Here is a 115,343-nt window from a genome sequence, read left to right on the forward strand (position 1 = left end):
TCGTATGAACACTCTTCATCGAGTTAAATCGTTTTGTCGATTTCTCAATGCCTGTGAGTGTCCACACAGATTGCTTGATAGATTGTTAAAGAGCAAAAGAAGCCAGCCAAGCATTTTAACTTAAAGCATTCGATGCTTGAATCTTTGACTTCCAGACCCTGTCGCGGGTCAGTGGTTGCGCATTATAGGGAGCCTGAATTTTTGCGCAACCCCTAAAAGGCGATTTTTCTTATCAAAGTCTTCGAGTGATTACTATTACACCAAGAAGTCCAATAATCCGCCAAATTAGGCCAGTGATGCCAGATATTTAGGGACATCGGCAATGCTATCCAGTACTACGCTCGCCTCATCCATGGCTTCCTGAGTCACCTCTTTGCCACTTCTGACCAGGATCCGCACCGGGATCCCCGCCGCTTTGGCGGCGCGCATATCATCGGCCTTGTCACCGACCATTACACTGGCAGCAAGATCCAGCTTAAGAAAACTGGCAGCACTGTTGATCATTCCCGCCTTGGGTTTACGGCAATCACAATCCTGCTTGTATTCACCTATGCCCTTCTCCGGATGGTGTGGGCAGTAATAGATACCATCGAGATCCACGCCCTTATCGGCAAAGTTCCAATCCATCCATTCGGTCAGGCTGGCAAACTGCTCTTCAGTGTAGAGCCCACGGGCAATCCCTGACTGATTGGTCACCACCACCAGCTTATAGCCTTGTTGCTTCAACGCCAGGCAAGCATCGAAGACGCCTTCGATATATTCAAAATCATCTATTTGGTGCACATAGCCGTGATCGACATTGATTACACCATCTCTATCCAAAAAAACCGCTCGGTTCACTGTTTGCCTCCCAGAAAGCGAATGGCGATATTATTCCACTCATTGGGGCAAAATGCACTGTGAGAACAGACTTATGTTGTGAGCTTCAGGACATAGAATAAGAAAAACCCGGGCATTCAGGCCCGGGGTGGGAGATGGGCGCTGACCCCGGGTGCCTGATGTTCGGGAGCACGCCCGCAGGGAGACATCAGACTTCCGGGCTCAGCATGACCATTCAAACGGGTCGTAGTCTGCAAGCACTCTGGCATATTCAGGACTCAGGCCATCGGTAGAAAAGTAATACCCCTTGCCATCGCTGCCGGTGTCATAACGTATGTCGTCATATTCCGGCATCGCCAGCAATTGTTGTCGCAGCGCCTGCTGCGCTTCGGCATCTAGGTTGTAGGGGGGAAACCCCAAAACTGAAGCCTCAAGCACCGCGGTATGGCGACAACTGGCTTCGCGTATCTGCTGCGCCAGGGTCGCGGCAACCTCCCCGCGTTGCAGTGCCAACCAACGGTTGGCATAGCTGTCTACCATGTAACGATCTGAATAGAAGAAGTGCTCATCCTCAGATATGCGCATCTTCAGATCCCTGTGTTCAGGCGCCAGGATCAAACGGATATATTCTTGCACCGCATCCACAGTATTCTCTGAGTCATCCCCCGCCACAGCCAACAGCTGCGGCAGGGAAACCAGGCGTCCGTGTTGGCTGAACAACCGGATAAAGTCCACCAGTTCCAGCATGGCTTATCCCGGCAACAAGCCACGGGACTCCAGCGCATCGGCGGCGTAACCCAGGCCGAATTTTTCCAGGGTTGACCTCAGCGGTGCCCCGGTTTGCCTGTCCCAACCAAAATCGTCATAGAACATATCCAACGCCTTTTGAATATCGTCCCTGTCCATCTTGATGGTGCCTTCATCGCCAAAGGCTTTGTCGGGATCCAGGTCGTAAACCCAGTCGCAAAGCACATCGTGCTCATTGCGCATATTCATCTCATTCATTTGAATGATGGTCAGCGCTCGGTGCAGATGCAGTACCCGCTCGGCCATAAAGTCGAGCTCAGTCTCAGTCACTTCCTTGCCTGTGACCAGAGAGAACATCTGCGATTCTATGGTGCTGTCTCCGCGGTAGTTGCGATTCTTATCCGGCGAAGCCAGCAAGGGGAACATCCAGTTACAGAGAGTCAATGAGTCGTGCAGCACGTTTTTCACCAAAGACCACTTGGCGAACTTAACCTTGGCCGGGTTGATTGGGGTATACCATTTCACCTTATCGAAAGCCCCTTCGCCCCAGAATTCGGCGGCTATGGTTTCTATCATGTCCTGAGGCAAGCCACAGTTAACAATATTGATATGGGAGTGACACTGGGCATCACGGTTGAACACCATGTTGATCAGGGTGCCCACCTGCCCTGCGGTCTCGCTGGCATGGTGCACGGCGGCGTTGGTCTTCTTATTGAAAATTTTCACCGAGGATTCTTTGTGAATATCCCAATAACCGAGATCCGGGTTACGCCCATCCAGTTTCCAGCGTTCAATCAGATCTGACATGCCATCGGCCATATGGGCAATTTCCCCTTCGCGATAGGCTATACGGCGGTAAAAATCGATAAGAAACGCCGGATCTTTCTTGTCCCACAGATCCCATGGGATGCTGTCAAACTCCTCCTTGGGCAACAGATATTGGAACATATCGTGTTTTTTGAGGTACTTGAACAGGTGCGAAATCAGGCCGTAGTTACACCAGATGCCGTAATCGTCGATCAGGTTGCCACCCAGAGCACCTGTCATCGCGTGCTCTTCCGAACCTTTCTTGGTATCCATCAGATACTGAGGCGCCAGGAATCCCATACAGACGTTGGAGATATGCTCGCTCTTGCGACCATATTTCTGTTTCAGCTCAGGCACCTTGAGCTCACAGAAGCAGCGAATGGGGCAGGCATGACAACCACCGGTGCGCTTCATCCACTTGTTGGCGTACTCTTCACCGAAGTACATCTCGGCCATTGAGGTACGAAAGCCTACCTTGTTACGTTCATTCCAGGGTACCTCGCCCAGCTCAATCTGCTGATCCGACTGCCCCCATTTAAGTCCGGGACGCGCCTTCCAGCGACTACCACTATTGGAATATTCGGCCCAGGACTGGGGAGTAGATGGCACAACCCCTTGGTTATTGGCGCCTATTATCCCCAGAATATGGTCATCGAGCCGACGCATGTTGGCATTATCGGCGGCAATGGCCACGGCCCCTGTACCTATGATGCCTATCCCTTTGAAGTTCTTTGACCCGAGCACGGCGCCATGACCTCCGGCTGAGTGTCCACCTTGAGTCATAATCACAGACAGGGGCACCTGATTCTCCCCTGCCTGACCTATGGCAGCCACCTGGGCATTGGGGCCCATCATTTCAGCTATCATGGCGTGGGTATCAAAAATCCCCTTGCCCCAGAGCGCGGCAGCCGATTCCAGCGTGACTTTGCCGTCTTCAACCCTGAGCCATACCGGTGCGACGGCGCGGCCTTCAATGGCGATGGCATCAAATCCGGCATATTTCATTGCCGGCGAAAAGTGACCACCGAAATGCCCATCGGAGATCAGATGATCTTTAATCACCGGGCTGCGGGAAGTTATAGTAGTACGACCGGTACAGATCACCCCAGAACCGGTTAGCGGGCCGGCTGAGAATACAATAATATTTTCAGGATCTGTGGCCTTGATATTATCTTTATGGCCATCCCAAAGGATCTTGTAGCCTATCCCCATACCACCTATATAGTCATGATATTTATTTGTTGATTCTGTAGTAATATTGCCGGTTGTTAAATTAACCCTTAATACTTTACCAGCCCATCCGCCAAGTTTATCTGTCATTTTCAATTACCTCATTAACCGATCAGGCCAGTATATTTTTCATATTGTTCGAGCGCGGCTTCCGCCTGTTCCCAGGTATAGAATTTAATCGCACCTGTCGGACAAACCTGAGCACAGGCCGGCTCGCCCTGACACAGGTCGCATTTCACGGCTTTCATTTTGCTGCGTACGACTTTAATCACTTGTTGTGGACATTTATCGGCGCAATAACCACAGCCAACGCAGCGCTTTTCATCTATCACTTTAGCGCCGATTTCCGGATGAGTTGAAATGGCCTGCTGCGGACATACCTGTGTACAAACTTCACAATGACGACAGGTGGCAGGCACCACAGTGCGATCGCCGCACTCCCCCCGCTGCTCTGTGTAATTAAACTGCACACCATGAGGTCCATAGTTCATGTTGTGTTCGACTTTGACCCTTGCCAGGGTTGGGCTGCAATCGCCTTCATGGTTCCAGCCACAGGCGATTTCACAGCGACGGCAACTGACGCAGATAACCGGATTAACCACCATCAAACCACCGGGTAACACCTCAACCTTTTCATCGCTGTCATTGTCACTGCCACAACCGGTAAGAAAGCTGATGAGCGTTCCACCATAGACAGTGCCTACGGCTGCCCCCATACTCCCTTTCAGCATTCCTCGTCTGGTAATCATATTGCGTTCCTTAATTAGTTTAAGAAATATTATTTAAATATGCATACACCAAATACCCGACAATTCATGCTAATTAAATCCAGACATTTTTTCCCAATCTGAGTCACATTTACTCACAGGATAACCGACCAAATTCATTAACTAAGACTCAAATCAAATATTAATTTTTCACTCTTTCAAAAATCAGAAAAAACAACTTAGACCAAACCTACGCTTATCAATTATAGCTGGAACAAATTGACGATGGTCACAGATAAATTATTCAAATTAAATAGATTAAGGCCTGCATACATTCCTAATTAGACATCCCGACAGAATCTAAAACATAAAGGAATGGGAAATGATGAAATTCAAGCCTAAAAACGCCTGGTGGAAACTATCCCCACTGGTGGTTTGCTTATTGGCTGCATGTTCCGATGGCGATGACGGCCAGGTGGGTCCTCCGGGAGAAGTGGGGATCAATATTGCCAAAGCCAAATCACTGCAGGCCAATATCGAAGCCGTAACCATAGATGAGCAAACCCGGGTTTCGGTCGACTTTTTCTTAAGCGACGCCAACGGCGTTGCCGTGACCGGACTGGAACAACTGGAGCAGGTATCAGCCTTGGCCATGGGCATAGCCAAGCTGGGCAGTGCTCAACCCATGTACGGCGATACAAGGCCAGCAGAGGGACGCTATGAGATAAGCCGCGCTCCCCAATGGATAAGCTATATCAATAAACTGGTTGAGCCGGGTACAGGTGCCACAGCCCAGGCCGCAGCGCAGTGGCAAGCCGGGATTGAGAGTGACTGCAAACTCGACTGCCTGCAGAGCCTGGGGCAGGGGCGTTACCGCTATCAATTCAGCAAGACGCTCAATCAATACCCAAGCTTTGAAGGGCTCGATACCCATTACGAGAGTGACAAGACTCACAGGGTCTATCTGGAACTCAAGCCCGCTGCAGACAGCTCACTGAGCAGCATGCTGATCAACAGTGTCTATGACTTTATTCCGGCAACCGGCCAAGCCGCCGCTGCCGAAGACAGCCGGGTATTGATAGATCAGCAGCAGGCCTGCTATCGCTGCCACGGCAGTGACAGGGATAACAGTGAGGCGCGTTTGTTGATGCACGGCAGCAAGCGTTTTGCCTTTGAAGGCTGCGTCATGTGTCACACCAGTTACTCGGGCGACCCAGAAACCGGCTCGGCGCTTGATATGGCGACCCTGACTCACAAAATTCACCAAGGCGAGTACAAGGTCGTTGGCTATCAGGGCCATGAATATGACTACAGCCAATTGCACTATCCCGGTGATATCAAGGATTGTAACAGCTGTCATATTCCCGATGCGGCGCCTCAGGCCAACCAATACTTTATTCCCGGCAATAACAGCTGCCTGAGCTGCCACAGTAAGGATGCCCCCGAGGGCTGGAATGGCAGCGCCAGTGCTTTATTCCACGATAGAGAACTCTTCCCCAGAGGCTGGCAACAAAGCTGCTCAGGCTGCCATCCGGATGCCAGCAACCCAGAGGGCGCGGGTAAAATCCACCTGAGCCTTGGCAGGACAAGCAAACTCATCAAACAGGAGTATGCCTTTGCGCTTTCCTCCGCCGCTATTGATGGCGACAAGCTGAGTATCAGCCTGGATTTTCGCAGCCAAGGCCGTCTGCCTGCAGACGATCCGGCCATAGAGTCATTGTGGTTAACGGTCAGTGGCGATCCCGAGCCGGTTAATCGTCCGCTCAACAACGGTCAGCGCAAAATTTGGAATTTGGCCAACCCTGGGGCCGATGTCAGCCTGGCCATGCAGGGACACAGCCTCAGCGCCGCCATAGGCCCGCTTCAGGCAGCGGACTTTGGCGAGCCGGACAAGACTCGGGTGCAAGCCAAACTGCTTGTCTGCGCCGATCCCGCGACAGGCTTTGCTGTGGCTTGTGATACAAGCGCTACCCGCATCGAGGTGATTGCCGATAACCCCTTGTCACTCACAGGCTCTGCGGCGAGTAATAAAGCCCTTGCCGATGAGGCTGCCTGCCGGCGCTGTCATGACAGCGACATGCAGCAGCGGGTTGTCAGCGCTCATACTCTGGCGAGCCGCTTCCAGCCGGGCAATGACAGCTGCGGCAGTTGTCATGCGCCTCAAGGAGCTACGGCCCTGACCGACAAGAGCTGCAACGACTGCCACAACAATGGCACTAACATGTACCTGAATGCCGGACTGAAACACACTCCTGGCATGGATCAAATAAAAGCGATCCGTACCCTGAACAACAGTCTGAACTACAGGGAAATGGTGCATTCGCTGCACAGTGGTACCCGCACTGTGGCCGGAATGGGCGCCGACAGAGAGGCGGCCACCTATCCGAAACCGGCCAGTGATTGCCGCGCCTGTCATATCAAGGGCCAGCTTACGCTGGATGGCCTGAGTCAGAGCGCCTCCGTGTTGGTTGCCACTCCCGGCGCAACCGAGAAAGGCCAAATCGCCGAGTATTCTCCCACGGTTGCAGCCTGTGGTGGCTGTCATATCCAAGTGGAAAAATGGGCCAGCCATGCCGAAGCCTTCGGCGGTGTTTTCCGCAAAGATGCCAGCGGCGGCCCTGTCTATCAGAGTGGCAGCGAGAGCTGCGCCGTTTGTCACGCCGAGGGACGTAATACCGGCGTCGACATGATGCACGGCCTCAAAGACTGACCCACTCGCTCCCATCGGCAAAAACGGCGCCTCGGCGCCGTTTTTCTATTTTGCATTTGAATGTGAACAGGCTCCCGGGCTCAAAACCTGTCAATCCGGTAAGGATGCAGTGATAACGCCGGCTCGTCACCATCAAACTCGCTGGCCAGCAACTCTGCCGTTATCGCCGCCCAGGTCAGCCCAAGATGTTGATGACCAAAGGCAAACCAAACGCCCTTCTGCTTCAAGCTCGCTCCCAGTATCGGCAAACTATCCGGCAAAGAGGGTCTGAACCCCATCCAGCGCTCACCTTGTTCGGCACTGGCAGAGGAAAATACCTTTGGCAGCAGCGCCTGGGCATGGGGCAGCAAACAATCGGCCCTGAAGGGATCCATGGGCGCCTTGAGCCCGCCGAACTCCACAGTGCCGGCCAAACGGGTACCGCCGCGCATTGGGGTAATGATAAACTTACGCTCGAACGACGCCACAGGGCGAGACAAACCGCTGACTTGCGGCATCATCAGGTGGTAGCCGCGTTCGGTATCCAGCGGCACCTCATGGCCCAATTGCTGCGCCAGGGGTTTGGACCAGGCGCCGCAGCAGAGCAATAGTCTGTCGCAGTGCCAGGATTGCCCCTGACTGTCACCGAGGCGGACACCTTGCTTGTCCGGCTGCAATTTATCGATCTCGGCGCGCAGCACCTGCCCACCGAGTGCCTTGAAGTGCAACTCCAAACGCTTGCAGAGTTCAAAAGGTGATGGCGTATGCGCCACCTCAGTGAAAAACAGTGCAGCCTTGATATTGCCGGACAGCGAAGGCTCAAGCCGCCTGACTTCATCACCACTCAATAGCTTCACCGCCACACCGGCCTTGGTATAGGCCTCAAACTCCTGCCGGGCAGCTTTTTCATCCCGCTCGAACAACAGCAGGCTGCCGTTTTCACACATCAACTCGCTGGCCTCGGCTTGTGCCAGCAACCGACGCATGGCGCCTATGGCTTCACGGTTCAAAGCCGCGATCGCCGCACCATTTTTACGTCGCTTGGCGGGCAACATATTGGCCATAAAGCGGCAAAACCAAGGCAAGGCTTTGAAAAAATACCCGGGACGGATCCGAAACGGGCCTTGCGGGTCCAGCAACATTCCAGGGAGCCGAGGCACAAGAGAGAAAGACGCCAGCGGAAACATCTGCTCGGTGGCAAAATGTCCGGCATTACCGAAAGAGGCCCCTCGCCCCGGCTCATCTTTATCCAACAGGCTCACCTTGAATCCCTGCTTTTGCGCGGCTATGGCGCAGCAAAGCCCGACTATGCCGCCCCCTAAAACCGTCAGTTCTCCCTTTGAGGACACTGTGCCATCTTGTTTGCTGTTCATCTGTTTTCTCCCTGCGCCGGGCAGCCAAAAGCCTTAAATAACGAAACGCTTTTCCCAATCACCACTATCACTGATTGTGTTTGGTCAAATATTTTTGTATACAATATACTTTATCTCTGACAATATCCACAGCTGTTAGCCCGCAAGGGATAAAGAACAACAACTAAATCAACAAGAGGTCTGTACCATGAAACCAAACTGGCAAGGGGTGTATCCTGCAATTTCAACCCAATTCAATGCCGATGGCTCAATCAACTTTGACTCCAATCGCCGTATGCTGGAAGCCCTGATCCACGACGGTATTGACGGCATCATAGCGCTGGGCACTGTGGGCGAGAACGCCTCTCTGAGCGCGGCCGAGAAGCGCGCCTTTATCAAACATACAGTCGAAACCGTCGCCGGGCGAATTCCGGTGATCTCCGGCTGCACCGAGCACAGTGCCGAGCAAGCTGCCGAATACGCCAAAGATGTGGCCGCTCTTGGTGTCGATGGCCTGATGTTATTGCCCGCCGTGGTTTATCGCGGCACAGACAGAGAAGTGCTGGCGCATTACCGCCACGTCGCCCGCGCAACCACCCTGCCCATCATGATCTACAACAACCCAGTGAGCTATGGAGTGGACATCAATTTGGAAATGACCGCCGAACTCGCCAAAGAGCCCAACATAGTCGCCATTAAGGAATCGACTACAGACACCCGCCGCCTGACCGAACTGCAGAGCCGCTTCGGCGACCGTTTCATCGTCTTTTGCGGTGTCGATGATATTGCCCTCGAGTCACTGCTTCTGGGAGCCGATGGCTGGATATCCGGCCTGACAAATGTCTTCCCGAGAGAGTCTGTTACCTTATACCGCCTGGCCCGCGCCGGCCGACTGCAGGAAGCCAGAGAGCTGTATCGCTGGTTTATGCCGCTGCTGAGACTGGACACCATCCCGACTCTGGTACAGTGCATCAAGCTGGCTGAAGAACTGGTGGGACGCGGCAGTGAACATGTACGCATGCCAAGATTGCCTCTGGAAGGCGAAGAGCGCGCCTATGTACAGCAACTGCTTGAGCAGGCACTGGCAACGCGCATAGACCTCGACAAGTACAATCTGGACTGAGCCAAGAGCGGCACCAAGGAGAACTTATGCTCAAAGGGACTTTTTTCTGTATCGATGCCCACACTTGTGGCAACCCGGTACGCCTGGTAACCAGTGGCCATCCTGAACTTAAGGGCCAGACCATGAGCGAAAAACGCCAGCATTTTCTCTCGCAGTTTGACTGGATCCGTCAGGCGTTGATGTTCGAACCCAGAGGCCATGACATGATGTCCGGTGCTTTTCTCTACCCGCCCTGCTCGGCCGATGCCGACGGCTCTATTCTGTTTATCGAAACCAGTGGCTGCCTGCCCATGTGCGGCCATGGCACCATAGGCACAGTCACCGCCGCACTGGAAGCCGGCTTGTTGACACCGCGCCGGGAAGGTGAACTGCTGCTCGATGTGCCCGCAGGCCAAATACGCATCGAGTATCAACGCAGTGGCGCCAAAGTCGACTGGGTAAAGCTCTACAACGTTGCCGCTTATCTCGCCCATGCGGATAAAGTCATCGACGTACCCGGCCTTGGCTGCCTCAAGGTCGATGTGGCCTACGGCGGCAACTTTTACGTAATAGTGGATCCGCAAGAAAACTTTCCCGGACTCAGGCAATGGAGCGCCGCCGATATTCTGCGCTGGAGCCCACTGGTACGGGAAGCGGCCAGGGCGCAGCTTGAATGTGTTCACCCGGATGACGCCACAGTTCAGGGCATCAGTCATGTACTGTGGACAGGCGATTGTCTGAGCCCGGAATCCAATGGCGCCAATGCGGTGTTTTACGGTGACAAGGCGATAGACAGATCGCCCTGCGGCACAGGTACCAGCGCCAGAATGGCGCAGCTGCACGCCAAAGGCATGCTCAATGCGGGAGACAGTTACACCCATGAATCCATCATTGGCAGCCAGTTTATCGGCCGTATCGAAGGCACCACCCGCGTCGGCCAGTTCGAGGCTATTTTGCCCAGTATTCAAGGTTGGGCCAGAGTCACCGGGCACAACAGTATCCTGGTTGATGATGAGGACCCTTACGCCTATGGATTCCAGGTGCTGTGAGCTGTCATCACAGTCAACACTGGATAGCCCAGACTCAAGTGCCCACACATTAAAGGAGACCCCATGACAACAGAGATCCCCAACCGCCATGAGGCGCTCGTCAAGGAGTTAGCGTCACAACTGACCGGCCAACATCTAATCGCCGGGCAATGGCAGAGTGAGACAGATGTCGAACGGTTTCAAAGCCTGGATCCGGTCACCAATCAAACGCTGGCGCTCAGTTTCGCTGAAGCCGGCGAGCGCCAGATAGATGCGGCAGTCACAGCGGCCGGTGCCGCCTTTGTTCAGTACCGGCAAACACGGCCGCAAGCCAGGGCCGCCTTCCTGGAGGCCATCGCCACCGAGCTTGAAAACGACAGCGTGCTTATCACGGCGGCGGCCATGCTGGAATCCGGCCTGCCACAAGCGCGGATAAACGGCGAACTTGGCCGCACCGCCAATCAGCTCAGGTTGTTCGCATCAGAGCTCAGAGAGACGCCAAGTCCTCTGTTGATAGACAAAGCCAACCCCGAGCGCACGCCGCTGCCCAAACCCGAACTCAGATTGACCCAGCTGCCTCTCGGGCCGGTTGCCGTATTCGGTGCCTCCAACTTCCCGCTGGCATTTTCCACCGCCGGCGGTGACAGTGCCTCGGCACTGGCAGCCGGTTGCCCCGTGATTGTCAAGGGCCATCCTGCACACCCGGCCACCAGTGAACTGGTGGCCCGCGCCATTGCCCGCGCTACCTCTCGCTGCGATATGCCAAGCGCCGTATTTTCCCTATTGCAGGGACGCAGGCCAGAGCTATCGACTGGCTTGGTATCTCACAGCGGTATTCAGGCAGTAGGCTTTACCGGCTCATTCAAGGTAGGGAGGCTCCTGGCCGATTGCTGCGCCGCCAGAGCCAAACCCATTCCCTTTTATGGCGAACTGGGCTCAATCAACCCACAGCTGCTGCTGCCGGGTAAATTGCAAGCCGAGGCAGAAACCCTCGCCGGCCATCAACATCAGTCGATGTTGATGGCTCAGGGGCAATTCTGTACCAGCCCAGGGCTTATTCTGGCATTGGCCGACAGCGAATCCAGCCAAAAAGCCCTTGCACGTTACCGTAGCGTCCTGAGTCAGGCTATCACTGAAACCGAGGCGGCTCCCATGTTAACCCCGGGAATTGCCGAGTCATTTCAAACCCGGAGCAAGCAGCTGCTCGCCAATCCGGCCCTTGAATTGCTGGCTCAGGGTAAAGCCGCCGCGGCGCTGCATCATACCCGGCCACTATTGCTGGAAACCGGTGCCGAGAGCTTGCTTGCCAGCCCTGATCTAATGGAAGAAGTGTTCGGCCCCTTCGCCCTGTTGGTGACGGTCAAAAGTGAAGCCGAACTGCAGGCTGTGATCCAGGCGCTCGATGGCCAGTTAACCGCCAGTGTCCATGCCACCAGCAGCGACTTACAAGGTTATCCGGACGTTTTGGAGGCGCTGCAATACAAGGTAGGCAGACTGATTTTTAATCAGATGCCAACTGGCGTCGAGGTTTGCCATGCCATGAACCATGGTGGCCCCTTCCCCGCCAGCACAGATCTGCGCAGTACCTCGGTAGGCACTCAGGCTATGGCTCGCTTTCTCAGGCCTTTGAGTCTGCAAAACCTGCCTTCTGAGCTGACAAACAGCTTCAACCAGGGGCAAGTTTCGGATAAACACCTAGGCGCACGCTACTTCTAAAGCACATCTTGCGCGGCATTGCAGAGGGAAACCCAAGTGGTTTCCCTTTATTTATCTGAGCATTCGCTGTAGTCTTATTCGGATCAAAACCGAATAACGTATACAAAGACGGGATCTATGAGCCGAACTACGCCCATCGTTCATAAAACGCGCACCCAGGTTGTGGTCGAAGTGCTGCGGGAGAAAATTCTTTCAGGTGAAATCGCAGCAGGCGAACCGCTGCGTCAGAGCGCTCTGGCAGAAGAGATGAATGTCAGCCGGATTCCGGTCAGGGAAGCCCTTTTGCAACTGGAAGCCGAAGGCTTGGTCAAGTTTGAAGCCCATAAGGGCGCCACGGCTACCGAATTGTCGGTGGAGCAAGTCAGCGAGTTATTTGAACTCAGAGCACTGATTGAAACTGATCTCCTTGCCAAAGCCATTCCAAACCTGCAGGATGAAGATCTGCGTCAGGCCGAAGCCGTACTGGACAAACTGGAATCCGCCTTTAAACAGGATAATGCCGTGGGCAGCTGGAGCGAGCTCAACACAGAGTTCCACACAAGTTTGTACCGCGCCGCCAACCGTCCCCACACCATGGAAGTCGTACATGGTCTGAACACCAACTGTGATCGCTATATTCGCTTACAGTTGTTGCTGACAGGTGGGATCCCCAGAGCCGAGCAGGATCACAGGGATCTGCTGCAATTATGTCGGCAAAAGAAAATAGATGAGGCCGTGGTCCTGCTGAGGGCCCACATACTGCACGCTGCCAACGCCATTCGTGAATTGGTAGCCCAACAGGTGAGCTGAAAAATCACGACCCTTTCCAAGCAATAGCGCTTTAGTTGTCCAAAAGACAGATCTGGCTTCTGTCTTTTTATTTTGAGAGTAAATTCAATGCAGTACGCCACTATTACCGGCTGGGGAAAGTGCGTTCCCCCCGCCGTACTGACCAACCATGATCTGGCCACCTTTATCGACACTTCCGATGAATGGATTAAACCCAGAACAGGGATCAGCCAGCGCCATATCAGCCACGTCAACACCTCGGAATTGGCCACTGTAGCCGCTCAGCATGCGCTGGCCGCCGCCGGCATCGAAGGCAGCGAACTGGACATGATTATCCTGGCGACCGCCAGCCCGGACACCCTGATCCCCAACATAGCCTCAACAGTACAGGCCAATGTCGGCGCCAACTGCGCCGCCTTTGACATCAACGCCGCCTGCAGTGGCTTTCTCTACGGGGTTGGCTTGGCAACCGCTCAAATCAAGAGTGGTCAATGCAAGAAAGTCCTGGTGGTCGGCGCCGAACGTCTGAGTTTCTACCTCGACTGGTCAAGAAGAGAAACCGCGGTACTGTTCGGTGATGGTGCAGGTGCCGTGGTACTGGAAGCGACAGACAGCCCATGTGGCGTACTGGGCTATGAACTCAACAATGATCCAGGTGGCCGCGACATTCTCAAAGCCAGCTTTGGTACAGGCATGGACAGATTTGTTGCCGAGTCACTGGACTTCTACATCCAATTCGATGGCCAGGAGATCTTCAAACGCGCCATCAACGGCATGGGCAAACTCAGCGCCCAGGTGTTGGAGAAGTGTGGTCTGGACAAAGAGGAAGTCGATTGGGTTATCCCCCATCAGGCCAACGAGAGGATCATCGACACTCTGGTACACAGAATGAAGATCCCCAAAGAGAAGGCCTTCGTCAACATAGCCAACTATGGCAACACTTCGGCAGCCACCATTCCTATTGCCATCTGTGATGCGTTGGAAAAAGGCATGATCAAGCCAGGACAACATATTCTTTCCTGTGCCTTTGGTGCCGGCCTCACCAGCGCCGCCTTGCTGCTGAAATGGGGTGATAGAGTCACGCCACTGAAGCAGAGCGATGCCAGCCTGCCGCCATGTGAACAGACAGGAATTGAGCTGGTAAAACGCGCGGTAGACTATTTCTGCCATCGCGATAAGGCCTGAGATAAAGCCTGAGCCGAATGACCTGTTTAAAAAAACGGTGCCGTGGGCACCGTTTTTTATTGCCATTGTCTATACGGCTTTAGCCTCTGCCGTTTTCAATCTTGGGTATCAGGCCGAAACCGGCCATACGGGCACCATCTTGCTGCCGTGCTCGGCGACAATCGCCATTATCCCCAGCTGCAACTCCTCGGCGACTTCCTGATAAACCGGTAAACTGGTGGTGCCGACATAGGCCAGTACATTCAACTCGAGCCCGGCGTTGCCAAAACCCTTGAAAGTGACCCGCATCGGTGATTCGTCCACCTTCTCATGTTGCTTTAGCAAGGCTTTGATATCATTGATTATCGCCTGCAGCTGTTTGGCATCTGTGCTGTAATCGAGACGTATCTCTGTCTTGAAACGGATTTTCTCCCGCTCTGAAATATTCTCTATCTCCATTTCGGCCAACTTGGCGTTGGGCATATGAATGACAGAACGATCCAGAGTTCTGATGCGGGTACAGCGTAGCCCTATCTCCTCCACTGTGCCGCGAACGCCGCCGAAATTACCGATATTGCCAACCTTGATAGGCGCGGCTGAATAGAGGGTGATGGTGCCAATCAGGTTTTCTATCGACTGTTTCGAGGCCAAAGCGATTGCCAGCCCCCCGATACCCATCCCGGCCAGTATAGTGCCGGCATTAAAACCCAGGTGCTCAAGCCACAATAAGGTCGCCAAGCTGAGCAGGGCCACCCGCAAAAAATTCCCAAGGGGTCGCAACAAGGAGGCCGCCTGTTTGTTGCCCTTGGCTATCCAGCGCTCCCTAAGGCTGCTCTGTGCCAGCCCCACCAGCGCCCATATCAACCAAACTGTGGCCAGAATAAAGAAAAAGCCTGTGTTGACTATCTCCTGCATAGCGCCACTCAAGGTACTGTTGGCAAGCATGGCCCTATCGAGTGCCACAGCGGCAAAGAATCTCAGAGGGCCGCGAATAAAGGCGCCCAATTCAGCCTTGAGCGGGTGTGATGAACGCGAAAGCGGCCATTGCAGCAACCAGGTCACAGGTACCACGAATAAGAACGCCAGCGCCAGATAGGCCAGCATCATGGCCCATTCCCACAGATTCAGGGTAAACAGGTGTCCTTCAGGAATGTGCTCAATAAACCACTCCACCACAGGGCCATAACCCAAGGCCTGGTAAAGTTTTGGGAGCTTGGCAACAGTGGCATTGGAAACCTTCCACAGACTGCCGTATTCAGAGCTCGGCACCCGCTGCAACAGGAGCTGATAGGCCTTTTTTTCGGCTTCCAAACGGGCAAATCCCTCCCGATAGGCGGGCAGCTTGTCGTCGGTTTTGCCCTCCGGGGTATCATCCAGCTCTTGCGGGTTGAGCCAGAGATTACGCTCGATAATCGCCAGCAACTGCCTGGCATAGAGCGGCCCCTGCTCCGCTGTCATGCCGGTGGGAAGAAAACGCAGATCCAGATACTCGGCCGCGGTTTGGTAATCCCCGTCTCTGGCGTATTGCATAAAGCCCTGCAGGGCGCCTCTGGGGGTATCCCTGAACAAGGGGTCGCGATACTCATAAGCCGCTGCAGCACTTTGCTCGCTTGGCGTTTCCGGTGCAGGTTCGGCCGCCGGACATAACCCAGGCCAGAGCAACAGAATAAATAATCCTATGCCAATCAACACTCTATTCATTAACGCGCTCCTTGCCACTATAAGATAAAGTACCAATCCATCCGCTGTAAGCACTTCAAGCTGTGTTCAAGCCAGAATGCGCCAGGGAGTTATTGGCACCTTCAACAAAAAAGACTAGCAGAAACATGTAGTTCCGGATATATCGGCTCAGTATTTATACTGCTTGACTTATAGCCAACTGTCGATATAATTGCCGGCGATATTAAGGTACCCTCAGCTCGCCCCATCTCGCTCCAGGCCGCTTAAGTAAATCCGTTCAGTTAACAATTCCTGAGTTTAATTGAAATGTCACACAGCTGTGGTGAACTCTGTGCTGCGGCGATGGTCTGATGTTCTACTGACACCCGGAGTGTCTTTTTGCACTTCAGTCTGTCGGGGGCTTGATAAAGGCTGACAAACTGGGTACATTCAATAGTCAACCAACGCATCTTTCGCAATAAATGCTAAGGATTTTCTATAGTTAAGATTGTATACGCCAATATCGGCGCTAACAGAAAATAAGGAGTGTGGCCTATGTCATACAAAGTAAACGGACATGAAATCGCAGTAAGTTTTCCTGTAGATTCAATTTCCATCAACAAAAACTCAATCGCCTTTACCGACAGCAAAGGCAAGAAGAAGCAAACCTTCTCAAAGCGTACAGAAACCCTCAAGTTTATGAAGTGGTTGCTGAGCGCCAATAAGTAAGACTGTCGAAATACCCACTCGATACCCCTATCCTCTCACTGTATCGAGCGCTCAGGCAGATTGGACTGTTATCCAGCAGCAATCGGGTAGAACATCACATTTGGTCAAGGCCTTTTCCCGTGATCCCGGGAAGCAGCCTGACCAAATGGCGATAAACAGGTAAATCAAGCGCCAGATCATTATCCAAGCCTTCCACTTGAATTAAGCTTATGCTTAACAAACTTATCTGTCGGTGTTGTCTTGAATCAATCCATCACAGCCACTAAAAGCAGAGCGACTAAACCCGGCTCCATTAAACCAAATACCACGGAAGCGATGCGCTCATTGCTGAACGAGATCCGGCGCTGTATTCCGCTAAATTTGCCGGAAGCCAGCCTATGCGGCGGGAAATGCCTGGGTTGCTCCAAGAAAATGCTGGAGATGTTGGACACCGAGGTATGCTTTTGGGAATCCCGTCTCGATGACGAGGTGCCTGGGCTTGCCGATCTCAAATCCTTGCAACGCTTGGCTGAGCGCACTCATAAGATCCTCAAGCGTAACCAGCTGGTCTGAATCAGCCGTATTTACGCCTGTATCTGGGAAGCATGGACTCATTGCCAAGGAGCCCCCCCTGATGCAGATACAATACCTGGCTGCGGCCCTCACGTCGCAAGAAGTCGAGCAACACTTGCCAGCCGAGCGGATCATACAAGAGCTCAAAGCGGATACCGCTTTGCTCCAGCTCTTGCCAAAGTTGGTAAAACTCGGGGTAACACTTGCCAAAATGATACTTGCGTTCGGGTGTAACAATAGTTGGATGCAATGCCTCATCGGGCGATAACTCAAGCAACTGGGTCTTGAGGTAACTGTCTCCGCCGACCACGGCGCAAGTCAGCACTTCAATATCAGCCTGTTGCTCACAAAAATACTTCTGTAGAAACAGTGCTGTTGTACCTGTCCCCGATGGCAAAAACAGCTTGAGGTTATGGGCAGCCTGTTGCTGCTGCCACTGTAAAATCTCGGCGCCCAACTGAGCCACGCCGTATTCGGCATAACTACAGCGGCCCCCTTCAGGAACAAACAGGCTGTGCTCACACTCAGGCACAATATGCTGCCTGACAAAGTCCTCCAGGGTCATGCCGGTCATCAACTCGGCCTTGGGCGTATTCTTTACAGCAATCACCCGTGCGCCCAATTCCAACGCGGCGCGATAGTTACCCAGGGGTTGCCGCTGCAACCATTCCGGCAGGTGATCCACATAAAAGTCCAGCTGCCAACCTTTGAGTTTGGCCAGCGCCGCCATAGAGTAGAGTGAGTTGGCCTGGGCCGAGCCATAACCTATCAGGCGCTTGATACCGGGAAAGTCGTGGTCGAGGAAATAACGGAACTTGCGCGCCTTATTACCACTGAAACTGGGATGAAGCAGATCATCGCGCTTGATAAACAGCTGATGACCTCGAAACTCAAAGGCTTGAACTGGGGTTTTATCCAGTTTGAAATCGGCTAAAGACATGGCACTGGCGATATATTTCAAGGCTAAGGTGTGCAAGGGATGGCTATTGTATGTGTTTGCCGCCAAGGAGGACAGGATTCAGGCCACAAATCCTCACAGGCACCCGTTGGCTTTATGCCGACTAAGTGATGGCTTGGAGGCTAATCCTTTGCGGCTCCACTCTGTGATGATTATCGCTACTTATTGGTATAAATCACCAATCGCCGCCATCTGCCTAGGCTCAGAAATGGCAATATCCAATATTATTCAACATGTTATAATTATGGCACGCTTCTAGCTATTAATCGAAATATCCCAAGCTTTACAGCAAAACTGTGTGGCTGATCCGCCATTTAAAGGAGCACTCAATGGCTATTTTGCGTCTTATTTTTAATATTGCCTGGTTTATTCTTGGCGGCTTTGTCATGGGGCTGGCCTGGTGGTTTGTCGGCTTGCTCTGTTTTATCAGTATCATAGGTATCCCATTCGGCCGCGCCTGCTTTGTCATAGGTGAACTGGCATTCTGGCCCTTCGGTCAGGAACATATCAGCCGCGACAGGCTCTCTGGCCGCGAAGACTTGGGCACCGGCGCCCTGGGTATGATCGGCAACATTATCTGGTTCCTGCTGTTCGGGATTTGGCTGGCGATAGGCCACCTAACCCACGCCCTGGCCTGCTTTGTCACCATCATAGGCATACCTTTTGGCATTCAGCACCTAAAACTGGCCTTGCTTTCTTTAACGCCCATAGGCAAGACAGTGGTTGCCTCTCATTAATCACAAAGCCCAGGTCGGATATCTGACTCGTTTTCGACCTGGGCTCCGGCTTTACCCAAACAAGTCTAGGGCATTTGTCGACTCAAACGCTGCACCAACTCCAGCAATAACTCAGGCCTATCCAGCGCCACATCATGCCCGCAGCGGCAAAAAGGAATCGGCTTTTGCCGATATTTGGCCGCCAGGCGAACGCTGCACTTGGGCGAAACCAGGTGATCATCACAGCCATAAACAATGGTTGCCGGCACCCACAGCTTAGCCGGGGAGCGAAAGCGGGCCGAGGCAACAATTTGTCGCAGGCCATTGGCGAGTGTGGTTTTGGCCTCAAGCGCCAGTTGGCTCCAGAAACGGCACAGAGACTTGTCTTTGGCATGAGCAAGGCTGGTAAGCGCTAGAATCGTCGCCTCGCGCCATTGAATGCCCTCGCCTTTGACTCTGGAGCACAAGGCTCGTAGCAGGGCTTGCAGCCGAAATCTCTGATACCAAGGCGAAAGATCGGCGGCGCTGCTGTTGAGCAATAACAGCCCCTCAAGCTGAAATCCCTTTTGGCGGCCGGCTTCAGTGTCATTTTTCCCGGCAAGTGTCATGGCCACCATGGCGCCCATGGAGATAGCCAATATTCGGCATTTACCCACCTTGCGCCGTAACATTTCATCTGCAACAAAGTCGGCATAATCCTGAATATCCCAGGGACTGGTATCCGCCACCCTATCGCCATTTCCCGGCAGATCGATGAGCTCCACCCGAAACCCCGCCGCCAGCAGATTATCGGCAAAGGCCTGCCAATGACGTTTATCACGCATCAAGCCGCGGATCATCACCCAGGTTTGCTGCTCAGTCATGACTTGGTTTCTCCGCCGCTTGTGGATACCAAAAGTTTCGTGCCTGATAATCCAGGTGATGCCGATGAAGTTCAGGCAGTTGCTCCAGTACCTGAGCATACCCCACATCGAGCAAGAACTGCATCAGGGTAAAGTGGCGCCGTAAAATACGCTGCAGCCTGTGCTGCTTTTGAGGGTTGAAATAACCGGAGAAACGCAGCAATTGCCTGGGGTTCTTTTTGACCCAGGCCCAGGAGCCCATTTCCAGCGTTAAGGGCAGGAAAGGCACTTGGGGGTTACAACTGACCAAATAATCCCAAATATCACCGTGGGTGCGATAGAAGCGGCTTTGGGGCGCAATATGATAGTGACAATGATGGGGGTAGCTCATTTCGAACAACTGCTTTAGATGATACACCTCCCCCAGGCGGGCAAAAGGCGTATCCTTACAGGCAAAGGGAAACCAGATATGGTCCACCAGGCCAAAACCTGAGTGAGCATCGAGCACAATCAAGCTGCTGCCGCGGGCTATAAGTTCATTACTGTAGTCAATAATCGCCCGGGTCTCGGCTTCCAATTGATTGCTGCGGCCCCGATACCAGGGAAGATGGCGGGAAAGCCGTTGACCGCCGACCATAAAAGTCACTGAGCCGCGGGCATCTATGGGAGCATTGCGCATCAAATCGACCCCATTGCCATTGGCACGGGTTCCCCTGATAAGGCCGATGGGATTCAACACAGGTACAAACGCCAGCCGTATCTGAGTTAACATCAGCTGCAGATGTTTATCCCAACTGCAGCGGGTCAACAAGCTGCCAAGAAGCGCCAGTATCACCTGGCTGCCGATACGCTCTACCCCGTGAACACCGCCGACGAACAGCACTGTGGGCACCCTGGCATTTGGGTTCCCCAGCTCCAGCGCCCGCACATCGAGCGACTTACCGGCAAAGCCGACTTGGGCCAAAGACCTGGCGTTCAAATGTTGCTGGTATTTATGCTCCAGTTCGGCAAGCAGTTCAAGCTCATAGGCACTTTCTGTCACAGACCCGTCCATCTGGGGTAAAGTGCTCAATTTAGCCGCTTTGGATGACAACTCAATGATACTTTAAGTGTTGCTCCAATATGCTCTTGGCATCAATTCGGGCCAATCCCTGGTCGAAAATATCCCGCCAACGTTGCCCCTCTTCGGAATTTCGAAAAGCCACCAGCAAGCCCTTGCTGGCCAGCAATTGCCGATTCAGTTTAAGCTTGCCTTCCAACTCCTCCATCCCCTTTTGCCGCAGCAGGTAACGATAAACATTGGCGTCGATCACCACGGCATCAATTCTGGCGGCCGCCAATTTGCGAAGGTTTTGTTCATCGGAATTGGCCAGCTCGAAGGGTTGCCGGCCTGAGTCCATGGCCCGGTCCAAGCTCTCGGTATTAACATAGCCCTTTACCACTCCGAGATTGTAACGCTGCAAGTCCTGCAACTGTTGCCAGCTCACAGGCCGCTGGGATTGCTCCACCAGTGCCAATTGACTGAAGCCAAAGGGCTTTGAAAAGATAAACTTATCGCTTTGGTGATAATACTCGGGAAAGTAACCAAGATAGGGTGAACCAGGCATGTCTGCCAATTTAACCGCCCGGCTCCAGGGGTAGAAATTGACTTTGAGGTCATGGCCCATGGCAGCGAGTGCTGCCTTGACCACGGCAACACAAGCCCCCTGTTGTTCCAGCATCTGACCAGTGTAGGGTGGCCAATTAAGCGAGCTCAGTTGCAGAGTGTCGGCTCGAGCCACAGGGCTGCCACTATAAAGTAACAACAGGAGAACGAACAGCGCGGGCCGGCCGAAAAAGGTGATTGAGGTTCTTGCCATAGTATCACTCCGTTTGCCAAGGCCAGTCCCATAAGCATTCAGGAAGTTAACAGAGTATAGCTTGTCGATGTCAGTCAGCCACAGGCTCTAATAAGCGCTGCCAGGAAGATAAAAGTATCGCCCTCAGCACACTTTTACCCAAAGCGTGATGCAGGATGAAAATGTGAGAAAAGTCGATTCAGACAAGATAGCTAAAGCAAGAGGTAAAAACCGCGGCAATCATCACAAAAAATCCATCTAAATCAACGATGGAGCCAATCGATATTAACAGCTGTCAAAGCCCCTCTCCCATCACTATGATAGACAAATAACCACACACAAAGTAAGCCTATTAGAGGTGATAGCAATGAGATATCAAGCACTGGTCATGGCTGTAACGGCAGCCCTCGGGATGACTGCGGCTCAGGCGGCTGAGCCTATCGAAATTATCAAGCCGGTGAAAATCACCGAGCCGGAAAAGGTCGAACTCGGAAAAATGCTTTACTTCGAACCCAGATTATCAAAATCCGGGTTTATCTCCTGTAACTCATGTCACAACCTTTCCATGGGAGGGGTCGACGCCCTGCCAACCTCAATCGGTCATGCCTGGCAAGAAGGTCCTATCAACTCGCCTACCGTATTGAACGCTGATTATATGTTGGCACAGTTCTGGGATGGCCGCGCCAAAGATCTCAAGGAACAGGCCGCAGGTCCTATAGCCAATCCTAAAGAGATGGGCTTTACTCATGAGCTGGCGTCCGAAACCGTTGCTTCCATGCCGGCTTACCGTGCCCGCTTCAAGCAGGTTTACGGCTCTGAAGAGGTCAATATCGACAGGATCACAGATGCAATTGCCGCCTTTGAAAAGACGCTGGTGACCCCCAACAGCGCCTTTGACAAATATTTGGAAGGCGACAAAAAGGCCATCAGCGCCGAAGCCAAAGCGGGTTATCAGCTGTTCAAGGACAAAGGCTGTGTCGCTTGCCACAATGGCCCGGCGGTCGGTGGCACCATGTATATGAAGATGGGACTCATCAAGCCTTTCCACACGGATAACCCTGCCGAAGGCCGTAAGGGAGTAACAGGCAAGGAAGCTGACAAGATGGTGTTCAAGGTGCCGACTCTGCGTAACATTGAACTCACCTACCCCTACTTCCATGACGGCAGCGTCTGGAACCTGGAAGAGGCGGTCAACACCATGTCGGATATCCAGCTGGGTCAGAAGTTGACCGAAAAAGAAACTCAGGAGATGGTAGCCTTCCTCAAGTCGCTGACCGGGGAACAGCCCAAGGTTGAACTGCCGATTCTGCCGCCATCCAATAAAGATACCCCAAGGCCGGTTCCTTTCGGCAAGTAATTCATAACCATAGAGAAGCGCCGCATTGCGGCGCTTCTCTTTTACTGTTGCGGTTTAAATGACTCAGCCATTGATATCCCGGTGCAGCTCTTCATACATCAGCTCACGCATGCGGAACTTTTGAATTTTACCGGTAACTGTCATCGGATACTGCTCAACAAACTTGATGTAACGCGGCACTTTGAAATAAGCCACCTTTTCGGTCAGGAAGTGACGGATTTCATCTTCAGTGACAGTACTGCCGGGGCGCATCTTGATCCAGGCACACACCTCTTCACCGTATTTTTCACTCTGTACCCCGAATACCGCGGCATCCTGAATATCCTGATGAGTGTAGAGTTTCTCTTCAATCTCCCGCGGATAGATGTTCTCACCGCCCCGGATAATCATGTCTTTGATGCGGCCGACTATCTGCACATAACCTTCGCAGTCCATCACCCCGAGATCGCCAGAGTGCAGCCAACCATCTTTGTCTATGGTGGCTCGGGTTTTGGCCGGATCATTCCAGTACCCCAGCATCACACAGTAACCTCGGCTGCACACCTCACCCGGCTGACCTACAGGCACTATTTCACCGAACTCATCGATAATCTTCACCTCGGTATGGGGCAGAGCCCGGCCCACGGTAGTAACCTGCTTCTCCAGCGAGGACTCGACCTCTGTCATGTTATTGATCGGGCTGCATTCGGTTTGGCCATAACCGATTACGACTTCCGTCATATGCATCAACTTATGCACCCGTTTCATCACTTCCTCGGGACAGGTGGCTCCGGCCATCACTCCGGTTCGCAAGCTGCTGAGGTCATAATCCCGGAAGTTGGCCAACTCCAATTCGGCGATAAACATGGTCGGCACCCCGTGAAGTCCGGTGCAGCGCTCCTGCTCAACCACCTTGAGGGTAATAGCAGGATCAAAGGCATCGGATGGGAACACGGCCGTGGCACCTTTAGCCAGACAGACCAGGTTCCCCAGCACCATGCCGAAGCAGTGGTACAGAGGCACGGGAATACAAAGCTTGTCGTCCGGGCCAAAGCCCATGGCGTCGGCCACCAGCATGCCGTTGTTGAGAATATTGTGGTGGGTCAGCGTGGCGCCTTTGGGGTTCCCCGTGGTGCCTGAGGTGAATTGAATATTGATGGCATCATGAGGCGATAGACGCTCACCTATGCCTTTGAGATCGGCATATTCCGCCTCAGAGCCCATGGCACATACCTCGGGGAAATTCAGCATGCCCGGCGTCTTGTCACTGCCGGTGCGGATAACGCAGCGCAGCTCAGGCAGACGGCGGGACATCAGTTTGCCGGGCTCGGCATCACTGAGTTCCGGCGCCAGCTCATTCAGCATCGCCAGGTAATCGCTGGACTTGAACTTGTCGTGGGTGATAAGTGCCTTACAGCCCACATTGGTGAGTGCATATTCCAGCTCTTCCGGGCGATAAGCCGGATTGATGCACACCATGATGGCGCCAATTCTGGCGGTGGCAAATTGAGTCAGACACCACTCGATATTATTGGGCGACCAGATCCCGACCCGATCCCCGGGGCCGATACCCAGTGCCAGCAGGCCTGTGGCCAGTTTATCTATCTCTTCAAGATAGTGCGCATAACTCCAGCACAGTTGCTGATGATGCATCACCACGGCAGTGTTGTCCGGATAGCGGTTGCAGATATCCTGCAGATACTGGCCTATGGTCTTGTCTATCAAGGGAGTATTACTGTGCCCCAGATAACGGCTCTGGGACAGAGGTAAATCATTGAGTTGCTTGCTTGTCTTGTTGGCAGACATCTAAGCCTCCGTGCGTTGTTTTATCGTTATAGGAAGAGTCTGTCACCCTGAGCCGGCGGCCCTCCCTTCACAGTGTGAAGCCATATTGGCGGCATCTGAAAAGTATCAAAAACAGCGGCAATGATTGGCTTTCACTGCGGCCTGGGCGCAGGGTTCATAACGACTCTAACGAATGGCGCATTGGAATAACAAGCAAGGAAACCGGCTTTTAGACTAAAGAATAATGGCTCAAAAACCATCAGGGCCCTCAAAGGAGCCCTGAATAAAAAGTCTGCCGATGACGGGATCATGGCAGCAAAATGGACAATATAAGATCAGCCCCCGGATATTCTCAGGCCGCCTTTTGCAGTTGCTGCATTCTTTCCAGTAAGGCCAACATGACCCCCTGGCGGCGCATGTTCTGCAGGACACCCGGGCTGAAACGCTCAAGTCGCACCATGGCACTGAGCAGCAAGCGGCATTCATACAAGGAAGCATCGGCGATATATTCAGGCCTGTCGACCATATGGCTGTTTTGGTACCAATCATCCCAACTGAACTCGTTGAGCAGCATGCCTTGGCGCTTCATTTCAGCAACAAATTTATGGACTGTCGCGGGATTGTAATCCTGTTCCCCGCGGGCAAAATCATGGCGATAGGTTTGATAATCAGCAGTTGAAGCTGTCAGGCTAAGTGTGGCCATAGGCGACTCCTAATCTTTTACATCGATTATCACAATAATGCATAATCTACCAATCTAATGAGGTCAGTCTGCCCTTGCCTTGCTGAATAAGTGCTTAACAGGCTGGTAAGCTTTTCTGGTAAAAACACTCAAGGAGTGCCAGCATGAAGTACTGGTTGATGAAATCCGAACCCGATGAATTCAGTATCGGCGATCTACAGCGGGTCAAGGTGGAACCCTGGTGCGGGATCCGCAATTATCAGGCTCGAAACTTTATTCGCGATGAACTGCAAATCGGCGACGCCATTTTGTTCTATCATTCCAGTTGCAAAACGCCGGGCGTGGTGGGCACTGCCAGAGTCGTCGGAGAGGCCAAAGCCGATACCACGGCCTGGGATCCAGAGTCACCCTACTTTGATCCCAAGTCGAGCCCAGAGTCACCGCGTTGGTTTCAGTTGGATATCGGCTTTGAACGTCAGTTTGCCAGAACAGTTAGCCTGAAAGAGATCAAGGCAGACTCGCAGCTCGAACATATGTATCTGGTACAAAAAGGGGCCAGGCTGAGCGTGCAACCGGTCACAGAGCAGGAATGGCAACGTATTCTTCTACTCGCAGGAGAGAAACTATGACAAACAAACTATCCAAAGCCTTGGTAGCAATCAGCCTGGGTGCCCTGCTGGCCAGTCCGGCCGTTTTGGCCAAGCAGGATAAAGACCACAAAAATTTGCCCCCTGGACTGCAAAAGAAAGCCGCCCGGGGTGAACCTTTGCCTCCGGGTTGGCAGAAGCGCTATCACAGGGGCGATATTCTTGATAATGATATCTATGCCCGCGGCCGAGTGGTTGTGCCGCTGGGCAATGATGGCCTGATAACGGTCGACATTGAAGGCACACTGTTCAAGCTGCACGACAAGACCCGCAGGATCATTGAGATCCTGGAACATTGATACCGTTATCAAAAGCCCTAAGTTCAAAAGCAAAAAGCCATGGTAGAAACCATGGCTTTTTTGTTTGTCGGCAAAATAGGTTAAGCGCTTGACTGCCTTTCTTCGCTGCTATCTTTACTGCTATCTCTGCTGATAGTTTCGCAAATAGCGCTTTAGCGCCCATCCAGCATACGGCCAATTCCACCAAGCACTGAGCCCTCTCCCCTGTCACTGCCACCGGCGGAAGGCGCATGGGCAATGATCCTGTCGGCCATACGGGAAAACGGCAGGCTCTGCAGCCACACTATGCCATGCCCTGAAAGTGTCGCCAAAAACAAACCTTCACCACCAAACACCATGGACTTGAGAGAGCCGGCCCTCTCTATGTCGTAATCGATGCCGTTGGTAAAGCCCACCAGACAGCCGGTATCCACTCTCAGGGTTTCGCCCTTAAGCTCTTTACGGATCAAGGTGCCACCTGCGTGAATAAAGGCCATGCCATCACCCTTGAGGCTCTGCAAAATAAAGCCTTCACCGCCGAAGAAACCGGTTCCCAGGCGCTTATTGAACCTCATGGTCACCTGGGTACCCATAGCCGCGGCCAGAAAACTGTCTTTCTGCAAAATGAGTTCACCGCCGACCTCATCGAGATCGATTGCCAGGATGGTGCCGGGATAAGGTGCGGCGAACGACACCCGACGTTTGCCCTGGCCCTGATTGCTGAAATGGGTCATAAACAGGCTTTCACCTGTCAGCATACGTTTACCGGCCCCCATCAACTTGCCAAAGAATCCTGAATCCGGCTCTGAGCCATCGCCCATGCGCGCTTCAAAACTGATCCCTTCCTCCATGTAAGTCATGGCGCCCGCCTCGGCGATCACGGTTTCACCGGGATCCAGCTCCACCTCAACCAGCTGCATGCTCTCGCCCTTGATCTCATAATCCACTTCATGGCTGTTCTTGCTCATTGAAACTCCCCCTCAATGGTTTAGGGTCTGAATGACCTGGCACTCAGTCTATGACATAAAATGTCAAAACGGCAAGTGAGGAGACGGATGTGATTTGAGTAAAAAGTAACAGAATGCTTCAACCCAGACCGCTGGCATTATCCCCCTGAAAGCGCTCAAACTCCTCCAGAATAAGCTCGGTAAACAGCCTTCCTGCGCGGCCAAGAGGCCGCTCCAGCGTCGACACCAACTGAGGAATAAAACGAAAACGGCTGCCGCCGACAAAGTCCAGCTCACTTAAATCACCACAAGCCAGCTCTTCGGTTATCAGGAAGTCCGGCATCCAGCCAAAACCCAGGCCCTTGAGCAAGGCGTTCTTTTTCATGATGAAACCGGAGAGATAAAAGACCTTGTCGCCGCCGAACTGCAGCTCATCGCGCTGGCTCTTGACCGGTGATGAGTCTTCGATGGTGAGCTCCACATGTTGCTGCAATTCTGACAGGGTAATGCCGCGGCGCGAAGTCAAGGGGTGGTCTTTACCTGCCACCAACACACTGGTGATAGCAGGCAGGGGCTTGGGGTGGTAACTGGGGCCACTGCGATAGTCTTTCACCAACATAAGATCAGCGCTGTCGCGCTCAAACCTGTGTTGTACCCCACCGAGAAACTCCATATTGAGCTGGATTTTGGTCGGGATCTTATGCTCTGTCATGCGCTTGAGGGCGGTCATGATAGGCTCCATCGGCAAGGCGCCGTCTATCACCAGCTCCAATCTGGGCTCCCAGCCCTCACTGAAACGGCTGGCCAGATGCTCTATATTGCCAAGATGCGCCAGCAAGCGTTGTCCCTCGGCCAAAATAACCCGCCCTTCGTGAGTCAGCTCGGCCCGGTATTGATTACGGTCAAGCAGATTAACGCCAAGATATTGTTCCAGTTTCTTTATCTGATAACTCACCGCCGACTGCGCCTTGTGCAGACGCTCTGCCGCCTTGGCAAAACTGCCCTCTTCCACCACCACCTTAAGCACATTGAAGGCGTCGATATCGATACGCAAGGTTTACACTCCCGTAAATCCAACAAGACAATCAAATTTTTAGATTGAGTATGCCGAATAATTATTCTTTTTTTTGTACAAGCGCGCAACTAAATTGAAAGATAGATCACAAAAACGGCTCATTTGCGCTGCTAGCGACCGGCAATTCCGACAGACAAGAGCGCAAAGAGAACAAGAATAACAACAGTGGCCGCCGAAGGTTCCCAAAGAAGGTTAACAGCAAGCGCCACCAAGGAAGAGTCAGATGCCATTTTATGTAAAACAGGGGCAGGTTCCCAACAAGCGCCATATCGCATTTGAGAAGCCATCCGGTGAACTCTACCGTGAAGAGCTGTTTTCAACCCATGGCTTTTCCAATATCTATTCCAACAAGTATCACCACAATATGCCTACCAAGGCGTTAACCGTTGAGCCTTTTGAGCTCAGCCATGGTGAAGTGTGGCAGGACTCCCTGGTACAGAACTATAAACTGGACAGTAAACAGGCCGACAGACAGGGGCACTTCTTCTGTGCCCGCAACAAGATTTTCTTCAATCAGGATCTGGCGATTTATACTGCCAGAGTCACCGAGGATACCGAGCTGTTCTACCGCAATGCCTACGCCGACGAGGTGGTATTTGTCCACGAGGGTGAAGGCGAGCTCTTAAGTGAATACGGCAAGCTCAAGGTGCAAAAGTGGGACTATCTGGTGATCCCCCGCGGCACCACCTATCAGTTGAAATTCAAGGACTACAGTAATGTGCGCTTGTTGGTGATCGAATCCTTCTCCATGGTGGAGATCCCCAAACACTTTCGCAATGACTATGGCCAGTTGCTGGAGTCGGCGCCCTATTGCGAGCGGGATATCCGGGTACCCGAACTGACAGAGGCCAGGGTCGAGCAAGGGGAGTTCCCTCTGGTCAGCAAGTTTGGCGACAAGTATCAGCTGACTCAGCTGGAATGGCATCCTTTTGATCTGGTGGGTTGGGACGGTTTTGTCTACCCCTGGGCCTTCAACATCACAGAGTACGCGCCCAAGGTAGGCAAGATTCACCTGCCCCCATCGGATCATCTGGTGTTTACCGCCCACAACTTTGTTATCTGCAACTTTGTTCCCAGACCTTACGACTTCCATCCCAAGGCGATCCCCGCACCTTACTACCACAACAATATCGACAGTGACGAGGTGCTCTACTATGTGGACGGCGACTTTATGAGCCGCACCGGCATAGAAGCCGGTTACCTGACACTGCACCAAAAAGGCGTGCCTCATGGGCCGCAGCCCGGGCGCACCGAAGCCTCCATCGGCAAGAAAGACACCTATGAATACGCCGTTATGGTGGATACCTTTGCCCCGCTGCAGTTAACCACCCATGTGCAGAGCTGCATGAGTACTGATTACAACCGCTCCTGGCTCGAACGCTGAGCCCGGAAACGAATATCCGCCAAGGCCATCAGAGAATGGCCGCAAGCAACATCATTGAAGAGGACATAGAAATGGCAAGCGAAAAGAATCCACTGGGACTGCTCGGTATCGAATTTACCGAGTTTGCAACCCCGGACAGTGATTTCATGCACCAGGTCTTTATCGACTTTGGTTTCTCCATGCTGAAAAAAGCCAAGGACAGGGAGATTTTCTATTACAAGCAGAACGACATTAACTTTCTGCTCAACAAGGAGCGTCAAGGCTTCAGCGCCGAATTTGCCAAGCGCCATGGCCCGGCCATCTGCTCCATGGGGTGGCGGGTAGAAGATGCCAATTATGCCCTGCAACTGGCGGTATCCCGCGGCGCCCGTCCGGCAGATCAGGCCCACACTGATCTGCCCTACCCGGCAATCTATGGTATAGGCGACAGCCTGATTTACTTCATCGACCGTTTCGGCGAGCAGGACAATATCTACAAGACAGACTTTGTCGACCTGCCTGCCCCTGTGATAGTCCCTGAAAAAGGCTTTATGGAAGTGGATCACCTGACCAACAATGTCCACAAGGGTACTATGGAACAATGGTCTGATTTCTATAAGGATATCTTCGGATTCACCGAAGTGCGTTACTTCGATATCAGCGGCGTACAAACCGCCTTGGTCTCCTATGCCCTGCGCTCTCCCGATGGCAGCTTCTGTATCCCCATCAATGAGGGCAAGGGTGACGACAAAAACCAGATTGATGAGTACCTGCGCGAATATAACGGCCCGGGCGTGCAGCATCTGGCGTTCCGCACCCGGGATATCGTCGCCTCGCTCGATGCCATGGAAGGAACCTCAATCGAGACCCTGGACATCATCCCTGAATACTACGACACCATCTTCGACAAGGTGCCGCAAGTGACGGAAAACCGCGACAAGATAAAGCATCATCAAATTCTGGTGGACGGGGATGACAGTGGCTATCTGCTGCAGATCTTCACCAAAAACCTGTTCGGCCCCATCTTTATCGAAATTATTCAGCGCAAGAACAACCTCGGCTTTGGCGAGGGTAACTTCAAGGCGTTGTTCGAATCCATCGAGCGCGATCAAATGAAGCGTGGCGTGCTGTAACCGATAGCGAAATCACCTGTTTGAGACCGATCTGATGATCGGTCTCTTGTTTTCCGCCTTAGTATATTGAGCGCTGCAATTTTTTACTTTGTCACCCGGTAGGATTTCATTAGACTGATCTCCCTTTTTGAGAGACAGCTGTACCCAAAATGCAAGACTACGCCCTGCTCGCCGCTTTTATTCCAACCTTTTTCTTTGTTTCCGTTACCCCGGGAATGTGCATGACCCTGGCCATGACACTGGGGATGAGCATTGGGGTGCGCCGCACTCTGTGGATGATGCTGGGTGAACTCGTGGGGGTCGCCCTGGTGGCTTTGGCGGCCGTGCTGGGCGTGGCCACGGTTATGTTGAAACATCCGATGATCTTCCAGGGGCTCAAATATCTTGGCGGTGCCTATCTTATCTGGCTAGGCGTCAATATGTGGCGGGCCAAGGGCAAGATGGCCAATCTGGACCAACCCAGAAGTATCAAGCGCACAGCGTTGATCTCCCAAGGCTTTGTCACCGCTATTGCCAATCCCAAGGGCTGGGCCTTTATGATTTCCTTGCTGCCTCCCTTTATTAATCTGCAGCAACCTATGGCACCGCAACTGACGGCACTCATCGGCATTATCATGTGTACCGAACTCATCTGCATGCTGGCCTATGCCAATGGCGGCAAGAGCCTGAGGCTGTTTTTGAGCCGTGGCAACAATGTCCGCCTGCTCAACCGGATAGCCGGCAGTCTGATGCTGGGGGTCGGTGTCTGGCTGGCGCTGGGTTAATCGCCCTTTTTGTAGGGTAAGGCCTGCTGCAACTGCGCTTGATACAAGCGGTTGTTGCCGGCCTCTGTTTGACAGAAATCGGCTATCGCCTCCCGAAAGCCCGGATGCGCTATGCCATGCAGCGAATAGGTGGTGACACACTCAAAGCCGCGGATAAGCTTGTGCTCCCCCTGGGCACCGGCGTTGAAGCAACTGAGGCCGTTCTCGATACAGTAGTCTATCCCCTGCCAGTAACAGGCTTCGAAATGCAGCGCCGGGATCTCCTCAAGTGCGCCCCAATAGCGGCCATAAAGAGTATCTTTCCCCTGCAGATAAAGCGCGCATGCCAGCGCCTGCTGCGGCGTTTCACCCAAGCGGTGCACCAGGAGCAAACGCACCTCGGCCGCCATCAACTTACCGAGTAGCTTGAAAAAGTCGGGCTGAAGATATCCCCGGTGGCCGGAGCGTTTCAGGTAAGTTTGCCGATAGCAGCGATAGAAAAGCTTCCAGTGCCAATCTTGCAGTTCATCACCCCTGAGCCAGACAAACTGCAAGCCAGCCAAGGCGCGGCGCTCTTTGAGAATATTCTTGCGCCGTTTGGAGTTGAGCCGCGCCAAAAAATCATCAAACTGGCTGTAACCCCGGTTAAACCAATGAAACTGCGTTCCTTCCCGCACCAAGGTCTGGGGCAAATGCCGCAATGACTCGAGTTGCACCTCATTGACAAACAGCCAATGCCAGGAGGAGTAGCTTTCAAGCAGTTGCCAAAACAGTTTCCCCAGCGCCTGCTGGATATCAGTGGCTGCCGCCCTGGCCTCAGGCGCTATCCCGAGTCTTGGGCCGGTGACAGGCGTAAAGGGAATGGCGCAGACCAGCTTGGGATAATAGGCTTCACCGTGGCGCTGATAGGCATCGGCCCAGGCCCAGTCGAACACATATTCGCCCCAGGAGTGATCCTTGAGATAGAGAGGCATCACAGCCAAACGCCTGTCGTTGCAAAACAGCTGTAAATGCATGGGTTGCCAGCCGGCTGCGGCGCAAACACTGCCACTTTGCTCCAGCGCCTTCAAAAAAGCATGTCGGCAAAAAGGGTTGTCCGGCTCTGTTTGGCCATCTTCAGCCAGACACAGATCCCATTCGGCGGCGGGGATCTCATCAATGCCGGCGGAAAAACGCCACTGCCAGTGCTTATTGTCCAAATTTATTCCATATGCCGAGGCAAACTTGCAATCAAGGATAATTGGCGGCACATTGCATAGCAACTTAAGCAAAAGCAGTATAAGGAAATATAGTGCGTCTGATAAAACCGCTGATCTTCGCCGTCGCTCTGGCTCTGCCTGCAGCCTCCACCCTGAGTTACAGCCCACAAGCTACCGCCAACGAATCCTCGATTTACAGTGAAATGGCCACAGCCCAGCCCGTTTGGGCCAAGCATGGCATGGTTTCCAGCCAAGAGGCACTGGCTTCCCGTATCGGGGTGGATATTCTCAAGCAAGGCGGCAATGCAGTAGATGCAGCAGTGGCCGTGGGTTATGCCCTGGCAGTGACTTTGCCCCGGGCCGGCAATATAGGTGGCGGTGGTTTCATGCTGGTACACCTGGCGAAGGAAAACAAGACCATAGCCATAGACTATCGGGAGATGGCGCCTTCCAAGGCCCACAGGGATATCTTCCTCGATGACAAGGGCAATGCGGTCAATAAACTCAGCCGCGAGCACGGCCTGGCGGTGGGTGTTCCCGGCACTGTGATGGGCATGGAGCTGGCCCTGTCCAAGTATGGCACCATGAAACGGGAACAAGTGATAGCCCCGGCGATCAAACTGGCGCGGGAAGGGATCAGCGTTACTTCAGATCTGGCCAACTCCCTCGATGGGGTTAAGCGCCGCATCTCCCAATGGCCAAGCTCTGCCGCCATCTTCTACAAGGCAGATGGCAGCAGCTTTGTACCGGGCGACATCATCAAGCAGCCTGAGTTGGCTCACTCGCTGGAGCTGATTGCCAAACAGGGCAGCAAAGGATTTTACCAAGGGGAAACCGCCGAGAAACTGGTGAGTGCCATTCAGGCTGCCGGCGGCATCATGACCCTTGAGGATCTCAACAACTATCAGGCCATAGAGCGCCAGCCGGTGCGCGGACACTATCGAGGCTATGAGGTAGTTTCCATGCCGCCGCCATCATCGGGTGGCATCCATATCATAGAGATCCTCAACATTCTCGAGCAGTACCCCATCCATGATCTGGGCCACAACACCGCCGCCACTTTGCATCTTATGGCCGAGGCCATGAGACGGGCCTATGCCGATCGCAGCGAGTATCTCGGCGATCCGGATTTCTATCCTGTGCCGGTTAAAGCCCTGTTGAGCCCGGATTATGCCAAGACATTGGCCAAGAGCATCGACAGCAAGCACGCCACCCCTTCAAGCCAGGTCAAACCCGGCAAGCTGGCACCCTATGAAAGTGACCAGACAACTCACTACTCGGTCGTGGATAAATGGGGCAATGCGGTATCCAACACCTATACCCTCAACTTCAGTTATGGCTCTGGGCTGGTGGCCGATGGTACAGGGATTTTGCTGAACAATGAGATGGATGATTTCTCAGCCAAACCCGGCACCCCCAACGGTTATGGCCTGGTGGGCGGTGAAGCCAACTCGGTACAAGGCAACAAGCGGCCACTGAGCTCCATGAGCCCGACCATGATAATGAAAGACGGTCAGCCGTTTCTGGTTACCGGCAGCCCGGGTGGCGCCAGGATCATTACCACAGTGCTGCAGATCATCATGAATGTGATTGACCACGACCTGAATATCGCCGAAGCCAGCTTTGCGCCGCGGATGCATCACCAGTGGCTGCCGGATGAAATTCGGGTTGAGCGCAGCCTCAATGGTGACACCATAGCGCTGCTGGAAGCCATGGGCCACCAGGTCAAGGTCAAAAGTTCCATGGGCAGCACCCAGAGCATTATGGTGACCGAAGAAGGTAAATTTGGTGCATCTGACCCGCGCCGTGCCGGCAGTGAGGCGGCAGGCTACTGAGCCCAGTTACCAAAACCTAAGCCATTGAAAAAACTCCTTAGATAGGTTTCTGAAACAAAGTAGTGAGCGACGGGCATTAAATTCGGCTTAACTCTCATTTAAAACAGCTCCATTGAAAACAGCTCCGCAGATGCCACTCTTGCGGAGCTGTTTTTTTACACTGAACCAAGGTTCACTTTTAACAAACCGGCGGCTTAACCTCCGCGCCTTGGCGTGGGCTAAATATGCGCTAATTCAATCCAGAGCTTTCATTTCTGCTACCCGAGACGCAATTAACAAGCCATCAATAACCCTATTATTTATAAGCATTTATCAATCCATTCAGGCTGCACAATTCCTTGCTTCTGACAAGTAAAAACTCAGATAGCGGCACTTTTGGCGATTATGACGCCAATATGTGTCCAAAATTAAACCACAGCTCAAAATTAAACCTATCACACTGTTTTTAATCAGGAATTTTATGTGAACCCAATCAATTTATCTTTTGTTTATCAAAGTTATCATCTGCATCCCTTTAAATGGAACTTTTGTATCTAAAAAGGTGGATGGGCGTCATCAAGGCGCTCTAATTATTTTGGGATAGAGAATGAAGAAGACGACTTTGCTTGCAGCGTCAATTGCACTGGCACTGGCCGGTTGCGGCGGCAGCGACAACAATGACAACCCCACAGCCAAATCATTTTCGGTCACAGCCATTGATGGTTATCTGGTGAATGCCGACGTTTATGCCGGCGAAAACTGCCAAACCAAAGTGGCGACAACCGGCAAAGGCGGTATTGCCCGGATCGATGGCCAATATCAGGGACAAACACTGTGTGTTAAGGCCATTGCCGACAAAACCATGGATGAAAGCCGCGGCTTGGTGAAAAAAACCTTTGAGCTCAAGGCCCCGGCAAGCAAAGATGCCAACAGCCAGGTGATCAGCCCGCTGACCGACTTGGTTGTCAAGCATATGGACGCCAACCAAGGTGTATCCAAGGCGGATGCCGAACAAGCTGTGTCGGCTCAATTTGCTGAACTTAAAGCCGAACCAGAGCTGCTGTTTGGTGACTATCTGGCCAAGAGTAGTGCCAACAAGGTCGCTCAAGCGCTGAACATTGTCGGCGAGACGCTGGTTAGCCATCAGGGCCTGGCTGAAGCGCATCTGCAACTCTTGGTTGAAGATGTGGCTGCCAAGGTGGAAGCCGGTGACAAACTCGACGACTACGAGCCGGTGATCACCCCAGAAGGCGGTGTAGAATCCAATCACAGGCCTCATATTGCCTTGAACCAGGCCGAGCTGGACAAGCTGACCCAAATTGAAGTGGAACTGGGTCAGCCGATGACTGCCGTAGATTTGTCAGCCGCTTTTGCCGACAAGGACAACGACAGCTTCACTCTGAGCCTGATGGAGGAAGATGGCAACATAGCACTGGAAACCCTGGGCCTGGCATTCGATGCCAAAACAGGCGTACTCAGCGGCACACCTAAGGTAGCCGGTGAAATTGACCTGCACGCTTACGCCACCGACAGTAAGGGCGCCCGCTCTTACCCACTGGAAATTGAGATTGAAGTCAGCAGTATCAACCATGCTCCTGTCATCAACCCGGCTGAAAAAGCCGAACTGGAAGCTGAACTGGCACGCATGGCGCTGACAGTGGGCAATCAAATCGATCAGGTGATTGACCTGGATGAGCTGTTTGGCGATCAGGATAAAGATCAACTGACCTTCAGCGCCATGACAGATATGCAAGGTATCGCCCTGAAAATTGAGCAAGGTGACTCATTGCGTTTGTCCGGCAAGCCTCTGGTTGCCGGCGACTTTGTGATCACTGTGACAGTCAATGACGGCAAACATGCGCCTGTGAGAGTCGATCTTAAAGTCAAGGTTGCCGATAACGGTGTCGAACCAGAGCCCAAACATCCGCTGGAAGGCAAAACCTGGTTCACTACAGAATGGGGTTCTGCCGACGAGAACGACGACGGTGTGATGCAAGTATGGTGCGACACTCTGGAGTTCAAAAACGGCTCTGTGCTGCGTAATGTCCGCACTCAAGACAACCTCAGCGAATGCTCCGCTACTGCAACCGTGGAAGTTTCCACTTATATCATCAATGAACTAGGCCAAATGGTGCTGGAGTACGGCGATGATGAAGGTGTTGAACATCAGGAAACCATCACGTTGACCGACGCCATAGCAGGAGTGGGTAAAGGAGCCAAAGTCGCCCAAATGTGGGGCGGTCGCTACACTCTGTTTGCCAACGCCGATGATGTAGAAAAACGTCTGGATATTGAGTCTGATGACGATGCCCAAGGTCGTATGTTTACCGCTGAACTTCCGGCGGCCAAAGAAGCAAGCTATCAGCTCGGTCACCTGACCATGCAGATGACTGCGGCGGATAATGGCGGCGCCAAGGTGGGGCTCTACTTCGATGTGCCCAACACCGACTTCAGCTGTGATGAGGTAAGAGAGTTTTACAACCTCAACCTCAGCTACCAAGGTATGGAATATCGCATTCCAGCCTATCTGTTCCCCGGTGAAGAAAATGGTATCGAATACTGCCAGGCGCAATTCGATATCGAGCAGCCTGTTGTCGGCAAGATCTACAGTGTTATAGGTCATGTTACCGAAGAGGATGCCGGTCTGGTGGAAGAGATTAAAGCCAATATCCAATGGACAGGGACAGGCAATAACGAGTGATACCGCTAAATAGAATCGGCGCCTTGACTGAATAGGCTCTGATGCCGTGAACTCTACCAAGCCGGTGGGCAAGATGCTGACCGGCTTTTTTTGTCTCAAGTAAACACGCTCTACCTTTCTTAAGTGGCTCGTAGCATGTAACGCCGCATATTTATTCCCCTTGGCAAAAACACAACTCCCGCCTGGCTTTGGCTTTAGCACTCACTTGGCATCACCCACAAACGTTGGAAAAGTCACAATCTTCAAACGGAATGGCAAACTGTTTATAACAGGTGGGAGTCCCCCGGAATCAGGCTATAGTTATTGTACATTTGTCTAATAGCCAATCCTTGATGGGGAAGTAAATGAATATTAGAGACTTAAGTGTCGTTAAAAAAATATGGACGAGTTACCTGGTCGTCTTTGTGGTATTTGCTGCTGTAGCCATATTATTGGTACTGAGCCTGTCGGCATTGAACCAAAATATCAAGGTGCTGACCGACAAGAGCCTGCCTTCGGTGGCCATATTGAAAGGTATCCAAGTCGATATCACCAAGGTTCGAAAAGATGAGTTTTCACTGCTTCCCAATATAGATAACCCGCAAATAGGTGAATGGCTGCAAGGGCTGGATAAACTGAGAGCCGACGTTCAGGCGGGCATAGTCGCCTACGAAGCTTTGGATCTGAGCAGGCAAGAGCAGAACGCTTTTAAAGCCTTTAAAGACACCTGGAATCAATACATTCAGGAAACCCGTTCCTATAATGAACTATTGAAAAAAGGGGATGCGGCAACCGCCAATCAGGTGATCCTCTCCAGCTTTGATACCTATTCCCGCGCCTTGACGAGTCTCGACAATACCTTGGGGCTCAATGATGAATTAATCAATAAAATCAGTGATGACGTTCAGCATGAAGCCTCATTGACCCAGTACGGTGCCGCCATAGGTGCGCTCATCATCATAATGGTGATAGCCCTCTCCTCTACCTTGCTCTCGCGGGCAATTTGCCGCCCCATAGACAGGGCCCTGAAATTCGCCGCCAAGATAGCCAAGGGACAACTGAATAACGCCATAGATGAGCAGGCCCTGACCAAAGATGAGCTGGGAACACTACTGAAAGAGTTGGTCACCATGCAGGCCAACCTCCACTCTCTGGTGTCTGAGATCAGCGACTCCACCATCCAACTGACCGCAGCGGTGGAGGAAGTCAGTGCCATTTCGGCGCAAAATGCCTCGAGTATGCAAAACCAGCAATCAGAGCTCAGCTCTGTCGCATCGGCCATGACCCAAATGCAGGCAGCAGTCGCCGAAGTGGCTCAAAACACCGAGGCCGGAGCAACGTCGGCCTATTCGGCAACCGAAGTCGCTAAACAAGGCACTGCTACCCTGCAACGCACAGTGGCGGTTATCGAGCAAGTGTCCAAGAGCATTCAGCAATCCGATCTATTGGCAAGGGAGCTGGAATCAAGCTCAAACAACATCAATATGGTAGTCGACGTTATTCGCGGCATCGCGGAGCAAACCAACCTCCTGGCACTGAATGCCGCCATAGAAGCGGCCAGAGCCGGTGAGCAAGGACGTGGATTTGCCGTGGTCGCGGACGAAGTGCGCTCTTTGGCGCAGCGCACCCAGGATTCAACCTCGCAAATTGTCGACATCGTTAATCAACTGCAGGAAAACAGCAGCAAAATCGGTCTTTCCAGCCAAGAATGTCAGACGGGTATCACCCAATGCGTAGAGCAGGTTAACGAAGCCGGAAACCAAATAACCGAAATAGAGCACTCGGTGGAAAACATCGCCCAAATGAGTACTCAAATTGCTACCGCCTGCAGTGAGCAAAATGCGGTATCGGAAGAGTTGAACCGCAGTGTCGACCATATCAATAACGTGTCGACCGAAATGGCCGAAGGGGCATCGCAAACGGCCATAGCGTGCCAGGAGATCAGCAACTTAACCCATAGCCTCAAAGCCAGGATGGAAGTATTCAAGCTCTGAGTCAACATTAACCCGGTTTCTGTGGCTTACGGCGAATCCCGCCAAGCCACAGAAGCCGGCTCACCATGGAAACAGCCGATAAGCTGACTGGATAAAGAGTGTGGTCAGTTTGCCTTTATCAAGGCTAGAAAACCTCTGCCAAGGCTGACTTATCCAGTGGACAGGCTTTCAGATCATTAAACGCGGCATCGCCCTGTATCTAATGTCAGTTTGACATCAGCATTCTGCTCATTGATAAGCATAGCGACCGACTGATATTGGATTGGCTCCTCGCTCTTCCCTGAGCTTTGCCACCTTGGTTGCCAAGAGCGGGACGTCCCAAGCTTCTATAAAAAAACGCCCCGGTGATTTACTGCCTTACCGGGGCGTGGTTGGAGGGTTGCGGCCTGAGGCCGCTTTTACAGTAAAGCAGCACTGTTATTCGAAGCGCTGTAACTCAAAGCACTGTTACTCAAAGGCGATTCGAAGAACAGCCATTCCAATCAGCGTCAGTCGAAGAAGCGTCGTCCTTCTGCGGCCATGGTCTTGAGCAATTCACTCGGGGCGAATCTGTCGCCGAAGCGGCTCTGGAAGCGCTCCAGCTTGGCCAGCAACTGATCGGCGCCCATGGTGTCTATATAGTGGAAAGGCCCACCGAGGAAAGGCGGGAAGCCAATGCCGAAGATGGCGCCAATATCACCATCGCGGGCAGAGGCTATGATGCCCTCTTCCAGACACCGCACCGCTTCATTGAGCATCTGCACCACACAGCGCTCTGCCAGGTTGGCATTTTCGGCGCCAACACCCGGCGCTATCCCCAGCACCTGATAAACGCTCTTGTCCACTTCCTTCTTCTTGCCGGCTTTGGGACCGTAGAGATAGAAGCCCTTGCCGTTCTTGCGCCCCTTGCGGTCATCGGCGAGCAGCTTATCGAAGGCAGAGGGGGCAGCGAAACGCTCACCCAACTCTTTTTCGAGTATCGGCGAAATCTTGGCGCCCACATCAATACCCACTTCATCGAGCAGAGTGATAGGGCCTACCGGGAAGCCAAACTTCACCAGCGCCTTATCCAGGCTCTCGACACTGTTGCCCTCGAGCAGCAGCTGCGCCGCTTCATTCATATAGAGCGCCAAAATACGATTCACATAGAAACCGGCGCCGTCTTTCACCACTATCGGCGTCTTGCCCTGTTTGCGGGCAAAGGCCACTGTGGTGGCTATCGTCTGGGGGGAGGTCTTGTCGTGAGCAATCACTTCCACCAGCGGCATCTTCTCTACCGGCGAGAAGTAATGCAAGCCGATGACGTTTTCCGGCCTGGCGGCGGCTTCGGCAATCTGACCTATGGGCAGAGACGAGGTGTTGGACGCAAAAATAGTGTGTTCACCGCATTCGCGTTCGATATCCCGCACCATTTGATGCTTGAGGTTGAGATCCTCAAATACCGCCTCGACCACTATGTCGGCATCCTTGACCCCGACATAATCTGTAGTCGTCGTCATCAAGGCCATCTGCTTATCGCGCACCGCTGGGGTCATATGCCGACGCTTGACGCCCTTATCCAGCAACTTATAGGCATAGCCCAGCGCATTGCTGAGTCCCTGCTCACTGATATCCTTGACCCGCACCGGAATTTTGGCCTTGGTGGTGGTCACTGAGGCGATACCGCCGCCCATCAGGCCACCGCCGAGCACTACGGCCTTGTGAACCGGACTGGGCTCAGCACCTTCGGCGCCGGTTTCCTTTTTCATTTCTGTGGTGGCAAAGAAGATGGAGCGCAGCGCCGCCGACTCGGGCGTCATCACCAGCTCGCCGAAATGGCGCGCCTCTGTGGCCAAACCTGCCTCTAGCCCCTGGCTCATCCCTACTCGCACACAGTCGATGATCTTGTCCGGCGCCGGATAGTTACCCTGGGTTTTTCTGGCAACCTGTTTACGGGCCTGATCAAAGATTATTTTCTGCCCAAAGCCGTTGCTTTCGAGCAGCTTGTTCATCATAGGCTTATTATTTTTGCCTTTACCGCGCTTGGCTTTGCCGGCCAATGCCAGTTCAACCGCCGCCTCCAGCAAAATCGACTTGGGCACCACATCGTCCACCAGCCCCATCTTCAGCGCCTGCTTGGGGCGAACCTGTTTACCGGTAAGCATCATATCCAGCGCTGTGGTGATCCCCACCAGGCGTGGCAGACGCTGGGTACCACCACCGCCCGGCAGCAGACCGAGCTGAACTTCCGGCACCCCCAACATGGTTTTCTTGTCGTCACTGCACACCCGCAGATGGCAAGCCAGTGCCAGCTCGAGGCCGCCACCGAGACAGGCGCCGTGAATGGCTGCAACCACGGGGATCTTCAGCCCTTCCAGTTCGGCAAACACCTTATGCCCTGAGCTCGACAGCTCGCGGGCATCGGCGGCGCTTTGACAGGCATCGAGCATGGAGATATCGGCGCCGGCCACGAAGGAGTCAGGCTTGCCTGAAATGATCACCAAGCCCTTGATACTGCTGTCCGCTTTGATTTCGCTCAGCAAGGCGCTGATCTCAGGGCCGAATTCGGCCTTGAGGGTATTCATGCTTTCGCCGGGTACATCCATGGAAAGAATGGCAATGCCGTCGTCGCGGCGGCTGAGGCTAAAACTCTTGTTGCTGTTTTCCATCTGCAATTACTCCACTTCCACTATCATTGCCACACCCAGACCACCGGCCGCACAGGCGGTTGTCAGCCCCGTACCGCCACCGCGGCGTTTCAGTTCATTACACACTTGAGTTATCAAGCGAGTACCCGTGGCCGCAAACGGATGGCCATAGGCCAGCGAGCCGCCGAGCACGTTGAACTTGCTCATATCGATTTCACCAATGGCGCGGCTCTGACCGAGTTTTTCCTCGGCAAACTTCTTCGAGGCAAACATCTTCATATTGGCCAAAGTCTGGGCGGCAAAGGCTTCATGCATCTCTATCAGGGTCAGATCTTCGAGCTGCATACCGGCGCGTTTCAGCGCCAGTGGCGTGGCGTAGGATGGCCCCATCAGCATGTCTTCCCAGACATCTATGGCGCTGAAGGCGTAGCTCTTGATATAGCCAATGGGGGTGTAACCCAGTGCCTTGGCTCGGCCTTCACTCATCAGGATCACCGCCGAGGCGCCATCGGTCAACGGGGTACTGTTGGCGGCGGTGACACTGCCGTGCTTGCGGTCGAATACGGGTCTGAGTTTGGCGTAAGACTCAAGGGACGAGTTGTCGCGGATATTGTTGTCACGCTCGATAAAACTCTTGTAGGGCGGCACATGGGCCACCATGACTTCATCCTTGAGCTTGCCTTCATTCCAGCTCTGGCTCGCCAGAGTATGAGAGCGGTGGGCCAGCGCGTCCTGATCGGCACGGCTGATGCCGTGGCTCTTGGCCATCTGCTCGGCGGTTTGCCCCATGGACAGGCCGGTGGAATATTCGGCCACAGCAGGCGGCACAGGCAAGAGATCTTTAAACCCCAGACGGCGAACTATGTTCCACTTCTGTCCCAGGGTACGGGCCTTATTGAGATCGACCAAGGCATGGGCCAACTTGCGGGACACCCCGATAGGCAGCACAGAGGAGGAGTCCGAGCCCCCGGCTATGCCTATTTCGATATTGCCCGTCATGATCGACTCGGCAATATTGACAGTGGACTGAAAACTGGTGGCACAGGCACGGGTAACACTGTAGGCATCTGTGTGCAAATTCATGCCGGTACCCAGGACAATTTCACGGGCAATATTGGGCGCTGCCGGCATCTGTACGACCTGGCCGTAGACAAGCTGCTCAATCAGCTTGGGGTCCAATTCACTGCGACTGAGCAGCTCATTGACCACCATCTTGCCCATATCCAGCGCCGACACGCCGTGAAACGCCGTCGCCTGTTTGGCGAACGGGGTACGCAGACCAGCCACTATGGCAATCCGCTCGCCCCTGGCATTGGTTACCTGTTGTCTGTCACTCATTTGTCACCCTCTTTACAGTGGCGCACGCCGAAAACTGGCCTTGACGCTGCGCTTTATTGTTTTTCCATAAGAGACCCGTACTGCCCTAAACAGGTCTGACCATTAAAAATGTGATCTGATTCTAACTTCTTGTTGGCCGGTTTTAAACACCTGTTTGTTTTTTTAACACTAGCCAAGGGCGCAGGGAATTCTTTACCATAACCGCTGTCTATAGTTGGGCCTTAAAATAAAACGAGTAGCATCATGCCTTTGAGTCGATTTCATGCACTGCGGACCTATCTGGATCAAGTGATCATAGGTCAGCCAATTTTGACCGAAAACCTGCTTATCGCTCTGATAGCCGATGGCCACCTGTTAGTGGAAGGACCACCGGGGCTAGCCAAGACACGGGCCGTTAAAGCGCTGTGTGATGGCATTGAGGGCGACTTTCACCGCATTCAGTTTACCCCGGACCTGCTGCCGGCCGATTTGACCGGCACCGACATCTATCGCGCCCAAACCGCGACCTTTGAATTTGAAGCCGGACCGATATTTCACAACCTTATTCTGGCGGATGAAATCAACCGCGCCCCGGCCAAGGTGCAGTCAGCCCTTTTGGAAGCCATGGCCGAAGGCCAGGTGACGGTGGGCAAGCACTCCTACAAGTTACCGCCGCTGTTTTTAGTGATGGCGACCCAAAACCCGCTGGAAAACGAGGGCACCTACCCGTTGCCGGAAGCCCAGCTTGACCGCTTCCTGATGCACCTGAACCTGGATTACCCGGAGGCAGACACTGAACTTGAGATCCTGCGTTTGTCCCACAGCGAAGCCAAGACCCACGGCATGGAGAAAGTCACTCCCATAGGCCAGCAGGAAGTGTTCCTCGCCCGGGAGCAAGCGCTGGAGCTGTATCTGGCCGAACCGCTGGAGCGTTATATTGTCGACTTGGTGATGGCGACCCGTCAGCCTCAGCGCTACAGCGACCAGCTTGCCAAGTGGCTGGAATACGGTGTCAGCCCGCGGGCGACCCAATCCATCGAGCGCTGTGCCCGCGCCCGCGCCTGGTTATATGAACGTGACTTTGTCTCCCCTGAAGATATTCAAGCCGTGGTGCCCAATGTACTGCGCCACCGTTTGCTGCTGAGTTATCAGGCGCAGGCCGAAGGGGTCAGCCGCGATCAGGTGATTGACCATGTGCTCAATCAGGTGGCCGTTCCCTGATGAAAGCCGCAACAACAGACTCTTCACTGCCACTGTTTGCCGACGGCCTCCACCTGTGTGAGGCCGAGCTGCTTGCCTGCCAGAATATCGCCCGTGCTCTGGGTGACAGGCAGGGAAAAGCCCGCGCGGCCATGGCCGGTCACAGAGCCAGCCTGGTCAAAGGCCGCGGCATGGAATTTGCCGAAGTGCGTCACTATCAACAGGGCGATGATGTCCGTACCATAGATTGGCGGGTCACAGCCCGCACCGGCAAGGCGCATACCAAGCTGTTTGTCGAGGAGCGTGAGCGCCCTATTCTGCTGTTGGTGGATATGAAGCACAGCCTCTATTTCGGCTCCCAGCTGCTATTGCAGTCGGTACAGGCGGCGCATCTGGCAGCGACCTTGGGCTGGAATGCCATCATGCAGGGCGACCGCCTCGGCGCGCTGGTGGTGGGCGATAGCGCCCACAGAGAGCTTAAGCCAAGAGCACGCAACCAGGGGATCCTGGCACTGATATCGGCGCTGGTGGCGGTACACAAGTCGCAGCTCGAAGCGCTGGACAGCCCCCATGAAGATGGTCAGGCATTAATGCTCCAGGCCTGTCAGCGTCTGGCACGACTGGCCAAACCCGGCTCCCTTATCTGGATAATCACAGACGGCAACGGATTTGGCAGCGAATGTCAGCAGGCGCTGTCGGAACTCAAACGCCACTGCGAGCTGGCGGCCTTTGTGGTAACAGATCCCATGCGCCAAGGCACACTCGAGCTGCCGCGGCAGTTTGCCCTGCCGGTACGGGAGTCTGGCCGCAGCCTGATCCTGGATCGCAGCGGTTATGATGCCTGGCTCGGTCGTCAGCGCGCCAACCTGGCGCAGTTTGATACCCTGATGCAACAACTCAAGGTCCCGGTTCGCACTCTGGATGCCGGCCGGCGCCTCAATCAACAATTGACACTGTTAAGATGAATCCCAATCAAGCCAATCCGGCGCTGAGTGCGCTCAAGGATATTCAACTGCCGGCCGAGGTGCCCTTTTGGCCTCCGGCTCCCGGTATTTGGCTGCTGATGCTGCTGGCCTTGTTACTGCTTGGCGCCGCGGCATTCTTTGGCTATCGGCGCCTGCAGGCAACCAAGGCTCACAAGGCGGTGGCTCAAGCCGCCATGACTGAACTGACACAGCTGCAGGACCAGGACCCGGAGCTGCTATCCAAGATGAGCGCATTGTTGAAACGCACCGCCATCAGCTATGGTGAGCGCACCCAGGTGGCCGGACTCAGCGGTAAATCCTGGGCCGAGTATCTGGATAACGCACTGCCAGCCGAGCAGCGCGGTCGCTTCGCCTCTTTGCTCGAAAATCAATACCGCAGCCAACCGAGCGCTGCCCCCACCGAGTTGCGGGCGCTTTGTGTTTGCTGGCTCAAGCGCGCGCCCAAACACTTTGCCAAGGGAGGCAAGCCAAGATGCTGACCCTCTATTGGCCCTGGTTACTGCTGCTTATTCCCTTGCCGCTGCTGCTAGCCTATCGCCCCGCCGTCAACAGCGGCGGCCAACTGCAACTGCCCGGCGTCGATGCCCATGCCCGCGAGCAGCAACAAAGCAAACGCAGAGCGCCCTTGAGTCTCTGGCTGCTGTGGTGCCTGTTGCTGCTGGCCATCGCCCGGCCACAGTGGCTTGGCGATCCCATAGAGCTGCCCACCGAAGGGCGGGATCTGATGCTGGCGGTGGATCTCTCCGGCAGTATGCAGATTGAAGACATGGTGCTCGATGGCAAAGCGGTAGACAGATTCACCCTGATCCAGAAAGTGGTCAGCGACTTTATCGAGCGCCGCGCCGGCGATCGTATCGGCCTGATATTGTTTGCCGATGCCGCCTATCTGCAGGCTCCACTGACTCAGGACAGACGCTCTGTGGCTCAGTATCTCAAGGAAGCCCAAATCGGCCTGGTGGGCAAACAGACCGCCATTGGCGATGCCATTGCCCTGGCGGTAAAACGCTTCGATAAGGTGAAAGACAGCAACCGGGTGTTGGTGCTTTTGACCGACGGCTCCAACAATGCCGGCAGCATAGTGCCGGATCAGGCCGCCGCTATTGCCGCCAAGCGCGGCATCACCATCTACACCATAGGTGTGGGCGCCGATGTGATGGAGCGTCGCACCCTGTTTGGCCGTGAACGGGTCAACCCCTCGATGGATCTGGATGAAGCCCAGCTGCAACGGATAAGCGATGCCACCAAGGGGCGCTATTTCCGTGCCCGGAATACCGAAGAACTGGAACAGATCTATCAGGAAATCGACAAGCTGGAGCCCGTCAGCCGTGACGCCCTCAGTTACCGGCCGCAATCCGAGCTGTTTTACTGGCCGCTGGGACTGGCGCTGGCGCTAAGCGCACTATTGCAGCTGCAAAGCCTGTTGCTCAGCGTCTGGCCAGGGCGTTGGGGGAGGAAATCATGAGTTTGCACTTTATCCGTCCCGAATGGCTGTGGGCCTTAGTGCCTCTGGCATTGCTGTTAGTGCTGCAAAGTCGCCGTCAAGCGGGCCAATCTGACTGGGATCGTTATATTGCGCCGCATCTGGCGTCACTGCTGTTGACCCAAGGCAGCAAAAGCCGCCGAAACCGCCTGCCCTGGCTTGGTCTGGCCTGGTTAGTGGCAGTACTGGCCTTAAGCGGCCCGGCGCTTTACAAGAAACCCCTGCCGGTATTTGCCAGCAGCACAGGACGGGTGCTGGTGATGGATATGTCTTTATCCATGTATGCCACAGACGCCGCCGCCAACCGTTTGACCCAGGCCAGGTTCCGCGCCACGGATCTGCTGGAGCAACTCAATGAAGGGGAAACCGCCCTGCTGGCCTACGCGGGTGACGCCTTTGTCATCAGCCCCTTGACCCGGGATCGCAACACCCTGCTCAATCTGTTGCCAACCCTGAGCCCGGCCATCATGCCAGTGCGCGGCTCCAATTTGGCCGCAGCGCTGGAGAAAGCCAAGGAGCTGCTCAGTCAGGGCGGCCACCTGCAGGGCGATATCATCTTGATGACAGATGGCGTCGGTAGCCGTCAGCTCAATGCAGCCAAACAGGCGATTGAGGGCAGTCACTACCGCTTGGGCATTCTGGCGATAGGTTCATCCCAGGGTGCACCGATAAGGCTGCCGGATGGGCAACTGCTCAAGGACAGCCGAAATGAAGTGGTAGCACCGGCCACCGATTTTGGTCTGCTCAGCGAGCTGGCAAGTGCCGGGAACGGCATTTTGGTGCCCTACAGCAACGATGGCAAGGATCTGCAAACGCTGCAGCAGTGGCTCGCCACCAGCTCGGATGCCACAGAAACAGATCTTGCCGGCGATACCTGGGTCGACCTTGGCCCCTATCTGGCGCTCTTGCTGTTGTTGCCACTGCTCTTGAGCTTTCGCAGCGGCCTACCGGTGCTGTTGCTGCCCTTGAGTCTTGGCCTGCTTGTCAGCCCACCTAGCCAGGCAAGCGGCTGGGATGACCTTTGGCAAACCCGAGATCAGCAGGGAATGCAGGCATTCAAGCAAGAGGATTTTGCCACTGCCGCCGACAAGTTTGTTGACCCGGCCTGGCAAGGCAGCGCCCGCTACCGCGGCGGCGATTATCAAGGCGCGCTGCAAGCCTTCGAGCAAGATGACAGTGCCACAGGCTTATACAACCAAGGCAATGCCCTGATGCAGCTTGGCCAATATGAAGAAGCCATCAAGCGCTACAGTGACGCCCTGACACTAGTGCCCGATATGCAGGATGCCATTGACAATAAGGCGTTGGCGGAGTCCTTGCTAAAGCAGCGAGAGCAGCAACAAGATCAACAGAGCCAGGATAAGCAAGAGGATCAAAGCCAGCAGGATCAACAACAGAATTCTCAGTCCGGCAAGGATCAGAGTCAGGGCAGTCAGGACAGCGCCCAGGGTGACAACAGCCAGGGCCAAAACCAGGACAAAGAGCAAGGTCAAGACAGCCAAGCCGACCAGGGCTCAAGCAAGGACTCGCACCAGGGCTCAGATAAAGACGCTAACAAAGAGAATAGCGAGCCTTCCACTACCTACTCGCAGCAAAATGATGCTGACAATGCCACTGAGAAGGACGCCGAGAAGGACGCCAAAGGCGATCAGAACCCGCAAAATGCCGAGGATAACACTGGCGCAGGCTCTGAGCCTGAGATGCAGGCTTCATTGCCACAAGAGCAAGAGCCGCAAAATGAGTCAAGCGCAGCTGCAAGTCAAAACGGTGCAGCTAAGCAGGATGGTTCAGAGATTGATGCCGACAAGGCCAACTCGGCGAGCCTTGCCGAGCAACAAGAAGGGCCAAACGATGAGCAAAGCGATGAGCAGCCTAATGCACAAGTTGCCGCCTCGTCACTCGAGGACACCGAGCCCCTGCCCCCTGAAATGGAGCGGGCGCTGAAGGCATTGGTGGATGACCCGGCCACTTTGCTGCGCAACAAGATGCAACTCGAGTATCAAAAACGCCGCCAGCGCGGCGAGACACCCAAGGACAATGAACAGTGGTAACTAGACTTATTCCTCTATTGCTTCTGTGCCTACTGCCGCTCAAGGCACTGGCACTGACACAGCTTCAAGCCTCGGTCGATCGCAATCCCGTGACCGAGAGCGAGTACTTTATGCTGTCCGTGGTGGCAGATGATGAACTCGAAGCCCAGGCACTGGACACCTCGGCCCTATTGAAAGACTTTATCGTCGGCCGCACCAGCGTCAGTCGCAGTACCCAGATCATCAATTTTGATGCCCGCAAGGAAACCCGCTGGCAAGTGATGCTGGCCCCAAAAACCACCGGCCAGGTCACTATTCCGGCCCTGAGTATCGATGGCATCAGCAGCGATGCCATCGAATTGAAGGTGATGCCGGCAGGTAGTCGCCCCGAGGCGCAAAAAAACCTGTTCCTGCGTACCAGTATCTCGGCCAAGGAGGCCTATGTCGGCCAACTACTCACCTACAAGGTAAAACTCTTTCTGGCCGTTGAGCTGCAGCGTGGGGTGTTGTCGGCCCCCTCTATCAGCGGAGCCCAGATAAAACAGCTCGGCGAGGATAAAGAAAGCAGTGAAATCGTCAACGGCCGCCGTTTTCGGGTGATAGAGCGCAGCTACGGCATCATAGCCGATGAACCCGGCGAGCTGGCGATTTCCGGTGCCAACTTCTCTGGCGATGTGCTGGTCGATACCCCAAGACGGGGCATGTTCGCCTTTCAGGAAAGTCGCCCCATGCAGGCCCAGAGTGACAGCATGCTGGTCAGCATCAAGCCCATCCCGGCCGAATATCACGGCGACTGGCTGATATCGGATCTGGTGATGCTCAAAGAGGAATGGGACGACAAGCAGACTTTTGAAGTGGGTCGCCCTATTACCCGAAACCTGACACTGCTGGCATCCAATGCCGATGAAACCAGCCTACCGGAGCTTAAACTGAGCTTGCCGGACAATCTCAAGAGCTATCCGGAAAAGGCGCAGCGCAAGACCTTCGTTCGCGACAACCAACTGGTATCGCAACTGACCCAGACCATTGCCATAGTGCCCTCGAAGCCGGGGAGCTATACCCTGCCGGAGATCAAGGTGCCTTGGTGGAATCCGCATTTGAAACAGCAGGAGTTCGCCCTGCTACCGGCGCGTACTATCCAGGTGGCCCCCGCCGCCGATATGCCACAACCAACCATCAACCAACCTGCTCAGGAGCCCGGCAGCAGCGCAGGTTTCTGGCCTTGGTTGACGGCCCTGTTTGCGTCGCTGTGGCTGGCCACCTGTGTGTTGTGGCTAAAGGCGCGCAGGCAGCAAGCTCCGACCGCTCCGGCAACAGTGTTGCAAGCTCAAACAAGCCAAACCCAGCCGGGATTGAGCCAGGCTTGTCAGCAAGGGGACTTGAGCCAGGTGTTCAAGGCGTTGCAGCAGGAACTCAGTGATATCAAAGGCCATAGCGTCACACTCGATGAACTGCCTAAACTGGCCCCTGAGTTGGCCGCCGTGGTCGCCAAGATTCAGGCCAGCCGCTATGGCAGACAAAGCGGCGATCCCGGTCAGCATCTCCCGGCGCTGCTGCAGGCCTTTGAGCGCTTCAAGAGTCAGTACTCCAACGCCGCCGATGCGGCCTCAGTGCTGGCGCCGCTAAACCCTTAATCGACTGCTTCAGCCATAGCGTCTATTCGCTATGGCTGAGTGCCCGTCTGGGTATAGCCCGCCGTTACCATTTCCCCTCTCAGGCCTTTAACAGCAGACTTTTTCAACCAACTGTTTCCCTTCCTTTTCAACAGTGTGTTTACCCTTATCCCGATATTTCGGCCATCATTTTTACCGCCAAGCGTGCTGAAATCCAGGCTAAATCAGGCTTGCAACCAATTTTACACTCATGGTATTTGCCAGAATGCCCCCAAGGCCATTAAGCTTAGCGGCAACAAAAATAAAACAAGCATGGAAAATGTTCGATAGCTGGCGAAAGAAAAAGTCTGATGACGCGGTCATTTCTGACATGCTGAATAAACAAAGACGTTACGATAGCCTGGTCCGGGCGCTGCATACCGATATTTACCGCTACGCCTTCTGGCTTTGCGGCGACCGTCATGTGGCCGAAGATATCACCCAGGAAACTTTTCTCCGGGCTTGGCGCTCGCTGGATTCCTTGAAAGATGACAAGGCGGCCAAGGCTTGGTTAATCACGATTTTACGGCGGGAAAATGCCCGCCGCTTTGAGCGTAAACAGTTTGATTATGCCGATATCGGCGAAGAGCATTGGCAGGATCCCGGTTCCCAGAGCCAGGAAGATCATGCCGAACACTATCTGCTCAGGCGTCAAATCGCCCAATTGGAACCCGAGTATCGGGAGCCTTTGTTATTACAGCTGATAGCCGGATTCAGTGGCGATGAAATTGCCCAATTGCTGGATCTAAACCGAAATACTGTCATGACCCGCTTGTTTCGGGCCAGGAATCAGTTAAAAGAAGCACTGGAACACTCCAAGGTCAGAGGTCAATCCAATGGATGAGCTGAAGTTTCGCCGCCAGGCCTATGGCGACCCCAATAATCAGGATCCCGAGTTTCTCGAGGCCCTCAGCCAGAGCGAGGACAATCAGGCGTTTGTCGCCGAACTCAAGGCACTCGATGGCAAAATAAGTCAGGCGCTCAGAATTCCTGTGGCCGAAGATCTGAGCGAAAAACTGCTGCTGAAACAGCAGTTGGCCGTGCATCACGCCCAACGCAGACGCACCGGCTGGATGCTGGCGATGGCGGCCTCCGTCGCTTTTGTTGCCGGAGTCAGTTTCAGTCTCTGGCGCCAAGGGCCAGTGGATTTAGGACAACACGCCCTCGCCCATGTCCGCCATGAAACCATTGCCATGACCAGTGATGCCGATATCTCTTATCAGGCGGTCAATGCCAAGCTCGCATCGCTCAAGGGGTTGGGCAGTGCCAGATTCAACAGCCAACCGGGACGGGTGTTTTACAGCACCTTCTGCGATTTTCAGGGAATTGAGAGTATTCACCTGGTATTGGCCGGTGAACAAGGCAAGGTAACAGTGTTTATTGTGCCCCCTGAGCACAGGGTGATGCTGGCCGAGGCCTTTGCCGACAGCGAATACCGGGGAGAGGCGATAAAAACCGACTCAGCTTACCTGGTGTTGGTAGCCGAATATCCTCAGGACCTAGACGCTGTTAAAGAAGAAATAAAACAGAGCTTTATCTAAGGTATCGCAGTTCTTTGCTTGCCAAATCTCCCGGCGAACACTCGCCGGGACTGGTCAGATCTGCCTCACATAACCTGTCAACATTGGGCGCTTTGGCAAACTTTTGCTAGTATCCGCGCCAAACAACAACACAAAAGTGTAAACCAGCATGCATATTGAAACCCCGGTAATGATAACTTTTCTGGGCTATTTGGCTCTGATGATGGGGATAGGTCTTTGGGCCTACAAGGCGACCGATTCGGTCGATGACTATATTCTCGGCGGTCGCAAGATGGGCCCGGCCGTAACCGCTCTCAGTGTTGGCGCTTCCGACATGTCCGGTTGGCTGCTGCTGGGTTTGCCCGGCGCCGTCTATCTCGGCGGTCTGGGCGAAGCCTGGATGGGAATAGGTCTGTTACTGGGCGCCTGGCTTAACTGGCTTTTGGTGGCCAAACGCCTGCGGATCTATACCCAGATGGCTGACAATGCTCTCACGCTGCCGGACTTTTTTGAGAAGCGTTTCAACGACGAGGGTGGCCTCCTGAAACTGGTTTCCGCCGTCACCATATTACTGTTTTTCACCTTCTACGCCTCCTCCGGCATGGTGGGCGGCGCGGTGCTGTTCAGCAATGTCTTTGGACTCGAGTACCTGACGGCGCTGCTGATAGGTTCCGCGGTGATAGTGGCCTATACCTTTGTCGGCGGTTTTTTTGCCGTCAGCTGGACAGACTTCTTCCAGGGTTGCTTGATGTTGATAGCCCTGTTGATAGTCCCGGTCAGCATGTTTACCCATCCAGAGAGTCACAAGAGCCTGGATGCCCTGGACCCGGCTATGCTGTCGTTATGGAGCGATAAGCTGACCTTGATAGGTCTGCTGTCGGCTCTGGCCTGGGGGCTGGGTTACTTTGGACAGCCCCATATTCTGTCGCGCTTTATGGCGATTAACAGTGTCAAGGATCTGCCGGTTTCGCGCCGCATCGCCATGAGCTGGATGTTTATCTCCCTGATCGGCGCCCTGGCGACCGGCATTGCCGGCGCGCTCTATTTTGCCGACGAGCCGCTCAAGAATCCGGAAACTGTGTTTATCCATCTGACTCAGGTCGCCTTTAACCCCTGGATTGGTGGTCTGCTTATCGCCGCTATCTTGTCGGCCATCATGAGCACCATAGACTCGCAATTGCTGGTGTGTTCCAGCGTGATCACCGAAGATTTCTACCGTAAGTGGCTCAGGCCCGAGGCTTCAAGCAAGGAACTGATGTTGGTCGGTCGTACCGGCGTGTTGGCCATTGCCATTATCTCAGTGGTTGTTGCCCTGGATCGGGAAGCAAGCGTACTGGGTCTGGTGAGCTATGCCTGGGCCGGTTTCGGTGCCGCCTTCGGCCCTGTGGTGATCCTGTCGCTGTTTTGGCGTGGCTACAGCCGCAACGGCGCCATTGCCACCATCCTAGTTGGCGGCTTGACAGTAATCATCTGGAAACAATTGGAAAGCGGTATCTTCGCCCTCTATGAAATATTGCCTGGATTCATTCTGGCCACCCTGGCCGGGGTTGTAGTGAGCCGTTTGTCGCCGCCATCCGAGGCTACAAAGACACAATTCAGTCGCTTCGAACAGAGCCTCTAAGCTCGTAAATTCAGCTTTCAATTGCCCGCCCTGGCGTTTGGCGTACACTTGTACGCCAAACGCACCGCCAGTTTGTAATTTATTGTTTCACCCGATTTTACAGCTTAGCAACACACGGGCTTGTCATCTTCAATCAGCCACTATTCAGCTATTGCTGCTTTTCCGGCTCGGCCTGCATTTTGAAGTTCATCGCACGTTCGCAGCACATTCGCAGAAATTAACCAAAATATTACAAAACTTCACATCTGGTCGGAGTTGTTGGCGCTATGGGGCGTCCATAAGATGCACTGGACGAATAAGCGGGTGTCTGTGGGGTATTAGAGACTGACAGCCAACCTGCAAACATAAAAGAGAAGATAATAATGAAGTATTTCAACAAGACTCTTATCGCGGTTTCAGTAGCGCTGGTCAGTGGCCAGACCCTGGCAGCCGGTTTCCAGCTCAACAGCCAATCAGCCACAGGTATCGGCCGCGCCTTTGCCGGTGATGCCGTGATTGCAGATAACGCATCCGTGTTATCCCGTAACCCGGCCGCCATGGCACTGTTTGACAGCAAGGCGCTGTCCATGGGCCTGACCTACGCCGATATCGATGTTGATGTTAAAGACATCAAGCTGGCCAACGGTATGGGCAGCAGCTATGGCAGCGAGCACGATGCCGCCGATGCCAAGGTGATCCCCAACTTCTACTATATCCAACCATTGAGTGACAAATGGGCCTTCGGGGTTGCTGCTTTCAGTAACTTCGGTACAGGTACAGATACCAGTGCACTGGCCAACAACATGATAGATCTGCCTTCTGCGCCGGGGTTGCCACCCAAGATGGTTGCGCCTGTGGACCTCCTGGGTAACACAGAAGTCACCACCATCAACCTCAACGGTAGCCTTTCCTACCGAGTCAACGAGTACCTGAGTCTGGGTGCCGGCCTGGACATAATTTACGGCCAGGGCAAACTGACCCGTAACGGCAACCTGCCGCTGGGTCCCAATGGCGAGTTGGTACATACGGATCTGGTGAATGTTGACGCCGATGGCTGGGCTATCGGTGGTATTGTTGGTGCGGTATTTGAGCTGGACAAGAACAACCGCTGGGGCGTGAGCTACCGAATCAGTCCTGAGTTTGATGCCGAAGGTGATATCAGCACATTCAGCACTCAGGCTGGTGCCATGGTTGAATTTGACAAGATAACCATTCCACTGCCAGACATCTTCCAGATTGCCGGTTTCCATCAAATCACCGAAAAGTTTGCCCTGCACTACACAGCGCAGCTGTCTACCTGGGGTGACTTTGACCAGATCACAGTGAAAGACGGCAGCATTGGCGGCGCCGTAGCAGTGCCAGATTCAGCGCTGAAGCACTACAAGTGGGATGACTCCTGGCTGTTCAGCGTAGGAGCCACCTATCAAGTGTCCGACAAGTGGACGGTTCGCGCCGGTTTCATGCACGACAAAGGCGTAGTGGATAGCCTGAGCTCCATCTCCATCCCGGATTCGGATCGTAACTGGTATACCGCAGGTGCCAGCTACCAGCTGAGCCCCAACTCTGCCATCGACATGGGCGTTGCCTTTGTTCGTGGCCAGGATGTCACTGTACTGGAAGAGAGTGCCGTATTGGCGCCACTCGAGCCAATCGGCGGTAACTATATCACTGCCGGTACCCGCTCCAACGCTGTGTACTACTCAGTACAGTACAGCTACCAATTCTGAGCCAAGGCTCCAACGAGTTTAAGCTGACAAGGCCGCCCTTCTGGGCGGCCTTTTTGTTGATTAACAGCAAGTTATTCAGGCAGTATTCAAGCTTACAGATGCATTCTCGCCAAGGCTTGGTTATCTTATGGAAGATGTAAATTGCGCTGCTTCGGCTGGCTTACTGGGCCGGATATAAGGCGTACTTCATATCTTCCCTATGTCACAAAAGGATTTCGAAATGAGTAAAAATTATTCTCTGGCGGCCCTGTTGCTTGGGGGTTTTATTTGCGCCGGTTTACTGCTGCTTGGCACCAGTATTGGAAACAGCCTGCTGGCAATGAAAGGTATGGAGCGAACCGTGGCGGTCAAAGGTCTGGCTGAGCGCGAGGTCAAGGCCAACGTCGCCATCTGGCCGATTCGCTTCAATGAGGTGGATAATGATCTCAACACCTTGTATCAGACGGTGCAACAAAAGACAGATAAAGTGACGGCCTTTCTTGAACAGCAAGGTTTCAACAAGGATGAAATCTCTGTCTCTCTGCCTTCCATCGAAGACAGGCAAGCCCAGGGTTATGTCGATCCCAATGTTAAGTATCGCTATGCCGCCCGGGTAACAGTGTCGCTTTATACTCACCAGGTGGATCTGCTGCTTGAGAGCCGTAACAAGCTGCTGGCCCTGGCCAAAGAAGGTATAGCCATCGCCAGTCAGGACTATGACAGTCGCACCGAATTCCTGTTTACCGAACTCAACAGTATCAAGCCGGCCATGGTGCAGGAGGCTACCCAAAATGCCCGTGAAGTGGCCGAGAAGTTTGCCAAAGATTCAGACTCGGTACTTGGGAAGATCAAACAAGCCAGCCAGGGCACCTTCACCATTTCCGATCGCGACAGTAATACGCCTTACATCAAGAAGGTGCGAATCGTCTCTACCCTCACCTACTATCTCAACGACTGAACTTTTGAAGCGCAAACCTGAAACGGATTTTTCAATATAAACAGGTGGCCAAGGCCGCCTGTTTTCGTATCTGTATTTTGGCTGTGTATATTCTGGCCTGGGTATTCAAGGTTTAGTCAGTTACTCAAGCCACCTCTTATTTAATCATATTTTTCTAATAATAGTTGCAGGCGACCACCTTATTCATTAGAATTTTCTCATAGATGTTTTTTTGAGAACAGTTCCATGCCCAGAATAACGCCAGTATTGACCCTGTTACTGCCCGCGCTGCTGCTCATTCAACCCGTTAAGGCAGCCGAGCCGGCCACAGTGACTGTCCGCCAGACAGAGCACTCCCAATTGCTGACCCTGGATGGCAGGCTCGAGGCGGTCAAGGCCGCAACCGTGTCGGCCCAAACCTCGGGACGGATCCTCAAGCTTTACTTTGATGTCAACGACCGAGTCCCCGCCGGGGCGGCGCTGCTTGAGATCACCAGTGAAGAGCAAGGCGCGTCCCTGGCGGCGGCCGAGGCGGAATACGCCAGAGCCAGAGCCTTGGATACCGAAGCGCAACTGACGCTCAAGCGCTATCAGGAACTGTTTCCCAAGGGCGCGATTTCCCGCGGCCAAATGGATCAGGCCATAGCCAATGCCAAGTCAGCCTCCCAAGCGGCCAGCGCCGCCAAAGCGAGGATCATTCAGGCAAAGGAATCACTGAAATACACAGTCGTCAGCGCGCCATATGCTGGCATAGTCACGGCCAGGCATGTGGAAGAGGGAGAAACAGTCGCTCCCGGTCAACCGCTCCTGTCCGGTTTTGCCGACGATGAGATGCGGGTGGTGATGCAGCTGCCGCAGCGTTTTCTTCAGGCCGCCAAAGCCACAGAAAAGATGACGGTTATCCTAGCCGATGGCCGCAGTTTTGACGTCACTACCCCCAAGGTCTTTGGTTTCAGTGATGAGCAGAGCCGCGCCTTTCAGGTGAGACTGCCACTGCCGGCCAACACAGGCGATCTGCTGCCCGGCAGTTTCGTTAAGGTGCGCTTTACCATAGACAAGCGCCAGGAGATAGTACTGCCCAAAGAAGCACTTTACAGCGTCAATGAGCTGTCGGCCGTCTACCTCAAGCGCGGCGACAACTTTGTCCTGCAACAGGTACGTCTGGGTGATGTGCGTGACGATGGCGTGACCATACTGGCAGGACTCGAAGCCGGAGACATAGTCGCCGCCAACGCCTATCAGTTGCTGCTCAAGCAGCGCCAGGCCAAGTAAGGGGAACTCATGGCTAATCACAGCGAAAATAACACCGGCATCTCCGGCCGCATTGCCGCCAGTTTCCAGCTCAGTGCCATTACGCCGCTTCTGGCCTTGCTGGGCTTGTTGCTGGGGATGTTTGCCATTATGGTCACTCCCAAGGAGGAAGAACCTCAGATAGATGTGACCTTTGCCGATGTATTTATCCCCTTCCCCGGTGCCACACCGACCGAAGTCGAGCAGTTGGTTACCCTGCCGGCAGAAGAGGTGATCTCGCAGATAAAAGGCATAGATACCCTCTACTCCTTCTCGCAGCCCGATGGCGCGATGATCATCGTCATCTTTGAGGTGGGCGTGCCCCGTAACGAGGCGATAGTCAAACTCTACAACCAGATCTATTCCAACCTGGACAAGCTGCCCAGAGCCGCGGGAGTGGGCGATCCCTTGATAAAACCCATGGGCATAGACGATGTGCCCATTGTCAGCCTGACTCTCTGGTCAGAGGAGCCCGGTGTCTCTGCTCAGCAACTGACTCATGTGGCCCATGGGCTCGAAACCGAACTCAAGCGCATTCCCGGCACCCGAGATGTCGAGTCCATGGGATCCCATGAGTTGGTGCTCAATGTGCGCATCAATCCGGCCCAAATGAGTTTTTATGGTGTCAGCTTCGATGCCATCAACCGGGCGCTCGGCGCCAACAATACGGTCTCCATGCCCGTGTCTCTGGTGCAGGATAACCAGGAGATCAAGGTGCAGACCGGCCAGTTCCTGCGTTCGCTGGAGGATGTGCAGCAACTGGTGGTCGCGGTGCACAATGACAGCCAAGGCAAGGCCGCTCCTGTATTCCTCAGTGATATTGCCGATATCAGCCTCAAGGCCGACGTTCCCCTCTATGGCGCCTGGCATCAAAACGGTCACAGCGCCGAAGCAGAAGCTAAAGGCGTCTTTCCGGCAGTGACCATAGCCATAGGCAAACAACCGGGTGAAAACGCCGTGGATGTGGCCGATGCTATCCTTACCAAGGTGGAAAAGAGCCGTAACCTGCTTATTCCGGACAATGTCAATGTCACTGTGTCACGCAACTATGGCGTAACGGCGGCAGATAAGTCCAACACTCTGATCTTCAAGTTGATCTTTGCAACCGCCGCTGTGGTTATCCTGGTGGTGTTCACCATGGGAATGCGCGAGGCACTGGTGGTAGGTGTGGCGATTGTCATTACCCTGGCGATTACCCTTTTCGCCTCCTGGGCCTGGGGCTTTACCCTCAACCGGGTATCCCTGTTTGCGCTGATCTTCTCCATAGGTATTTTGGTGGACGATGCCATCGTCGTGGTGGAAAACATCCACCGTCATATGGCCATGGGCAAACGCAGCCTGAGTGAACTCATTCCCGCCGCCGTGGATGAAGTGGGTGGCCCCACGATTCTGGCGACCTTTACCGTTATTGCGGCATTGCTGCCGATGGCCTTTGTCTCGGGGCTGATGGGCCCCTATATGAGCCCTATTCCCATCAACGCCAGCATGGGCATGTTGATCTCCCTGGCTGTGGCCTTTGTGGTCACCCCCTGGCTCAGCCACAAACTGCTCAGGCACAAGGGTGGCGAGGGGCACAGCGACAATGCCAACCCTGTGATGCTCAGGCTGTTTACCCGGCTTATCAAGCCATTCCTCGAGAGCCGCAAGGCCCGTGTAGGCATGGCCGCCGGCGTGTTTGTGCTGATAGGCATGGCCGTGGCCCTGCCAGTCGGCCAATTGGTGGTGCTCAAGATGCTGCCCTTCGACAACAAGAGCGAATTCCAGGTGATGGTGGATATGCCGGAAGGCACGCCGGTGGAGCAGACGGAAAAAGTCCTCAAGGCCTTGTCAGATTATCTGGTGACTGTACCCGAAGTGCAGCATCTGCAGCTCTACGCCGGCACCCATGCCCCGATTAACTTCAACGGCCTGGTCAGGCATTACTTTGTCCGCAACAGTCAGGAGCTTGGCGATATTCAGGTCAATCTCAGTGATAAACAACACAGGGACAGAGACAGCCACAGCATAGCCCTGGCGGTGCGCGGCCCGCTGCAGCAAATCGCCCGGGGCTTCAACGCCAATGTCAAAGTGGTGGAAGTGCCCCCCGGCCCGCCAGTGTGGTCGCCGATTGTGGCCGAGGTCTATGGCCCCAGCCAGGATATTCGCCAGCAGGCGGCCAGGGAGCTGCAGTCCCTGTTCCAGGCGACCGAGGATGTAGTGGATATCGATATCTTCCTGCCGGCGGCACAACAGAAATGGCAGGTGCTTATCGATCGCAGCAAGGCCAGTCTGCTGGGCGTACCCTACGCCAACATAGTGGATCTGGTGGCCACCGCTGTCGGCGGCAAGGATATCAATGTGCTGCATAAACCGATGCAGAAACGCCCAGTGCCAATTCGCCTGGAACTACCTGAGGCCGACAAACTGGATTTGACTTCAGTGCTTAACTTACGCCTCGACAGCCTCCATGGCGGCACTGTGCCCGTGGCCGAATTGGTGACAATCCGCAAAGGACAGATAGACGCGCCCATCATTCACAAGAACATGATCCCGATGATCATGGTGATTGCCGACATGGCCGGGCCACTCGACAGCCCACTGTACGGCATGTTTGAAATGGCGGCGGATATCGACTCAGAAGGTGGCCTTGGTTTCAACCAGCACTATTTCAGCCAACCCGATGGCCTGGATGCCATCAGCGTACTCTGGGATGGCGAATGGAAGATAACCTATGAAACCTTCCGTGATATGGGCCTGGCCTATGGGGTTGGTATGATTGCCATCTATCTCCTGGTGGTGGCCCACTTCCGTTCCTATCTGGTACCGCTGATTATCATGGCGCCTATCCCCTTGACCATTATCGGGGTCATGCCGGGGCACGCCTTGCTCGGCGCCCAGTTCACCGCCACCTCCATGATAGGCATGATAGCGCTGGCGGGGATCATAGTGCGTAACTCCATACTCTTGGTGGACTTTATCAACCAGGAAACCGCTGCAGGAGTGCCATTTGAACAGGCGGTCATTCACTCGGGCGCCGTGCGGGCCAAACCTATTATGCTCACCGCCCTCGCGGCCATGATAGGCGCCATGTTTATTCTGGATGACCCGATCTTCAACGGTCTGGCCATCAGCCTTATCTTCGGGATCCTGATCTCCACCCTGCTAACGCTGGTGGTGATCCCGGTACTTTACTATGCCCTGATGCGCAAGCGCATCGACTCAGTGATCAACCAGGCCCAGGCGGCCAAAGGAGCTTAAAATGTCTGTAGAACGTGCCACTATGGCCTTTGCCGGATTTATGGTGATGTTGTCATTACTGTTAACCGCCACTGTCCATCACAATTTTGTATGGCTAACTCTGTTTGTTGGCGCTAACCTATTCCAAAGTGCTTTTACCGGCTTTTGTCCTGCCAGCATGCTGATGCGTAAATTCGGTATGAAAACGGAGGCTGAACAAGCCAAGGCCAATACCCACTGATTAAGGAATGTAAGTGAAGATAATAACCCGTACCCAGCGCCAATTCTTGTGGCTAACGACTCTGCTTTTTGGTGTATTGCTGAGCCTCAGCGTTCGTGCCGAGCAGATGGTTCCCGAGGTGGCACTGACCAAGGTCGCCCAGGGCGCCATGCTGGTGGATGTCAGAACCCCGGAGGAATATGCAGAGGGACATCTGCCAGAGGCGGTTAATATCCCCTTTGAACAGATAACCGAAGCCTTTGCCAAACAGGGCATTGCCAAGGACACCCCGGTAGTTGTTTACTGCCGTAGCGGTCGCCGCTCAGGTATTGCCAAAGAGTCGCTGGAAAAAGCCGGTTATCAGGAAGTCTACAATGGTGGCGGCTATGATAGCCTCAAGGCCAGCGCCGGCAACTAGCTGACCAGATAACCATTAAGTACTGCGCCACTCATGCAACCGGGCCCACTCAAGTGGGCCTTTTTACGAAACAAGTAGCACAAATAATTAACAAAAAACCAAAAACCAAGATAACGTGCAAGTGTCAAATTTGCACACTCAGTCAAAAAGTCGCCTTTACCCCATACTAAAGTCTCCTTTTCGCAACGATTATTCTTCAGAATAATTACTTATGCCAAATTAGAATAAGAGACATAATTAAAGTTATAAATCAATCAATTATATCTTTCACGTATCTCAGGGCTCAATCAAACCTCATATCGAATCTTATTCAAACCCGGCAAAATTTCATGCACCCGCTACTGATACATTTAGTAACAGCAACACCTAAAATGAATTTTTATTCACAAAAAGTGAAATACAACCAAACTGAAATAGAACGCCATTCCGTTAACATATGTTTTACATGACTTTTTCATAGCGGTAGATTGCAAATGGGTCATTTCAGTGAATGCTGAAGTGCCCGAGGACAATAAACCAAGATCTGTTACACGGAAGACAAGTATGAAAAAAATAACAAATAAACAGCTGGCCCTGAGTCTGTCCATGCTGGCCCTGGCAGTCTCTGCCGGTGTTCATGGCGCACCTTTCAAGCCTCAAGCCAATGATCTGTCACAGCAGTCGCCCCTGCCCAAGCGCTATATCGTTAAGTTCAAGGACAACAACGGCCTGCAAACCATGAGTGGCCAAAGCGAACTGAATCAGGTATTCGGCCAGCACAGAGCGCTTAACGGCGTTAAGGCTCGCGAAATGAAGCGCATTGGTCGCAGCCACAGCTACAGCGTCAAGTTGGATAACCCCGGGCTCAAGGCGCTGCGTGCCCGCACCGATGTGGAGTATGTCGAAGAAGATATGCCCCGCCGCTTGCTGAGTGAAACCACGCCCTGGGGTCAAACCTATGTCGGCGCGACTCAGTTGGCCGATAACCTCAGCGGTAATCGCACCATATGTATCATAGACTCCGGCTATGATCGTGCTCACCAGGATCTCAGTGGCAACAATGTCACAGGTACCAACAACTCGGGCACCGGAAACTGGTTCGAGCCGGGCAATAACAATGCCCACGGAACCCACGTTGCCGGCACCATAGCCGCCATCGCCAACAATGAAGGCGTGGTTGGGGTGATGCCGAATCAGAACGCCAATATCCATGTGATTAAGGTATTCAACGAGTCAGGTTGGGGTTACTCCTCTTCACTGGTATCCGCCGTGGATACCTGTGTCGACAATGGCGCCAATGTGGTCACCATGAGCCTGGGTGGCTCAGGATCCAGCACCACTGAGCGCAATGCCATGACCAACCACTTTAACAATGGCGTGCTCTTGATTGCTGCGGCCGGTAACGATGGCAACAACACTCATAGTTACCCGGCTTCCTATGATGCGGTAATGTCGGTGGCCTCGGTCGACAGCAACAAAGACCATTCGGCCTTCTCCCAGTACACCAATCAGGTCGAAATCTCCGGCCCGGGTGAAGCAATCCTCTCAACCGTGACTCGCGGCGAAGGACGTCTGGCTGATATTGTCATTGCGGGTCAGTCGCTGTTTGCCGAAGGGGTGGTGCCTCACAACCGCTTTGTACCATCGGGCAGCAACTATGTGCCCTCGCCCATCAGCGCCAGTGCCAGCGGCGAACTGGCCGAGTGTGACACCAGCGGCGGCAACTACAACTGCGGCAACATGACAGGCAAAGTCTGTTTGGTGCAGCGTCTGGAAAACCAAGGTGCCGGTTATCCCGAGATCAATGCGGTTCGCGCCTGTAACAACGCCGGTGCGGCAGCGACTATTGTCTACTCCAACAGCGATCTGCCCGGACTGCAAAACCCCTTCCTGGTGGACTCAAACACTGAATTGACCAAGGCTTCTGTGTCTGTAGACCGTGAAACCGGTCTGGCGCTGCGTAACCAAATCGGTCAGCAGGCCAGCGTATCCAACACCACTGGCGAAGACTATGAGTACTACAACGGTACTTCCATGGCGACGCCACACGTATCCGGCGTCGCAACTCTGGTATGGAGCTATCACACTGAGTGTAGTGCCGCCCAGGTGCGTCAGGCGCTGAAAGCCACCGCCGAAGATCTGGATGTCCCCGGTCGTGACGATCGCACCGGCTATGGTCTGGTCAATGCCGTGGCTGCCAAGGAATATCTGGATGCCTCCTGTAATGGCCCGAGCGATCCCGGCACACCAAGCGATGGTCAGTTGGAAAACGGTGTGGCAGTCAACAACCTTAGTGGTGCCAAAGACGATGAACTGCACTTCTTCCTCGATGTGCCTGCCGGCGCTTCCAACCTCAGCTTCAACCTGAGTGGCGGCACAGGTGATGCCGACCTTTACATGCAGTACGGCGCGGCTCCAACCACCAGCAGCTTTGATTGTCGCCCCTGGAAAGGCGGCAACACTGAAAGCTGTTCGGTCAACAGCCCTCAAGCCGGTACTTACTATGTGATGGTTCGCGGTTACAGCAGCTTCAGCGGTGCCAGCCTGGTGGCTAGCTACACAGGCTCAAGCAGCACCAATCCAGGTGGCGGCGCAGCGAGCTACACCAATGGTGATAATGCCAATATTCCCGACAACAACAGCACAGGCATTACCAGCCCCATCAGCGTCAGCCGCAGCGGTGATTCGGGTGTGGTCACTGTAGATGTCAGCATAGTGCACCCTTACATTGGCGATCTGCAGGTTGAACTGCACAGCCCCAATGGCCAGATTGCCGTGCTGCACGACAACACAGGCAAAGGCACCGACAATATCAACCAGAGCTATTCGGTCGATATGACAGGTGTCGAGTCCAGTGGTACCTGGTTGCTCAAGGCCGTCGACTCGGGTCGCCGTGACGTAGGCTACATCGACAGCTGGTCACTGCACTTTAAATAATCTCTCTTTCAAGGGGCCGCTACGGCCCCTTTTTCCTCTCTCGATGGTTTCCCCTTGGCTGAAGAGCTGCCGGACAGTTTGACGCGACTTTTTCAACCTTTTTGCAAGGCATTTGAAAAGTTTCTCGGTTATACTGGCGCCGCTTTTATAACACCAGCTACCAAGGCCCATTCATGACAGCTTCCGATTCCCCTCAAGCCAACAAAGATCCCCTGCACGGCTTGACCCTCAAGGCGATACTCACAGAGATGGTGGAGCAGTACGGCTTTGATGGCCTGGCACAAAGGATAAAAGTGCGCTGCTTCAGCCATGATCCCAGCATCAAATCGAGCCTGACCTTTTTGCGAAAGACCCAATGGGCCAGGGAAAAACTGGAACGCCTCTATCTGACCAGCAAGGGCTTGCCCATTCCGCCTCACCTGCTGGGCAGTTCAACCCCGGCCACAAGGCAAAAGCCAGCCAAACAAACCTGTGCCGACAAGCCTCAAACCAATGCCCATATCTGGGGTAAAAAGAGCGACTAGGCAGATACTGATACAACACGCAACCCGCTATATTTTTAACCAATTTTGCCTTAAAGCTGCTAAAGTTCTTCCCCTTGCAGCCGATAAGTCGTTATCGACTATCAGCACGAACAGATGCCGCCAAGGAGTTTAATGATGAACATTGCAGGCTTAGGTCAAATCGCCACTCAGGGAACCGGTCCCCGCAACCTGAGTGAAGTCACAGTGGCCGACAAAGACGCAGCCAAGGAAAGTGCTGCCACAAGTTCGGACAGCCAGGATAAAGTGAATATCTCTTCTGCAGGTCGCAAGGCGCTGGCGGATGATATAGGTGGTCAGCTGTATAGGAACAATTCGGAGCAAACCTCAGAAGCGCAGAAAGCCGCCGAGGAAGATACCTCGGATATGTCTGAAATTGACAAGAAGATTAAAGAGCTGCAGGACAAGCTCAAAGAGTTGCAGCAGCAGCTACAGCAACTGAATGGTGATGATTCTGAAGCGGCCGAGATAGAGCGTAAGTTGCTGCAGGATCAGATTGCCGCCGTCAGTGGTCAGTTGGTCGCCCTGCTCAACGAGAAAGCCCGCCAGGACAAGAACGCCGCCACTGAGGGCTGATGCGGCTCAGATGGGCATGCTGAACACCAGGCGCCAGATCTCCAGCCCATCACCACTACGGTAACTGATCCCCAATCTGTCTATGCCAAGCACTGGCTTGGCAAGGGCCAGGGTGGCCCCCAGCTCAACACTGCCGGACACCAAAGTATCCTGGTTGAGATCGCCGGCAAACTGTAACTGGTCAAAATACCAATAACCCAAAGCAAACACCCTGGGCTGCATCTGTAACCCCTGCCAGGACCAGTGATAAGGCAAGCCGATATCCACTCCGGTTTGCAATACGGAAAAGCTCTGGCTGATGCTAAACGCCCGTTCACTGTAGGCGGCAAATTTCAGTCGGGTCACCCACAGAGAATCTGCCTGCCACAGCTCAAAATGACGCAAGCCACTGATGCCGGCTGCCATGATGGCGACATTACCGCCTTGGTCAAAATTACTGCCAAAACCGAGATCGCCATAGGCCTCCATGCGCCAGTTTTCATCCAGACGCCAACGCTTTTCAAAGCCTGGGGTCACGGTCAGGGTACCAACACTGGAAGGCAATTCGAACTCACCGGCATCTTCAAGGCTGTAGTTGAAAAAGCCTACAGAGATGGGCAGGCGCAGCAAGACCTCCGAGTCCTCACTCTGCTCCAGCGTAAAGTCCAGCGGTAAGCTGATGACGGTAGCATCCTGTTCGGACGCGCGATAGACCCCGCTGCCCAGATAGCTGCCAAAGGCATAGTGGGAGTTGTCCGGCGGCCGGGCGTGGCCGGGGGACTCTTGGGCAAAGATTGGGGCTGCAAGCAGCAAAAGCCCCAGGGAAGACACACTCAATAAACCAACTTGGGTTGATGCTTTCCCCGGTGACTTCATCTTTGCCGACTCAGTCCTGATGACCTTCGGTGAAATGATACTCAGACATCATATGGCCAAGCTCAGTAGACTTGGTCTTGAGGTAGGCTTCGTTGTAACGGTTTTTGCCCACCTGCAGCGGCACCCGCTCGACAACTTCCATGCCGACATCTTTCATCGCCTGCACCTTGCGCGGATTATTGGTCATCAACCTAACCTTGTGAACGCCAATTTTTTCCAGCATGGGCGCAATCATATCGTACTTGCGCATATCGGCCGGAAAGCCCAGACGCTCGTTGGCTTCCACTGTATTGGCGCCATCGTCCTGCAACTCGTAGGCTCGAATTTTGTTCAACAGCCCTATGCCACGACCTTCCTGACGCAGGTAGAGAATAAAGCCCTGACCGGCTTCGGCGACATTTTGCATCGCGGTCTGCAGTTGAAAGCCGCAGTCGCAGCGCAGGCTGAACAGGGCATCTCCGGTGAGACATTCCGAATGGATCCGTCCCAGCATGGGTTTATCGGCTTGGAGCTCACCAAAAGTCAGCGCCACGTGCTCTTTACCGGTTTCGGTATCCTCGAAACCATGCATGGCAAACACCCCCCAAGGGGTTGGCAATTTGGCGGTGGCGATAAATTTAATAGACATGAATTAACCTTAACGACTGCTCTCATTCCCTGAGACGGTTAACATCCCTCAAAATCAAGATAATAGTGAAGCGTGCTCAGTACTCAGGCCGGTCATTTTATGCGTTTTTACCACCGACCGGAATACCCAAGTAAATTCATTGGTTATTATCTGCTGTCACGGCGGCAGTTAAAATGCCTTGGGTGCAAACCCGGTAACGGCAGTAATACCCATTTCTCTGCCCAGCGCTGTCATGGGATGCACAACGACCAAACCCCGGACAGACTTCTTGAGTTTGCCCATGTCGGCCTGTTCGGCTTTGGTGAGTTCGCGGCTAAAAGGCAGATCGCGAATAGACTGTCCCTGCTTGCCAAGCTGCCGACTCTGCTGGCCCTTGATGGCTGCAATCCGCTTGTTGACGGCGGCGATTTCCCGCTGAAACTGGGCAATGATAGGACCATCGCCACGTTGCTCTGCGGCGGCCAATTTACGGCGATACTGATCCAGCTTATCGTTGAGCTGTTGCAGCTCCTGCTTCAAATTCATTCTGTTACCTTACAAAATCCCGGCACCCTGAGAATGGACGGCCTGGTTGCCGTAAATGTGCCGGACAGAAGTATAACAGCAACTCAAGCCCAGGTGACGGGGTTTTTTAGCAGGGAAAAGCAATTGTGTTAACCAGTTTTCACTTTTGTACTTACTGAGGGTCGTTGAGCAGATGTATCACCTGGTTGGCCGAACCACGAAACTTCAGCGACGGATCCGCTTGCTCCTGCACGAATTTGCCATCCACCAACACATGAATAAGCCCGAGCAATTCCCGCTGCGCCGGACTGAGTTCATCGAGACGATAACCAGTCCAGAGCCAGACATCCTTTCCAGGGCATTCGTCCCGCACCCGCAGCAGTAAGGCCTTGATGGCGTCAAGATTGCCCGGAAACAGTGGGTCACCACCTGAAAGTGACAAGCCCCTTCTCGGGATCCGGCTGTCATTGAGATCGGCAATGATCCTGTCAGACATCGCCTGGTCGAAAGGATGCCCGGAGCGGGGATCCCAGGTTGACTGGTTATAACAACCCCGGCACTGATGTTCACAACCGGAGACAAACAGGGTTACCCGGGTGCCCGGTCCATTGACCACATCCACGGGGTAATACTGATGATAGTTCATAGCTATATCCACAAGGCGCCCCGAGGGGCGCCTATAAAACAGTTTGTCGTTAAAGGTGCTTAACCCGACGTTTGACCTCTTCCTGCTTGCCATGGTTGAAGGGTCTGGCATCCGGGCTGCCGAGATAACCGCAAACCCTGCGGGTCACAGACACCCGACTGGGCTCATGGTTGCCACACTTGGGGCAGGTAAAGCCCTTGCTGGTACAGATAAACTCACCGGTAAAACCACAGTCGTAACACTCATCTATTGGTGTGTTGGTTCCATAGTAAGGCACCCGGCTGTAGCTGTAGTCCCAGACATTCTCCAGCGCTTCTAGGTTGTGCTGCATATTCGGGTATTCGCCGTAGCAGATGAAACCACCATTGGCGAGCTCGGGATACGGCTGTTCGAAGTCGAGTTTGTCGTAAGGATTTACCTTCTTCTCCACATCCAGGTGGAAGCTGTTGGTGTAATAGCCCTTGTCGGTAACACCATCAACCAGGCCAAAGCTCTTGGCATCCAGCTTGGCAAAACGGCTGCACAGGCTCTCGCTCGGTGTACTGTAGAGGCTGAAACCATAACCGGTTTCCTCTTTCCAGCGCACTGTAGCCGCCTTGAGGTGAGCCACTATGGCAACTGCTTTCTGCCTCAATGTTTCATCGTCAAACACATGGGTGTCTGTACCATAGAGAGCATTGATTGTCTCATGCAGGCCTATATAGCCCAGAGAGATGGAAGCTCGGCCGTTTTTGAAGATTTCGGCAATGTTATCATCACCGCGCAGGCGCACTCCGCAAGCCCCTTCCATATAGAGAATGGGCGCCACTCTGGCCTTGACGTTGGCCAGACGTTCGATGCGGGTATCCAGCGCCTTGCGGGCCATCTCCAGCCTTTGATCCAAAATGCGATAAAACTCGGCTTCATCACCCTTGGCTTCCAGCGCCACCCTCGGCAAGTTCAGGCTGACTACGCCTAGGTTGTTGCGACCTTCATGCAGCAGCTCGCCGTTTTCCTCATAGGTGCCAAGGAAACTGCGACAACCCATAGGAGTCTTGAATGAGCCAGTAACCTTGACCACCTGCTCATAGTTGAGAATATCCGGATACATGCGGATGCTGGCACACTCGAGCGCCAACTGCTTGATGTCGTAGTTGCAGTCGCCGGCCTTATGGTTGATACCATCACGAATGGCAAACACCAACTTGGGGAAAACCGCTGTCTTGCGGTTCTTGCCAAGGCCTTCCATGCGGATCCGCAAAATAGACTCTTGGATCAGCCTCGACTCCCAGCTGGTACCCAAACCGAAACCGAAGGTAACAAAAGGCGTCTGACCATTGGCGGTATGCAGGGTATTGACCTCATATTCCAGCGACTGGAAGGCGTCGTGACACTCTTTCTTGGTCTGCTCTGTGGCAAACGCCTTGGCATCGGTAATCCCCCACTTGAGTGCAGTTTGATAATGCTTGTCGTAGCTCTTGGCCACAAAAGGGGCCAACACTTCATCTATGCGGTTGATTGTGGTGCCGCCATAAATATGGCTGGCGACCTGGGCGATGATCTGCGCGGTAACTGCGGTCGCAGTCGAGATGGATTTTGGTGTCTCAATCTCGGCATTGCCCATCTTAAACCCTTGGGTCAACATGCCACCGAGATCGATCAGCATACAGTTGAACATAGGGAAGAAAGGCGAATAGTCGAGATCGTGATAGTGGATCTCACCGGCCTCATGGGCGGCAACCACATCCTTGGGCAGGATATGATGTTTGGCATAATGTTTGGCGACAATACCGGCCAGGAGATCCCTCTGGGTGGGGATCACCTTGGAGTCTTTATTGGCATTTTCGTTGAGCAGGGTCGCGTTGCTCTGCTCGACCAGGCCGCGGATCTCCAGATTCAGTCGGCTGCTGGATTCACGGCAGATATCTCTGTCGTGACGATATTCAATGTAGCTACGGGCCACTTGCTTGTACGGCCCTTCCATCAACAGGTTTTCGACCCTGTCCTGCAACTCCTGGATATTGACCTCAGCCTTGTCGGTTACCGCCTGGGTGACCAGCGCTGCGACTGTGGCCGCATAGTCCACATCTTCTATACCGCAGTGGCTAGAGGCTGCCAGCACCGCATCCCTTATCCTTGTTTCGTCGAACTGAGTACGGCACCCGTCCCGCTTAATCACTACCGGCATTTCTCTAATCTCCATGTTGTTTATTTAACACCATATATAGTGGTGTTTTATTAACCAAGCACAATATGTAGAGAATTAAGCGACAAATCGCTCTTCAATACCATGATCTGGATCATGGTATTGAAGAGGATGAACAACACTATGGGATTAGTGCCGACGAGCACAACTTGTGGAGATTTTTCCCTTGACCGAGACCCAAACGGCCGCTAGTCAGTACCTCTTTGCCAAGGCCAGATAACTATTGATTTGCCCACTGCCCTGCTGCTGGCTGCCTATGGCTGCTGCGGTGCGCATCAGAGCGCTGACACCACTGAGCCGGGATAACAGTTGAGGATCTTGCTGTGCGGAATCGGCCTTGGCCGCTAGCTTGTTGCTGTTGTTCTCTGCGCTCTCGGCAGTTTGGTTTTCTCCCTTGAGCACGGCGTCCAACTGAACTGCCACCTTGTTGGCCGCCAAAGAGCTCGATGGGGTATACATCATCCCCATATTGCCCATCAGGCTGTCCGCCCCCTTGAGTGCATTGAGCAAAGGGCTTTGACTGGCCTGTTGTCTGAGCAAACCAATCTGGCCTTGAATAAACTCCTTGAGGCTGGCGTTATCCTTGGTATCAACTCCCATCAGGCCGCTGCCCTGCAATCTGGCCATCTGGCTTTCAGACAACAGCCCTTCGTCGCCGAGGCGCGCCAGCAGCTTGGGTAAATCGGCACTGCTGAACTGGCCTGAGCCGAAAAATTCCTTGGCCAACTCCTGCACCCGCGCGGCTCTTTTACCATCGTTGGAGAGGGATATGCTGTCCTGCCCTATGTTTGCCGAGGCTGAACCCTGGCTCTTGCTGTCATTGACAGTTTCAGTGTCGACAACCGAGAGACCGCTGCCGCTGGTAAGACGATTGTTGACGCCATAGGCATCGACCCCGGACAATCTGGGATCCACAGAGGAATGGATAGGCTGCATGTCAGTTTTCCGTCATATCGACGCCCAAGCGGTTGTTTTTAAGACAAGATTGTCATAAAAATTGTCAAAAAATCGCCCTTGAAGCGCCTTGATGCTGATGATGTGGTGACTATGCAGGAAGTGTGCCCATACCAAGCACTAACAAAAAAGCGCCTGTTTCAGAGACGCCCCAACGCCGCATCAATCAGATGCGAGGCCTGCTGCACCGCCTTCTCACCGGCGGCAATGGCTTCACTGGCACGGTGAAACTCCATGGTGCCTATGTCAGACACCTTGGGCACGATACAGATATCCGGTGGATCCCCCATCAAGCGCGCGCGCTTGTGGCGCTGCTCCAGAATATCCATCGACTGTGACATCACAGCCAACATGCCGGGTTCGGCCTTATTGCCGAGGGAGAACTTGTCGGTCAGGCCGGAAATATAATCCTTGCCCTTGGCCAACAGATCCATAAAACCGTTCTCGGAGGAATGCTCCACCACTTTGTTCTGTAATGAGTGCTCTTCACTGTTGAGTGCCACCGGCAGTACCTGCAACTGTTCGCGCCTGTGACCATGCAGATCGACACCTATCACCAAACTGGCCCCCATGGCTCTGGCCACAGACACGGGAATGGGATTCACCACGGCGCCATCCACCAACCAACGATGGCCCTGACGCACCGGCGACATGATCCCCGGCATGGAGCAGGAAGCCCTGACGGCCTGGCGCAAGTCGCCCTGACGGAACCAGATCTCCTGCCCTGAGTAGAGGTCGGTCGACACCGCTGTAAAGGGATATTTGAGCTCTTCAATCAAGAGATCGCCGATGCGGTCCTGAATGGCATTGAACACCTTGTCACCACTGATGAGTCCGCCCCGGCCCCAACTGATATCCATCAATCCCAACACGTCCCAACTGGAAAAACTGCGCACCCAGTCTTCCAGTTCTTCGAGGCGTTCATTGGCATAGGCCGCACCGACCAGGGCACCTATGGATGAACCGGCCACCTTGGCCGGATGCACCCCCATGGCAGCCAGACCTTTGAGCACTCCTATGTGGGCCCATCCTTTGGCGGCGCCACTTCCGAGGGCGATACCGATACAAGGGTTATGACTCTGCGCCATCCTTTCTCCTTAAAAAACTCCAAGCTATGCCATTCAGCCAAAGCAGCATACACCCGAAGCCTGAGCGGCTCCAGATTTTATCCGGCAGGCTTTCAGCCATGAGCTTGCGACCTTTTTAAGCAAAAGTCGCCGCTGTTTCGACACTCCTTTGACTAAATACATGCCCAGCGCCACAAAAGCCGTTATAATATGCGGTCGTTTTTATTGAGGAGTTAACCTTTGCATTTTTCCGATTTTTCGCTGGATCAGCGTCTGCTGCAAACCCTTAAGCATATGGGTATCGACGAGCCTACCGAAATTCAGCGTGAAGCGATTCCCGTAGCGCTGGCCGGGAAAGACCTGATGGCCTCATCCAAGACGGGCTCGGGAAAGACCTTGGCCTTTTTGCTGCCGGCAATGCAAAGGGTGATCTCCACCAAGGCGCTCAGCAAGCGCGATCCCAGGGTATTGATACTCCTGCCGACCCGTGAGCTGGCCAACCAGGTTTACGCCCAGCTGCGTCTGTTGGTTGCCAATACCCAATATAGAGCCATCAGTGTGCTTGGCGGGGAAAACTTCAACGATCAGGCCAAGGCGCTGGCGCGGGATCCACACTTTATCGTCGCCACCCCGGGACGGATTGCCGACCACCTGTCACAACGCCATCTGTATCTGGAAGGGCTGGAACTGCTTATTCTTGACGAAGCCGACCGCATGCTGGATCTCGGCTTTGCCCCGCAACTCAAGGCAATCAACGACGCTGCCAACCATAGACGGCGTCAAACACTGATGTTCTCGGCCACTCTGGAACATGAAGAGGTCAATGACATCGCCACCACCTTGCTCAATGATCCACTGCACGTAGCCATTGGCGCCGCCAATGCCGAGCATCAGGACATACACCAGCGTATTTTCCTCTGTGACCATCTGGATCATAAAGAGGCGCTGCTGACTGAGCTGCTAAAGCGCGAGCAACAGCGCCAGGTGATCATCTTCACCGCCACCCGCCAGGATACCGACAGATTAGCCGAGAAGCTCAAGCAAGAAGGCTACAGCGCCGTGGCGCTCAGTGGTGAACTGCGCCAAAGCGCCCGCAACCAGATAATGGATCAGTTCAGCCGTGGCCAGCAGCAAATTCTGGTGACAACCGACGTCGCCTCCCGCGGTCTGGATCTGGTGAATGTGTCCTTGGTGGTCAACTTCGACATGCCCAAATTCGCCGAAGAATATGTCCACCGTATCGGCCGTACCGGCCGCGCCGGTGCCAAGGGCGACGCCCTGTCTCTGGTAGGTCCCAAGGACTGGTTCAACTTCAAGAAGCTGCAGAGCTTTCTCGGTCGCCGCTTCGAGCTCAGTACCCTTGAGGGGCTAGAACCCAAATTCAGTGGCTTGGCCGATCCCAAGCGCCAGAGCAGCAAACCCAAGAACGCCAAGGCCGGCAAGCCCAAGGGACGCAGCAAGACAGCGGCTAAACCGGGCAAGGCCAAGTCCGGCAGAGACAAGCGCTTTATTACCGGGGTGGATGTGGGCGATGCCCCTATGAGGCGTAAACCCGCTCCAGTAGATAACGGCGATGAAAGCGGCTCCGAGTCATAAGATTAACATTAGCCGCCGGTGCGGCATGCTGAACCAAAAGGAATACCATGAAAGTTTGTGCTGTTGAATTAAAAGGCGGCGAAGCCGTCATCTGTTTGCTGAGCGCCCAGGGTGACGTATTCAACGTCCCCGATTGCCGCCGTCACTCATTTACCTTGAGCAATCCTGCCAGCCAGGAAGCAATTAGGGAGTTCCAATTCGCCTTCAATAAGCTGATGGAAGACTATCAGGTCGAACACATAGTGATTATCGAACGCGAATACAAGGGTAAGTTGGCCGGCAGCTCTGCCAGTTTCAAGTTCGAGGCAGCCATTCAACTGGGTAAGTTGCCGGTAACAATGCTGACACCTCAAAGCATTAAAGAGCAGCTGAAACGCAATCCACCGCAAGTGGACTTCAGCGGCCTGGAGCTGAAAAAGTTCCAGCAAAACGCCTTTGACGCCGCGTACGCCTTCCAGCAGATGCGGATCTACAAGAAGGTCTGAGCCCTTGAGCGGTTTTGATTATCTGGCCCACTACAGCGACGAGATAAAGCAGCAGGTTCAGCAGCTCAGCCAAGCGGGCAAGCTGGGAGAATACCTGCGAAAACGCCATCCTGAGTTGCACCAGATCCGCAGTGATAAAGCGCTTTGGGACTATACCCAGGCGCTGAAGCAAACTTATCTGCGTCAATCAAACCCGCTTGCCAAAGTGTGTTTCGACGACAAGATCAGCCTCAGCCATCAGGCGCTGGGGCTGCATACCTACGCCGCCCGTAAGCAAGGGCACAAACTCAAGAGCAAGAACGAAATCCGTATCTCCTCCCGCCTGAAACGGGCACCCGAAGCTTTTTTGCGTATGTTGGTGGTGCATGAGTTGGCGCACTTGAGGGAGAAAGAGCACAACAAGGCCTTCTACAAACTGTGCACCTATATGGAGCCTGACTACCATCAGTTGGAGTTTGAGCTCAGGATCTACCTCAGCTTGCTGGACGCCAACCAAGACCCCTACCCAATGTAAGTGTTAGAGCTGCATTCAAAAAGCCACTTGGTTATAAAAGTGCGGCTCCTGGGCTTCCTGTAATATATCCAGTTGCTATCCAGCCGTTATTCGAAGCGGTTCCCGCCAAGGCCTACCCTCAAAAGACCCAAGCGTTATAAAATCAACCGCATATTGACTGATAATAGTTTTCATTTAAAATCAGCTTTAGTTTTTGGTATCAGCTTTTCAAACAGCCTTTCCAAAAGTTATCGTCAGTGCCCTTCTGACAGCTTCTTTTGACCGGCCTTGGCACAGATGAAAATACCGGCTAGATGTGGAGTGGTTTATGCCCAAGATAAGCAAGCATGTTTCCAAGATATGCCATAAACAGGCCAATAAAGCGCTGAAAAAGACGCTACCCGCGCTTGGCAAATCGAGCCGCAAACGCCTTGGCAAAGACTTGATTAGTGCATTAGAGCAGCAACTGCCCACAGAATTCTCCCGGCAAAAGAAACTCAAGAAGCCGCAAAAGAAACTGCTCAAGGCGGAACTGCAAAACCGTGCCGGCAGTTGGATTGCCGCCAATCAACCTTCTCTTGGGCAGCTTCACAGCCTAAAACCCCAGACCGGCAGCATGAGCTTTGCGCTGCGGCCCTTTAAGAAATCCCCCTGTGGCGGCTGCCCGGCACTCAAGGGCAAACTGTGCCGCTGCGCCCTTAAGTATCAGCAGCGGCTACAGCAGGCAGGCTAACGCCTTCCGCGGGACTAGATAATTGCCCGACATTACTGTCAGTCGTCGCTGATCAGATCGTCAAAACGTTTGTAGCCATGGAGGGAATCAAAGTCTTTCTCCTCCTTGGCCGCCTCACTGAGTGAGGCACTGAAACCCACAGCCAATTCCAGATCGGAAATCGCCTGCTCTTCCGAGCCCATGCGGGTAAAGGCGCAGGCCCGCTGATAAAGTGCATTGGCGTTCTTGGGATCCACTTCCAACACCCGGTTACAGATGCTCAAGGCCCAGTGATACTCGCCCATTTCCATGGCAGCATCGGCCTTGTAGGTTAAGGCCTCGAGATCGCCCGGACGTATTTTGAGGATATCGTTGTAGATCTCAATTCGCTGCTCCGGTGTCTGCGAATGTTGAGCACGGATCCACAGGTTGTGTATCTCGTTGATCCGTTCAATTTCCTTGTTGTTTTCAGTAATGATCCGGCTCTTGCGTTTCAGCTCACGTTCCATTTCCTGAAACTTTTTCTCATACTGGGCAGCAATCGCCTCCAGCTTCTCGTTGGCCATCTCCTGGGTCTTGTCGCGAATATCCTTGAGTGACTGCCAACCTACCAGAGCAATCAGTGACACTGCGGCAGCGATAAGATAGAAGAAGTAGGTCACAGTCACATTGGCATAGTTCATCGACTTGTCGGCCACCGCCAACTCTCGGTCGGTAATATCAACCGTGACCCGTTTTTCCAACGACTGCATGTCTTGCCGTATCGACTTGAGTTCATCGAGCACATAGCGCTCCATCAAGGGCTTGTCGTAAATACTCTGCTCAGAATAGGGTTTTGGGGGCTCTTCGGCCGCCGTAACCGTCAACGCCAGGCTCATTAACACTAATACCAGTGCATGCCATAACTTCATTTTTCCTCCTGTTGCACTCAGGTTTTCTCCACACCCTAACAAATGGGCCTGGATGGGTAAAATTTGCTTATAAAAAAAGCCAGCGCCGTTGAGCGCTGGCTACTGCAAAACCAATAAGCGGATTTAACCGAGATCCATCATCATCTTGCGGGTACTGACCAATTGGCTGAACTCACGCATCTGCTCTTTGGAGAGTTGGCTGGCCATGGGGATATCCGCCTTCATTGGGTTGACCGGCCGCCCATTAACATGAAATTCATAATGCAGATGCGGCCCGGTCGAGCGCCCGGTATTACCGGAAAGCGCAATAACCTGGCCACGGCTGACTCTCTGCCCCTTGTGCACCAAAGGTTTGGACAAGTGCAGATACCGGGTACGGTATTTGTTGCCGTGCTCTATCACTATATATTTACCAGCGAATCTGTGATTGGTTACCAGGGTCACCACACCGTCGCCCGGCGCCACGACCTTGGTGCCTATCGGCACGGCAAAGTCGGTGCCGTTATGGGGTGAAACCCGCCCTGTGACCGGGTGACGGCGATTGGGGTTGAATGATGAGCTGATACGGTAACGTTTCTCCAGCGGGATCCGCTGAAATGCCCGCGCCAGGCTCTGACCTTTCTCATCATAGAAGTTGCCATCTGTGCTCTGAAACGCGGTGATTTCATTGCGGCCGTTTTGAATGCGTAATCCCAGCACCTGACTGACACCGGTCGACTCCCCTTCTATGTACTGATCATTCATCAGCACTGAAAAATGGTCACCGGCACGCAGATCCCGGGCAAAATTGAGCTTTTCCTTCAGCAGGCTCTCAATTTTTTGAATTTCGGCGGCGCTCAGGCCGACCCGCTGCGCCGAACGATAGAAAGACCCCTGGATTTCACCGCTGACAATCCGGTTTTGCCAGAAACCTTCGATGTTGATCTCTTCCACCCCATAGCCGCCATCGTCGAAGCGCTTGAACAGCACCTGATGTGCGGCGTTGAAGTAGAGTTCCAGCTGGGTAAGATTGCCCTGCTCATCGAGCCAGAAACGGATCCTGTTACCCGGTTGCAGGGTATCGAGTGCCAAGATATCCAAATCGGCTTCCAACACCTTGTACATGGTTTGCTGGCCGACACCTGCCTTTTGGAACAATACGCTGAGGGTGTCACCACTTTGGATCACACGTTCAAAATCCGGGCCGGCGACTTCAACAACCGAAGGCTCAGTGCCGACTTGAGGCAGCAGAGCTTCAATATCCAGATGCAAGGGAATACGTTGTGGGGTGACTTCGTGAGCTCCGGGCCAAAGCAGTGCCGCACCCACCAACAAACCTGAGCTGAGCAGCAGCTTCTTGTGAAAAGCGGGTAAGGCCTGCAAACGCATAGGGATCATACTCAACCAGGATATTCTATCTGTCTGCAACTGTTGCCTCACCGAGTTCAAACTGAAAAACCAATAGCTGGATCCCCTGTTTTCAAGGGGCCAGCTGCAAACTTATATCAAAAAAAGTCCCTGAGACAAGTATTATTCGCCAAAACCCCATGATTACTGGGTGAATTTCGGAATTGACCGACAAAATTGCCCCATTTGCATCAAACTGTAACCAGGCGAATACTGCTGCCCAGTGCATGCTTGTTGATATCAATACGGCAGCTTATCTGCTCTTTCATCTCGGATACATGGGAGATAACCCCTATCATGCGGCCACTGGATTGCAGATCCATCAGGGTGCGAACCGCCAGCTCCAGCGAGTCCTGATCCAGGCTGCCAAAGCCTTCATCGATAAACAGGGTATCGAGCTTGATACCGCCGGCGTAGGCCTGCACCACATCAGAGAGCCCCAACGCCAGCGACAAGGCCGCCATAAAGCTCTCACCACCGCTGAGTGTGGCCACCGGACGCACCTTGGAGCTGTAAGCATCCTCCACCTCAAGCTCCAGACCTGAGGCTTTATTGCCCTTGGCCCTGTCCTCTTTACGCAGCAAGCGGTAGCGGCCTTTGCTCATCAGCGCCAAACGGCGACTGGCCTCGAGCAGCACATCATCGAGCAAGACGCTGAGCACAAAGCGCTGCAGACTCACCTTGCTATGACTGTTGCCATTGGCCACATCACTCAGAGTGCCGATAAGGGCGTATTCCTGCTCCAGCGCCTGAGCGGCTAACGCTTCTTTATTGAGCTGGGCTTCTGTACCTTTAAGGCTCTGCATTCGGTTGTTGAGCGTCTGCCAGGCATCCTCCGCCTCGGCGAGTTGCTGCTGCTGTTGCTGCCAGAGGCTTTCAAGCTGCCCAAGCTCAGGCAGGCTTTGTCCGGCGAGCCGCTCATCCATGGCTTTGAGCAGCGCCTGCTGCTCCGAGCGCTGAGTGCGCCAGGCCTCTATCTTCTCAGCCAATGCCTGCATCTGCGCTTCATCCAGCTGCGCCTGTTCCAACGCCTGACGGCCGGCAAATCCAGATTGTTTCAGGGCATCATCAAGCATTTGTTGTGCTTTGATGGCAAACTGCTCGGCCCGGGCGTTGTCTTCACGGCTCGATGCCAATGCCTGCATCAGTGCCTTATGCTGGCTGACAGCCTCGGTATACTGTTGATTGATATCTTGTTGTTGCTGTTTGAGCTGTTGCCACTCACTCTGCTTTTGCTCAAGTTGCCGCGCCATCAGTTCAAGCGCCGCCTCGGCCGCCAAAGAATGATATTCATTGGGCAGAGCAGCAAGCGCCGCGTCTTTACGGGCACCTGCTAGACTCAACTGCTCTCTTAGCTGCTGCAACTGCTGTAATTGAGTCTCTCTGTGTTTGAGTCGCTGCTCCACTTGCTGCTCGGCCTGCTGCAATTGTTGCCTGCAGTTATTGAGGCGGGTTTGAGCCGCTTCGGCCTGTTGCAATTCATTGAGCAGCTGCCTGCGCCGGGACACAAGCCTGTCTATTTCCATAGTGAGATCGGCTTTGGCATAAGAGTCGGCATCCATTGCGGCGTCAGCCTTAGCCTCTGTCGTAGCATCAGTCTTAACATCAACCATAACATCTGCTGCAGCACAGGCCTGTAGCTCAGCGCTCAAGCGCTGCAGTTCGAGCTGCAATTCCTCGGTTTGCCGCTTGATATTGCGATAATCGCTGCGAGCCGCCTCATGCCTTGCCGCGGCTTGCTGCTCGGCGTCTCTCGCTCGGTTGAGCTCGGTTTCACCCGGAATATCTTGCGCCATCTCGGCCGGTGCCGGATGTTCCAAGCCGCCGCATACGGGGCAAGGTTGCCCAGGCTGCAGCTTAGCCGCCAGAATAGCCGCCTGCCCTGTATGCCAGGCCAGTTGCAACCTTTGATGTTCCGTTTCGGCGCTCTGTCTTTCGGCCTTGCATTGATGACCATGGGCCTCGGCCTGCTGCAGGCCAGCTTGGGCTTGCTGCCATTTTTGCTTAATGTGCCCGAGCTGCTCCGTCTTCTCCAGGCGAGTGTTCAACGCCGCCAGTGCCTGATGCAACGACCCTTGGCGCTCGGCGCTTGAGAATAGTTCGTTCGCCTCTGATTTAAGCTTTTGTTGTTGCTGCTGCCATTGTTCCAGCTCAGTGCGACTCTGCTGCTCTGCCCGCTCAAGACGCCCAAGCTCCACTAGGCCAAGCTCATGCTCCTCGGTCAGTTGCTTGAGCTCGTTAATAGCCGGCTGCAGCTTGTCGAGTTGTTCAAGCTCCCGTCGCAGCTTATTGCCGTGCTCATCCAACTCGGCGAGTGTAGCCTTATCATCTGTAGCCTGTTTCAGACGCTGCTCAGCGCTCTGCAACTGCTTGGCATAGTCAGCCTCCTTGGCTTTAGCCTGCTGCCACTCCTGCTGGCGAAACTGCAACTCTTTGAGGCTTGGCAGCAACTTTTCAGCCTTGCGGGCATTCTCCAATGTCTGCTGATGCAGCTCGATTTCAGCGCGCCGCTGCTCAAGCGCATCAAGCTGGGTTTGCAGCAGCTTGCGGCGCTCAAACTCGGCGGTTAACGCCTTGGCGTTATCGAGCGTCTTGGCACTCTGGGCCAAGGCATCGCTGGCTTTTTGTTTGTTACTTGTCGCCTCGGTCAAAGAGGGGGTCAGAGCGGCAATTTCTGCTGTCAACTGCTCGAGACTCTCGACACCGGCAGTTTCCAAAATCCCGGCGCGGCGTGATTGCAAGTCTCTGGCCTTTGCCTTGATTTCCAGCGCCTGCTGTTTGAGGCGCTCTTCAATGCGGCGGTAGATATGGGTTTGAAACAGCTGGCTGAAGATCTTTTCCCGCTCTTTGGAGTCCGCCAGCAAAAGCTCGCGGAACTTGCCCTGGGGCAGCACCATCACCTGGCGAAACTGATCCACATCCAGGCCGGTCAACTCTTCGATGCAGGCGTTGGCATCCGTGACCTTACTGGCCACCAGCAACTCTTCGGTGCCATCGGGCAACAGCCGCTTGAGTTCCGCCTCGCTCTTTTGCAGGGTAAAACCATCGCCGCGGCTTTTAGCTCTTTGCTGCTCGGGACAGCGGCGAATGCTGTAGCGTTTGTGCCCCAATTCAAAACTGAAATACACTTCGGTGAGCAGGCCGTCATCGGCATTATCGCAGCGCATCTGGCTGCCTTCCCGCTCGTTACCTGTGGTTTTGCCGTACAAGGCAAAACAGATGGCATCCAGAATCGTGGTCTTGCCCGCCCCTGTGGGGCCATTGATCAGAAACAGCGGCTTGTCGCCCAGCTCGGTAAAGTCGATGCGCTGACAATCGGCGAAGGGGCCGAAGGCGCGCATTTCCAAAATCAGCGGTCTCATTGTTCCTGCTCCCTGTGCAACTCTTCAATCAAACGGCTCATGGTCTGCTGCTGCGCCTCTGTCATGGCCTCACCCTGTACCTGACTGAAAAAATCGCTGAACATGTCGAGCTCGCCTTTTTTGATTCTGTCGCGGCCAATCTCCTGCCCCTGTTGCCGGGACATCAGGCCCGTGCGCTCCAGATGCAGCACATTGGGATAGACGCCGCGCAGCTTGCCCATGGGATCCAGCAGCGCCTGGGTATCGAGCAGGCGCACCATCAGGTAGTCCTCTCGCCCCGGGTCTTTTTCGCCCTGTTGCAGCAGTTCATCGAGCAGGCCTTCAATCACCCTCACATCCCGCCTGGGTTTTAGCGCTAGCAGGGTTATTTTTGGGGTATCACCTGCGCTCAGCTCCACCAGGGTCACGGATTTTTTCTGTTTGTGTTCACTGAAAGAGTATTTCAGCGGCGAGCCCGAGTAGCGCACGTGCTCGGCGCCCTTAAATTGCGGGCCATGCAGATGCCCGAGTGCCGCGTAGTCAAAGCCGCAAAAGAGTGCAGGGTCGATTTTATCGGCGCCGCCGATACTCAAGGGCCGCTCGGATTCAGACTCACTGCCGCCATCGAGGAAACAGTGGGCCACCACTACCTTGGGCAGGCCTTGGCTATCGTGCGCCTGAACCTGCTCCAGCAAGCAGGCCATCGCCTGCTGGTGGCTGCTGGCATCCACCTCAAGCACATGCCTTACCTGCGCCGGCTCGGCATAGGGAATGGGATAGAAACAGGCATCGCCGTCACGGCCTTTGAGGATAAGCGGCTTAACTTGCGCTTGCAGCGGGCCGCTAATATAAAGGCCACTGGCGGCCATCTGCCGCGCCGCAAATCCGAGCCGCTCCTGACCGTCGTGATTACCGGCTATCATGAGCACAGGAATGTGATGCTCATTGAGCAGGATATTGAGGAACTTATCCAGCAGGGCAACCGCGCTGGCAGGCGGGATCGAGCGGTCGTATATGTCACCGGCGACCACCAGGGCATCAACCTGATGCTCAGCGGCAAGCGCCACTATCTGCTCAAGCATATGAGCTTGCTCATCCAGCAGCGACTCGTTGTGCAGTTGCCGACCGATATGCCAGTCCGAGGTATGGATAAATTTCATTGGGCGCTAAAATTACAGGCGGATACGTGAGCCTTATGGTATGCAAAATCAATGCAATAGTATATGCGCCCGCCGAGGTTCAGCGGCCGAGTGCTTAGCACTCAGCCGACTGCCTTATTTGGGTTTAAAAACTCCACTGATATTGATCGGCCAGCAGCTTGAGGCTCATGACCAGCGACATGACCACCACCAGCGGCTTGATGATCTTGCTGCCCTTGGTGATCACCAGACGTGAGCCCAGAGTCGCCCCGGCGGCCTGCCCTGCCAGCATCACCAACCCCAGCAGCCACACCACCTTGCCGCCAAGGGCAAAAAAGATGAGCGAAGCAATATTGGTGGAAAAATTCAGTACCTTGGCATGAGCCGTCGCCTTGGCCAGACCGAACCCCGCCAAAGACACAAACGCCAGGGCAAAGAAGCTGCCGGTGCCCGGGCCGAAAAAGCCGTCATACAAACCCACCCCGAGTGCGGCGGTAAAGGCAAATACCCCCGGGGCCAGAACCCTGGCACGGTCATCTTCAGTAATTTTCTTGGAAAACAGGAAGTAACAACCAATAGCCAGGATAAGAAACGGCAGCACCAACTCCAGCACGCTGGCATCTATCAACTGAACCAGAACCGTACCGACTGAGGCGCCGACAAAGGCGCAGCCAATTGCCAGTTTCATCTCCCCCAGCTTCACCATTCCCTTACGCACAAAGTAGAGGCTGGCGAAGAAACTGCCACCGCATGCCTGTAGCTTGTTGGTGCCGAGCGCCGCCGCCGGAGGCAGTCCGGCCCACATAAGCGCCGGAATAGTCAACAGGCCACCGCCACCGGCGATAGAGTCAATAAAGCCCGCCACCAGGGCGACAAAAAACAGAACCGTAGCCAATTGCAGAGTGAGTTCAAATGCCATTTTTTATGTTGTCGAATACAGAGTTGAAGGATTGCTATTAGACGCAGTTTGCCCCCAAAAGGCAAAGGAGTTATTCTCGCCCATGTGTGAGATTTTCTCACACAAAAACAGCGGAGAAAACATGCTTCAGGAATTACCTCCTCTCAATGCCCTGCGTTCATTCGAGGCAGCTGCAAGGCTGCAAAGCATCACTCTGGCGGCGCAGGAGTTGTATGTGACCCACGGTGCCATCAGCAAACAGGTGCGCCTACTTGAGAACTTCCTGGGATTCAGCCTGTTTGTGCGTCAACACAGGCAACTGGTGCTCACAGATGAGGGGCGACAATACCTGCCACAGGTGCAGGCAGCACTGCAAACCCTGGCCAATGCCACCGCCGAGCTGAAACGTCAAAGTCTCAAGGCGCAGACCCTGGCCATCAATGTGTTACCCAGCCTGACCATCAACTGGTTGATCCCGAGAATGGAGGAGTTCAAGTCACACTTTCCACAGCTGTATGTGGATCTCACTATAGGCGACTTCGCTGTCGACTTTGCCAATGGTCGCTACGACATTGCCATTCGCTCCGCCACCAGCGAGCCTCAGGGGATGAATGTGATCAAACTGATGGATGAAGAGCTGTGCCTGGTATGCTCGCCGCTGCTGGCCCCTGAATTGAAACGGCCCGAGGACATCAACCAGGTGACGCTGCTGAAGCACACCACCCGTCCTGAGCTTTGGCCTTACTGGGCCAGGCAACTGGGGATAACATTGACCACAGAGCAGAAGTTTGGCGTCGAGCATTTCTATATGCTGAGTCAGGCCGCCGCCAGCGGCATGGGGGCGGCACTGATCCCGCGTTTCTTTATCGAAGATCAACTCAAGGCTGGCACTCTGGTGATCCCCTTTGAAGCGCCCTTTGTCAGCCCCTACAGCTATTATCTGTTAACCCCCAAGTCCAGCAGCCTGCCACGTAAATCGGCGCTGTTTATCGATTGGCTGCTGTCTGAGTTTGCGCCCTACCGCTTGAAGCCAAACAGTGGCAAGTAGTCGGCATTGTCCGCCAGACTGACCTCAAAGCGCAGCACTTTGTGGCACATGGCAAACAAAGACTCTCCCAACCAACGGGGATCGAAGGCATCAAGAGCCCTGAGCATACCCGAAGGGCCGGCATCGCCCTTGAGCTCTATAGGGGTCAACACATCAATAAAACTGGCCACCAAACCATAGAGATCCCGTTCGGCATCCCCTTCAAGGGCCCAGAGATCCGGGTCGGCATATTGAGCAGCATAGTGCCTGGCCGCTATGTCCTGACCCAGGCCAAAGTTCAAAAGCACGGCGCTATCGCCATTGCAAACAATATTCTTCGGGCAGATGGCACGATGGAAAATATCCAGTCTGTGGAGGTACTGCAGTGCCGTCAGCAACTGCCGAAACCAGTCTATCACCTGTTGCGGCGATTGGATCTCGGCGCAATCCAAAGCAACTCCTCGCTCCCAGGCCCTGGCAATGAAGACCCTGTCGCTGCCGCCAAGTTCGCCAAAGGCCAATACCCGCTCCACATTGGGGTGATAAATGCGGCTCAGGCTGCGGTATTGATGATTAAGACCGGGCCAGTCCTGCTGCAAAAAGCGGTAGACAGACAGCCCGACATCGAACTGTCCCTGAAGGTGAGTGGCGCGCCAGAGTTCACTGTGAGCTGCCTGATAGATAACTTCTTCGAGGCGGAAGTGATGGTCGATAACGCTGCCCTCGGCTATCTCTGTATCGCTATCCAGGCTGTCACAGACTCCAGTTTCGATAAGCGCGCTGAGGTCGGCTCTAAGCTCATCAAGATCCGCGCCCCGCCCTGCCGCGACTCGCTGGAACCAGAGATAGATACGTGGCTGATGAGTGGCCAGCGCCAGGGGCAAGAATCGCTCAGCATAGCGCCTGAGATCCTCGTCGATACTGATGTCATCACGGATATCGATAAACTCGACTTCGCCATCATCACCGATAAACAGGCAGTGCTCATCCCAGCCACCGACACAGATATTACGCCGATGAATTTGCGACAGACTGGTGGCCCCGCGGCGCAGTATCTCCAGCAGTTGATAGATGCTGAGCCGCTCGATTTCCAGCAGATGAATAGGCACACCTCTTGGCATGCGAATAGGCAACACCAACTGCTCGCCATCCTGAATAAGGGGCGCAGAGTAAGGCACGCCGCTGCAACCGGACAGTTTCTGTAACCGTTGAAACTCCCCCCGCAGCCGCTCTTCATGCTGTCTTGCTTCAGAAAGCTGCTCGAAATGGGTAGGGATCAGAATTTTCAGCAGCCAGGGCGCGGTCCAGCCGCCGGGATTGTACTCGGCCTGCCAGACTTCGAGGCCACTTTGCAGGAACAGGCATTTGAGCTTGATAAAATCCTGTATTTTATTGTTGCGCTGTTCCACCAGAGCCACCTGCCCCAGAGTGTCCAACACCGCCTCTTTCTGACGCTGATTGATCTGGTGCTTATGGGGAGCCGTCAGGCCCCACTCTTTGGTAAGCGCAGCGATGATCTGCCTTGGGGTATAGATGCTCAGGGCACCGTCCTGCTTCTCCAGCTCTATGGCTTCGCCCTTGTGACCGGTTACAAATACCATGCCTTGGCACCAGGGAGCATAGACACCGACCGGGATCTTATTCTTCAGCTTACCGGCCAAAACTCTGGCAACATAATTGGCCTTGGACAGGCTGTTGTCCACCTCGCGACCATCCAGCGACCAAGCGTGCAGACCGGCATTGAGTCGGCCGATATAGCCTTTGACATCGATGACATACACGCCCCACTCGCCGACCACCAGAGCATCCACCTCCATCGCTTGCCCGGACTGAGTCGGGATCTCAATATTGGTCAGCAGCAGATAATCTTTGGGTAACTCATCACCCAGCAGTTCAAAGGCCCAGCGCTCGGCGTCGTTGACCGGGGTTCCAAAACTGATGTGTTTGGCCATATCACTCTCCCTGAGATTGGCAATCCGTGAGTGCAGAATAAAAAGCCACCCAAATTTGGGTGGCTCAGGAAAAATTCACTTATCTTCAGTGGTGGCAGTGCTCATCACACTCGTGGTCATCATCGGCAAACTCGTCATCGCCGTCCTGATGCTGCATCACGCCCCAACCATCTGTCATGCCGTCAAACTCGGCGGCAAAGCTGTTCAGCTCAGTTTCGCGCGCCACCAAAGCCTGATACTCGGGCACCATATTGATGCAGACAATCAGCTCCCACTTTTCAATCTCTTCGTTGAACTGCAGCTCAACTTCGCCTGCCTGCTCGGATTGACTCAGGTCTTCCAATGCCGATTCAGCGTCGCGCTGATCATCAAACACCAGGAAAAAGTCCACATCCAAAGGCTTGCTCAAGTCGATACCCGACTCTTGCATTGCCTGCAGCATCTTGCCGTTGTCATCATCTGGAAATTGCATTCTGTTCCCCTTGCGCCTATTGCGCCGCCACTATTTTAACCGTTTCGCCGTTGAAGCTGACCAGATCGCCCGGCAGCAGTTTCTTGCGCTTGCGGGTTTCAACCTCGTTATTGACCAGCACCAGCCCTTCGGCAATCACATGCTTGGCCTCGGCGCCGGCACTGGTCATGCCTTCTGCCTTCAGCACCTTATAAAGCTCAATATACTCATCGCCGCTATTGAGGGTGAATTCGCTCATTTTCTGTGTCACTGTGACCTTGCCTTGCTGGAATTGACTCGATTTGGGGCGGATTATAGCAGCAAGCATCCGCTTGGGGGAGAGAAGTCAACGACGCTCATCGCTGAGCAGGCCATAGGCTCTGTCATCCACCCAAAGATCGCCGATACGGAAGTTGTGCCGCAATATTCCCTCAAGCTCGAAGCCACATTTCTCCATGACCTTGGCCGAAGCCAGATTGTCATTGGCGCAGTGACCGATGAACTTGTGAATATTGAAGCTCAAACAGCCCCAATCTATTACCCCGCGCAGCGACTCTGTGGCATAGCCCTTCCCCTGCATATCCGGATGCAACAGGTAACCTACCTCGGCCTGCGCCAGCTCAGGATCGACACAGTAAAAGCCGGTCAAGCCAACAAAGCAGTCGCTGCCCAGTTCTTCAATCACCAGCGTCAGCCAATCCCCGGACTCGTAACGCCAAGGCTGGCTTCGCTGCTCAAACTTGGCTTTAATCTGCTCCTGCGGCTCCGGCTCACGTACAAAGCGGCCCACCTCAGGATCGCAATGCAGCGCCAGAAACGCCGGCCAATCTTGCGCCGTCAGAGTCCTGAGCCTGAGTCTATCGGTATAGATTTCTATCACTTGCTTAAACTCTTACAGCTTAATCGCGACTGGTAACTTCAAGCAGGTGAAAACCAAAAGCGGTTTTGACCGGCCCCTGTACTTCATTAAGCGGCGCGCTGAACACCACTTCATCAAACTCACGCACCATCATACCCGGGCCGAAAGAGCCCAGCTCACCGCCTTGGGCTCCTGAAGGGCAGGCGGAATGTTTACGGGCCAACTCGGCAAAATCGGCGCCATCGATAATCTGTTGCTTCAAGCTGGCACATTCCTCTTCGGTCTTTACCAGTAGATGTCTTGCTGTTGCCTGCACCATAATTTGCTCCTCAGTAATCTTGGCCAAGTGGCCTTTTTCGGTGGTTCACCGAACAAACCCAGCCAGTATAATATCATTCTGTGTCAGAAGTTAACTGACACAACAATAATGGCAAGCCTTGAGTTGAAAATGAAAAACGCCGTCTGATGGCGGCGTTTTTAGTTTGCTTATCAAAGACTCGACTTAAGTCTGGTCTCAGGCTGATGCTTTCTGCTTCAGCTGTTTTTCTATCCAGAGATCTATCTTGGCTTCCATCACCGCCATGGGTAAGGAACCCGTGGTGAGAATTTGATCGTGGAAGGCCTTGAGATCGAAGTCGTTCCCCAGGGCTTTCTCGGCCCGGGCTCTAAGCTCCAGGATCTTCAGTTGACCGACTTTATAAGACAGTGCCTGACCAGGAATTGCCATATAGCGCTCCACCTCGGCGATAATGTCGCTTTCTGCCAGCGGAGAGTTGTCTTTCATATACTGAATCGCCTGTTCGCGGCTCCAGCCCTTGGCATGCAGGCCGGTATCCACCACCAGACGCATCGCCCGTAGCATTTCATCCGAGAGCTTGCCGAAATACTGGTACGGGTCTTCAAACAAACCCATCTCTATTCCAAGATATTCGGCATAGAGGGCCCAGCCCTCTTCAAAGGCGGTGTAACCGCTGAAACGCTGGAACTCAGGCACGCCCTGCAGCTCTTGCTTGATGGCTATTTGGAAGTGGTGACCCGGCGCCGCTTCATGCAATGACAAAGTGGTCATGCCCCACTTGGGCTGAGCTTTCAGGTTATAGGTGTTGATGTAAAACACCCCTGGACGACTGCCATCGACGGCCGGTGCTTCATAGGAGGCTCCGGCGGCCGATTTTTCACGGAAGCTTTCAACCGGCTTCACCACATAGTCGGCCTTGGGCATCACATTGAAGTAACCGGGCAGTACGGCATTGATCTTGTCCTTAAGCACCATATAGCCGTCAATTAAGCCCTGCTTGTCACTGAAGAAGTACTCTGGCTCGGATGACAGTGAAGCAAAGAAGGCCTTGAGATCACCTTCAAAACCCACTTGCTGGCGCACCTTGTCCATCTCATCGAGGATCCGTGCCACTTCCTTGAGGCCGATTTGATGAATATCGTCCACCGCCATAGTGGTTGTGGTATGGGCATTGGCCAGATGTTGATACCAGACTTTACCGTTAGGCAGCGCCCACCAACCGTCAGTGGCCCGCGAGGCTGGCAGATAGGTTTGCTCAAAATATTGCTTGAGTGAGGCGATAGCCGGCAGCAACTCTTGGCTGATCATCTGTTGATATTCCTGCTCAATCAAGGCACGCTCGGCGGCATTGAAGCTCTCGGGCATCTTGGTCACCGGGGCGTAGAAGATACTGTCTTGAGGTGTGTCCACCAACTGCGCCTGCAACTGAGGGATAAGCCGCTCGACCAATACCCGTGGCAGCACAACCTTGCTGGCAATGCCCTCATCCATACGCTGTTTCGCCAGCTCAGTCCATTTGACAAAACCTTTCACCCTCTGCTGCCAGTTGGCGTAATCCTGCGGGGTATTGAAAGGCTGGGCACTCTCACCGCTGCCAAGCTGCACCATGGTAATCACTGTGCTGTAAAACTGGCTTATCGGCATAAAACGGCTGGGGAAGGTTTCATCCACCAACGCCATGTCCCTGTCATAGACAAACATGTCGTAACTGAGTTGCAACTGTTCGGGCAAGGCTTGTCTATCTATGGTCTTGGCCTGGGCGGCGTAGCGGCTATTGAGTTCATGGCGCTGTTTGAGGTAAGCCTCGGAGAGGTCGCCACCGAAAGTATCGTTATAATCGTTGACCCCAACAAAGGTGGCATAGATGGGCTCAAGCTTGAGGTAGTCCTTGAAGAACTGATCCACCATGGCGAGATAAGCCTGCTCTGCCGTTTGTGCCTTTGCCGCAGCGGGCTGTTGCTCCGCCTGTGGCTGAGTCACTAAAGTGCTCTCCTCTTTGGAGCAAGCGCTCAACGCCAAAATAATAGAGCACAGCAAAAACCCTTTTTTCATTGTCGTTATTCTCCTGTCACAACTCAGTAGATGGATTGGTTAACTATACTTGTAGCAGTCACTAGCTCGGAGCCAACCCATGATTTATTCCTTCAGTAACTCGGGTTTCAGGGATCCGGAAACCGGGGTCTATAACCGGACCTATTTTATGGAAGTCTTTCACCGTGAATGGTATCGCCATCTGCGAGATCACCAGAGTCTGGCGCTATTGTATCTTTGCCCTCACATACATGAAACAGTTAACCAACCTCACCTGCTGGAATTCTTTGCCAAACAGGTGCAGGAAGCCTTGCTGCGCAATACAGATCTACTGGGGCGCATGAACCACCACCTGTTCGCCCTTGGTCTGTTCAACGTCGATAAAATGGGGACAGAGAAAGTGATTGAGCGGATTAATGAAAAGCTCAAGGCCTTCAGCGAAGAGTACAGCAAATTTCATCATCTTCGGCTGGATTATCGTCTGGCGGCCTGTATTTGCTTACCCAACAAAGAATTGAAACCCGAAACCCTGTTTATTGACGTCGAAACCTTGAGCCATCAGTTGGAAGAGCAGGACAGCGCCCTTTCAAGGGTCAAGGAAGTTCATTGACACTCAGACAATAAAAGCTACTCTGTTGCTCCCAAGTCACCCACTTGCTTAACAAGCAAAGCCTGGGTTAGTCTCTAGCACTCCTTTTAACACCCGGCTGACAAAAGTAGACGCGATTCAGCCGACTCAGCATCCGGCATAGAAGGCCGGCTTCAAGGAATTGGCCGGGCGGTTAATCCCAAGCACTTCCCCCAAAATCAAAGGACTCGAAAACTGTGATCACCTGCTATATCAAATACGTCATCAAACCCAAGCAACTGGCCGAATTTGAACGCTACGCCAAAATGTGGATCCCCTTGGTGGAAAAGTTCGGCGGCACCCATAATGGTTATTTTCTGCCGAGCGAGGGTGCCAGCAATATCGCCCTGGCTCTGTTCACCTTCCCGAGCCTGGCGGAATACGAAAGCTATCGCAATCGAGCCAAAGACGACCCTGAATGTCAGGCGGCGCTGGTATTTGCCGAACAAACCGACTGCATTGAAAGTTATGAGCGCAGCTTCTTTCGGCCAGTGCTCGGTTAAGGAGAACGAAGATGTCTTCAAGCTTGTTTGCCCCGACACTCGAGACTTCGAGACTCAGGCTGCGGCCGCTGCAAGTGCTGGATGCCGATGCCCTGCTGGCGATATTTTCCGATCCCGAAGTGATGAAATACTGGAATACCGCTCCCTGGACCCATAGCAGCGACGCGCTGGATTTTATCTCTGCCGCCAAGCAGGGCATGACCAGGCAAGAGGGCATCACCCTTGGCATATTCCAGCGGAATACCTGTGAGCTGCTGGGGAAATGCATGTTGTTCAGCTATGACAGCGGCTCCAAACGGGCCGAGATAGGTTTTGGCCTGGGCAAAGCCGCCTGGGGCAAAGGTTATATTCAAGAGGCCGGCGAAGCCCTTATCGACTATGGCTTCAACACGCTTAAACTCAGACGCATAGAGGCCGAGATAGATCCCGGCAACAATGCATCGGCCAAGGCTCTGGATAAACTCGGCTTCATCCGGGAAGGTTTGCTGCGCCAGCGCTGGCAAATCAATGGTGTTATTTCTGATTCGGCGCTCTATGGGCGACTGGTCAGCGACTGACCACGGCTCTGCATCAGGCGGCTAAAGGATGAGCAAAAGCAGTAGCAAGAGCCCAATATTGAAACTCGCCGCTACCTTGACCGCCATCGCAGCACTGCTGCATCTGGCAATTATCCCAGGCGGCGCAGAATGGTATCGGCTGTTTGGCGCCGGTGAAGCTATGGCGCAAATGAGCGAAAACGGCTCCACATATCCGGCAATGGTAACCGCAGCCATCGCCCTGATACTCGCCGGCTTCTCGGCCTTTGGCTTTTCCGGCGCCGGTGTAATCAGGCCCCTGCCCTTATTGAAAACCGCATTGGTGCTGATAAGCGGTATCTTCCTTGCCAGGGGGCTGCTTGGGATCCCGCTGGTGCTCTTGGGTAACTCCCCTTACCTCACAGAGCTGGCCGGCCAGATGAGCTTTATGCTGCTGACATCGGCAATCTCTTTACTAATAGGCGGCTGTTATGCCGCTGGCACAGTTAAGTTGCTGAAACAGAATGCATTAGAGTGAAACAATAAAAGGACTCGATAGTTTGGATAGTTTGCTTGATACGCTGAGGATGCTGAAGAAGTACCAAGACGATTTATACTGCAATCCACCGGCAACAGAGGCGCAAATCGATCAGTTGCTTAATGTCTGGGAGTCTATTCCACCAGATTCACTGCCCCGCGACTATCTGGATTTGCTCAGGTATGCCAATGGCATCCAAATTAACAATGTCATCCTTAACTCAATCGACGAACTATTGCACTGCAGCCTGGAGCAGGATGACTTTTTACAGCTGGGCCATGAAGGCAACCTGGACAGCATAGTGTTTCATCTCCCCAGTGCCGAATACCGGGTAGTGAATTTTTTCGACTTACGGGAAACCTTTGAAAGCTTTGATTACCTGAAAGATTTGATAGCTTACTTGTTGCAGGAGCAAGGAATAATGTCTTAGGGGAACTGACATTTTGAATGTTCAAAGTTGGCTTTTCACGCCAGCGCCCTGTCCATCAAGCGTCAGTAAGATCAGCTTTCACCCTGGCTTTGCTCCTGTCTTTGATAGTCATCCTCCATACGGCGGACAAAGTCCTCCATCTCCTGGCCCGGGGTAATGGGGAAACGCTCCGGCAACTGTGACAGATTAACGATACGGTCGACCCGAAAGGAGCGAAAGTCGTCTCTCAGTTCACACCAGGCCAACAAGGTCCAGGTGCCTCGCCAAAAGTAGATAGCCAGCGGCCTTATTTTGCGCTGACTGGCGCAGCCTTTTACATCCTGATAGTCGAGCAGCACAAAGTGGCGCAGCCTGGCGGCGATACGCAGTGGGTCAAGATAAACAAACTCTTGCTGATCCAGATAGAAGTCCGGTGAGAACATCAAACTCTGCAGCGCCCGCAAACGCTCAGGCACCACGGCTTCGACCTTGATAAGCGCCTGTTTGGCCGCCTTGCCCAGCTCATTGCCGCCCCAGGTCTGCACCATGCGGATCCCCAGTTGAATCGCTTCCAGTTCGGCCTCATTGAACATCAGCGGTGGGACACTCACCTCCTGACGCAGCAGATAGCCAAGCCCGGCCTCCCCTTCGATGGGGATACCACTGAGACAGAGATCCTGAATATCCCGATAGATGGTTCTGACAGAGACTTCCAGGCGCTCGGCCAATACGGCCGCAGTGGTCAAACGGCGGTGGCGCAGGATCTGCACTATCTGAAACAAACGGTCGGCGCGGCGCATGACTTAATACCATTCCTTATAGCTGTTTGATTTGAATTCCAAAGTTTGGCTTGAAACACCAGGCTTACAGCGCAGACCAATGTCGATTTATCCCAATACACCATGCGTTGCCCTACTTGCCTGCCACCCCTTCATTCTTGCCGGCTGAGTAAACGCCTATGCGCTATGGTATTCATTCAAGCAAAGACCGACATTGCGTCGGTCCCGATAAAGATAACAGCGCTGAGCTTACAGCTGCATGGCCCACAAGCCAAGTCGGTTGCCTTCGGAATCGGCTATTTGGGCACAATAGCCGCATTCACCTTCCTTGATGGGCATAGGTGGCAAGAGGATTTGCACACCTTGTGCTTCCAGCTGACCTATGGTGGTACCCAGCTTGTCACCCAGGTGGAGGTAAACCACGGATGCCGTCATTGAAGGGGCCATCTGCGGGTGTTTAATCAGCCCAAAGCAAGCGGTATCACCACTGGTGCGGCTGACGCTAACATACTCACACTCAGGCATAGGGTCTTCGCTGCAGTGCAGCCCCAGCACCTCTTGATAAAAACGCTTGGCGCGAGCCATATCGGCAACCGGGATCTCACTCCAGACCAAAGGGATTTCTGCTGACATTTTCACATCTCCATGTTGATTCAGTTGTGGCAGGAGGACCATCCTCCGCCGTCCTGACAAGCTTGGCTCTCAGGACGAAAACAAGTATGCACGGGTGCTGCTGACAACCTGTTGTCAGTAGCCTGAGCGAAAACACCAATAAAATTTGCATGGGAATATAAGCAGATCAAAACGACAAAAGGCCCGTAGTGCGGGCCTTTATCTATCTTCTCAGCAGTTTTCCGGGCAGTAGGTTACTTGGGCAGTGACGCCTGATGGCCGCTGACGAAGGCATCCAGCGCGGCTCTGGCCCGGCTTTCGGCATCTGCCAGGCTGTCGCTTGCCTGCATAGGCTCAACCACCTCGTAATAACACTTGATCTTGGGCTCGGTTCCCGAGGGTCGCACTATCACCCGGGCACCGCCTTCAAGGTGGAAGGTCAGCACATCACTGGCCGGTAATTCGATGATCTCCCGCCGCCCATCGGCGTAACGCCGCTCGGCCGATTTGAGATCCTCGGTCACCAATACCGCCATGCCCGCAATGGACTCGGGGGGATTGGCCCGCAGATGGGCTCCGATATCCGGCGTCCCCGGCTTGAGCGCTATGCTCACCTGAGTATTAAGGTGTAAACCATAGTCGCGATAGAGTTGTTCCAGTCTGTCCCAGATGGTTTTGTCCTGCGCCGCCAGCTCGGCAGTCAGCTGGGCAAAAGCCACCAGCGCCGACAGGCCGTCCTTATCCCACACCATGCTGCCCACTGTGTAGCCCAGCGCCTCTTCATAGGCGAACAGGAATTTATTGCTGTCGCTCTGGCGCTGCATACCAACATTGGTGAGCCATTTGAAACCCGTGAGCGTGGTATAAAACTCACCGCCCTTGGCCTTGGCGATTTTGGAGAGCAAGGTTGAAGAGACTATGGTGGTTCCCAGTAAACGCTGATTGGCCGGCGCCTTGGACAACAGATAGTGGCCCAGCAAGGCCCCCACCTGATCGCCGGTGAGCATTTGGTACTCGCCATCATCACGGCGCACTGCTACCGCCAGCCTGTCGGCATCAGGATCGTTGGCACAGGCCAGCAACGCCTGATGCTGCTTGGCCTCGGCGATCACCAGATCCATGGCGCCCTTCTCTTCCGGGTTGGGGAACTTAACCGTTGGGAAGTCACCGTCCGGTTTTTCCTGGGCTGCGACAGAATAAACCTGAGTAAAACCGGCATCCTTGAGCACTGTCTTGGCCATTTCTGCGCCAACACCATGCATGGCGGTATAGGCCAGGCTCACCCTTTCGGGCGCCGTTTTGTGCTGCAACACATCGGCATGGAACACGCCGCGGCGATAGTCCTGATAGAAATCATCCTGCAGCCAAATGAGTTTACCCTGCTTGGTGGCTTCACTCTGCTCCAGCCAAGGCAGCTCTTCGTTGGCAGCCTTATCTATGCAGGCAGCAATACCTGAGTCATGTGGCGGAATGATCTGCGCGCCATTACCCCAATAGACCTTGTAGCCATTGTATTGCGGCGGGTTATGGCTGGCGGTCACTACGATACCGGCGGCAGCTTCAAAGTGTTTCACCCCAAAGGCTACCAGCGGCGTGGCGGCCACTTTGGCGGTGAGTCGCACCTTAATCCCCATGGCGGTCAACACGCTGGCGGCATCATGGGCGAAGGTACGTGAATCATGACGGCCATCGAAACCTATCACCACACCGCGGCTGGCGGCATCTTTAACCTGGGCGAGCAGATACTGCCCCAGGCCCGCTGTGGTTTGGCGGATAACCAAACGGTTCATCCGCATTGGACCGGCGCCGACCACGCCCCTGAGACCGGCGGTGCCGAAGGCCAAACGGCCGGCAAAGCGGGCGGCCAATTCAGTTTCATTACCTTCGGCTTTAAGACTCAACAGCTCATCCCGGGTTTTAGGGTCGGGATCTATGTCCAGCCAATGTTTCAGTTGCAGCTCCAGATGAGTATTCATAGGTGGCCTCTTTGACAATCAGTTTCATTCCAAAGTAAGAAAAACTCAGGTCCGCGACAAGTGAATTTGCATTAATTTTATGATTTTGTTCGGACTTTAAAGCAGCCCCTCCTACTTAAGTCAGCCCTTTGCCATCAGTATGGCTAGTATGCAGCGGCAATGAGAACTCTTGTAGAGCGGGCTCCCGGCTTTTATAACACCTGTGACTTACAAACAGATAGGTGCAACTATTTCAGCGGGACATATTGATGGAGATAACGTTATTGAAGATCTCCTTGTCAAATTGCTGCTCCAGTTGTTGCCGCCAGGGCATGGGACAAACACGCACCAGGAAGAACTGTTCCCGGGAGGTATCTGTCACAAATGCCATGCCGTGCTGCATCAATTCATAGTGGATATCATGGACAAACACCATGGAGAAATTCTGCCTGCCGGTAAGCTGGTTGATATCCTCACGGCTCATGCTGACCCCGTGCTCTACCTGCTCGAAACGCTTGTAAAGCCAGTCGGCAAACTCTTTGGCACTGACCATAGACATAATCCCATTCCTTATAGAAGTTTGAGTCACTCAAAGCGCTGTCAGCCGTTCGAGTACCAGCCGGATTGGCGATAGCATAGTGATTCTATGGCGAGTCAGGTTAGGCGGTAATCGACTGGCCATATCCATAAACTATAGTCGAGCCCGGAGTGCCGGGGTGATGAATGGCAACCCGCCTGAGACAGTCGCTGAGTTCATAAATGTAAAAACGCCCCGCAATCAGGTTTGCGGGGCGTTTTGTCAAATAGCCAAGTAGGCCGTTAAAGGATCAGAGCTTGAAAATATTGTCTTCCGAGTCCCGGTCCACCAGCTTGATGAAGGGATCGACCCCGACATAGGCAGGCTTTTCGCTCAGCACCAGTTCGAGATGATTCTCTCCGCTCTTGAGCCGATATTTGTGCAGCGACAACACCTGCTCATCCTGTTTGAGCTTGTCCGGGTTAACCTTGAAGGCGCCTATATCAATCCACTCGTCCAGCGGTACTTCCTGCTCAGCGCCCTTCTCTGAAGCGACCCGGCGTTGGGCATAGATATCCAGACTGACTTTAAACTGGCCTTCCGGCGTTTCGGTTACCTTGGCCTCGGTCAGACGCAGGTCATAGAGGCTGATTTCAGAGAAGGAGTCCTCAATGAAACGCGCCTCGGCGCCGTCCGTATCCCGCTTCAGATAGCTGAGCAGGTCCAGAGTGGTCGGGAAAGGATCGCCGCGGAACTTGTAGCGCTCAAGAAATGCCTTCAAATTGGCATTGAGCCGTTCTTCACCCAGGCGGTCACGGATCCCCATCATGATCACCGAGCCCTTCTGATAATGGATATAGCCCTGCCCTTCACTGCGCAGTAGCGGTTGCTCGCCCTTGCTTTCCGATGAGCGACCTCGCAGGTAGCGGTCAAGCTCATACTTGAGGAATCGGCGCAGCATCTGCGGGCCATACTTGTGCTCCATCACCATCAGCGCCGAGTATTGCGACAGGCTCTCGGAGATAACCGCACTGCCCTGTACATCGGCAGCGCCAACCTGATGCCCCCACCACTGGTGTGCCACTTCGTGGGCCGTCACATAATAGACGGGGTCAATATTGTCCGAGTTGCGCAGGTCGGTGATAAAGCCGATACGCTCAGAGTAAGGCACAGTGTTGGCAAAACTCTGGGCAAAGGAGCGATAACCGGGAAACTCTACTATGCGCAGTTGCTTGTGTTGATAGGGACCAAAAGCCTGGGTGTAATAGTCGATAGAGTCTTTCACCGACTCTATCATTCGCTCCACGTTCCAATAGTGGGCCGAATGATAGTACACCTCGATCACTATGCCCTTGTACTTCTGCCGGTCCACTTCGAAACGTCCGGAGAGGATCGAATAGAAGTTCACCATGGGGCTGTCCATCTTGTAATGGAAGAAGTTGCGACCATTTTCACGCCATTGCCGCTGCAGGTATCCGGGCACCAGTGCCATCTGCTGGCCCGAGGTGGAAACCGTGGCTTCAAAGTCGATAAAGTCGCCGTCTACACCAAAGAAATTCTGCCGATAAAAGCGCGTGTCTTCCAGCTTATTGGCTCTTGGTTTGTCTTCAAGACCACGTTTCTCACGCTCATGGCGATCGCTGAGTTCATAGCCTTCCTGATACCCAAACTGAGGCAGCAGCTCGATATTATTGATAAAGGTGCCGTTTTCGACCACGGACAGATCGAAGTTGGACTCTTCAACCCCTTGGGTTTCCCGAATCAACTGAATGCGGCCACTGATTTTCTCCCCCGGCGGCAACGGCTTGTCAAACACCAGCCAACTGACATTGAATTTATCGTCAAACTCGCCCAGAGTCGCCCCCGGCAAGGTGATGCTGAGATCTTCCGCGCGGGTGTGGGACGGTAAACTGACCAGCAATTTGCTTATCGGCTTGTCCTGTTTGTTGACCCAATCAAGCTTGATATCGGCCTCGATTCGCCGTGACTCGGGATAGATATCAATGTCGGCCTTGACCGCAGTGGTGGTCAGCACGGGCAAAGACGCATACTGCTTGAATTTCTTCTCATAGTCGGCGCGCAGGTCGGTTTCCTCATCATTGGTATAGTAATGATTGACCACCTTGGTCTGGTAGAAGAGATAGCTGCCGCTGGCAACAAACAGCAGTACCCCAAAGGCCGCCAGCAAGCGTCCCTTGGCCCCCAGCTGACCGCCCAGCAGGGCAAACCTGTGTTTCAGAGACTGTTTCGGCCCCCTGTGATAGAGGCCATAACCCAGCACAAACAGCAGCAGTGAGAAACCGCCCCAATAGAGCATATACAGGCTGTGGCTCAAGAGTCCCCAGCCGTAACCATTCATATCCGAATAGGCCAGATAAGGGGAAGCACCGAAGTTGTACAGCGAATGGCCGAATCCCCAACTGGCCATCACAAAGGTCGTCAGGTAGTAGGCGACAAACAGCCCCATACCGGCATACTTGTTCGGGCTGAGCACCTGAAAGAAGAACGCCAGAACCGCCGACATCAGCAGTGGCAACAGATAGTAGAAGCCCAACCTGATGGCGTATTGAGCCAGTTCGAGATTGTACTGCCCCTTGATCAGTTGGAAAGTAATTGTGGTCAGGGTCGCCAACAGGTACAGCAGCGCCATCACCAACACCACAGCCACCAGCTTGGAGGTCCAGAACACCAGATTCGGCACCGGCAGACTGTCGACTATGTCCCCCATTCCGGAGTTGCGCTCACGCCAGACAATCTCGGCGCTGTAGTAGATGAGTACTATCACCATCAGCAAGCCGGTGGCCCCGGCAATATTATCGACCATGTCCTGGGTCAGCGGCCAGTTGGAGGTACCATACCAACCAAAATCACCGAACATGGGCCCGACCAGGTTAAAGACGGTGAGCAGTCCCAAAATCACAAATGGTGCTGTGTAGAGCACCTGGCGGATTTCAAAGCCGACTCGGGCCTTGAACTGTGCCGAAGTCGATGGCGAGCTTGCGCGGCTCAGTTGCTGCAAGGGCTGCAATGCCGGGGTTGCAGACTGCTTGCCGGCGCGTTTGTCCTTCTTGCGAGTAAGTGTTGGTTGGCGCCAGACCTTGGCGACAAGCAGCAAGATGACCGCCAGAGAAAGCCACATGGCGCGGTTGCTGAACATAACACCGGTCAGCTCCACCAACTGGGTGTTTTTCTCGGCTATGGTCCAGTAACGGGTAACGTCGGCAAAGGTGCGCAGTGCAAAGGGATCCAACATGGCCGCCAGCGTGCGAAACTGGGGCTGGCTGGCCAGTTCGCCGGTGAGGTTGTAGATGATAAGCAGTGCTACGGCTGTCAGATACAAACCCATCATGGAGCGAAAACGGCTGGCCATGGCATAAAACAGCGCCGATATCAGCAGCAGGCTCGGCGCGGCCAACAGCAGCAAGGGCAGCAGATAATAGCTGAGCCGATTTTCACCGAAACGGCTGGCATCGACCCAAGGCATAAATGAGCCGAGCCACATCGCCAGCGGCACCATGGAAAACACCGCCATGACCACCAGATAACTGCCAAAAAAACGCCCCAACTGATAGGCCAGCGGAGTCAGCGGTTTGGAATAGATCAGTTCCTCCATCCCGTGCTGCTGGTTGCGCACCGCTGTACTACCGACAAAGTTGACCACGGCAAACATGGAGATAAAGCTCATGATCAGCAGGGTCTGGGCAATGCTGAAGGGGCTGTTCTTCAGCACCTCACCGCCACCACCTATCTGCACATTGTTGGATACAACGGATAGAAAGCTGATTAAAAACAACAGCAAAGAAACAACATAAAAAGATGGCTGCCGCAGATAGTAGCGCCATTCAAAGCGTAACATGGAAAAAAACATGGGCAGTTCCTCAGGCAGCCTCAACCGGCTTGCTGTTGCGGTGGCGATGCAGGGTGCTGAAATAAAGATCTTCCAACCCCGGCGTTGCCTGAGTAAAACCTTCCGGCGCCGAATCGGCCCAGACATGCAGCACAGTGCGGCCGGCAAACAGGCGTTTGGCAATCACATTGAGCTGTTGTTCAAGCTCAGTGGCTTCGGCCTGGCTAACGGTGCGAGTCCAAATTTTTTGCTCCAAAGAGGCCACCAACTCCATGGGATTGCCCTGCAGCAGGATCTGACCACCGGCGAGCACCGCCATATTGGCGCAAAGCTCCGAGACATCTTCCACTATATGGGTCGAGAGGATAATCACCTTCTCTTCCCCCAGGCTCACCAACAAGTTGTGGAAACGGTTGCGCTCCTCAGGATCCAAGCCGGCGGTGGGTTCGTCGACAATCAACAGCTTGGGGTCGCCAAGCAGCGCCTGCGCAATCCCGAAACGTTGACGCATACCGCCGGAAAAACCGCTGACCGCCTTGTTCTTGTGTTGATAAAGGTTGGTGTGTGCCAGTAAGCCATCCACCATCTCACGCCGCTCACCCTTGTTGTAGATCCCTTTGAGAATAGCCAGGTGATCGAGCAAGTCCCAGGCGCTGATCCTGGGGTAAACATTAAAATCCTGCGGCAGATACCCCAGGGTCTGACGCAATTTTTGCGGCTGTTTGAGAATGTCTATGCCGTCGAAACTAATGCTGCCGCTATCGGCACTTTGCAATGCGGCTATGGTGCGCATCAAAGAGGATTTGCCTGCACCGTTGGGGCCGAGCAGACCAAACATCCCTTTGTCTACCTGTAGATTTACATTATCCAGTGCCTTAACACCGTTGTCATAGGTCTTGCTTAGGGCTTCGATACTGAGCATAGTTTCCTCATGCCGGAGAGATAAATGAATACCAAGCTAGCATGATTTAAACATTACAACTTGCAAAATTTGTAACAAAGATTCAAACATTTAACATACTTTGTTCGCTAACGCCGATAACCTTTTGCTGTACAGTTTCTCAGCGGCGCAGAGATGCCGCCAGTGATGGATTGCAATATGTGCGGTACTTTGGCTCGCCTAAAAGGCCTTCACTTGCTGCAGTTTCAACCCATTGAAATCCTGCTGCCCTGTGAGTCTCGGCCCCTGGTAAACCAGGCTATCTTTTGCTCCGGCAGCAAAGGCAAGTTCCTGCAAGGCGCGCTCTTCTATCATGGTCAGGCCACCGGCATATTCGTCGCTTGGCTGGATGATAAGCAAAGGCGCCTTGGCAAAAAGTTTTCGCGGTAGTACCCGCTTAACCAGCTGTTTGAGCAGGATTTCGGCCAGGTAAAAGTCCGCCAACGGGGTACGGACATGTTCGAAGGGATTGAGGCATTTCACTCCCTTGGTCGCGGCCAGTCGCCGCGCTTCATCGCCCACTGCCAACAGCTTGAAACTGCCCTTGTTATCCTGCTGCACTGCCACCTCAGGAATGGTCTCAAGACTGACTTGCCCCAGACTATGGCGACTGTCGGCAAGGGTGAGCCTGATACGTTTGGCGTTGAACTCGATATAAATAAGCGCCGGCTTTGTGCCGGACAACAGCGAAAACATGTTATTTCCTTATGATTTTCCTGAGCTAGTGGCCAAGAGAGCGCCTTAGCTTATTCATCCCTTGTTCCATACTGACGATGACCCTGTAATCCAAGTCGCGCTTGGCGGCTGAGATGTCGTAGTAGTGGCTGCAGGAAAGCTGTTTGGCGACAAAGCGGGTCATCAGCGGCTCCTGCTTGATAGCCAGCAGTCGGTATATTCCTTCGAGCATGGCGCCAATGACGTAGGCCAGAGTGGCCGGTACCCGCTTTTCCACCGCGGGTAAGTTGTCACAGGCAAGAATGCTGTCGAGCATGGCCGCCATAGTAAGGGGCTGATCGTTACTGACAAAATAGGCCTTGCCATTGCAGCGACAAGGTTCAGCCAGCAGGCTCCTGGCCGCGCTCAGGTGGGCAAAGGCGGCATTATCGATATAAATGGTGTCCACCAACTTATCGTCATGACCCACCAACTTGAGCCGACCCTTGCGGCCTCGCTCCAGCACGCGGGGCACCAGATGAGGATCGCCAGGCCCCCAAATCAGGTGCGGCCGAATGGCCACTGTCTTCAAGCCGTTTTGGGCGCTGGCCAGCACCAACTCTTCCGCTTCCGACTTGGAGGCGCCGTAATGGTTGAGATAACGCCTGGCGTAGGGAACGGATTCATCGATACCGGCCTCATCCTTGCCATCGAAGGTGACACTCGGCGTGCTGGTATAGACCAGATAACCAATCCCCAATTCACGGGCGCAGGCGATGATGTTTTCTGTCCCCAACACATTGGGGCGAAAATAGCTCGCTCTGCTGCCCCAGACTCCGGCCTTGGAGGCAACGTGAAAGATAAGCTCACAGCCACCGAGGGCTTGTTTCAGTGCCTGCTTGTCGCAAATATCGGCGCGCACCATGGTAGCGCCCATGGCCTCGAGCGCCGGATAATGGCCCCTGGCCACCCCCACTACCTGAATACCGGCAGCCAGCAGCGGCCGACATATGGCTTCTCCCAAAAAGCCTCCAGCGCCTGTCACCAACACCCGCTTGACTCGGGTCGCGAGTTCCCGGGCCAGCGCCAACAACTCGGGATGAAGTTCATCATGCCCGGTTTCTTGTGACAAAACCGCGGTCTCTTGTAATAAAGCCGCAGGCAAATCCTGCGACGAGGCTATTGACTCAGGTGATTGAGATCGTGGTGCAGATGTGGCCATAGTGGGTTTCTGTCTCTGTTATCTATTTTGGCTTCCAGCCGTTTCCATCCAACTGTTTTTGCGCCCAAACGGCAAGTTGCTCGCGGAATATCTTGGCATTGTGGCGCACATCCATGGGAAACCCCGGATGCAATATAAAATGCCTGATGCCCCGGGTCAGTGGCTGCTTGTCGGCAAGTTCCTGCAACTCGGTAAACAGCTGTTGCTGTTCGGCTGGCGACAGGGATTGCTCAAGCTCGATGCAGATAAGCGGCGCTTTTTCGGGCACTGTGCTATCAAGGGAAGTGCTATCAGGGCCAGCAGTAAAAGAGAAAGCGCTCTCTTGGACTGCCTCCCCGCCGCCACGCTTATTCTGCATCAGTTCAACGCCAACCAAGGCCGAACGTTTAACCTGAGGATGGGTATTGAAAATTCGCTCACAGGGAATGGACAGATAGCGCTTTTGCAGCTCACCGTCCTTAATGACATCCACTCTGTGGGCCTTGCGGCCACACATCCATAAACGGCCCTCGGCATCTAGATAACCGAGATCGCCCATCCGGTGCAGTTGCCGGCCTTCATAGGCAATCTTGGCCTGTTTGTTGGCGCCTTCACGGCGATAGTAACTCTGGTTGACCACAGCGCCGTCAACGACGATTTCGCCTATCTCCCCCGTCGCCAACTCGAGAGTCGGCGACCAGCTGTCGATGGTCTCTTCACTGATCCCTATGATACTGACCCTTATTCCGGATACCGGCTTACCGACACAGATGCCGCCGCCCTTGTCGGTCATGGCGGCGGTAGCGCCAAGCGCCTTGCTGCCAATCATGGAAACTGGCAGGGATTCGGTGGCGCCATAGGAGTTAAGCACTTCGACATCCTCGGCCAACATGGCGGAGAAACGCGCTATCGCCTTGGGATCGGCCGGTGCGCCGGCGGATATCACCCGCTTCAAGCTGTACAGCCGACGCCCGTTTCCGCCGCGTCCCAAACGGTCGAGCAAGGCGGGATTCACAAACATATTGCTGCAAGCATAGTGCTCTATGGCGGCAAACAGGTTTTCCGGTCTGGCAGTTATCGGTTTGCTGGCATCCATTTCAGGCACTATCGATGCCATCCCCAGCGCCGGTCCAAAGAGAGCAAATAGCGGGAAGGTAGACAGATCCCGCTCGCCGGGACAAATGCCATAGTCATTTCGCAGCGCGGTTATCTGCGCCTCAAACATGCCGTGGCTGTAGACCACGCCTTTTGGAGTGCCGGTGCTGCCACTGGTAAACAAGATGGCCGCCATCTGCTGCGCGCCGAGCTGCGCCATGGGAAATGTGGCTGACTCGGGTGCCCTGGCCAGCAAACGGCTGACACTGCTGCCACCCCAAGGAGGGTTACGGCCAAGAAAGCCTTCACCTGCCGTCAGCAACAAGCGGATACTGGGTTTGCCCCAACCGAACAGCAATCTGGCCACATGGGCCTTGGGGATCCCGATAAAGGCGTCGGGCTCGGCTTCGGCCAGACACTGCTTGAGCTTGGCGATCCCCATGCCTGGATCTACCATCACAGGGATGATCCCCGCCTTGAACAGGGCGAAAGTAAGCACAAAAAACTCTAGCCCAGGAGTCACCATAAGCACGGCTTTCATCCCGGGCTTGAAGCCATAGTCGAGCAAGGCGCTGGCGAGTCGGTCGCTGTCGCTGTCCAGGGTCTTGAAATCAAGCTCCTGATAACTGAACTTACCACCGCAGCGACGCTGCACGGCAACCGCCAGGTCCTCGCTCTGGTTAATGGCCGCCTGCTTCAGGTGGCGACACAGGTTGTGCCCCTTGGCGGAGTTTGCCTCTGGGGCCGGTTCATTTGCGGCCACTTGCGAGTCTTCGGCGGGTGGGAACATCTCAGTCAGCGCTCCCGGCTGAGGTTGTTTCCGCCGATGCCTTTTCTCTAGGGTTAGATGTTTGTTCGTCGGCGCTTTGAGCCACTGCCGTTTCATCAATAAAGCGGCGAATATGGGCTATCACCTCATCACTGGCGTCTTCAAGAATATAATGGCCGCAGTCGGCAAAGGCGTGCAGCTCGGCTTTGGGCAGGCGCTGCTGCCAACCTTCAAGGAAGTGCCGGTCAAAGACAAAGTCCTTGAGACCCCAAAGAATAATGGTCGGCACCCGGGTAAACTGCTGCAAACTGGCATCAATCGACTGCACCAAGTCCCAGTTTCTGTCGCCGGGCTTGAGCGGAATATCCTGTACAAACCTCAAAGTCGAGATTCGATTTTGCCAGGAGTTGAATGGTGCCACATAAGCGCGGCGCACATCCGCAGCCATGGGCGCACGTTTGACTCCCACATAGGAAGCGGCGGACGAGAAGGCATTGAAGCCCCGCACCAGCAGGGTGCCAAGCGCGGTATCGCGGCAGATTTTTAGCGCCAGCGGCAAGGGCTTGCTCTCTGGCAAACCGAAGGCGGCGGTATTGAGCAGCACCAGGCGTTTAATCCGCTCGGGATAGCGGGCGGCATAGCCCATGCCTATCATGCCGCCCCAGTCATGCAGCACCAGTGTGATATTGCTGCGAATATCCAGACTGTCCAGCAGTGCTTCCAGATCGTCGATACGCTGCGCCAGCGTATAGTCATAGGCATCATCGCCAGGTTTGTCGGACAAGCCGCAGCCGATATGATCCGGCACCACACATTCATATTGGTCGCTTAACGCCTGCACCAGGTTACGGTAGTAAAAAGACCAACTGGGGTTACCGTGCACCATCACCACGGCATCGGGGCGTCGGCCGTTAATTCCGGCGGGTTTTTCATGCACATAATGCAGTTTGTGGCCGCCGAGCGTGATGAAATGACGCTTGAACGGGAAGAGTGTATCTAGGGTGGCCATTGGCGATCCTGTTGTTAATTTTGGTTATTTAGGCACTATTCTAATGGGCCCTGTCGAATGGGCATTGTCTAAAGCCCGTATCAAGGGCTTACCAGCGCAACCCCAGCATCATGCAGTTGAGCCCCGAGCCTATGCCAAGAAAGCTCACCCGGTCGCCTGCCTGCAAAAAGCCTTCACCGTGGGCCAGCGCCGCCGACACAGGCAAAGAGACAGTGCCCATATTGCCAAGGCGGGCAAAGGTGGGAAACTCTTTGTGCTCGGCAATGCCCAGGGCGCCCAGTACTTGTTTTCGGTTGGCAGCCCCCACTTGATGACAGATAACCTTATCCACCTGTCCGGCAAGCCACTGGCGCTGCTGCAAAAACTGCTCCCAGGTCTGGCGCGCCAGCTCCACCCCCTCCTTCAGAAGGGCAACGGCATCTGTGCGCATCACCTCGCGGTAGAGGCGGTTACCGACTTCGACAAAGCCCCACTGACACATCTGATGATGCTCCGGCGCCGCCAGCTGACTGGCACCGAGCAACTGATGCTTGCGGGAGGTGGTAAGCGGCAAGCTGCCATCTGTGAGGATAACGGCCACGGCACCTGAGCCGCCGGTCAGGGTGGCCAGAGACGCCGCAAAGTTTGCCATGCTGGGTTCGGCCAGCATCTGCTCTATGGACGCCTCGACTATCTCCCGGGATGATTCACAGGACACCACCATACCGGCACGGATCTGCCCCAGTTCAATACGGTTGGCCACATCCAGAATACCGGACAGGACTCCCAGGCAAGCGTTGCTGATATCAAAAACGGCGCAGTCGCGCCCGATACCTATGGCAGAAGCCACAGCGCAAGCCGTGGCCGGCTCATGCTGGTCACGGCACACGCCGGTGTAAACCAAGGCGCCAAGCGCTTTGGGATCCAGCCCAGTCTCGGCCAGCGCCTTTTGGGCGGCGCACACTGCGCCTTGGGAGACCTTGAAGCCCTTGGGCCACCAACGACGCTCCTCAATACCCGTCAGGGCAGCGAGTTGCCCAATGGGGATACGAAACTTTTGATAAAGCGGCGCAAGCCGGGATTCCAACTCGCGGCTGGACACCATTTCCGGCGCCAACTCATAAGCCAGACTATTGATATACACACGGGAATAATTCATGAAAAGCCAATCGCTCTCTCGGGCGCTCTGTGCCCTTGTTATCTTTTGGGGTCGTGATAATTAAGTCTTATGCCCCAGGCTGGCGTCATTTGACCAAGAAACGCCGGGGTATTCAATAAAAAACGCATTAAGCCGGTACTTGGCGCCGACTAATTCCCCGCTTGAGAGACATCTCTGTCCAAGCGGGCCTTGTTGTTTCATTTATCGGCTACCAGGCAACCAGGCATGGATTAAGGCATTGCGCGGCGTGGTGGCCTGCTCACAAAAGGCGCCTAGCTGCACCCGGTAACCGGCCTCCAACAGGAAACAGACCCTATCGAGCAGCAGATACCGTTCAATAACCGGCCGAAACAGATGTGCCGCCAAGTCAATACGGGCGGTTAATCTGCGCCTTTGCTCCCCCAAGCGCTGATAGGCGGCAAAATCCACCGCCTCAGGCAATAGCATTCCCTTTTGCGCCGCGGCCCAAAGACAGAAGTCCTTGAAGCTGCCGGACAGCTGACTCTGCCGTACCGCAGGCAGTGGCAGATAAGTGTCCTGAGCACGCAGCTCACGCTGCAGACTATCGAATCCGAGCCGCCAACTGACCTCTTTGATCCTGTCGGCGCGCGCCTTTTGATTGGCAATAACACTGTGATTAAGCGGCAGTTGCAGCGCCGCCTTATCCAATCGCAGCGCCTGCTCTTGGGCACTTTGACTCAAGGGAGTGATATCGCCGGAGGGCAAGAGGTGATAACAACAAGGGGAAACCGAGACCACAGCGGTGCCACTTGCAACCGCGCGGCGCAGCAGCGTCAGGTGCAGCTCGCCGCAGGCATGCAGCGCAATGGCATGCTGCTTGGGCTTGAGATAACAAGGCTCGGCGGCAAAGGCATCGGCACAGACAAATTGCTGCGGCAAGTTACGTTTTTTTGCCGCTAGCTCGCCGGCTTCGCACAAAGATGCTTGCCACTCCAGGCTCAATACCGCCTTGCCGCTCAAGGCACTGAGCAGGCGCCCGAGATGCCCTTTTCCGGCGCACCACTCCAATAAAGGAAAGGGGTTGTTATGGGTGGCGATGGTATTGGCAAAGCGGCTTATCTGCTGCCATTTTCGGCCCTTTATACCGGCACTGAGCCGGGCCTCAGTTGACGCACAAAGCTTAGGTTGGCCATTATCCTGCTCAGGTGCCGGATAATCAAAGAGGTGCCAGGCAAAGTGTCTCTTGTCCCACAGGGCCAATTCCTGCTCGCTCAAGTCCGCAACCAAGGCCGGCCAGAGGGTTGCCAACAACAATGACTGACTGGCATCCACAGTCTCGAGCGCATTGTCATCAATAGCCCAGAGCGCTGCGGCCAGCTTGGCAAAGCGCTGCTGCCAGGGAAGCTTGTGGTGCTCGAAACTCCTGACACTCCAAAGCGCGCTGCTTGAGAGCAACAACTGACTGAGCTGTCGAAGCTCTGCTTTCACCTCGGGCAAGCTGCAATCAACTGCCGTCAGCCGGGTTTCAACCCTGCCGGCCACTGGCTCGGCTTGCCGGGGGGAATTCTGTTGGCAGTCACACATTTTACTGGCCCGATTAACTTAAAGGGGTCGCATTATAGCCCCTGGTTGCCTTTGAGGAAAATAGCGCCACCCAAGCAGGAAACAGGGGGCAAAGCCTGCGAAAAAGCTGGGGTTGAGTCTCCCGCTTGCTGATAGCTTTACAGCTAAGGGGAAAAGCCAGCAGTAGGGACTAATTCACATAACAAATTGATTAGGAGTGGATTATTGTTTCAATAAACTATGCCTAAAGCCCGAGTCATCATCTTTCCTGGCGGCTTGGCAACGAAAGCTGCCGCCGCTATTTTCAGGTATAAATCCGCTCAAAGCTGTTACCTTTGCACCTGCCGCAATAGACTGGTGTACCCAAGCTGACAAAACAATCGAACGAACTCAATCTAACGAACTCAATCCAACGAAATGGTTGAGTGAAATTGGTCGAGTGAAATCAATCGCGCCAATTCACGCGCTACACTCCGCCGCTGAACAGAATATTGATAAGAAGGATGTTGAATGATCCAATCTCCCTGCGTGGCGCGCTGCGGCCTCAATGAAGACGACTTTTGTATGGGCTGCCTGCGCCATATAGATGAAATCGTCAATTGGAGCCGTTGCCCGGATGAAGAGAAACGCGCCATTATTGCCAAACTCCCGGAGCGAAAACACGCCTTTTCGGGCATGGAAAACATCGGCATTATCAGCAGAGCCAAATACCTCGAGGCAGAGGCCAGGCTTGGGCGCAGCGACAAGAGCAAAGCAAGTAAAAAAGAGTGATACAGCTTTAAGCGTTCAAGGCAACCCAGCCTTCATAAAGAAAAAGACCGCGATTGCGGTCTTTTGGGGATTTATGGGTCACTCAGACATTACTGCGCTGAGTCGGCAGAACCATTTCCGTTATGGGAATGGTGAGTTTCTGTAAGACGACGCATCAGCGGCAATACTGCCAGCGCGATAAAGGTACAAACCAGTGCCGCTATCCCCAACTTGTTGAACAAGCTGGTGTAGATGGGTAGAGTCTCAAGCGGATCGGTTATGTTCTTCGGCACACTGGCGAAGTTGGCCACCACACCACCCAGATACTGAGAGATGCCCGAGGCGACAAAGTAAGCCCCCATCATAAAGCCACCCATGCGCTCAGGTACGTAACGGGCAATCATAGCCAAGCCCAAACCGCTGACCAGCAGCTCACCGAGTGAGTATGCGCCATAACCCCAGATCATCACCCAGGAAGAGGTCTTGCCATCGACGGCGAACATACCGGCAAAGCTGTAGATGAAGAAACCCAGCGCCACTACGGCAAAGCCCAGTGCGAACTTGGCAGCGATGGAAATATCCTTGTTGTTACGTCCGGCAGAGGCATAAACCCAGGCCAGCACAGGACTGAGCAACATGATCCAGATAGGGTTCAAGGCCTGGAACTGCGCCGGTGACCAGGTCCACAGATCGATACCAAAGGCCTGGAAGTTCCAGTCGACGTTACGCAGGGCAAACAGCGCCAGCGAGGTAGACATCTGTTGGTAAAACACAAAGAAGAATACAGTTTGTACCGTCAGAACCAAGGCGGCTATCAAACCGGCCCGTTCACTGGTTTCACTGTTTTTAATCAAGTAGATAAAGATACCGAGTACGGCGGCACCAGCTGTGTAAACAAAGGCGCGGGCCACATCTTCATATTCGAGGATAAAGGCTGAAGCCACCACTGACAGGGCCGCCAGGCCGAGTACCGCAAACAGCTTATTCATTTCCACCGGACGGGTATCCGGCTCCGAGCCATAGTTGGCCAGAGTCTTACGCATCATGGCGTAGTTACCCAGGCCCACCAGTAGGCCCACGCAGCAAACGGCAAAAGCCGCATGCCAGCCAAACTCATTGCCATAGTTGGCGTTGACGTAATCTTTAATCCAGGGAGTCAACAACATGGAGAAGGTGGAACCCACGTTCACCGCCATGTAGTAAATGGTAAAGGCGCTGTCTATCTTGGAGTCGTCCCCTTCATAGATTTTGCGCACCAGGTTACCGGCATTGGGTTTGAACAAACCGTTACCGACAACGATTACCCCAAGGGCCGAAAACAGGAACCAGGTGTTTTCGGTCGGCACTGTCATCAAGGCATAACCCAATGACAGAATACCGGCACCGAGCAACATGGTGCGCTTGGTACCGAGGATTTTATCCCCGACCCAGCCACCAATCGCCGGCGACACATAAATCAATGCGGCGCAGGCACTCCATACCAGGTTGGCGCGACTGTCCTCAAACCCTAGACGCTGTACCATGAAGTACACGATAAGCGCCTGCATACCGTAGTAACCGAAACGTTCCCATAGCTCGATAAGTGACACAGTCATAAAAGAATGCGTCTTGCTTACCTTAGGAGACCCTAATGTCATTTTGCTTGCTTCCATCTTGATTTGAAATAATTGTCAGACGAGTATAAGACTGCTGGCCGCACAATCCAACGCAAACTCTGGGGCAAAACACACTTTGTCGCAATTCTCCTACTCAGCTCAAATTCCATTGGCGAATTTTTCAACAAAACACTTACCTTCAGTGGGGAAAACAGAGCAAACCCAGCTGCCACAGGGGTTTCCACTAATTAATGAGAATTTTTATCAGTTCCAAAATCACCACCAAGGCGACTTGAAAACAGCATTTATCAGCGCCTATGACATAAAAAACCGTCCTTGAATGGACGGTTTTTGCATTGAATGGCTTAAGCCTTATCAGGCCTTCCCAAAAGAAGCGATCAATCTTTGGCCGCCATTCTCGCCTTGAGATCGGCAAAAGGATTAAAGGTGGCCGGCGCCTGTTTGGCTTCACTGGTGTCGCCGTACTGCACCAGTTCTTCAAACCTGGAGTGCTCGTTGTCATGGCAGTAGAGGCACAACAGTTCCCAGTTGGAACCATCTGAAGGGTTGTTGTCGTGATTGTGATCTCTGTGATGCACAGTCAACTCACGCAAGTTCTTGTGGGTAAACTCCCTGGCACAGCGGCCACAGACCCAAGGATAAAGCTTGAGCGCCTGCTCCCGATAGCCTTTTTCACGACTCGCCTGATATTCACGGGCCTGCGCCAGCACCCGATCCAATTTACTCTGTTCTGCCATCTTTCTTTTCCGGTGAACGGGCCCTTAAGGGCCCTCTACATATTCTGCGCTGGACAGATGCAGATAATGCAGGTGCTTCTCATACTGAGTCACCACATCTGCCTGGATCTGCTCTTCCGTATAACCCATAACATCATAATACTGTCCGCCGTGTTCGAGGAAGACTTCAACCCGGAAGTAGTTATTTTGTGACTCATCCTCAGCTTCTGCCTGAGTCTGATGAGTCACAGGCAGCGTAAAGGCGCGGATCCGCAAGCCATAGACAAAGGTCTGCACCTCTTCATTTTCGATGACCAACCTCACCCTGTCTTCATCGTACTGGAGATCGGCATTGATACCGCGGGACAAGAAGCCCTGAGAGACCTTGGACAGCGCCGGTGTCGCCACGTTGTCGACAAAGCGCCGCGCCTGCTCGTAGGAGGGATGCGACACCAACACATCTATCCTGTCTTCCCAGGACACGCTGGTTCTGGCGTACTGCACACTGGTGGTATGCAACTGCACGCTGTTGATCTTGAGCCAGTCATCCTGCAACGCCTTGAACAGGCCAAAGCAAATAAGCAGCATCACCAACAAGAACGGCATGGCACTGGCAATCGCTGCCGTTTGCAGCGCCTGCAAGCCACCTGCGAGCAGCAGCACGGAGGCAACCACACCTTGCATCAGGGCCCAGAAGATCCGCTGCCATACAGGCGCATCGGCATCGCCGCCTGAGGTCAGGTTATCGATCACCAAAGAGCCTGAGTCCGACGAGGTCACAAAGAAGGTCACCACCAGACACACAGCGATGACTGACAGCAAACTGGAAAGCGGCAAGTGCTCGAAGAAGGTAAACAGGGCGACTGACACATCGGTAGAAACCGCGGTAGCCAGATATTCGGCGCCATGGTTCATGATGGCATCTATCGCCGAGTTACCGAAAACCGTCATCCACAGGAAGGTGAAACCACTGGGAACAAACAAAATCCCCACCAGGAACTCACGAATGGTGCGGCCGCGGGAGACCCGGGCGATAAAGGTACCGACAAAAGGTGACCAGGAGATCCACCAGCCCCAGTAGAGCAGAGTCCAGCCACCGAGCCAGTCATTCTTCTGCTCGTAGGCATAGAGGTTAAAGGTCTTGCTCACCAGCTCACTCAAATAGCTGCCGGTGTTTTGCACGAAAGACTGCAGCAGAGCAACCGTTGGACCAAACAGCAGTACTATCATCATCAGCACAAAAGCCAGCCCGAGGTTAAGCTCACTTAAACGCTTCACCCCTTTATCCAGGCCGGAAAACACAGAGCCGGTGGCGATAAGAGTGATACCTATGATCAGTGCCACCTGTACAGTACTGCTGATAGGGAAAGAATCACCCAACAGATAGTTGAGTCCCGAGTTAACCTGCAATACCCCAAAGCCCAATGAGGTAGCCACACCAAACATGGTGCCAAGCACGGCAAATGTGTCAACGCAGTGGCCTATGGGGCCATAAATACGTTCACCAATCAGAGGATAAAGGGCACTTCTTGGCAGCAGTGGCAGCTTATGCCGATAGCTGAAATAGGCCAGACTCAAGGCCACTACCGCATAGATGGCCCAGGCGTGAATACCCCAGTGGAAGAAGGTGATCTTCATCGCCTCTTTGGCGGCTTCAACTGTCTGGGGATCCGCATCCGGCGGTGCCAGATAGTGCATCACAGGTTCACCAACCCCAAAGAACATCAAGCCTATGCCCATACCGGCAGAAAACAGCATGGCAATCCAGCTCTTGTAGCTGTAATCCGGCTCGGCATGATCCGGCCCAAGCTTGATATCACCGAAGCGACTCACCATCACAAAGATGATGAATACCAGAAAAATGGCCACGCCCATGATGTAGAGCCAGCCGGCCTTCAACTCCAGCCAGGATTGAGCTGACTTAAATAGCTCCTGTGCTTCATTCGGCCAGACGGCACACACCAACACCATGAAGGCGATACAGATCACTGACGAAAAAAACACCGGAGGATTAATACTCGACTTAATCAAATTTTGCGCTCCTTTTTACGGATAAAACTGCGCTGCCTGCGATCAAGTTCCTAAGTTACCGCTGAACTCGGCCGGGGACAACGCTTATCCAAAGCCACACCAAAAGCTTATAGGGTGTTTATGTGCAGTGTGTGACACCCTTCCGCGGACAAGCTCTCGGCTTGATAAAAATGGAAGAGATAGGACCCACCGGGATCAAAGTGTTGGCGGGACAGACAAGATTACCGTGGCATATTGAATGGCAATCGACTCGGACACAAACTGCTACTTTTGGCAACAATCGGCGCTGATTATACACAAAAACGGACAAAATGGGGAGTCTCTGGCGACTCCCGCTCACAGAATCAGCCTTTTCCTACTCGCCGCTCTTGGGGGTTTGTGAAATACCCGCGGTCAGATTAAAGCGCATCGCCTCCTCGAATGACCAATCCACCATGATCAAATCCTCTCGTTTGACCAGACTGGTGACCCCGGCCATCTGATAGGAGAGTTGAAACAGCACAGGCACCCAGTCCCCTTCGGGCAAAGCATCGAGCAGCGGCTGAGGCGGCTTGTCCGTCATAATAAAGCCGACCACAAAACCGCCGTTTGCCTGGCGCACCAACACTGTTTGCTGCGACTTGGGCTTACTGCCATCTCGGTTCATCAAAGAAGCAATATCGCGAATACTGCCATAGACAGACTTGAACAGGGGAAAGCGCATCAACTGCCGTTCAATCCAGCTCCAGAGCCAAACGATGGGGCTGACAGAAAACAGTAAACCGGCAACAAATACCAAGGCTGTGACCAATATAAAACCGGCTCCGGTAAATACAGTGTCCATGCCCACCAGAGAGAAGAGTAACTTGCCCAGGCTGTCGAGAGATTCAAACAGGGACCAGAACAGCCAGAGACTAAGCGCCATGGGCAGCAGATTAAGCAAGCCGCGGATCAGGGTTTGTTTCATTGAATTCCTCTTGATATTTAAGACTGTATAGGGCGCAGGACAGAGGCTCAAAGGAAGGTTTCTCGGCCGCCCCTTCCCCAACAGGCGCTCAACTCTGTATCCTGACAGAGACGCAAATCGATAGCAAAATGTTGTGCATTACCCCGGGAGGCCGCAGGGTCTCCCGGGTGCGACAAGGAGAATAACAGCATGCGCGTAACCCGACTGGATCACCTGGTGTTGACCGTCCGCGACATAGAGCAGAGTGTTGCCTTCTACCAAAAACTGGGCATGAAACGCCAAACCTTTGCCGATAACAGAACGGCGCTGCAATTTGGCGATCAGAAAATCAACCTGCACCAGCTTGGCCGCGAATATTACCCCAATGCCGCCAAAGCCCAAAGTGGTTCGGCGGACTTGTGCTTTATCACCTGTGGTTCACTCGAGGATGTTATGGCGCATCTCAGTGCCGTGGGTATCGACATCGAAGAGGGCCCCGTCGCCCGTACCGGCGCCACCGGCCCGATAGACTCAGTCTATATTCGCGATCCTGACGGCAACCTGATCGAGCTGGCAGAATACCGCGTTGACTAGGCTGGGCTTTGACTAAGTCCTCTGTTGACTAAGTGCTCTGTTGACCAAGTCCCCCGTAGACCAAAAGCTCCGTTGACCAAGAGCTCCGTTGACCGGTCGGTGCAGCTAACCGAGCTGCACCGACCCAAACAGCGACAAAAAAGCCGCTTGAATGCAAGCGGCTTTCTCTGGGACTCCGGATAAGAGCTTAAAGCTCTTTTTCCATCTCCTCGTAGGAGACATGGCGTACGTCTTTGCCCTTGACGTAGTAAATCACGTACTCACAGATGTTTTTGCAGCGGTCCCCTACCCGCTCAACCGCGCGGGCAGCCCAGAGCACATCCAGCACACCTGGGATAGAGCGGGGATC

General features: G+C 54.0%; 101 protein-coding genes (1 of these 101 running past the window's edge). 49 read left to right on the forward strand and 52 right to left on the reverse strand.

The genetic code is table 11. The annotated features are described in order from the left end of the window. Window positions 1–285: 285 nt before the first annotated feature. From gmhB to ACMHXI_RS15860, 4 genes are all read right to left on the reverse strand, one after another. Window positions 286–840 (reverse strand): D-glycero-beta-D-manno-heptose 1,7-bisphosphate 7-phosphatase, encoded by a 555-nt coding sequence (gmhB, locus tag ACMHXI_RS15845; RefSeq protein WP_096142695.1) that lies wholly within the window; start codon window positions 838–840, stop codon window positions 286–288. Between the two features lie 201 nt (window positions 841–1,041). Next, complete coding sequence (locus ACMHXI_RS15850) at window positions 1,042–1,566, reverse strand: hypothetical protein (RefSeq protein ID WP_025887193.1); 525 nt, start codon at window positions 1,564–1,566, stop codon at window positions 1,042–1,044. 3 nt (window positions 1,567–1,569) lie between these two features. Then, complete coding sequence (locus tag ACMHXI_RS15855) at window positions 1,570–3,693, reverse strand: aldehyde ferredoxin oxidoreductase (protein ID WP_109248720.1); 2,124 nt, start codon at window positions 3,691–3,693, stop codon at window positions 1,570–1,572. 14 nt (window positions 3,694–3,707) lie between these two features. Then, window positions 3,708–4,352 (reverse strand): 4Fe-4S dicluster domain-containing protein, encoded by a 645-nt coding sequence (locus tag ACMHXI_RS15860; RefSeq protein WP_413735451.1) that lies wholly within the window; start codon window positions 4,350–4,352, stop codon window positions 3,708–3,710. Window positions 4,353–4,692: 340 nt separating this feature from the next. Here ACMHXI_RS15860 and ACMHXI_RS15865 point away from each other — a divergent pair, with 340 nt between their 5' ends. Beyond that, window positions 4,693–7,020, forward strand: a complete 2,328-nt coding sequence (locus ACMHXI_RS15865; RefSeq protein ID WP_109248721.1) for an OmcA/MtrC family decaheme c-type cytochrome — start codon at window positions 4,693–4,695, stop codon at window positions 7,018–7,020. 80 nt (window positions 7,021–7,100) lie between these two features. On the opposite strand, the gene ACMHXI_RS15870 is transcribed toward ACMHXI_RS15865, so the two are convergent. Then, window positions 7,101–8,372 carry an NAD(P)/FAD-dependent oxidoreductase gene (locus tag ACMHXI_RS15870; RefSeq protein WP_109248722.1) on the reverse strand — a complete coding sequence of 424 codons (1,272 nt, stop codon included), beginning with the start codon at window positions 8,370–8,372 and terminating at the stop codon, window positions 7,101–7,103. Between the two features lie 187 nt (window positions 8,373–8,559). On the opposite strand from ACMHXI_RS15870, the gene ACMHXI_RS15875 reads away from it, so the two are divergent. The 5 genes from ACMHXI_RS15875 (at window position 8,560) to ACMHXI_RS15895 (ending at window position 14,150) form a co-directional block, all read left to right on the forward strand. Continuing rightward, window positions 8,560–9,474: a dihydrodipicolinate synthase family protein gene (locus ACMHXI_RS15875; RefSeq protein ID WP_044734698.1), complete on the forward strand. Its 915-nt coding sequence runs from the start codon at window positions 8,560–8,562 to the stop codon at window positions 9,472–9,474. A gap of 26 nt (window positions 9,475–9,500) precedes the next feature. Continuing rightward, window positions 9,501–10,502, forward strand: coding sequence for a 4-hydroxyproline epimerase (locus ACMHXI_RS15880; protein ID WP_093983378.1), 1,002 nt, complete (start codon window positions 9,501–9,503; stop codon window positions 10,500–10,502). A 63-nt stretch (window positions 10,503–10,565) separates the two neighbouring features. Then, on the forward strand, window positions 10,566–12,197 hold the full coding sequence (locus ACMHXI_RS15885) for an aldehyde dehydrogenase (NADP(+)) (RefSeq protein ID WP_413735454.1): 1,632 nt from the start codon (window positions 10,566–10,568) through the stop codon (window positions 12,195–12,197). A 117-nt stretch (window positions 12,198–12,314) separates the two neighbouring features. Next, window positions 12,315–12,986 carry a GntR family transcriptional regulator gene (locus ACMHXI_RS15890; protein ID WP_025011106.1) on the forward strand — a complete coding sequence of 224 codons (672 nt, stop codon included), beginning with the start codon at window positions 12,315–12,317 and terminating at the stop codon, window positions 12,984–12,986. Between the two features lie 87 nt (window positions 12,987–13,073). After that, a complete protein-coding gene (locus ACMHXI_RS15895; protein WP_028780812.1) occupies window positions 13,074–14,150 on the forward strand; it encodes a ketoacyl-ACP synthase III in 1,077 nt (358 codons plus the stop codon). 108 nt (window positions 14,151–14,258) lie between these two features. Here the strand turns inward: ACMHXI_RS15895 and ACMHXI_RS15900 are convergent, their stop codons facing one another. Then, window positions 14,259–15,830, reverse strand: coding sequence for a mechanosensitive ion channel family protein (locus ACMHXI_RS15900; protein WP_109248724.1), 1,572 nt, complete (start codon window positions 15,828–15,830; stop codon window positions 14,259–14,261). A gap of 513 nt (window positions 15,831–16,343) precedes the next feature. On the opposite strand from ACMHXI_RS15900, the gene ACMHXI_RS15905 reads away from it, so the two are divergent. Beyond that, window positions 16,344–16,517 (forward strand): hypothetical protein, encoded by a 174-nt coding sequence (locus tag ACMHXI_RS15905; RefSeq protein ID WP_100145745.1) that lies wholly within the window; start codon window positions 16,344–16,346, stop codon window positions 16,515–16,517. 315 nt (window positions 16,518–16,832) lie between these two features. Continuing rightward, the gene (locus ACMHXI_RS15910) at window positions 16,833–17,069 is read left to right on the forward strand and encodes a hypothetical protein (RefSeq protein ID WP_101057036.1); all 237 of its coding nucleotides are present in this window, start codon (window positions 16,833–16,835) and stop codon (window positions 17,067–17,069) included. 1 nt (window position 17,070) lies between these two features. On the opposite strand, the gene ACMHXI_RS15915 is transcribed toward ACMHXI_RS15910, so the two are convergent. Continuing rightward, complete coding sequence (locus ACMHXI_RS15915) at window positions 17,071–18,009, reverse strand: 1-aminocyclopropane-1-carboxylate deaminase/D-cysteine desulfhydrase (RefSeq protein WP_413735595.1); 939 nt, start codon at window positions 18,007–18,009, stop codon at window positions 17,071–17,073. 347 nt (window positions 18,010–18,356) lie between these two features. Between ACMHXI_RS15915 and ACMHXI_RS15920 the strand changes: the two genes are divergently transcribed. Next, complete coding sequence (locus tag ACMHXI_RS15920; protein WP_109248725.1) at window positions 18,357–18,764, forward strand: YccF domain-containing protein; 408 nt, start codon at window positions 18,357–18,359, stop codon at window positions 18,762–18,764. A gap of 65 nt (window positions 18,765–18,829) precedes the next feature. Here ACMHXI_RS15920 and ACMHXI_RS15925 read toward each other — a convergent pair whose 3' ends face one another. Genes ACMHXI_RS15925 through ACMHXI_RS15935 form a run of 3 tightly spaced genes read right to left on the reverse strand, consistent with a single transcriptional unit; the run spans window position 18,830 to window position 21,444 of the window. Then, window positions 18,830–19,606: an alpha/beta fold hydrolase gene (locus ACMHXI_RS15925; protein ID WP_159353077.1), complete on the reverse strand. Its 777-nt coding sequence runs from the start codon at window positions 19,604–19,606 to the stop codon at window positions 18,830–18,832. Beyond that, a complete protein-coding gene (locus ACMHXI_RS15930; RefSeq protein WP_236574396.1) occupies window positions 19,599–20,627 on the reverse strand; it encodes a DUF2817 domain-containing protein in 1,029 nt (342 codons plus the stop codon). The genes ACMHXI_RS15925 and ACMHXI_RS15930 overlap by 8 nt, the downstream gene beginning before the upstream one ends. A gap of 52 nt (window positions 20,628–20,679) precedes the next feature. After that, complete coding sequence (locus ACMHXI_RS15935) at window positions 20,680–21,444, reverse strand: substrate-binding periplasmic protein (RefSeq protein ID WP_025011118.1); 765 nt, start codon at window positions 21,442–21,444, stop codon at window positions 20,680–20,682. Between the two features lie 346 nt (window positions 21,445–21,790). On the opposite strand from ACMHXI_RS15935, the gene ACMHXI_RS15940 reads away from it, so the two are divergent. Further along, on the forward strand, window positions 21,791–22,780 hold the full coding sequence (locus ACMHXI_RS15940; protein WP_025887187.1) for a cytochrome-c peroxidase: 990 nt from the start codon (window positions 21,791–21,793) through the stop codon (window positions 22,778–22,780). Window positions 22,781–22,843: 63 nt separating this feature from the next. Here ACMHXI_RS15940 and ACMHXI_RS15945 read toward each other — a convergent pair whose 3' ends face one another. Then, window positions 22,844–24,565, reverse strand: coding sequence for an AMP-binding protein (locus ACMHXI_RS15945; RefSeq protein WP_208190651.1), 1,722 nt, complete (start codon window positions 24,563–24,565; stop codon window positions 22,844–22,846). A 331-nt stretch (window positions 24,566–24,896) separates the two neighbouring features. After that, on the reverse strand, window positions 24,897–25,247 hold the full coding sequence (locus tag ACMHXI_RS15950) for a DUF6508 domain-containing protein (RefSeq protein WP_025011120.1): 351 nt from the start codon (window positions 25,245–25,247) through the stop codon (window positions 24,897–24,899). Between the two features lie 143 nt (window positions 25,248–25,390). Between ACMHXI_RS15950 and ACMHXI_RS15955 the strand changes: the two genes are divergently transcribed. Next, window positions 25,391–25,855 (forward strand): EVE domain-containing protein, encoded by a 465-nt coding sequence (locus tag ACMHXI_RS15955; protein ID WP_101059923.1) that lies wholly within the window; start codon window positions 25,391–25,393, stop codon window positions 25,853–25,855. Beyond that, a complete protein-coding gene (locus ACMHXI_RS15960; RefSeq protein WP_109248730.1) occupies window positions 25,852–26,172 on the forward strand; it encodes a hypothetical protein in 321 nt (106 codons plus the stop codon). The genes ACMHXI_RS15955 and ACMHXI_RS15960 overlap by 4 nt, the downstream gene beginning before the upstream one ends. A 152-nt stretch (window positions 26,173–26,324) precedes the next feature. Here the strand turns inward: ACMHXI_RS15960 and ACMHXI_RS15965 are convergent, their stop codons facing one another. Further along, the gene (locus ACMHXI_RS15965; RefSeq protein WP_044734707.1) at window positions 26,325–27,119 is read right to left on the reverse strand and encodes a TIGR00266 family protein; all 795 of its coding nucleotides are present in this window, start codon (window positions 27,117–27,119) and stop codon (window positions 26,325–26,327) included. Between the two features lie 118 nt (window positions 27,120–27,237). After that, window positions 27,238–28,152 (reverse strand): LysR family transcriptional regulator, encoded by a 915-nt coding sequence (locus ACMHXI_RS15970; protein ID WP_025011124.1) that lies wholly within the window; start codon window positions 28,150–28,152, stop codon window positions 27,238–27,240. Window positions 28,153–28,396: 244 nt separating this feature from the next. Between ACMHXI_RS15970 and ACMHXI_RS15975 the strand changes: the two genes are divergently transcribed. The 3 genes from ACMHXI_RS15975 to ACMHXI_RS15985 all read left to right on the forward strand — a co-directional run bounded on the left by ACMHXI_RS15975 (window position 28,397) and on the right by ACMHXI_RS15985 (window position 31,433). Next, window positions 28,397–29,557 carry a homogentisate 1,2-dioxygenase gene (locus ACMHXI_RS15975; protein WP_096142677.1) on the forward strand — a complete coding sequence of 387 codons (1,161 nt, stop codon included), beginning with the start codon at window positions 28,397–28,399 and terminating at the stop codon, window positions 29,555–29,557. 71 nt (window positions 29,558–29,628) lie between these two features. After that, on the forward strand, window positions 29,629–30,669 hold the full coding sequence (gene hppD / locus ACMHXI_RS15980; protein ID WP_028780802.1) for a 4-hydroxyphenylpyruvate dioxygenase: 1,041 nt from the start codon (window positions 29,629–29,631) through the stop codon (window positions 30,667–30,669). Window positions 30,670–30,818: 149 nt separating this feature from the next. Beyond that, window positions 30,819–31,433 (forward strand): LysE family translocator, encoded by a 615-nt coding sequence (locus tag ACMHXI_RS15985; RefSeq protein ID WP_044734709.1) that lies wholly within the window; start codon window positions 30,819–30,821, stop codon window positions 31,431–31,433. Here the strand turns inward: ACMHXI_RS15985 and ACMHXI_RS15990 are convergent. Beyond that, window positions 31,430–32,611 carry a GNAT family N-acetyltransferase gene (locus ACMHXI_RS15990; protein WP_413735462.1) on the reverse strand — a complete coding sequence of 394 codons (1,182 nt, stop codon included), beginning with the start codon at window positions 32,609–32,611 and terminating at the stop codon, window positions 31,430–31,432. The genes ACMHXI_RS15985 and ACMHXI_RS15990 overlap by 4 nt on opposite strands. 92 nt (window positions 32,612–32,703) lie before the next feature. Here ACMHXI_RS15990 and ggt point away from each other — a divergent pair, with 92 nt between their 5' ends. From ggt to ACMHXI_RS16005, 3 genes are all read left to right on the forward strand, one after another. Further along, window positions 32,704–34,446, forward strand: a complete 1,743-nt coding sequence (gene ggt / locus ACMHXI_RS15995) for a gamma-glutamyltransferase (protein ID WP_071237944.1) — start codon at window positions 32,704–32,706, stop codon at window positions 34,444–34,446. Window positions 34,447–35,032: 586 nt separating this feature from the next. Next, window positions 35,033–37,126 carry a hypothetical protein gene (locus ACMHXI_RS16000; protein ID WP_413735464.1) on the forward strand — a complete coding sequence of 698 codons (2,094 nt, stop codon included), beginning with the start codon at window positions 35,033–35,035 and terminating at the stop codon, window positions 37,124–37,126. Between the two features lie 344 nt (window positions 37,127–37,470). Next, a complete protein-coding gene (locus ACMHXI_RS16005; RefSeq protein WP_413735466.1) occupies window positions 37,471–39,099 on the forward strand; it encodes a methyl-accepting chemotaxis protein in 1,629 nt (542 codons plus the stop codon). A 488-nt stretch (window positions 39,100–39,587) separates the two neighbouring features. On the opposite strand, the gene fadJ is transcribed toward ACMHXI_RS16005, so the two are convergent. Both fadJ and fadI read right to left on the reverse strand, forming a co-directional pair. Beyond that, window positions 39,588–41,726 carry a fatty acid oxidation complex subunit alpha FadJ gene (gene fadJ, locus ACMHXI_RS16010; RefSeq protein ID WP_096142675.1) on the reverse strand — a complete coding sequence of 713 codons (2,139 nt, stop codon included), beginning with the start codon at window positions 41,724–41,726 and terminating at the stop codon, window positions 39,588–39,590. Between the two features lie 6 nt (window positions 41,727–41,732). Continuing rightward, on the reverse strand, window positions 41,733–43,043 hold the full coding sequence (gene fadI, locus ACMHXI_RS16015; protein ID WP_045282694.1) for an acetyl-CoA C-acyltransferase FadI: 1,311 nt from the start codon (window positions 43,041–43,043) through the stop codon (window positions 41,733–41,735). Between the two features lie 243 nt (window positions 43,044–43,286). Here fadI and ACMHXI_RS16020 point away from each other — a divergent pair, with 243 nt between their 5' ends. From ACMHXI_RS16020 to ACMHXI_RS16105, 18 genes are all read left to right on the forward strand, one after another. Beyond that, window positions 43,287–44,243, forward strand: a complete 957-nt coding sequence (locus ACMHXI_RS16020) for an AAA family ATPase (protein ID WP_208184852.1) — start codon at window positions 43,287–43,289, stop codon at window positions 44,241–44,243. Beyond that, entirely contained in the window at window positions 44,243–45,187 is a 945-nt protein-coding gene (locus ACMHXI_RS16025) for a DUF58 domain-containing protein (RefSeq protein WP_144128719.1), read from the forward strand. Before ACMHXI_RS16020 ends, ACMHXI_RS16025 begins: the two co-directional genes overlap by 1 nt. Continuing rightward, entirely contained in the window at window positions 45,184–45,687 is a 504-nt protein-coding gene (locus ACMHXI_RS16030) for a DUF4381 domain-containing protein (RefSeq protein ID WP_025011132.1), read from the forward strand. Before ACMHXI_RS16025 ends, ACMHXI_RS16030 begins: the two co-directional genes overlap by 4 nt. Continuing rightward, window positions 45,681–46,670 (forward strand): vWA domain-containing protein, encoded by a 990-nt coding sequence (locus ACMHXI_RS16035; RefSeq protein ID WP_025887175.1) that lies wholly within the window; start codon window positions 45,681–45,683, stop codon window positions 46,668–46,670. The genes ACMHXI_RS16030 and ACMHXI_RS16035 overlap by 7 nt, the downstream gene beginning before the upstream one ends. After that, window positions 46,667–48,739, forward strand: coding sequence for a VWA domain-containing protein (locus tag ACMHXI_RS16040; RefSeq protein ID WP_413735470.1), 2,073 nt, complete (start codon window positions 46,667–46,669; stop codon window positions 48,737–48,739). The genes ACMHXI_RS16035 and ACMHXI_RS16040 overlap by 4 nt, the downstream gene beginning before the upstream one ends. Next, window positions 48,733–50,352, forward strand: a complete 1,620-nt coding sequence (locus ACMHXI_RS16045) for a BatD family protein (protein ID WP_208159940.1) — start codon at window positions 48,733–48,735, stop codon at window positions 50,350–50,352. The genes ACMHXI_RS16040 and ACMHXI_RS16045 overlap by 7 nt, the downstream gene beginning before the upstream one ends. Before the next feature lie 298 nt (window positions 50,353–50,650). After that, a complete protein-coding gene (locus ACMHXI_RS16050) occupies window positions 50,651–51,214 on the forward strand; it encodes a sigma-70 family RNA polymerase sigma factor (protein ID WP_025011133.1) in 564 nt (187 codons plus the stop codon). Continuing rightward, complete coding sequence (locus ACMHXI_RS16055; RefSeq protein ID WP_093983403.1) at window positions 51,207–51,911, forward strand: DUF3379 domain-containing protein; 705 nt, start codon at window positions 51,207–51,209, stop codon at window positions 51,909–51,911. Before ACMHXI_RS16050 ends, ACMHXI_RS16055 begins: the two co-directional genes overlap by 8 nt. Before the next feature lie 148 nt (window positions 51,912–52,059). Continuing rightward, a complete protein-coding gene (gene putP, locus ACMHXI_RS16060) occupies window positions 52,060–53,511 on the forward strand; it encodes a sodium/proline symporter PutP (protein ID WP_156019409.1) in 1,452 nt (483 codons plus the stop codon). Between the two features lie 362 nt (window positions 53,512–53,873). Beyond that, a complete protein-coding gene (locus tag ACMHXI_RS16065) occupies window positions 53,874–55,217 on the forward strand; it encodes an OmpP1/FadL family transporter (RefSeq protein WP_107005401.1) in 1,344 nt (447 codons plus the stop codon). A gap of 220 nt (window positions 55,218–55,437) precedes the next feature. Further along, window positions 55,438–56,154 carry an SIMPL domain-containing protein gene (locus ACMHXI_RS16070; RefSeq protein WP_028780787.1) on the forward strand — a complete coding sequence of 239 codons (717 nt, stop codon included), beginning with the start codon at window positions 55,438–55,440 and terminating at the stop codon, window positions 56,152–56,154. A 225-nt stretch (window positions 56,155–56,379) separates the two neighbouring features. Then, window positions 56,380–57,405, forward strand: a complete 1,026-nt coding sequence (locus ACMHXI_RS16075) for an efflux RND transporter periplasmic adaptor subunit (RefSeq protein ID WP_335922322.1) — start codon at window positions 56,380–56,382, stop codon at window positions 57,403–57,405. 9 nt (window positions 57,406–57,414) lie between these two features. Continuing rightward, window positions 57,415–60,660 carry an efflux RND transporter permease subunit gene (locus tag ACMHXI_RS16080; protein ID WP_413735474.1) on the forward strand — a complete coding sequence of 1,082 codons (3,246 nt, stop codon included), beginning with the start codon at window positions 57,415–57,417 and terminating at the stop codon, window positions 60,658–60,660. 1 nt (window position 60,661) lies between these two features. After that, window positions 60,662–60,880 (forward strand): DUF2892 domain-containing protein, encoded by a 219-nt coding sequence (locus ACMHXI_RS16085; protein WP_101056374.1) that lies wholly within the window; start codon window positions 60,662–60,664, stop codon window positions 60,878–60,880. Between the two features lie 76 nt (window positions 60,881–60,956). After that, window positions 60,957–61,277 (forward strand): rhodanese-like domain-containing protein, encoded by a 321-nt coding sequence (locus ACMHXI_RS16090; RefSeq protein WP_413735597.1) that lies wholly within the window; start codon window positions 60,957–60,959, stop codon window positions 61,275–61,277. Window positions 61,278–61,820: 543 nt separating this feature from the next. Next, on the forward strand, window positions 61,821–64,193 hold the full coding sequence (locus ACMHXI_RS16095; protein WP_028780784.1) for a S8 family serine peptidase: 2,373 nt from the start codon (window positions 61,821–61,823) through the stop codon (window positions 64,191–64,193). A gap of 173 nt (window positions 64,194–64,366) precedes the next feature. Further along, entirely contained in the window at window positions 64,367–64,717 is a 351-nt protein-coding gene (locus ACMHXI_RS16100; RefSeq protein ID WP_044734725.1) for a VF530 family DNA-binding protein, read from the forward strand. 132 nt (window positions 64,718–64,849) lie between these two features. Next, window positions 64,850–65,311, forward strand: a complete 462-nt coding sequence (locus tag ACMHXI_RS16105) for a hypothetical protein (RefSeq protein WP_025887169.1) — start codon at window positions 64,850–64,852, stop codon at window positions 65,309–65,311. A gap of 6 nt (window positions 65,312–65,317) precedes the next feature. Here ACMHXI_RS16105 and ACMHXI_RS16110 read toward each other — a convergent pair whose 3' ends face one another. From ACMHXI_RS16110 to rssA, 7 genes are all read right to left on the reverse strand, one after another. Further along, window positions 65,318–66,166, reverse strand: a complete 849-nt coding sequence (locus ACMHXI_RS16110; protein WP_071237933.1) for a hypothetical protein — start codon at window positions 66,164–66,166, stop codon at window positions 65,318–65,320. 10 nt (window positions 66,167–66,176) lie between these two features. Then, window positions 66,177–66,794, reverse strand: a complete 618-nt coding sequence (ribA, locus tag ACMHXI_RS16115; protein ID WP_025011143.1) for a GTP cyclohydrolase II — start codon at window positions 66,792–66,794, stop codon at window positions 66,177–66,179. A 168-nt stretch (window positions 66,795–66,962) separates the two neighbouring features. Then, window positions 66,963–67,319 carry a YibL family ribosome-associated protein gene (locus ACMHXI_RS16120; protein ID WP_025011144.1) on the reverse strand — a complete coding sequence of 119 codons (357 nt, stop codon included), beginning with the start codon at window positions 67,317–67,319 and terminating at the stop codon, window positions 66,963–66,965. A 151-nt stretch (window positions 67,320–67,470) separates the two neighbouring features. Then, window positions 67,471–67,944, reverse strand: coding sequence for an anaerobic ribonucleoside-triphosphate reductase-activating protein (gene nrdG, locus ACMHXI_RS16125; protein ID WP_025011145.1), 474 nt, complete (start codon window positions 67,942–67,944; stop codon window positions 67,471–67,473). Window positions 67,945–67,993: 49 nt separating this feature from the next. After that, on the reverse strand, window positions 67,994–70,111 hold the full coding sequence (gene nrdD, locus ACMHXI_RS16130) for an anaerobic ribonucleoside-triphosphate reductase (RefSeq protein WP_044734729.1): 2,118 nt from the start codon (window positions 70,109–70,111) through the stop codon (window positions 67,994–67,996). 210 nt (window positions 70,112–70,321) lie between these two features. Continuing rightward, complete coding sequence (locus ACMHXI_RS16135) at window positions 70,322–71,065, reverse strand: hypothetical protein (RefSeq protein ID WP_071237932.1); 744 nt, start codon at window positions 71,063–71,065, stop codon at window positions 70,322–70,324. Between the two features lie 158 nt (window positions 71,066–71,223). Next, window positions 71,224–72,171: a patatin-like phospholipase RssA gene (gene rssA, locus ACMHXI_RS16140; RefSeq protein ID WP_062793377.1), complete on the reverse strand. Its 948-nt coding sequence runs from the start codon at window positions 72,169–72,171 to the stop codon at window positions 71,224–71,226. A 219-nt stretch (window positions 72,172–72,390) separates the two neighbouring features. On the opposite strand from rssA, the gene ACMHXI_RS16145 reads away from it, so the two are divergent. The 4 genes from ACMHXI_RS16145 (at window position 72,391) to ACMHXI_RS16160 (ending at window position 75,457) form a co-directional block, all read left to right on the forward strand. Beyond that, window positions 72,391–73,746: a DEAD/DEAH box helicase gene (locus ACMHXI_RS16145; protein WP_413735478.1), complete on the forward strand. Its 1,356-nt coding sequence runs from the start codon at window positions 72,391–72,393 to the stop codon at window positions 73,744–73,746. Between the two features lie 47 nt (window positions 73,747–73,793). Further along, the gene (locus tag ACMHXI_RS16150) at window positions 73,794–74,231 is read left to right on the forward strand and encodes a DUF3010 family protein (protein ID WP_025887164.1); all 438 of its coding nucleotides are present in this window, start codon (window positions 73,794–73,796) and stop codon (window positions 74,229–74,231) included. A 4-nt stretch (window positions 74,232–74,235) separates the two neighbouring features. After that, on the forward strand, window positions 74,236–74,745 hold the full coding sequence (locus ACMHXI_RS16155) for a M48 family metallopeptidase (RefSeq protein ID WP_144132287.1): 510 nt from the start codon (window positions 74,236–74,238) through the stop codon (window positions 74,743–74,745). A gap of 307 nt (window positions 74,746–75,052) precedes the next feature. Further along, window positions 75,053–75,457 (forward strand): hypothetical protein, encoded by a 405-nt coding sequence (locus ACMHXI_RS16160; RefSeq protein WP_144128721.1) that lies wholly within the window; start codon window positions 75,053–75,055, stop codon window positions 75,455–75,457. A 38-nt stretch (window positions 75,458–75,495) separates the two neighbouring features. On the opposite strand, the gene ACMHXI_RS16165 is transcribed toward ACMHXI_RS16160, so the two are convergent. From ACMHXI_RS16165 to ACMHXI_RS16185, 5 genes are all read right to left on the reverse strand, one after another. Continuing rightward, entirely contained in the window at window positions 75,496–76,347 is an 852-nt protein-coding gene (locus tag ACMHXI_RS16165) for a TPR end-of-group domain-containing protein (RefSeq protein WP_109247350.1), read from the reverse strand. A gap of 123 nt (window positions 76,348–76,470) precedes the next feature. Beyond that, window positions 76,471–77,754: a peptidoglycan DD-metalloendopeptidase family protein gene (locus tag ACMHXI_RS16170; RefSeq protein ID WP_370628849.1), complete on the reverse strand. Its 1,284-nt coding sequence runs from the start codon at window positions 77,752–77,754 to the stop codon at window positions 76,471–76,473. Window positions 77,755–77,924: 170 nt separating this feature from the next. Next, on the reverse strand, window positions 77,925–81,095 hold the full coding sequence (locus ACMHXI_RS16175) for an AAA family ATPase (protein WP_413735481.1): 3,171 nt from the start codon (window positions 81,093–81,095) through the stop codon (window positions 77,925–77,927). Next, entirely contained in the window at window positions 81,092–82,234 is a 1,143-nt protein-coding gene (locus ACMHXI_RS16180) for an exonuclease SbcCD subunit D (RefSeq protein WP_054745233.1), read from the reverse strand. The genes ACMHXI_RS16175 and ACMHXI_RS16180 overlap by 4 nt, the downstream gene beginning before the upstream one ends. A 124-nt stretch (window positions 82,235–82,358) precedes the next feature. Continuing rightward, the gene (locus tag ACMHXI_RS16185; RefSeq protein WP_107353438.1) at window positions 82,359–83,132 is read right to left on the reverse strand and encodes a TSUP family transporter; all 774 of its coding nucleotides are present in this window, start codon (window positions 83,130–83,132) and stop codon (window positions 82,359–82,361) included. Between the two features lie 121 nt (window positions 83,133–83,253). Here ACMHXI_RS16185 and gcvA point away from each other — a divergent pair, with 121 nt between their 5' ends. Next, window positions 83,254–84,159, forward strand: a complete 906-nt coding sequence (gene gcvA / locus ACMHXI_RS16190) for a transcriptional regulator GcvA (RefSeq protein ID WP_413735484.1) — start codon at window positions 83,254–83,256, stop codon at window positions 84,157–84,159. Here gcvA and ACMHXI_RS16195 read toward each other — a convergent pair. The 6 genes from ACMHXI_RS16195 to ACMHXI_RS16220 form a co-directional block, all read right to left on the reverse strand. After that, window positions 84,129–86,090, reverse strand: a complete 1,962-nt coding sequence (locus tag ACMHXI_RS16195) for an NERD domain-containing protein kinase family protein (protein WP_208145173.1) — start codon at window positions 86,088–86,090, stop codon at window positions 84,129–84,131. The two genes, gcvA and ACMHXI_RS16195, sit on opposite strands and share 31 nt — an antisense overlap. Window positions 86,091–86,175: 85 nt before the next feature. Beyond that, complete coding sequence (locus ACMHXI_RS16200) at window positions 86,176–86,562, reverse strand: ribonuclease E inhibitor RraB (RefSeq protein WP_025011246.1); 387 nt, start codon at window positions 86,560–86,562, stop codon at window positions 86,176–86,178. A gap of 16 nt (window positions 86,563–86,578) precedes the next feature. Beyond that, on the reverse strand, window positions 86,579–86,800 hold the full coding sequence (locus ACMHXI_RS16205; RefSeq protein WP_037475159.1) for an RNA-binding S4 domain-containing protein: 222 nt from the start codon (window positions 86,798–86,800) through the stop codon (window positions 86,579–86,581). A gap of 87 nt (window positions 86,801–86,887) precedes the next feature. Further along, a complete protein-coding gene (locus ACMHXI_RS16210) occupies window positions 86,888–87,421 on the reverse strand; it encodes a GNAT family N-acetyltransferase (protein ID WP_025887157.1) in 534 nt (177 codons plus the stop codon). Window positions 87,422–87,440: 19 nt separating this feature from the next. Continuing rightward, window positions 87,441–87,719 carry a peptidylprolyl isomerase gene (locus ACMHXI_RS16215; protein WP_025011243.1) on the reverse strand — a complete coding sequence of 93 codons (279 nt, stop codon included), beginning with the start codon at window positions 87,717–87,719 and terminating at the stop codon, window positions 87,441–87,443. A 195-nt stretch (window positions 87,720–87,914) separates the two neighbouring features. Beyond that, a complete protein-coding gene (locus ACMHXI_RS16220) occupies window positions 87,915–89,750 on the reverse strand; it encodes a DUF885 domain-containing protein (protein WP_144133737.1) in 1,836 nt (611 codons plus the stop codon). Between the two features lie 79 nt (window positions 89,751–89,829). On the opposite strand from ACMHXI_RS16220, the gene ACMHXI_RS16225 reads away from it, so the two are divergent. The 5 genes from ACMHXI_RS16225 (at window position 89,830) to ACMHXI_RS16245 (ending at window position 92,343) form a co-directional block, all read left to right on the forward strand. Beyond that, window positions 89,830–90,339 (forward strand): diguanylate cyclase domain-containing protein, encoded by a 510-nt coding sequence (locus ACMHXI_RS16225; RefSeq protein WP_025011241.1) that lies wholly within the window; start codon window positions 89,830–89,832, stop codon window positions 90,337–90,339. Between the two features lie 215 nt (window positions 90,340–90,554). After that, on the forward strand, window positions 90,555–90,860 hold the full coding sequence (locus ACMHXI_RS16230) for an NIPSNAP family protein (protein ID WP_025009831.1): 306 nt from the start codon (window positions 90,555–90,557) through the stop codon (window positions 90,858–90,860). Window positions 90,861–90,871: 11 nt separating this feature from the next. After that, window positions 90,872–91,417, forward strand: coding sequence for a GNAT family N-acetyltransferase (locus ACMHXI_RS16235; RefSeq protein WP_413735488.1), 546 nt, complete (start codon window positions 90,872–90,874; stop codon window positions 91,415–91,417). Between the two features lie 28 nt (window positions 91,418–91,445). Further along, complete coding sequence (locus ACMHXI_RS16240; RefSeq protein WP_413735490.1) at window positions 91,446–91,913, forward strand: hypothetical protein; 468 nt, start codon at window positions 91,446–91,448, stop codon at window positions 91,911–91,913. Between the two features lie 22 nt (window positions 91,914–91,935). After that, window positions 91,936–92,343, forward strand: coding sequence for a hypothetical protein (locus tag ACMHXI_RS16245; RefSeq protein ID WP_413735492.1), 408 nt, complete (start codon window positions 91,936–91,938; stop codon window positions 92,341–92,343). A 71-nt stretch (window positions 92,344–92,414) separates the two neighbouring features. On the opposite strand, the gene ACMHXI_RS16250 is transcribed toward ACMHXI_RS16245, so the two are convergent. The 12 genes from ACMHXI_RS16250 to ACMHXI_RS16305 form a co-directional block, all read right to left on the reverse strand. Beyond that, window positions 92,415–93,122, reverse strand: a complete 708-nt coding sequence (locus ACMHXI_RS16250) for a helix-turn-helix transcriptional regulator (RefSeq protein ID WP_145838840.1) — start codon at window positions 93,120–93,122, stop codon at window positions 92,415–92,417. 228 nt (window positions 93,123–93,350) lie between these two features. Beyond that, on the reverse strand, window positions 93,351–93,734 hold the full coding sequence (locus ACMHXI_RS16255) for a VOC family protein (RefSeq protein WP_025009828.1): 384 nt from the start codon (window positions 93,732–93,734) through the stop codon (window positions 93,351–93,353). Window positions 93,735–93,967: 233 nt separating this feature from the next. Then, the gene (locus ACMHXI_RS16260; protein ID WP_208135615.1) at window positions 93,968–95,689 is read right to left on the reverse strand and encodes a phospho-sugar mutase; all 1,722 of its coding nucleotides are present in this window, start codon (window positions 95,687–95,689) and stop codon (window positions 93,968–93,970) included. Window positions 95,690–95,921: 232 nt separating this feature from the next. Continuing rightward, the gene (locus ACMHXI_RS16265) at window positions 95,922–96,227 is read right to left on the reverse strand and encodes a hypothetical protein (protein WP_025009827.1); all 306 of its coding nucleotides are present in this window, start codon (window positions 96,225–96,227) and stop codon (window positions 95,922–95,924) included. Window positions 96,228–96,495: 268 nt separating this feature from the next. Further along, window positions 96,496–100,053, reverse strand: a complete 3,558-nt coding sequence (locus ACMHXI_RS16270) for an ABC transporter permease/M1 family aminopeptidase (protein WP_221060834.1) — start codon at window positions 100,051–100,053, stop codon at window positions 96,496–96,498. A 10-nt stretch (window positions 100,054–100,063) separates the two neighbouring features. Then, window positions 100,064–100,954 (reverse strand): ABC transporter ATP-binding protein, encoded by an 891-nt coding sequence (locus ACMHXI_RS16275; RefSeq protein ID WP_117200559.1) that lies wholly within the window; start codon window positions 100,952–100,954, stop codon window positions 100,064–100,066. Window positions 100,955–101,152: 198 nt separating this feature from the next. Then, window positions 101,153–101,668 carry a rod shape-determining protein gene (locus ACMHXI_RS16280; RefSeq protein ID WP_045282429.1) on the reverse strand — a complete coding sequence of 172 codons (516 nt, stop codon included), beginning with the start codon at window positions 101,666–101,668 and terminating at the stop codon, window positions 101,153–101,155. Between the two features lie 25 nt (window positions 101,669–101,693). Continuing rightward, on the reverse strand, window positions 101,694–102,758 hold the full coding sequence (oleD, locus tag ACMHXI_RS16285) for a 2-alkyl-3-oxoalkanoate reductase (RefSeq protein ID WP_413735496.1): 1,065 nt from the start codon (window positions 102,756–102,758) through the stop codon (window positions 101,694–101,696). A gap of 112 nt (window positions 102,759–102,870) precedes the next feature. Further along, complete coding sequence (locus ACMHXI_RS16290; RefSeq protein WP_413735498.1) at window positions 102,871–104,712, reverse strand: fatty acid CoA ligase family protein; 1,842 nt, start codon at window positions 104,710–104,712, stop codon at window positions 102,871–102,873. Window position 104,713: 1 nt separating this feature from the next. Continuing rightward, the gene (locus tag ACMHXI_RS16295) at window positions 104,714–105,700 is read right to left on the reverse strand and encodes an alpha/beta fold hydrolase (RefSeq protein ID WP_208190266.1); all 987 of its coding nucleotides are present in this window, start codon (window positions 105,698–105,700) and stop codon (window positions 104,714–104,716) included. An 88-nt stretch (window positions 105,701–105,788) separates the two neighbouring features. After that, the gene (locus ACMHXI_RS16300; RefSeq protein ID WP_096141333.1) at window positions 105,789–106,838 is read right to left on the reverse strand and encodes a 3-oxoacyl-ACP synthase III; all 1,050 of its coding nucleotides are present in this window, start codon (window positions 106,836–106,838) and stop codon (window positions 105,789–105,791) included. Window positions 106,839–107,039: 201 nt separating this feature from the next. Further along, window positions 107,040–108,383 carry a class I SAM-dependent methyltransferase gene (locus tag ACMHXI_RS16305; protein WP_144133805.1) on the reverse strand — a complete coding sequence of 448 codons (1,344 nt, stop codon included), beginning with the start codon at window positions 108,381–108,383 and terminating at the stop codon, window positions 107,040–107,042. A 196-nt stretch (window positions 108,384–108,579) separates the two neighbouring features. Between ACMHXI_RS16305 and ACMHXI_RS16310 the strand changes: the two genes are divergently transcribed. Then, the gene (locus ACMHXI_RS16310) at window positions 108,580–108,876 is read left to right on the forward strand and encodes a hypothetical protein (RefSeq protein WP_144133804.1); all 297 of its coding nucleotides are present in this window, start codon (window positions 108,580–108,582) and stop codon (window positions 108,874–108,876) included. Next, window positions 108,876–109,133: a DUF1289 domain-containing protein gene (locus ACMHXI_RS16315; protein ID WP_044735750.1), complete on the forward strand. Its 258-nt coding sequence runs from the start codon at window positions 108,876–108,878 to the stop codon at window positions 109,131–109,133. Before ACMHXI_RS16310 ends, ACMHXI_RS16315 begins: the two co-directional genes overlap by 1 nt. 89 nt (window positions 109,134–109,222) lie before the next feature. Here the strand turns inward: ACMHXI_RS16315 and ACMHXI_RS16320 are convergent, their stop codons facing one another. The 4 genes from ACMHXI_RS16320 to ACMHXI_RS16335 form a co-directional block, all read right to left on the reverse strand. Beyond that, window positions 109,223–110,749: a peptide MFS transporter gene (locus ACMHXI_RS16320; RefSeq protein WP_208184596.1), complete on the reverse strand. Its 1,527-nt coding sequence runs from the start codon at window positions 110,747–110,749 to the stop codon at window positions 109,223–109,225. A 356-nt stretch (window positions 110,750–111,105) separates the two neighbouring features. Further along, complete coding sequence (locus tag ACMHXI_RS16325; RefSeq protein ID WP_025009816.1) at window positions 111,106–111,465, reverse strand: YajD family HNH nuclease; 360 nt, start codon at window positions 111,463–111,465, stop codon at window positions 111,106–111,108. A 24-nt stretch (window positions 111,466–111,489) separates the two neighbouring features. Beyond that, window positions 111,490–113,475, reverse strand: a complete 1,986-nt coding sequence (locus ACMHXI_RS16330) for a BCCT family transporter (RefSeq protein ID WP_208135609.1) — start codon at window positions 113,473–113,475, stop codon at window positions 111,490–111,492. Window positions 113,476–113,830: 355 nt separating this feature from the next. Continuing rightward, entirely contained in the window at window positions 113,831–114,421 is a 591-nt protein-coding gene (locus tag ACMHXI_RS16335) for a DUF502 domain-containing protein (RefSeq protein WP_028780326.1), read from the reverse strand. Between the two features lie 189 nt (window positions 114,422–114,610). On the opposite strand from ACMHXI_RS16335, the gene ACMHXI_RS16340 reads away from it, so the two are divergent. Further along, window positions 114,611–114,994, forward strand: coding sequence for a VOC family protein (locus tag ACMHXI_RS16340; protein WP_025009814.1), 384 nt, complete (start codon window positions 114,611–114,613; stop codon window positions 114,992–114,994). 187 nt (window positions 114,995–115,181) lie between these two features. On the opposite strand, the gene phoU is transcribed toward ACMHXI_RS16340, so the two are convergent. Further along, window positions 115,182–115,343, reverse strand: the final stretch of a protein-coding gene (gene phoU, locus ACMHXI_RS16345) for a phosphate signaling complex protein PhoU (RefSeq protein ID WP_025886617.1). It continues 543 nt past the right edge of the window; only the last 162 of its 705 coding nucleotides appear in the window; its start codon lies off the right edge, out of view; it ends in the stop codon at window positions 115,182–115,184.

It is taken from the genome of Shewanella sp. BJSY2023SW005 (assembly GCF_047314585.1).
GTDB lineage: Bacteria > Pseudomonadota > Gammaproteobacteria > Enterobacterales > Shewanellaceae > Shewanella > Shewanella algae.

What these genes read in the sequence shown, in the direction of transcription:
- ACMHXI_RS15850 (WP_025887193.1), bottom strand. Translation starts at nt 1,566, where the DNA reads ATGCTGGAACTGGTGGACTTTATCCGGTTGTTCAGCCAACACGGACGC.
- ACMHXI_RS15855 (WP_109248720.1), bottom strand. Translation starts at nt 3,693, where the DNA reads ATGACAGATAAACTTGGCGGATGGGCTGGTAAAGTATTAAGGGTTAAT.
- ACMHXI_RS15860 (WP_413735451.1), bottom strand. Translation starts at nt 4,352, where the DNA reads ATGATTACCAGACGAGGAATGCTGAAAGGGAGTATGGGGGCAGCCGTA.
- ACMHXI_RS15865 (WP_109248721.1), top strand. Translation starts at nt 4,693, where the DNA reads ATGATGAAATTCAAGCCTAAAAACGCCTGGTGGAAACTATCCCCACTG.
- ACMHXI_RS15870 (WP_109248722.1), bottom strand. Translation starts at nt 8,372, where the DNA reads ATGAACAGCAAACAAGATGGCACAGTGTCCTCAAAGGGAGAACTGACG.
- ACMHXI_RS15875 (WP_044734698.1), top strand. Translation starts at nt 8,560, where the DNA reads ATGAAACCAAACTGGCAAGGGGTGTATCCTGCAATTTCAACCCAATTC.
- ACMHXI_RS15880 (WP_093983378.1), top strand. Translation starts at nt 9,501, where the DNA reads ATGCTCAAAGGGACTTTTTTCTGTATCGATGCCCACACTTGTGGCAAC.
- ACMHXI_RS15885 (WP_413735454.1), top strand. Translation starts at nt 10,566, where the DNA reads ATGACAACAGAGATCCCCAACCGCCATGAGGCGCTCGTCAAGGAGTTA.
- ACMHXI_RS15890 (WP_025011106.1), top strand. Translation starts at nt 12,315, where the DNA reads ATGAGCCGAACTACGCCCATCGTTCATAAAACGCGCACCCAGGTTGTG.
- ACMHXI_RS15895 (WP_028780812.1), top strand. Translation starts at nt 13,074, where the DNA reads ATGCAGTACGCCACTATTACCGGCTGGGGAAAGTGCGTTCCCCCCGCC.
- ACMHXI_RS15900 (WP_109248724.1), bottom strand. Translation starts at nt 15,830, where the DNA reads ATGAATAGAGTGTTGATTGGCATAGGATTATTTATTCTGTTGCTCTGG.
- ACMHXI_RS15905 (WP_100145745.1), top strand. Translation starts at nt 16,344, where the DNA reads ATGTCATACAAAGTAAACGGACATGAAATCGCAGTAAGTTTTCCTGTA.
- ACMHXI_RS15910 (WP_101057036.1), top strand. Translation starts at nt 16,833, where the DNA reads ATGCGCTCATTGCTGAACGAGATCCGGCGCTGTATTCCGCTAAATTTG.
- ACMHXI_RS15915 (WP_413735595.1), bottom strand. Translation starts at nt 18,009, where the DNA reads ATGTCTTTAGCCGATTTCAAACTGGATAAAACCCCAGTTCAAGCCTTT.
- ACMHXI_RS15920 (WP_109248725.1), top strand. Translation starts at nt 18,357, where the DNA reads ATGGCTATTTTGCGTCTTATTTTTAATATTGCCTGGTTTATTCTTGGC.
- ACMHXI_RS15925 (WP_159353077.1), bottom strand. Translation starts at nt 19,606, where the DNA reads ATGACTGAGCAGCAAACCTGGGTGATGATCCGCGGCTTGATGCGTGAT.
- ACMHXI_RS15935 (WP_025011118.1), bottom strand. Translation starts at nt 21,444, where the DNA reads ATGGCAAGAACCTCAATCACCTTTTTCGGCCGGCCCGCGCTGTTCGTT.
- ACMHXI_RS15940 (WP_025887187.1), top strand. Translation starts at nt 21,791, where the DNA reads ATGAGATATCAAGCACTGGTCATGGCTGTAACGGCAGCCCTCGGGATG.
- ACMHXI_RS15945 (WP_208190651.1), bottom strand. Translation starts at nt 24,565, where the DNA reads ATGTCTGCCAACAAGACAAGCAAGCAACTCAATGATTTACCTCTGTCC.
- ACMHXI_RS15950 (WP_025011120.1), bottom strand. Translation starts at nt 25,247, where the DNA reads ATGGCCACACTTAGCCTGACAGCTTCAACTGCTGATTATCAAACCTAT.
- ACMHXI_RS15955 (WP_101059923.1), top strand. Translation starts at nt 25,391, where the DNA reads ATGAAGTACTGGTTGATGAAATCCGAACCCGATGAATTCAGTATCGGC.
- ACMHXI_RS15960 (WP_109248730.1), top strand. Translation starts at nt 25,852, where the DNA reads ATGACAAACAAACTATCCAAAGCCTTGGTAGCAATCAGCCTGGGTGCC.
- ACMHXI_RS15965 (WP_044734707.1), bottom strand. Translation starts at nt 27,119, where the DNA reads ATGAGCAAGAACAGCCATGAAGTGGATTATGAGATCAAGGGCGAGAGC.
- ACMHXI_RS15975 (WP_096142677.1), top strand. Translation starts at nt 28,397, where the DNA reads ATGCCATTTTATGTAAAACAGGGGCAGGTTCCCAACAAGCGCCATATC.
- hppD (WP_028780802.1), top strand. Translation starts at nt 29,629, where the DNA reads ATGGCAAGCGAAAAGAATCCACTGGGACTGCTCGGTATCGAATTTACC.
- ACMHXI_RS15985 (WP_044734709.1), top strand. Translation starts at nt 30,819, where the DNA reads ATGCAAGACTACGCCCTGCTCGCCGCTTTTATTCCAACCTTTTTCTTT.
- ACMHXI_RS16000 (WP_413735464.1), top strand. Translation starts at nt 35,033, where the DNA reads ATGAAGAAGACGACTTTGCTTGCAGCGTCAATTGCACTGGCACTGGCC.
- ACMHXI_RS16005 (WP_413735466.1), top strand. Translation starts at nt 37,471, where the DNA reads ATGAATATTAGAGACTTAAGTGTCGTTAAAAAAATATGGACGAGTTAC.
- fadJ (WP_096142675.1), bottom strand. Translation starts at nt 41,726, where the DNA reads ATGGAAAACAGCAACAAGAGTTTTAGCCTCAGCCGCCGCGACGACGGC.
- fadI (WP_045282694.1), bottom strand. Translation starts at nt 43,043, where the DNA reads ATGAGTGACAGACAACAGGTAACCAATGCCAGGGGCGAGCGGATTGCC.
- ACMHXI_RS16020 (WP_208184852.1), top strand. Translation starts at nt 43,287, where the DNA reads ATGCCTTTGAGTCGATTTCATGCACTGCGGACCTATCTGGATCAAGTG.
- ACMHXI_RS16025 (WP_144128719.1), top strand. Translation starts at nt 44,243, where the DNA reads ATGAAAGCCGCAACAACAGACTCTTCACTGCCACTGTTTGCCGACGGC.
- ACMHXI_RS16030 (WP_025011132.1), top strand. Translation starts at nt 45,184, where the DNA reads ATGAATCCCAATCAAGCCAATCCGGCGCTGAGTGCGCTCAAGGATATT.
- ACMHXI_RS16035 (WP_025887175.1), top strand. Translation starts at nt 45,681, where the DNA reads ATGCTGACCCTCTATTGGCCCTGGTTACTGCTGCTTATTCCCTTGCCG.
- ACMHXI_RS16040 (WP_413735470.1), top strand. Translation starts at nt 46,667, where the DNA reads ATGAGTTTGCACTTTATCCGTCCCGAATGGCTGTGGGCCTTAGTGCCT.
- ACMHXI_RS16050 (WP_025011133.1), top strand. Translation starts at nt 50,651, where the DNA reads ATGTTCGATAGCTGGCGAAAGAAAAAGTCTGATGACGCGGTCATTTCT.
- ACMHXI_RS16055 (WP_093983403.1), top strand. Translation starts at nt 51,207, where the DNA reads ATGGATGAGCTGAAGTTTCGCCGCCAGGCCTATGGCGACCCCAATAAT.
- putP (WP_156019409.1), top strand. Translation starts at nt 52,060, where the DNA reads ATGCATATTGAAACCCCGGTAATGATAACTTTTCTGGGCTATTTGGCT.
- ACMHXI_RS16065 (WP_107005401.1), top strand. Translation starts at nt 53,874, where the DNA reads ATGAAGTATTTCAACAAGACTCTTATCGCGGTTTCAGTAGCGCTGGTC.
- ACMHXI_RS16070 (WP_028780787.1), top strand. Translation starts at nt 55,438, where the DNA reads ATGAGTAAAAATTATTCTCTGGCGGCCCTGTTGCTTGGGGGTTTTATT.
- ACMHXI_RS16075 (WP_335922322.1), top strand. Translation starts at nt 56,380, where the DNA reads ATGCCCAGAATAACGCCAGTATTGACCCTGTTACTGCCCGCGCTGCTG.
- ACMHXI_RS16080 (WP_413735474.1), top strand. Translation starts at nt 57,415, where the DNA reads ATGGCTAATCACAGCGAAAATAACACCGGCATCTCCGGCCGCATTGCC.
- ACMHXI_RS16085 (WP_101056374.1), top strand. Translation starts at nt 60,662, where the DNA reads ATGTCTGTAGAACGTGCCACTATGGCCTTTGCCGGATTTATGGTGATG.
- ACMHXI_RS16095 (WP_028780784.1), top strand. Translation starts at nt 61,821, where the DNA reads ATGAAAAAAATAACAAATAAACAGCTGGCCCTGAGTCTGTCCATGCTG.
- ACMHXI_RS16100 (WP_044734725.1), top strand. Translation starts at nt 64,367, where the DNA reads ATGACAGCTTCCGATTCCCCTCAAGCCAACAAAGATCCCCTGCACGGC.
- ACMHXI_RS16105 (WP_025887169.1), top strand. Translation starts at nt 64,850, where the DNA reads ATGATGAACATTGCAGGCTTAGGTCAAATCGCCACTCAGGGAACCGGT.
- ACMHXI_RS16110 (WP_071237933.1), bottom strand. Translation starts at nt 66,166, where the DNA reads ATGAAGTCACCGGGGAAAGCATCAACCCAAGTTGGTTTATTGAGTGTG.
- ribA (WP_025011143.1), bottom strand. Translation starts at nt 66,794, where the DNA reads ATGTCTATTAAATTTATCGCCACCGCCAAATTGCCAACCCCTTGGGGG.
- ACMHXI_RS16120 (WP_025011144.1), bottom strand. Translation starts at nt 67,319, where the DNA reads ATGAATTTGAAGCAGGAGCTGCAACAGCTCAACGATAAGCTGGATCAG.
- nrdG (WP_025011145.1), bottom strand. Translation starts at nt 67,944, where the DNA reads ATGAACTATCATCAGTATTACCCCGTGGATGTGGTCAATGGACCGGGC.
- nrdD (WP_044734729.1), bottom strand. Translation starts at nt 70,111, where the DNA reads ATGCCGGTAGTGATTAAGCGGGACGGGTGCCGTACTCAGTTCGACGAA.
- ACMHXI_RS16135 (WP_071237932.1), bottom strand. Translation starts at nt 71,065, where the DNA reads ATGCAGCCTATCCATTCCTCTGTGGATCCCAGATTGTCCGGGGTCGAT.
- rssA (WP_062793377.1), bottom strand. Translation starts at nt 72,171, where the DNA reads ATGGCGCAGAGTCATAACCCTTGTATCGGTATCGCCCTCGGAAGTGGC.
- ACMHXI_RS16150 (WP_025887164.1), top strand. Translation starts at nt 73,794, where the DNA reads ATGAAAGTTTGTGCTGTTGAATTAAAAGGCGGCGAAGCCGTCATCTGT.
- ACMHXI_RS16160 (WP_144128721.1), top strand. Translation starts at nt 75,053, where the DNA reads ATGCCCAAGATAAGCAAGCATGTTTCCAAGATATGCCATAAACAGGCC.
- ACMHXI_RS16165 (WP_109247350.1), bottom strand. Translation starts at nt 76,347, where the DNA reads ATGAAGTTATGGCATGCACTGGTATTAGTGTTAATGAGCCTGGCGTTG.
- ACMHXI_RS16175 (WP_413735481.1), bottom strand. Translation starts at nt 81,095, where the DNA reads ATGAGACCGCTGATTTTGGAAATGCGCGCCTTCGGCCCCTTCGCCGAT.
- ACMHXI_RS16180 (WP_054745233.1), bottom strand. Translation starts at nt 82,234, where the DNA reads ATGAAATTTATCCATACCTCGGACTGGCATATCGGTCGGCAACTGCAC.
- ACMHXI_RS16185 (WP_107353438.1), bottom strand. Translation starts at nt 83,132, where the DNA reads ATGGCATTTGAACTCACTCTGCAATTGGCTACGGTTCTGTTTTTTGTC.
- gcvA (WP_413735484.1), top strand. Translation starts at nt 83,254, where the DNA reads ATGCTTCAGGAATTACCTCCTCTCAATGCCCTGCGTTCATTCGAGGCA.
- ACMHXI_RS16195 (WP_208145173.1), bottom strand. Translation starts at nt 86,090, where the DNA reads ATGGCCAAACACATCAGTTTTGGAACCCCGGTCAACGACGCCGAGCGC.
- ACMHXI_RS16200 (WP_025011246.1), bottom strand. Translation starts at nt 86,562, where the DNA reads ATGCAATTTCCAGATGATGACAACGGCAAGATGCTGCAGGCAATGCAA.
- ACMHXI_RS16205 (WP_037475159.1), bottom strand. Translation starts at nt 86,800, where the DNA reads ATGAGCGAATTCACCCTCAATAGCGGCGATGAGTATATTGAGCTTTAT.
- ACMHXI_RS16215 (WP_025011243.1), bottom strand. Translation starts at nt 87,719, where the DNA reads ATGGTGCAGGCAACAGCAAGACATCTACTGGTAAAGACCGAAGAGGAA.
- ACMHXI_RS16220 (WP_144133737.1), bottom strand. Translation starts at nt 89,750, where the DNA reads ATGAAAAAAGGGTTTTTGCTGTGCTCTATTATTTTGGCGTTGAGCGCT.
- ACMHXI_RS16225 (WP_025011241.1), top strand. Translation starts at nt 89,830, where the DNA reads ATGATTTATTCCTTCAGTAACTCGGGTTTCAGGGATCCGGAAACCGGG.
- ACMHXI_RS16235 (WP_413735488.1), top strand. Translation starts at nt 90,872, where the DNA reads ATGTCTTCAAGCTTGTTTGCCCCGACACTCGAGACTTCGAGACTCAGG.
- ACMHXI_RS16240 (WP_413735490.1), top strand. Translation starts at nt 91,446, where the DNA reads ATGAGCAAAAGCAGTAGCAAGAGCCCAATATTGAAACTCGCCGCTACC.
- ACMHXI_RS16250 (WP_145838840.1), bottom strand. Translation starts at nt 93,122, where the DNA reads ATGCGCCGCGCCGACCGTTTGTTTCAGATAGTGCAGATCCTGCGCCAC.
- ACMHXI_RS16255 (WP_025009828.1), bottom strand. Translation starts at nt 93,734, where the DNA reads ATGTCAGCAGAAATCCCTTTGGTCTGGAGTGAGATCCCGGTTGCCGAT.
- ACMHXI_RS16260 (WP_208135615.1), bottom strand. Translation starts at nt 95,689, where the DNA reads ATGAATACTCATCTGGAGCTGCAACTGAAACATTGGCTGGACATAGAT.
- ACMHXI_RS16265 (WP_025009827.1), bottom strand. Translation starts at nt 96,227, where the DNA reads ATGTCTATGGTCAGTGCCAAAGAGTTTGCCGACTGGCTTTACAAGCGT.
- ACMHXI_RS16270 (WP_221060834.1), bottom strand. Translation starts at nt 100,053, where the DNA reads ATGTTTTTTTCCATGTTACGCTTTGAATGGCGCTACTATCTGCGGCAG.
- ACMHXI_RS16275 (WP_117200559.1), bottom strand. Translation starts at nt 100,954, where the DNA reads ATGCTCAGTATCGAAGCCCTAAGCAAGACCTATGACAACGGTGTTAAG.
- ACMHXI_RS16280 (WP_045282429.1), bottom strand. Translation starts at nt 101,668, where the DNA reads ATGTTTTCGCTGTTGTCCGGCACAAAGCCGGCGCTTATTTATATCGAG.
- ACMHXI_RS16290 (WP_413735498.1), bottom strand. Translation starts at nt 104,712, where the DNA reads ATGTTCCCACCCGCCGAAGACTCGCAAGTGGCCGCAAATGAACCGGCC.
- ACMHXI_RS16295 (WP_208190266.1), bottom strand. Translation starts at nt 105,700, where the DNA reads ATGGCCACCCTAGATACACTCTTCCCGTTCAAGCGTCATTTCATCACG.
- ACMHXI_RS16300 (WP_096141333.1), bottom strand. Translation starts at nt 106,838, where the DNA reads ATGAATTATTCCCGTGTGTATATCAATAGTCTGGCTTATGAGTTGGCG.
- ACMHXI_RS16305 (WP_144133805.1), bottom strand. Translation starts at nt 108,383, where the DNA reads ATGTGTGACTGCCAACAGAATTCCCCCCGGCAAGCCGAGCCAGTGGCC.
- ACMHXI_RS16320 (WP_208184596.1), bottom strand. Translation starts at nt 110,749, where the DNA reads ATGACATTAGGGTCTCCTAAGGTAAGCAAGACGCATTCTTTTATGACT.
- ACMHXI_RS16325 (WP_025009816.1), bottom strand. Translation starts at nt 111,465, where the DNA reads ATGGCAGAACAGAGTAAATTGGATCGGGTGCTGGCGCAGGCCCGTGAA.
- ACMHXI_RS16335 (WP_028780326.1), bottom strand. Translation starts at nt 114,421, where the DNA reads ATGAAACAAACCCTGATCCGCGGCTTGCTTAATCTGCTGCCCATGGCG.
- ACMHXI_RS16340 (WP_025009814.1), top strand. Translation starts at nt 114,611, where the DNA reads ATGCGCGTAACCCGACTGGATCACCTGGTGTTGACCGTCCGCGACATA.